This window comes from Bacillota bacterium (assembly GCA_013178305.1).
Classification (GTDB): Bacteria; Bacillota; Sulfobacillia; order JABLXB01; family JABLXB01; genus JABLXB01.
Genome location: JABLXB010000009.1, coordinates 1 through 105113 on the forward strand (window position 1 = coordinate 1; position 105113 = coordinate 105113).

93 protein-coding genes, 1 tRNA gene and 1 CRISPR repeat array are annotated in these 105113 nt (G+C 62.5%); of the genes, 73 read left to right on the top strand and 21 right to left on the bottom strand.

Annotated elements, in window-relative coordinates:
* Positions 1 to 193: 193 nt before the first annotated feature.
* The 10 genes from HPY55_15320 (at position 194) to HPY55_15365 (ending at position 9735) form a co-directional block, all read left to right on the top strand.
* Complete coding sequence (locus tag HPY55_15320) at positions 194 to 400, top strand: spore coat protein (GenBank protein ID NPV71975.1); 207 nt, start codon at positions 194 to 196, stop codon at positions 398 to 400.
* Between the two features lie 15 nt (positions 401 to 415).
* Positions 416 to 949, top strand: a complete 534-nt coding sequence (locus HPY55_15325; GenBank protein NPV71976.1) for a spore coat protein — start codon at positions 416 to 418, stop codon at positions 947 to 949.
* Between the two features lie 131 nt (positions 950 to 1080).
* On the top strand, positions 1081 to 3057 hold the full coding sequence (locus HPY55_15330; GenBank protein NPV71977.1) for a sigma 54-interacting transcriptional regulator: 1977 nt from the start codon (positions 1081 to 1083) through the stop codon (positions 3055 to 3057).
* A gap of 204 nt (positions 3058 to 3261) precedes the next feature.
* Positions 3262 to 4143: an oxaloacetate decarboxylase gene (locus HPY55_15335; protein NPV71978.1), complete on the top strand. Its 882-nt coding sequence runs from the start codon at positions 3262 to 3264 to the stop codon at positions 4141 to 4143.
* A 48-nt stretch (positions 4144 to 4191) separates the two neighbouring features.
* Positions 4192 to 5460: a 3-isopropylmalate dehydratase large subunit gene (locus HPY55_15340; GenBank protein ID NPV71979.1), complete on the top strand. Its 1269-nt coding sequence runs from the start codon at positions 4192 to 4194 to the stop codon at positions 5458 to 5460.
* 16 nt (positions 5461 to 5476) lie between these two features.
* Positions 5477 to 5983 carry a 3-isopropylmalate dehydratase small subunit gene (locus tag HPY55_15345; GenBank protein NPV71980.1) on the top strand — a complete coding sequence of 169 codons (507 nt, stop codon included), beginning with the start codon at positions 5477 to 5479 and terminating at the stop codon, positions 5981 to 5983.
* A complete protein-coding gene (locus HPY55_15350) occupies positions 5980 to 6855 on the top strand; it encodes an isocitrate lyase/PEP mutase family protein (protein ID NPV71981.1) in 876 nt (291 codons plus the stop codon). Before HPY55_15345 ends, HPY55_15350 begins: the two co-directional genes overlap by 4 nt.
* Positions 6852 to 7847: a hypothetical protein gene (locus HPY55_15355; GenBank protein NPV71982.1), complete on the top strand. Its 996-nt coding sequence runs from the start codon at positions 6852 to 6854 to the stop codon at positions 7845 to 7847. The genes HPY55_15350 and HPY55_15355 overlap by 4 nt, the downstream gene beginning before the upstream one ends.
* A 17-nt stretch (positions 7848 to 7864) precedes the next feature.
* Positions 7865 to 8848, top strand: a complete 984-nt coding sequence (locus HPY55_15360) for an ROK family protein (GenBank protein NPV71983.1) — start codon at positions 7865 to 7867, stop codon at positions 8846 to 8848.
* Positions 8849 to 8904: 56 nt separating this feature from the next.
* On the top strand, positions 8905 to 9735 hold the full coding sequence (locus HPY55_15365; GenBank protein NPV71984.1) for an HAD family hydrolase: 831 nt from the start codon (positions 8905 to 8907) through the stop codon (positions 9733 to 9735).
* Position 9736: 1 nt separating this feature from the next.
* Here the strand turns inward: HPY55_15365 and HPY55_15370 are convergent, their stop codons facing one another.
* Entirely contained in the window at positions 9737 to 10711 is a 975-nt protein-coding gene (locus HPY55_15370; protein ID NPV71985.1) for an EamA family transporter, read from the bottom strand.
* 71 nt (positions 10712 to 10782) lie between these two features.
* Here HPY55_15370 and HPY55_15375 point away from each other — a divergent pair, with 71 nt between their 5' ends.
* The 8 genes from HPY55_15375 (at position 10783) to HPY55_15410 (ending at position 20295) form a co-directional block, all read left to right on the top strand.
* Positions 10783 to 12954: an SAM-dependent DNA methyltransferase gene (locus HPY55_15375; GenBank protein ID NPV71986.1), complete on the top strand. Its 2172-nt coding sequence runs from the start codon at positions 10783 to 10785 to the stop codon at positions 12952 to 12954.
* Positions 12951 to 15293, top strand: coding sequence for an N-6 DNA methylase (locus HPY55_15380; GenBank protein ID NPV71987.1), 2343 nt, complete (start codon positions 12951 to 12953; stop codon positions 15291 to 15293). The genes HPY55_15375 and HPY55_15380 overlap by 4 nt, the downstream gene beginning before the upstream one ends.
* Positions 15294 to 15423: 130 nt before the next feature.
* Positions 15424 to 15960, top strand: coding sequence for a cupin domain-containing protein (locus HPY55_15385; GenBank protein NPV71988.1), 537 nt, complete (start codon positions 15424 to 15426; stop codon positions 15958 to 15960).
* Positions 15961 to 16043: 83 nt separating this feature from the next.
* Entirely contained in the window at positions 16044 to 16853 is an 810-nt protein-coding gene (locus HPY55_15390) for an energy-coupling factor transporter transmembrane protein EcfT (protein NPV71989.1), read from the top strand.
* Positions 16850 to 17698, top strand: a complete 849-nt coding sequence (locus tag HPY55_15395; protein NPV71990.1) for an ATP-binding cassette domain-containing protein — start codon at positions 16850 to 16852, stop codon at positions 17696 to 17698. Before HPY55_15390 ends, HPY55_15395 begins: the two co-directional genes overlap by 4 nt.
* 1 nt (position 17699) lies before the next feature.
* Positions 17700 to 18563 (top strand): ABC transporter ATP-binding protein, encoded by an 864-nt coding sequence (locus HPY55_15400; protein NPV71991.1) that lies wholly within the window; start codon positions 17700 to 17702, stop codon positions 18561 to 18563.
* 5 nt (positions 18564 to 18568) lie between these two features.
* On the top strand, positions 18569 to 19258 hold the full coding sequence (locus HPY55_15405) for a hypothetical protein (GenBank protein ID NPV71992.1): 690 nt from the start codon (positions 18569 to 18571) through the stop codon (positions 19256 to 19258).
* A gap of 23 nt (positions 19259 to 19281) precedes the next feature.
* A complete protein-coding gene (locus HPY55_15410) occupies positions 19282 to 20295 on the top strand; it encodes an NADH:flavin oxidoreductase (GenBank protein NPV71993.1) in 1014 nt (337 codons plus the stop codon).
* Between the two features lie 809 nt (positions 20296 to 21104).
* Here the strand turns inward: HPY55_15410 and HPY55_15415 are convergent.
* Positions 21105 to 22394, bottom strand: coding sequence for an alanyl-tRNA editing protein (locus HPY55_15415; GenBank protein NPV71994.1), 1290 nt, complete (start codon positions 22392 to 22394; stop codon positions 21105 to 21107).
* 144 nt (positions 22395 to 22538) lie between these two features.
* Between HPY55_15415 and HPY55_15420 the strand changes: the two genes are divergently transcribed.
* The 6 genes from HPY55_15420 to HPY55_15445 all read left to right on the top strand — a co-directional run bounded on the left by HPY55_15420 (position 22539) and on the right by HPY55_15445 (position 26940).
* Positions 22539 to 22961, top strand: coding sequence for a BlaI/MecI/CopY family transcriptional regulator (locus tag HPY55_15420; protein ID NPV71995.1), 423 nt, complete (start codon positions 22539 to 22541; stop codon positions 22959 to 22961).
* Entirely contained in the window at positions 22961 to 23965 is a 1005-nt protein-coding gene (locus HPY55_15425; GenBank protein NPV71996.1) for a M56 family metallopeptidase, read from the top strand. Before HPY55_15420 ends, HPY55_15425 begins: the two co-directional genes overlap by 1 nt.
* 70 nt (positions 23966 to 24035) lie before the next feature.
* Positions 24036 to 24617, top strand: a complete 582-nt coding sequence (locus HPY55_15430) for a DUF2318 domain-containing protein (protein ID NPV71997.1) — start codon at positions 24036 to 24038, stop codon at positions 24615 to 24617.
* 86 nt (positions 24618 to 24703) lie between these two features.
* Positions 24704 to 25861 (top strand): ABC transporter permease, encoded by a 1158-nt coding sequence (locus HPY55_15435; GenBank protein NPV71998.1) that lies wholly within the window; start codon positions 24704 to 24706, stop codon positions 25859 to 25861.
* A 62-nt stretch (positions 25862 to 25923) separates the two neighbouring features.
* Complete coding sequence (locus tag HPY55_15440) at positions 25924 to 26646, top strand: ABC transporter ATP-binding protein (GenBank protein NPV71999.1); 723 nt, start codon at positions 25924 to 25926, stop codon at positions 26644 to 26646.
* 45 nt (positions 26647 to 26691) lie between these two features.
* Positions 26692 to 26940, top strand: coding sequence for a DUF2933 domain-containing protein (locus HPY55_15445; GenBank protein NPV72000.1), 249 nt, complete (start codon positions 26692 to 26694; stop codon positions 26938 to 26940).
* Positions 26941 to 27176: 236 nt separating this feature from the next.
* Here HPY55_15445 and hydE read toward each other — a convergent pair whose 3' ends face one another.
* The 7 genes from hydE to HPY55_15480 form a co-directional block, all read right to left on the bottom strand.
* A complete protein-coding gene (hydE, locus tag HPY55_15450; protein ID NPV72001.1) occupies positions 27177 to 28289 on the bottom strand; it encodes a [FeFe] hydrogenase H-cluster radical SAM maturase HydE in 1113 nt (370 codons plus the stop codon).
* Between the two features lie 78 nt (positions 28290 to 28367).
* Complete coding sequence (gene cysK, locus HPY55_15455) at positions 28368 to 29318, bottom strand: cysteine synthase A (protein NPV72002.1); 951 nt, start codon at positions 29316 to 29318, stop codon at positions 28368 to 28370.
* Positions 29296 to 29964 carry a serine O-acetyltransferase gene (cysE, locus tag HPY55_15460; protein ID NPV72003.1) on the bottom strand — a complete coding sequence of 223 codons (669 nt, stop codon included), beginning with the start codon at positions 29962 to 29964 and terminating at the stop codon, positions 29296 to 29298. The genes cysK and cysE overlap by 23 nt, the downstream gene beginning before the upstream one ends.
* Positions 29965 to 30061: 97 nt before the next feature.
* Positions 30062 to 31375: an O-acetylhomoserine aminocarboxypropyltransferase/cysteine synthase gene (locus tag HPY55_15465; protein ID NPV72004.1), complete on the bottom strand. Its 1314-nt coding sequence runs from the start codon at positions 31373 to 31375 to the stop codon at positions 30062 to 30064.
* A 15-nt stretch (positions 31376 to 31390) separates the two neighbouring features.
* Positions 31391 to 32548 (bottom strand): aminotransferase class V-fold PLP-dependent enzyme, encoded by a 1158-nt coding sequence (locus tag HPY55_15470; protein NPV72005.1) that lies wholly within the window; start codon positions 32546 to 32548, stop codon positions 31391 to 31393.
* A gap of 4 nt (positions 32549 to 32552) precedes the next feature.
* Positions 32553 to 33578: a thiazole biosynthesis adenylyltransferase ThiF gene (locus tag HPY55_15475; GenBank protein ID NPV72006.1), complete on the bottom strand. Its 1026-nt coding sequence runs from the start codon at positions 33576 to 33578 to the stop codon at positions 32553 to 32555.
* A complete protein-coding gene (locus tag HPY55_15480; protein ID NPV72007.1) occupies positions 33568 to 34038 on the bottom strand; it encodes an Rrf2 family transcriptional regulator in 471 nt (156 codons plus the stop codon). Before HPY55_15480 ends, HPY55_15475 begins: the two co-directional genes overlap by 11 nt.
* 226 nt (positions 34039 to 34264) lie before the next feature.
* On the opposite strand from HPY55_15480, the gene HPY55_15485 reads away from it, so the two are divergent.
* From HPY55_15485 to HPY55_15575, 19 genes are all read left to right on the top strand, one after another.
* A complete protein-coding gene (locus tag HPY55_15485) occupies positions 34265 to 35284 on the top strand; it encodes an MBL fold metallo-hydrolase (protein ID NPV72008.1) in 1020 nt (339 codons plus the stop codon).
* A 163-nt stretch (positions 35285 to 35447) separates the two neighbouring features.
* The gene (locus HPY55_15490; GenBank protein NPV72009.1) at positions 35448 to 36146 is read left to right on the top strand and encodes a M23 family metallopeptidase; all 699 of its coding nucleotides are present in this window, start codon (positions 35448 to 35450) and stop codon (positions 36144 to 36146) included.
* A 32-nt stretch (positions 36147 to 36178) separates the two neighbouring features.
* Positions 36179 to 37063 carry a peptidase M50 gene (locus HPY55_15495; protein NPV72010.1) on the top strand — a complete coding sequence of 295 codons (885 nt, stop codon included), beginning with the start codon at positions 36179 to 36181 and terminating at the stop codon, positions 37061 to 37063.
* An 85-nt stretch (positions 37064 to 37148) separates the two neighbouring features.
* On the top strand, positions 37149 to 39080 hold the full coding sequence (locus HPY55_15500; protein NPV72011.1) for a TIGR03960 family B12-binding radical SAM protein: 1932 nt from the start codon (positions 37149 to 37151) through the stop codon (positions 39078 to 39080).
* The gene (locus HPY55_15505) at positions 39071 to 39760 is read left to right on the top strand and encodes a DUF2344 domain-containing protein (protein NPV72012.1); all 690 of its coding nucleotides are present in this window, start codon (positions 39071 to 39073) and stop codon (positions 39758 to 39760) included. Before HPY55_15500 ends, HPY55_15505 begins: the two co-directional genes overlap by 10 nt.
* A gap of 54 nt (positions 39761 to 39814) precedes the next feature.
* The gene (locus tag HPY55_15510; protein NPV72013.1) at positions 39815 to 41515 is read left to right on the top strand and encodes an Rne/Rng family ribonuclease; all 1701 of its coding nucleotides are present in this window, start codon (positions 39815 to 39817) and stop codon (positions 41513 to 41515) included.
* 155 nt (positions 41516 to 41670) lie between these two features.
* Positions 41671 to 41991 carry a 50S ribosomal protein L21 gene (gene rplU, locus HPY55_15515; protein NPV72014.1) on the top strand — a complete coding sequence of 107 codons (321 nt, stop codon included), beginning with the start codon at positions 41671 to 41673 and terminating at the stop codon, positions 41989 to 41991.
* Positions 41992 to 42003: 12 nt separating this feature from the next.
* On the top strand, positions 42004 to 42399 hold the full coding sequence (locus HPY55_15520) for a ribosomal-processing cysteine protease Prp (GenBank protein NPV72015.1): 396 nt from the start codon (positions 42004 to 42006) through the stop codon (positions 42397 to 42399).
* Positions 42399 to 42680 carry a 50S ribosomal protein L27 gene (rpmA, locus tag HPY55_15525; protein NPV72016.1) on the top strand — a complete coding sequence of 94 codons (282 nt, stop codon included), beginning with the start codon at positions 42399 to 42401 and terminating at the stop codon, positions 42678 to 42680. The genes HPY55_15520 and rpmA overlap by 1 nt, the downstream gene beginning before the upstream one ends.
* A gap of 181 nt (positions 42681 to 42861) precedes the next feature.
* Complete coding sequence (locus tag HPY55_15530) at positions 42862 to 43407, top strand: hypothetical protein (protein ID NPV72017.1); 546 nt, start codon at positions 42862 to 42864, stop codon at positions 43405 to 43407.
* A 100-nt stretch (positions 43408 to 43507) separates the two neighbouring features.
* Entirely contained in the window at positions 43508 to 44554 is a 1047-nt protein-coding gene (obgE, locus tag HPY55_15535; GenBank protein ID NPV72018.1) for a GTPase ObgE, read from the top strand.
* Positions 44555 to 44625: 71 nt separating this feature from the next.
* Positions 44626 to 45237 (top strand): nicotinate-nucleotide adenylyltransferase, encoded by a 612-nt coding sequence (locus tag HPY55_15540; protein ID NPV72019.1) that lies wholly within the window; start codon positions 44626 to 44628, stop codon positions 45235 to 45237.
* A 200-nt stretch (positions 45238 to 45437) separates the two neighbouring features.
* Positions 45438 to 45695, top strand: coding sequence for an RNA-binding protein (locus HPY55_15545; protein NPV72020.1), 258 nt, complete (start codon positions 45438 to 45440; stop codon positions 45693 to 45695).
* A gap of 158 nt (positions 45696 to 45853) precedes the next feature.
* Positions 45854 to 46489, top strand: a complete 636-nt coding sequence (locus tag HPY55_15550; GenBank protein ID NPV72021.1) for an HD domain-containing protein — start codon at positions 45854 to 45856, stop codon at positions 46487 to 46489.
* Positions 46486 to 47763: an LCP family protein gene (locus HPY55_15555; protein NPV72022.1), complete on the top strand. Its 1278-nt coding sequence runs from the start codon at positions 46486 to 46488 to the stop codon at positions 47761 to 47763. The genes HPY55_15550 and HPY55_15555 overlap by 4 nt, the downstream gene beginning before the upstream one ends.
* A 32-nt stretch (positions 47764 to 47795) precedes the next feature.
* The gene (gene rsfS, locus HPY55_15560) at positions 47796 to 48161 is read left to right on the top strand and encodes a ribosome silencing factor (protein ID NPV72023.1); all 366 of its coding nucleotides are present in this window, start codon (positions 47796 to 47798) and stop codon (positions 48159 to 48161) included.
* Positions 48162 to 48394: 233 nt separating this feature from the next.
* A tRNA-Ala gene (locus HPY55_15565) sits at positions 48395 to 48470 on the top strand.
* 106 nt (positions 48471 to 48576) lie between these two features.
* The gene (locus HPY55_15570) at positions 48577 to 51102 is read left to right on the top strand and encodes a leucine--tRNA ligase (protein ID NPV72024.1); all 2526 of its coding nucleotides are present in this window, start codon (positions 48577 to 48579) and stop codon (positions 51100 to 51102) included.
* A 316-nt stretch (positions 51103 to 51418) separates the two neighbouring features.
* On the top strand, positions 51419 to 52141 hold the full coding sequence (locus HPY55_15575; protein ID NPV72025.1) for a ComEA family DNA-binding protein: 723 nt from the start codon (positions 51419 to 51421) through the stop codon (positions 52139 to 52141).
* Positions 52142 to 52226: 85 nt separating this feature from the next.
* Here HPY55_15575 and HPY55_15580 read toward each other — a convergent pair whose 3' ends face one another.
* Positions 52227 to 52739, bottom strand: coding sequence for a hypothetical protein (locus tag HPY55_15580; GenBank protein NPV72026.1), 513 nt, complete (start codon positions 52737 to 52739; stop codon positions 52227 to 52229).
* Positions 52740 to 52969: 230 nt separating this feature from the next.
* On the opposite strand from HPY55_15580, the gene HPY55_15585 reads away from it, so the two are divergent.
* The 13 genes from HPY55_15585 (at position 52970) to HPY55_15645 (ending at position 69208) form a co-directional block, all read left to right on the top strand.
* Positions 52970 to 55171: a DUF1156 domain-containing protein gene (locus tag HPY55_15585; protein ID NPV72027.1), complete on the top strand. Its 2202-nt coding sequence runs from the start codon at positions 52970 to 52972 to the stop codon at positions 55169 to 55171.
* Positions 55155 to 56183, top strand: coding sequence for a hypothetical protein (locus HPY55_15590; GenBank protein NPV72028.1), 1029 nt, complete (start codon positions 55155 to 55157; stop codon positions 56181 to 56183). Before HPY55_15585 ends, HPY55_15590 begins: the two co-directional genes overlap by 17 nt.
* A 332-nt stretch (positions 56184 to 56515) precedes the next feature.
* On the top strand, positions 56516 to 56806 hold the full coding sequence (locus HPY55_15595) for a hypothetical protein (protein NPV72029.1): 291 nt from the start codon (positions 56516 to 56518) through the stop codon (positions 56804 to 56806).
* A 63-nt stretch (positions 56807 to 56869) separates the two neighbouring features.
* Positions 56870 to 58171, top strand: a complete 1302-nt coding sequence (locus HPY55_15600) for a DUF362 domain-containing protein (GenBank protein ID NPV72030.1) — start codon at positions 56870 to 56872, stop codon at positions 58169 to 58171.
* Positions 58172 to 58287: 116 nt separating this feature from the next.
* Complete coding sequence (locus HPY55_15605; protein NPV72031.1) at positions 58288 to 58518, top strand: biotin/lipoyl-binding protein; 231 nt, start codon at positions 58288 to 58290, stop codon at positions 58516 to 58518.
* A 33-nt stretch (positions 58519 to 58551) separates the two neighbouring features.
* Complete coding sequence (locus HPY55_15610; GenBank protein ID NPV72032.1) at positions 58552 to 59298, top strand: 3-oxoacyl-ACP reductase FabG; 747 nt, start codon at positions 58552 to 58554, stop codon at positions 59296 to 59298.
* 75 nt (positions 59299 to 59373) lie between these two features.
* A complete protein-coding gene (locus HPY55_15615; GenBank protein NPV72033.1) occupies positions 59374 to 61407 on the top strand; it encodes a sigma 54-interacting transcriptional regulator in 2034 nt (677 codons plus the stop codon).
* Positions 61388 to 62086, top strand: coding sequence for a lipoyl(octanoyl) transferase LipB (gene lipB / locus HPY55_15620; protein ID NPV72034.1), 699 nt, complete (start codon positions 61388 to 61390; stop codon positions 62084 to 62086). Before HPY55_15615 ends, lipB begins: the two co-directional genes overlap by 20 nt.
* Positions 62087 to 62091: 5 nt before the next feature.
* Complete coding sequence (gene fabF / locus HPY55_15625; GenBank protein NPV72035.1) at positions 62092 to 63300, top strand: beta-ketoacyl-ACP synthase II; 1209 nt, start codon at positions 62092 to 62094, stop codon at positions 63298 to 63300.
* Positions 63301 to 63364: 64 nt separating this feature from the next.
* The gene (locus tag HPY55_15630) at positions 63365 to 64372 is read left to right on the top strand and encodes a DUF1893 domain-containing protein (protein NPV72036.1); all 1008 of its coding nucleotides are present in this window, start codon (positions 63365 to 63367) and stop codon (positions 64370 to 64372) included.
* Between the two features lie 212 nt (positions 64373 to 64584).
* The gene (groES, locus tag HPY55_15635; GenBank protein NPV72037.1) at positions 64585 to 64866 is read left to right on the top strand and encodes a co-chaperone GroES; all 282 of its coding nucleotides are present in this window, start codon (positions 64585 to 64587) and stop codon (positions 64864 to 64866) included.
* 53 nt (positions 64867 to 64919) lie between these two features.
* The gene (groL, locus tag HPY55_15640) at positions 64920 to 66533 is read left to right on the top strand and encodes a chaperonin GroEL (protein NPV72038.1); all 1614 of its coding nucleotides are present in this window, start codon (positions 64920 to 64922) and stop codon (positions 66531 to 66533) included.
* A 164-nt stretch (positions 66534 to 66697) separates the two neighbouring features.
* Entirely contained in the window at positions 66698 to 69208 is a 2511-nt protein-coding gene (locus HPY55_15645) for a ComEC/Rec2 family competence protein (protein NPV72039.1), read from the top strand.
* Here HPY55_15645 and HPY55_15650 read toward each other — a convergent pair.
* Both HPY55_15650 and HPY55_15655 read right to left on the bottom strand, forming a co-directional pair.
* Positions 69185 to 69847: a LysE family transporter gene (locus tag HPY55_15650; GenBank protein NPV72040.1), complete on the bottom strand. Its 663-nt coding sequence runs from the start codon at positions 69845 to 69847 to the stop codon at positions 69185 to 69187. The genes HPY55_15645 and HPY55_15650 overlap by 24 nt on opposite strands.
* On the bottom strand, positions 69844 to 70353 hold the full coding sequence (locus HPY55_15655) for an Lrp/AsnC family transcriptional regulator (GenBank protein NPV72041.1): 510 nt from the start codon (positions 70351 to 70353) through the stop codon (positions 69844 to 69846). The genes HPY55_15650 and HPY55_15655 overlap by 4 nt, the downstream gene beginning before the upstream one ends.
* 226 nt (positions 70354 to 70579) lie before the next feature.
* Here HPY55_15655 and holA point away from each other — a divergent pair, with 226 nt between their 5' ends.
* On the top strand, positions 70580 to 71620 hold the full coding sequence (gene holA, locus HPY55_15660; protein NPV72042.1) for a DNA polymerase III subunit delta: 1041 nt from the start codon (positions 70580 to 70582) through the stop codon (positions 71618 to 71620).
* On the opposite strand, the gene HPY55_15665 is transcribed toward holA, so the two are convergent.
* The gene (locus HPY55_15665) at positions 71598 to 72677 is read right to left on the bottom strand and encodes a GerMN domain-containing protein (GenBank protein NPV72043.1); all 1080 of its coding nucleotides are present in this window, start codon (positions 72675 to 72677) and stop codon (positions 71598 to 71600) included. The two genes, holA and HPY55_15665, sit on opposite strands and share 23 nt — an antisense overlap.
* A gap of 191 nt (positions 72678 to 72868) precedes the next feature.
* Between HPY55_15665 and HPY55_15670 the strand changes: the two genes are divergently transcribed.
* On the top strand, positions 72869 to 73723 hold the full coding sequence (locus HPY55_15670) for a D-amino acid aminotransferase (protein ID NPV72044.1): 855 nt from the start codon (positions 72869 to 72871) through the stop codon (positions 73721 to 73723).
* Between the two features lie 180 nt (positions 73724 to 73903).
* On the opposite strand, the gene HPY55_15675 is transcribed toward HPY55_15670, so the two are convergent.
* From HPY55_15675 to HPY55_15700, 6 genes are all read right to left on the bottom strand, one after another.
* Positions 73904 to 75187, bottom strand: coding sequence for a B12-binding domain-containing radical SAM protein (locus HPY55_15675; protein NPV72045.1), 1284 nt, complete (start codon positions 75185 to 75187; stop codon positions 73904 to 73906).
* Positions 75188 to 75310: 123 nt separating this feature from the next.
* On the bottom strand, positions 75311 to 76915 hold the full coding sequence (locus HPY55_15680; protein NPV72046.1) for a hypothetical protein: 1605 nt from the start codon (positions 76913 to 76915) through the stop codon (positions 75311 to 75313).
* A gap of 68 nt (positions 76916 to 76983) precedes the next feature.
* The gene (gene rpsT / locus HPY55_15685; GenBank protein NPV72047.1) at positions 76984 to 77253 is read right to left on the bottom strand and encodes a 30S ribosomal protein S20; all 270 of its coding nucleotides are present in this window, start codon (positions 77251 to 77253) and stop codon (positions 76984 to 76986) included.
* A 94-nt stretch (positions 77254 to 77347) separates the two neighbouring features.
* A complete protein-coding gene (locus HPY55_15690) occupies positions 77348 to 78703 on the bottom strand; it encodes an amidohydrolase family protein (GenBank protein ID NPV72048.1) in 1356 nt (451 codons plus the stop codon).
* A 23-nt stretch (positions 78704 to 78726) separates the two neighbouring features.
* Positions 78727 to 80127, bottom strand: coding sequence for a YfcC family protein (locus tag HPY55_15695; GenBank protein ID NPV72049.1), 1401 nt, complete (start codon positions 80125 to 80127; stop codon positions 78727 to 78729).
* A 108-nt stretch (positions 80128 to 80235) separates the two neighbouring features.
* Positions 80236 to 81489 carry a M20 family metallopeptidase gene (locus tag HPY55_15700; protein NPV72050.1) on the bottom strand — a complete coding sequence of 418 codons (1254 nt, stop codon included), beginning with the start codon at positions 81487 to 81489 and terminating at the stop codon, positions 80236 to 80238.
* 175 nt (positions 81490 to 81664) lie between these two features.
* On the opposite strand from HPY55_15700, the gene HPY55_15705 reads away from it, so the two are divergent.
* The 15 genes from HPY55_15705 to cas2 all read left to right on the top strand — a co-directional run bounded on the left by HPY55_15705 (position 81665) and on the right by cas2 (position 98822).
* Positions 81665 to 81991: a phage holin family protein gene (locus HPY55_15705; protein NPV72051.1), complete on the top strand. Its 327-nt coding sequence runs from the start codon at positions 81665 to 81667 to the stop codon at positions 81989 to 81991.
* 125 nt (positions 81992 to 82116) lie between these two features.
* Positions 82117 to 83256 carry a stage II sporulation protein P gene (locus tag HPY55_15710; GenBank protein ID NPV72052.1) on the top strand — a complete coding sequence of 380 codons (1140 nt, stop codon included), beginning with the start codon at positions 82117 to 82119 and terminating at the stop codon, positions 83254 to 83256.
* A gap of 62 nt (positions 83257 to 83318) precedes the next feature.
* Positions 83319 to 83684, top strand: a complete 366-nt coding sequence (locus tag HPY55_15715) for a hypothetical protein (protein ID NPV72053.1) — start codon at positions 83319 to 83321, stop codon at positions 83682 to 83684.
* 32 nt (positions 83685 to 83716) lie between these two features.
* On the top strand, positions 83717 to 84118 hold the full coding sequence (locus HPY55_15720; GenBank protein NPV72054.1) for a hypothetical protein: 402 nt from the start codon (positions 83717 to 83719) through the stop codon (positions 84116 to 84118).
* A 119-nt stretch (positions 84119 to 84237) separates the two neighbouring features.
* Complete coding sequence (lepA, locus tag HPY55_15725; GenBank protein NPV72055.1) at positions 84238 to 86055, top strand: elongation factor 4; 1818 nt, start codon at positions 84238 to 84240, stop codon at positions 86053 to 86055.
* Positions 86056 to 86102: 47 nt separating this feature from the next.
* The gene (gene hemW, locus HPY55_15730) at positions 86103 to 87302 is read left to right on the top strand and encodes a radical SAM family heme chaperone HemW (protein NPV72056.1); all 1200 of its coding nucleotides are present in this window, start codon (positions 86103 to 86105) and stop codon (positions 87300 to 87302) included.
* Positions 87303 to 87647: 345 nt separating this feature from the next.
* A complete protein-coding gene (locus HPY55_15735) occupies positions 87648 to 87800 on the top strand; it encodes a hypothetical protein (GenBank protein ID NPV72057.1) in 153 nt (50 codons plus the stop codon).
* Between the two features lie 131 nt (positions 87801 to 87931).
* Positions 87932 to 88924 carry a WYL domain-containing transcriptional regulator gene (locus tag HPY55_15740; protein NPV72058.1) on the top strand — a complete coding sequence of 331 codons (993 nt, stop codon included), beginning with the start codon at positions 87932 to 87934 and terminating at the stop codon, positions 88922 to 88924.
* A 140-nt stretch (positions 88925 to 89064) separates the two neighbouring features.
* Positions 89065 to 89427 (top strand): hypothetical protein, encoded by a 363-nt coding sequence (locus tag HPY55_15745; GenBank protein ID NPV72059.1) that lies wholly within the window; start codon positions 89065 to 89067, stop codon positions 89425 to 89427.
* A gap of 307 nt (positions 89428 to 89734) precedes the next feature.
* A complete protein-coding gene (cas3, locus tag HPY55_15750; GenBank protein ID NPV72060.1) occupies positions 89735 to 92077 on the top strand; it encodes a CRISPR-associated helicase Cas3' in 2343 nt (780 codons plus the stop codon).
* A complete protein-coding gene (gene csx17 / locus HPY55_15755) occupies positions 92055 to 94313 on the top strand; it encodes a type I-U CRISPR-associated protein Csx17 (GenBank protein ID NPV72061.1) in 2259 nt (752 codons plus the stop codon). The genes cas3 and csx17 overlap by 23 nt, the downstream gene beginning before the upstream one ends.
* 6 nt (positions 94314 to 94319) lie before the next feature.
* Positions 94320 to 95348, top strand: a complete 1029-nt coding sequence (cas7u, locus tag HPY55_15760; GenBank protein ID NPV72062.1) for a type I-U CRISPR-associated protein Cas7 — start codon at positions 94320 to 94322, stop codon at positions 95346 to 95348.
* Positions 95345 to 96862 (top strand): type I-U CRISPR-associated protein Cas5/Cas6, encoded by a 1518-nt coding sequence (cas5u6u, locus tag HPY55_15765; GenBank protein ID NPV72063.1) that lies wholly within the window; start codon positions 95345 to 95347, stop codon positions 96860 to 96862. Before cas7u ends, cas5u6u begins: the two co-directional genes overlap by 4 nt.
* Positions 96828 to 98534 (top strand): CRISPR-associated endonuclease Cas1, encoded by a 1707-nt coding sequence (cas1, locus tag HPY55_15770; protein NPV72064.1) that lies wholly within the window; start codon positions 96828 to 96830, stop codon positions 98532 to 98534. The genes cas5u6u and cas1 overlap by 35 nt, the downstream gene beginning before the upstream one ends.
* Before the next feature lie 3 nt (positions 98535 to 98537).
* Positions 98538 to 98822 carry a CRISPR-associated endonuclease Cas2 gene (gene cas2 / locus HPY55_15775; GenBank protein ID NPV72065.1) on the top strand — a complete coding sequence of 95 codons (285 nt, stop codon included), beginning with the start codon at positions 98538 to 98540 and terminating at the stop codon, positions 98820 to 98822.
* Positions 98823 to 99028: 206 nt separating this feature from the next.
* A CRISPR array of direct repeats spans positions 99029 to 103865; the repeat unit is 36 nt; unit sequence GTATCCACGGCTGAAACGCCGTGGCTCAGTTGCAGG.
* A 167-nt stretch (positions 103866 to 104032) separates the two neighbouring features.
* Here the strand turns inward: cas2 and HPY55_15780 are convergent.
* Positions 104033 to 104389, bottom strand: a complete 357-nt coding sequence (locus HPY55_15780) for a hypothetical protein (GenBank protein ID NPV72066.1) — start codon at positions 104387 to 104389, stop codon at positions 104033 to 104035.
* A gap of 58 nt (positions 104390 to 104447) precedes the next feature.
* The coding region (locus HPY55_15785; protein ID NPV72067.1) for a hypothetical protein at positions 104448 to 105113 on the bottom strand (666 nt) is incomplete at its 5' end.

The following is a 105113-nucleotide window of genomic DNA, read 5'->3' on the forward strand; positions in this document are numbered from 1 at the left end:
AGATGGGACTCGTGTCACTGCTCGATCATCTACACTATATCCAATGTGTTTCATGAACCGCCGGATGCGGAACCGCATGTCCGGTGGTGTGGGAGGACGGCGGGGGCAACTCCGCCTCCTACCCGATTAGAAACGGCCGGTTTGCCCAATAATACCCGGAGAAACCATACCAGGATCTCCGGGAGGTGAGTCGATGAATACCCGCCTGACGCAGAGGGAGATGCTGAACTGCCAGGATACCGTGTCCAGCATCATTAGCGGTGTGCAGAAGTTCAATGCCGTGGCCCAGGAGTGCAACGACCCCGAACTCAAGAGGGTCTGCCAGGATCTCCAGGCTGCCCACCAGCGTCACTACCAGACCATAATCAAGCACCTGGGCGGAGGACCCCAGGTTTCCTAGAAAGGGGGCAAGATCGTGTCGAGGCAAATGCCGGCAGACGACAAATCACTGTCGTGGGATGCGCTGATTCACCTGAAGTACCTGAACTCGACCTATCACACCTTCATTACAGAGGCGGCGACCGAGAACCTCAAGAGGGACCTGCTCGACCTTTACAGGGACGAGCAGAACAACCTGAGCAAGTTGTTCAACGTGATGCAGGCCCGCGGCTGGTACGAGAGTCCACAGCCCGCTGACGCGAATCAGATCAACCAGGCCAGGAAGCAGCTTGAGTCCGACGCCCAGAGGGTGTTCTCGGGCATCGGGTTCCAGCCGGGAGTGATGGGCGCCCAGACGGGTATCGGGACCCAGCCCGGCCAGTTCGGCGGGGTCGGCGCTGCGGGAGCCACCGGCGGCGTGGGAGGCACAACCGGTGGATTCGGCGGCGCGACTACCGGCGGCGGAGCCGGCGGCACCATCGGCGGGGGCATGACGGGAGGCGCCGGCGGTGGAGCAGGTGGCGGGGTGACGGGCGGTGTTAAAGGACCCCAGCCCGGGGGCATGAGGTAGCGGGCGGCTGTCCAGCAAGTACCGGCAGGGGCGCGCAACCATGCGCGCCTTTGCTGTGTTTCAGGAAGGTTTCGGGTGTTTCATAGTTGAAAGATAGTCGCAGACCACACCGCTGGACGGGAGTGACGGCTTTGAGATCCAGGATTGCGGTAATGGGATACAGCAGGGTGTCTCAGTTGTTCAGGTCCATGGCCCTTCCCGAGGAGCTTCGCCCGCTGGTCGAAGTCGATGTTTACGACGCCCTCCTCGATGAGGCGGCTGCGCTTGCCAGGGGTCTCGAGGAGCAGGGAGCGGCCGACGTCTTCATAAGCGGTAGCGCCAACGCGCACGTCATCCGCAAGGTGGTCCAGTCGCCCGTGGTGACGATAACCATCAGCGGGCTCGACCTGCTGCAGGGGATCAGGGAAGGCTCAAGGCTTGGCGGACTCGTGGCGGTCGTCTCATACAAGGAACCTATTGCGGGCCTCGCGGGGGTGCTGGACCTGGTCAAGGCGGAAGTCGTCGAGGTCGTCTACTCCAGTGTCACCGATCTGGAGCGGAAAATCGGCGATCTCAAGTCACTGGGCTGTCGCTCCGTCGTCGGGGCAAGCCTGGCCTGCGAGATCGCGGAAAAGACGGGCCTCGCCCCTGTCCTCGTTTACTCGCGAGAGAGCCTGGTCGACTCGATCCGCACGGCTCACGAGATAGCCCTCACGCGCAAGAAGGAGATCGAGAAAGCCGAGCGACTCAGGGCGATCTTGAACTTCGCATACGGCGGGATTATGGCCACCGACAGGGACGGAAGAATAACCCTGTTCAACAGGTCTGCGGAGAAGATCCTGGGTATCCCCTCGGGGAAGGTTCTCGGGCGCGTCGCCAGCGAGGTCATCGAGAACACCCGCATCATGGACGTCCTGGTTTCCGGCCGCCCCGAACTTAACCGCCTGCAGCAGGTCGGGGACGTCAAGATCATCACCAACCGCGTGCCCATCGAGGCCCGTGGCGAGATCATGGGCGTGGTGGCCACGTTCCAGGACGTGGCCAGCATTCAACGGGCGACGGACGAGGCCAGGCGCTTCTCGCACAGGAAGGGGTTCGTTGCGAAAACGACCCTGGCCGACGTCGTGTGCGAGAGCGACGTCATGAAGCGGGTAGTAAGCCGCGCCGAGAGGTACGCCTGTTCGGATCTGACGGTGCTCATAACCGGCGAGAGCGGAGTGGGCAAGGAAATGTTTGCCCAGGGAATACACAACGCCAGCAGGCGTAACACGGGACCGTTCGTCGCCATCAACTGCGCGGCGCTCCCCGAATCGCTGCTCGAGAGCGAGCTTTTCGGATACGAGGAGGGATCTTTCACCGGGGCCAGGAAAGGCGGCAAGGAGGGGCTTTTCGAGATCGCTCACAGGGGCACGATCTTCCTCGATGAGATCGGAGAACTCTCGCCTTCCCTGCAGGCGCGGCTGCTCCGCGTCATCCAGGAAAGAGAGGTCATGAGAGTCGGAGGGACCTATGTAGTACCCGTTGACGTGAGGATCGTTGCCTCGACCAACAGAGACCTCGCCGTCGACGTCGCCCGCGGGCGCTTCCGCCAGGACCTCTATTACAGGCTGAACGTCCTGAGGCTGAACATTCCTCCGCTCAGGGACAGGATCCAGGACGTCCCGGCGCTTGTATCGAGGTTCATCGAGCGCAGGAGCGGCGCGAACATGGAACTCACCAGTGGCCCTCACTTGACGGCGATCTCTAAGGTGTTGATGCGCTACCCCTGGCCTGGCAACGTCAGGGAGCTCGAGAATTGCCTCGACAGCCTGCTGGTTGTACTGGAGGACAAGGCCCTCACACCCGCGGAGCTTGCCGCAGTCGCCGAGCATCTCATATCCGAGAACGCCACCGCGAGCCCGTTAAGCGTCGCGGTCGACCCGGTAACCGCCGGCAAAGCCGCCAGTGAGGCGTCGGCCGCCCCCGCCCTATGGGGTCGCCGCGCGAACGGCTTGGCCGAAGCGGAAAGGCGCCTTGTCGAGGAGGCGCTCGAGAAAGCGGGGGGCAGGGTGGGCAAGGCGGCCGACCTTCTCGGGGTCAGCAGGACCACTCTGTGGCGGAAGATCAAGAGGTTGGCCACCACCGCGTAACGCTGCTGAAACCGTGTGTAACAGTCCGTGAAACGCAGTGCAACAACGCCGCGCAGGACCTCATTCCTAAAATCTCCCGCCGCTGCCTGGACGCAGGGTGACCGGAAGCCGTACGGCACACCTCTTGCATGGGCCAGGGCCGGAGAGCGCGACAGCGCGTGCGTGCTTCACCTACCAGTAACCGTCTTCCAAGGAGGGTCTCAATTGACCAAAGGTGGTCTACGGCCGACCACGCAGCTCAAGAAGCTGCTGTCGGGGGACCGGATCGTGGTTGCCCCCGGGGCGTTCAACGCATTCTCGGCCAAGGTGATAGAGAAGGCTAGATTCCCTGCGGTGTACCTCACGGGTTACGGGGCGTCTGCCGACATCCTGGGAGCACCGGACTTCGGGCTCCTTACGCTCACGGAGATGGCCGACCACGCCACGCGGATGGCCCAGGCGGTGAGCGTTCCTGTTGTAGCGGACGGCGATACGGGATACGGAAATGCAATCAACGTGCGCAGGACCATCGTGGAATTCGAGCGCGCGGGCGTGGCGGCCATCCAGCTCGAGGACCAGGTCAACCCCAAGCGGTGCGGTCACATGGAAGGCAAAGAGGTTATAGACACGGCCGAGATGGTGCAGAAACTGCGCGCCGCCGTTGATGCCAGGAAGGATCCCGACTTCATCATCATCGCTCGTACTGATGCGCGCGCCGTAAACGGGCTCGACGATGCCATCCGCAGGGCGAAGGTGTACCTGGACGCGGGCGCGGACGTGATATTCGTCGAGGCGCCGCAAAGCCGCGATGAGCTTGCGAGGGTGGCGCGTGAAGTCAAGGCGCCGCTCATGGCGAACATGATCGAGCACGGCAAGACCCCTCTGCTCACCACCAGAGAGCTCGAGGACCTCGGGTACAAGATGGCGATCTTCCCGCTTGCAACGCTTTACGCGGCCGCGAAGGCCGTCCAGGACTGCGTCGGTGAACTGAAGCGTACGGGCACGACCGAGGGCGCGATCCCCAACATGCTGCCGTTCCCCGAGTTCAACAACCTGGTTGGGCTTCCCGAGTTCAGGGAACTGGAAAGCAGGTACAGGAAGGGCTGACTACTACTAACACCCTTTGATGCGGAGGTGAGAAGAATGAGCGAACCCATGACGATTTCCGAGAAGATCATCGCGATTCACGCCGGCAAGGACAGCGTAAAGCCGGGTGACATCGTCGAGGTCGCTCCCGACGTGCTGATGGCCAATGACGTGACGGCTCCGCCCGCCATCGAGGAGATGGCGAAGATGGGGGCTGACAAGGTGTTCGACCCCGACAGGGTCGTGTTCGTCATGGACCACTTCACTCCAAACAAGGACATCAGGTCCGCGACGATGTGCCAAAAGGCGCGGGAGTTCGCGAAGAAGCAGGGCATCAGGAGGTTCTTCGACGGCGGTTACGGGATCGAGCACGTCGTGTTGCCCGAGCTCGGCATCGTGAGGCCGGGTGACCTGATCGTCGGCGCCGACTCACATACCACGACGTACGGGGGGCTAGGGGCGTTCTCGACCGGCGTCGGGCAGACCGACCTGGCCGGAGCCATGGCCCTTGGGAAGATCTGGCTCAAGGTCCCCGAGACGATCAGGTGCGTATTTAACGGCAATCTCCCGAAGTGGGTTGGGGGCAAGGACCTGGTCCTGGCCGTAATTGGCAGAATCGGTGTGGACGGGGCCCTCTACTGTGCGCTGGAGTTCGCCGGGGAAGCCATGAGGCAACTCGACATGGACGGGCGCTTTACCATGTGCAATATGGCGATCGAGGCCGGCGGCAAGGCGGGGATCGTGGAACCCGACGAGTCCACCGAGGAGTACGTAAAAGAAGCGCAGAGCGAGTACGCACGTCCCATGAAGTGGGGACCGGTGCGTGGCGACCCCGGCGCGCCCGCCTTCAAGATACTCGAGTTCCAGGTCGGCGACATGGAGCCGCAGGTGGCGGCGCCCCACATCCCCTCCAACGTGGTACCCGTCAGCAGGCTCAAGGACGTCAAGATCGACCAGGTGGTTATCGGTTCGTGCACCAACGGGAGACTGAACGACCTCAGGGTAGCCGCTGAGGTGCTCAAGGGTAAGAAAGTCGACCGCTGGGTGCGCGCGCTCGCGGTGCCGGGGAGCCAGCGCGTGTTCCTCCAGGCACTGAAAGAGGGCATTATCCAGACGCTCGCGGAGGCGGGTGTGGCGATATCCGCGCCCACGTGCGGGCCGTGCTTTGGAGGCCACACCGGCGCGATTACCGCGGGCGAAAGATGCGTTTCCACCACTAACCGCAACTTCGTGGGGCGGATGGGGCACGAGAAGAGCGAGCTATACCTCGCCAATCCCGCGGTCGCTGCCGCGTCCGCAATCCTGGGCCGCATAGCCCATCCGGGGGAGGTGTCATAGCATGGTCCATGACAGCATCAAGATCCGCGGCAAGGCGTGGAAGTTCGGCGATAACGTCGACACCGACCAGATACTCCCCGGTATCTACCTCAACATCGTCGAGCCACAGGAACTCGCGAAGCACTGCATGGAGGGGATCGATAAGGAGTTCGTCCGGAAAATGGCAAAGGGTGACGTGGTGATCGGTGGCACAAACTTCGGTTGTGGCAGTTCAAGGGAGCACGCCCCCATATCCCTCAAAGCCGTGGGGGTCTCGGCTGTGATCGCCGCGTCGTTCGCCCGGATATTCTTCCGGAACTGCATAAACATCGGCCTCCCGGTATTCGAGAGCCCGGAAGCCGCAAAGGCAATCGAGCAGGGCCACGAGGTTGAGGCCGATATGGCGTCGGGCGAGGTCAAAGACCTGACGACAGGCAAGGCGTACAAGGCCGCGGGCTTCCCGCCACTGGTACAGGGCATCATCCGCGCAGGCGGGCTTGTGGAATACGCCAAGCAGCAGCTCAAGGCGCGGCAAGAGGGATGAAGGTGGAGAAGTCGACGGCGCGTTTAAGGAAGCTCCTCAAGAGGCCGGGGATCGTTGTAGCCCCCGGGGCGTACGATTCGCTGTCGGCGAAGCTCATCGAACAGGCGGGGTTCGAGGCCATCTACATGACCGGCTTCGGCGCCTCAGCCTCCGTGCTCGGGGCGCCCGACTTCGGCCTTCTGACGATGGAGGAAATGGTCAGGCACGCGTCGCGCATGGCGGCCGCGGTCGGAATACCCGTTATAGCCGACGCGGACAACGGCTACGGCAACCCCATCAACGTATACAGGACGATCAAAGAATACGAACGGGCGGGCGTGGCTGGATGCCACCTGGAGGACCAGTCGCTTCCCAAGCGATGCGGGCACATGGATGGCAAGCAGGTTATCCCCGCAGCTCAGTTCATCGACAAAATCAAGGCCGCTACGGATTCGCGGCAGGACCCGGACTTTGTGATCATAGCGAGGACGGATGCGAGGACCGTAATCGGTTTCGAGGAAGCGCTCGATCGCGCGTCGGCCTACGCCGAAGCCGGCGTAGACATGATATTCCTCGAGTCGCCGCTGAGTGTATACGAGCTCGAGACCGCCGCCAGGACCATAAAGGCCCCCCTGATAGCCAACATGGCCGAGGGCGGGAAGACCCCTATGCTGCCCGTCGCGGAACTCGAGCGCATGGGCTACAAGCTGGTTATATTCCCGATAGGGCTCCTGCTCACGGCTACAAAGGCCATGCAGAGGGCACTCGAGTTCCTCCGGGAGACGGGGACCTACGCCGGGGCCTTGGGTGACATGCTTGGATTCAAGGAGTTCACTAATCTGATGTCACGCCGTCCGACTGGTTCGACGCGAGGTTTCAGTGCCGCCCTGTGACGTTCGTGGCCACGTTGCTGATGGCCTATGGCTTGCTCAACTACCTCCTGGAACAACTGGTGGCTATGGGCCAAGCCATATCCGGCCTCACGGCGGGGGTCATCCCGTATACCTGGGGAGTTGTCTTCCTGGTGCTGGTTATGTTGGTGTATGAGTGGCTTGGCGGTATGAAGGCCGTGGCTCTGGCCGATGTCATCAACGGTTTCGTGCTACTGGGCGGCATATTCGGGTTCCTCATCCTGGCGTGGGTGAACTTCGGTTCCCTCCCTGCGGCTACTGCGGAACTCGCCGCCAAGGCACCGGCCAAGGTAGCGGTGCCGCCGGTGACCACGTCCATCAACTGGTTGAGCATGCTCATCCTGATCATGGTCGGCGCGGCGGTGTATCCGCATGCCATCCAGCGCATTTACGCCGCCGAGAGCGAGCGCACGCTCAAGAAGTCGCTCATGAGGATGGCCTGGATGCCGTTCGTGACCACCGGCGTCGTGTTCATAATAGGTATCATCGGGACTAAGGCGTTCCCGGGCCTCAACAAGATGCAGTCGGAGCAGCTCGTCGGCCTCATGGCCAACGCCATCGCTGCAAAATCCACGTTCAACTACTGGGCAATGATGGTCATGTTCTTCGGCATCGTGGCGGCGATCATGTCGACCACCGACTCGGTGATACTGTCGTTGTCGTCGCTGATATCCAACGACGTATACGGCAAGGCGATCAACCCGAAGGCGAGCGAGCAACAGAAGGTCGTCTGGGGGAAGATCGCGGGAATAGTGCTGGTGTGCGTCCTGATGTTCGTCGCCTGGAACCCGCGCTGGACACTGCTCGAGATCTTCACACTGAAGTTCGAAGTGCTGATACAGGTGGCGCCGGCGTTCCTGCTGGGCCTGTACTGGAAGGGCCTCACAAAGAACAGCGCGCTGACCGGCATGATCGTGTGGCCGCACGCCGGCCCGGGTTTTGGGGGGAAGATAGGGCCCGGGACTACTAATTGAGGATGGGGGTGTGCGCTGTGAGGGTACTGACCGCCGGCGTGGATATCGGCGGGTCGCATGTTTCGGCAGGCATTGTCGACCCCCGGGGGTGGAACATCGTTTCGCGCTGGTACGCCCCGCTCGGAGAGGCGCGCGGACCCGGAGACGTGGCCGCCGCCGTCGCGAAGGTCCTCAGCGGGTGTCTGGGCGATTTCCGTGATAGCGCAAGTGCGGTCGGAGCCTTTCAACTCTCGGGAGTAGGCATAGGCGTACCCGCACTCATCCGGTGGCCAGGGTGCAGGGTTACAGTGGCCCCGAACCTCGGCTGGCGGGACGTTGACATACAACCCATTCTGGTTTCCGCGATTACCGCTGCGCGACTTCCGGTGAGCGCGGAGCGGGTGCTCATCGAGAACGACGCCAACCTCGCGGCGCTCGGCGAATGGAGCGCGGGGGCCGCCCGCGGTGCGAAGGTGGCAGTGTGCATTACCCTCGGTACAGGTATTGGCGGTGGCATCGTCGTGGACGGGAAGGTATTCCGAGGCGCTTACGGCCTGGCGGGGGAGATAGGCCACCTCAAGGTGGCGCCCAGCGGCGGGTCTCGCGGTGAACCTTGCGGTTGTGGAGGGAAGGGCTGTCTCGAGGCCGTTTCGTCCGGCTCCGCGATAGTGAGACGGGCTATCGAGGCAGGTGTCCCGGGCATACAGCGGGAGGCGGGCGCGAAGCAGGTGTTCGATGCTGCCCGGAAGGGGAACGCGGAGGCGGCGAGAATCATCCGCGAAGCGGGCCAGTACCTCGGTATCGGGCTCGCCCATGTAGCGTGCGTCCTGGACCCGGATGTCATCGTGCTCGGTGGAGCGATGGCCGCCGCGTGGGATGCAATCGTCGAACCCGCGATACGGGAGATGAAGACTCTACTGCCTGTTGACGCGGGGGTCCGGGTGGAGAGTGCCGCCCTGGGACCCGACGCTGGTATAATCGGCGGGGCGGCGCTGTGTTTCGCCCCGGCGGATTTGTGCTAGCTCCAGGGACTGGACGACGCCGAACGATTTTGTGTTTGTGGAGGAGGGGGCCGTGAATGCCACTCGTGGTTTTCGGTGGGATTTCCACGGATGTCGACGCGGTGTTGTTCGACAAGGATGGGACGCTGTTCGATGCGGTCGCCCTGTGGAAGGAGCTCGGGCGTGAGCGGCTGCGGCTGATCGCCCTCTCGGGCGCCGCGCCCGGCGCCGTATCCTTGGCGGCTAAAGCGATGGGGTTTGAACCGGAAACAGGGGTTGCGGACAGGTCCGGGCCGCTCGCACTGGCGACCTGGCGCGACGAGGCCATCGCAGTCGCAACAGGCCTCTACCTGGCGGGATTCCCGTGGACAAGGGCGCGCCGCATCGCGGTCGAGGCCTACGAGCGGGCCGAGAGGGAGATAGACATCTCGCGCGTTACCGCTTTGCTCCCCGGGGTCGCCGGTTCCCTGCGCTCACTGGCGAATGCCGGGGTCGTCACCGCCGTGGTCACCACCGATAGCCGCGAGAGGTCACAGCGCATGCTGGAGTGCGCCGGCATACGGGATCTCGTGAAGGCGATAGTGGGTTCGGAAGACTTCTCGCGATCAAAACCCGATCCGGAACCCCTGCTCAAGGCGTGTACCATCCTCGGCGTTTCACCCGAGCGGTGCGCCTACGTGGGGGATTCACCCAGCGACATGATCGCGGCGGCGAATGCCGGCATGTGTGTGCGCGCGGCGGTCCTCACGGGGACTGGAGACGCGGGCTCGCTTGCCCCGCTTTCCAGCGTGGTACTTGAGTCGGTTGCCGGCATACGGCCGGCCACAGACACTCGGCCTGCGACAGGCACACGGAGGACCACCACCGCACGACCGGCTGCCACTACACGGCCGGCCGCCGGCGGGTGATCTATCGCGCGGGACTATCCAGCGCTGGCTCGGCGCGCTGCCTTTCGGTGGACACTAGGACTATGGCCACGAGTACGGCCGTCATCCCGGCCACCTGTGGGGGGGCGAGGGGCTCTCCAAGGAATACGAACCCGAGCAGGGCGGCGGAGACAGGCTCGATCATCGCCATTATCGAGGCATGGCTGGTGTGGATCGATCGGAGGCTCGAAAGGAAGAAGTAGAACGCCAGTGTCCCAGGACCCATGGCGAACAGCGCCATCGCCACCCGCGCCGGCGCGCTGGCCGGCACCGTCATCGGGGTCCCGCTAAGCCGGCCGACGGCGAATAGCGCCCAACCCCCCGCGCACATCGCCCACGCGTTGGCGGTGAGCGGGTGGTACTTCGATACGAGCTTCTTGGACATCAGGGACTGGACCGCGTAAAAAAATCCGGACGCCAGACCCACCACGAATGCGACCGTCGAACCGCTCCCGATGGCGGGTGGGTCATAGAGGCCGAGTATCAGCACCAGTCCTGCAGCCGAGATCGACAACGCCCCGGCCTTCCTCAGGGTGATAGGCTCACCGAACACCACGCGCGAGATCAGGGTGACGAAGAGCGGCGCGGTGTAGTTCAGTATCACCGCTATGGCCAGACTCGTGTGAGTCACTGCGTAGATGAACGTGTACTGAGTGAGCACCACGCTGAACACGCCCGTCATCACGACGAACGGGATGTCACGGCGCTCGACGCTCAGCATCCGGCGGTTGAATAGGAGGAAGAACAGGAGCAAGCCGTGTGAGGAGATCGCCGTACGCCAGAGGACGATGGACAGTGCGTCCATCCCGGAGCCCTGGAGGAAACGCACGAACAGCCCGGTAGTACCCCAGACCGAACCCGCCAGGAACGCTGATGCGTAACCGGTGAACCCACCGCCCTTGAGAAGCCCGGGCGCCCTCGATTCGACTGCTCTCTCAATATCCAAGGAATCGTCCAAGGAATCAACTCCCGCCGAGTGATCATTCTATACCTGGGGAACCAGTATTGTCCATGTAGGTAATTGCACCCATGCTGGCGAATCTGCACGAAAAACGACGGCGGCGATCCAATGAGCTGGAGGTCCTGGACCTGGAGGACGCGCGGAGGACAATCGAGACCCTCCTGAAGCAGGGCCTGGCGACGGCCACGGCGGAGGAATGGGCTTCGCTGATTTATGGCGTGTGCAGGCGGTTTGCCTGCGCATACGAGGTCCGGCCGCCGCGAATCCACAACGGCGTCCATACCGGCGGGCCGGTCACGCGAGCGGGCCACTGGGCATGGCTCGATGACCGCACGCTGTTCACCTGCCCCGAGTCGTGGGCATGGACGATCGCCTCGCTCACACCCGATTTCGGCCCCAGGGAGAAAGGCGCCGTAAGTACGGCGCCGGCTCTGGCGCGGTACATGTGCTCGCTAGCCCTCGATGCGTGGTGCGCGGGCGAGGACCGGGACCAGGCGCGATTCCGTGAAAGTGGTTCCCTTCCCACGATTGTCGACCCCGCCGTGGGCGGCGGGGCTTTCGTCCTGGCGATGGCTTCCGAGATGGCGAACAGGTCGGGGGACGACGGCAGGGCCTTCCGTCAGGCAGCCGTACGGCGAATGACGGGGGTAGATGTGGACCCCGTGTGCGTCACCTCCGCACGGGCGGCGTCCTGGTTATACAGCCTGGCAGGCGCGGGCGTGGGTGAGCCGGCGGTAGCCCCTGTCTACCATGGTGACAGCCTTCTGGAGCCACCCGGCTGGTGGTCGTCGGGGCCCGGCGAGCAGGGTTCATTCGACATACTCGTGGCCAACCCGCCGTACGTGAGGCAGGAGCTCATCGGGGACGAGCGCAAGGCCGCGCTCACCCGGGCCTACCCGGGGTTCAGCGGCCGCTGTGACATCTATGTCTACTTCTTCGCGCTAGCGGCCGCTCTCCTGAAGGAGGGCGGCGTGGCCGCGATTGTGTGCCCTGTGTCCTGGCTGGACGTTGCGTACGGGAAGTGCGTGAAGGAGTTCATGCTGGACCGGTTCGAAATCGAGGACATCATCGCTTCCGACGACGCACGGTGGTTCCACGGCGCGTCCGTCAATGCCCAGGTCGTGGTGTTGCGGAAGAACGCCGCGGGGGCTCGTCTCGGAGTGGCGCGGTTCGCGCGGGCCGGTGGCGGACTGGGGGGCGAACCGCTTTCGATCGTCTCGTCCCGCGCGGTGGCGCAACGACTCCTCGATCCGGCGGAGAAATGGGGGACCTATTTGAGGGCCCCCGAGCCGTACTTCGCGCTGATGGAGGCGACAGGCGGGCGCCTGTGCCGACTCGGCGACCTCGCTACCGTCTCGTTCGGGACCAAGACAGGGGCGAACGAGTTCTTCTACCTGAGGGACGTGAGCGAGACGGCCGCGGGAACGCGATTCATCGGCGAGCTCGACGGCCGGGCGTCGCGCTCCGGACTCCGCGCGGTACAGCCCGTCTCCGGCTTCGACCGCAACAGGGTTTTCGCCCTCGAATCCTCGTGTCTCACCCCGGCCGTGAAGTCCCTGCGCGAGGTGAAGGGATACCGCGTTCGCCCGGAGGGCCTCCGCATCAGAGCGTTCGCGACGCCTCCGGATGAGGCGGACCTTCCTCCCTTCGCGCGCGAGTACATAAGGCGCGGGGAGATGGCGGGATACTCCTCCAGGCCGACGTGCCGCTCGAGGAATCCGTGGTATCGCCTCAGCTCTCCCCCCGCCGGCATCCTGTACGCCATGTCGTGGGGGAGTCGCATGGGCGCCGTGCTGTGCCCGCGGGGGACGATATTCGACGCCCGCCTGTACGGGATCGAGGCGCGCGTGGGGGTGGACGTGCTCGCCCTGGCGGCCGCAGTCAATGCCACGCTCACGTGGCTGTTCACCGAGGTGTCGGGCCGCCCTATGACCGGAAGCCTCCCGCTACTCGATATCAAGATTTACGAGGTAGAGCAACTCCCCGTCCTTGACCTGAGGCGCCTGGACAGCGACGGACTGGACAGCCTCAGGGCCGCGATGAACAGGCTCCTCGGCCGCCCGCTCCTCGACATCCGCGAAGAGGTGCTGCAGCAGGACAGGCGCGAACTCGACGAGCTCGTCCTCACGCTCGCAGGGTATCCACCTGCGCGGGCGCAGGCGCTTGCCGCTGAGGTGGCGGACGCCGTCGCCACGATGGTGGCCATGAGGATATCCAAGTCGGAGCGGGTACTCGAATGAGCGGGGGGCTGCGGTTGACCACCCCCGAAGCGGAGGCATTGCTTGCCATCAGGGCGCGGTTCCTGCGGCTGATGTCTCGTGTCGCGGACTGCACGATCATCTGCGGGCGCGGCGCGGGTAGCGCTTCCACTTGCGCCGGCCCTGCTGGAGACATCTGCCGCCTCGCGCCGGGATTTCACCGGATGCCTCGCTTCGAAATCGCGAACTTGCTCCTATCGGGAAGGGGCCCGTCCACGACCCCGCTCGACGGCCCAGCGCTCGGCCTCCCGCCGGAGTCGGCCCTGAGTGTCTGGGATGGGGGTGACGGCGCCGCGGACCTGGCGATCCTCGCGGAGTCCTGCGGCGGCCGCCGGAGCAGGCGGCTCAAGGGCGCGTACTACACCGCCCCCGCGGCGGTGAGGCTGATGGCTCGGCTTGCGCTGTGGGCTCATTTGCACGACGGTGCCGGTAACGGCGCCCGCGACTACCTGGCGGAATGGGTTGGCGGCGGGACGCCCGATCCACTGCCGTCCGGCTTGCAGGCGCTGTTGAGCAGGATCCGGATTCTCGATCCCGCGTGCGGGTCGGGCGCGTTCCTCCTCGGAGCCCTTGACGAACTCCGCAGGCTCTCTCCCGCCGGGACGTCTTCCGGCAGAATAGTAGCGGAAAACCTGTTCGGGGTCGATTCGGATCCCGTGGCCGTCGCGGCGTGCCGGCACGCCCTCTGGCTCGTCGCGTCCGGGGATGGGAGTTGCCCGTTCGACATCTCCGTCAACGTCGAGTGCGGGGACAGCCTTCTGTGGGGAGGCTCCGGATCTGGTAACGCGGGCGGCCCGGCGCGGGCCGGTGGCTACGACATCGTTCTCGCCAATCCTCCCTACGTGAGGCACGAATTCATCCCCGGGGGCGTAAAATCCCGCCTGCAAAGCGAGTTCCCCGGGTTCTCCGCGCGGTCCGACCTCTATGTCTACTTCTTCGGCCTGCTCGAGCGGCTACTCCGTAAGGGCGGCGTTGCGGCCGTCATCTGTCCCACGGCATGGATGTACGTCGGGTACGGCGCGCAGTTTTCCTCGTTCCTGGTCGAGCGGTTCGAGGTGATAGCCGTGATCCGGTCCGAGGTGGAGCGGTGGTTCCCGCAAGCCAGCGTGGACGCAGGCATAGTGCTGCTCCGAAAACCCGCCGCGGCGTGCCCTCCCGCATCCCAGCCCACGGCGTTCGTCAGACTGATGCAACCGCTGGCGGACCAGGGGTGGGGCTCGTTGGCCGGGGCGCTTGACTCCGGCGCTCGAAGCGAACCCGGCGGCGCCCGAGGGCTCTTCGATCTCACGCTTGCCGACTGCCGCGGGCTCGGCGCGGGCAAGTGGGGGTGCGTCTTTCACCCCGCGCCGCTCCGGGAGCTCTACGATGACGGCCGGAATCTTTGCAGGCTCGGTGACGTCGCCACGGTCAAGAGGGGGTTTACTACGGGGGCGAACGATTTCTTCTATGTGATCGACCTGGGCGACGCCCGAGGCGGGCCGGAGAACGGCCCAGGTCGTTGCGGGGGCCGCCTCCGGATGGTGAAGCCTTCGGGCGTGCGCGGGGAGGGACCCGTTTTCCAGATCCCCGCGGCGATGCTGCGCCCCCTCATCAAGTCGCCGCGCGAGGTGTCGGGGTACATGGCCAGGCCCGACACCCTTCGGTACAGGGTTCTCGCGTTGAGTCCCGGGTCGCTGCGTGACTGCGGGGACGCGCAGAGTCGCGGGCACCCGGGGTGCGGGGGACCGGCAGCGCTCGTCATGTGGGGCGAAGAACGGGGTTTCAACAGGAGGCCGACCTGCGCGGCCAGGTCGCCGTGGTGGTCGTTGAGGATGCCCGCCTCGCCGCCGGTAGTCTGGGCGATGACTATCCGCGAGCGCTTCTTCGCGGCCGTCAACTGCGGTGCGCAGGTGGATGCCCGGCTCTACGGAGTCTACCCCGCGAAAGGGGTCGACCCCATGGTCCTCGCGGCGGTCCTCAACTCCAGCATTGTAGCCCTCCAGGCGGAGCAGTCGTGCAGGACGTACGGGGGTGGAGGTGGTCCCCTCGACACAAAGGTGTACGAGGTCTGCGAGTTCCTCATACCTCATCCTGGGGCGATCCCGTGGCTGGAGACGGACCGCATCGTGGAGGCTTTCCGGGAAATGCTGCGGAGGGACGTGCTGCCCGCCCGGGAAGAGGCTGCGATGCCCGACCGCGCCCGCCTCGACGAGGCGGTGCTGCGAGCGGCCGGTGTGGGTCGCGACAGGGTTCCGGACCTGGCGAAAGCGGTGCGGGACGCGCTTTGTGAGAGCGTGGCCTTCCGCACATCGCGTGCGAGGCGGGTCATCTCGACGATGTGAAACCGCACGGGGGCAGGGCATTCCCCCTAAACGCCCTTGGTGCAGGAGAAACAGGCGCAACATAGAAACCATAGCCAGAACCTGCTCGTCCGCGACGAGCACTCGCGACCGGTCTAATGGAGGGGGAAGAATGCTCGGCGGCAGCATCAGGGCCAAGAGGCTTGAGAAAGAATTGAGCCTGAGGGACGTGGCGCAGAAAACGGGGCTCACCGCGAGTTTCCTGAGCCAGGTGGAACGGGATCTCGCCGAGCCGTCGATCACGTCGCTCCGAAAAATAGCGGAGGCCCTCGAAGTCCCGATATTCTACTTCCTGATGGATGCCGACGATCAGAGTCCCGTGGTGCGCAGGAATTCGAGGAAGGTCCTGCGGTTGCCGGAATCCAGACTCACTTACGAGCTCCTGTCACCGGACCTCAACAGGAAGATAGAGATGGTCATGGGCAATCTGGCCGTAAGCGGCGCCACCTGCGACACTCCATTGACTCACCCGGGTGAGGAGTGTATCCTCGTTCTTGAAGGACAAGCCAGGATCGATGTGGGAGCCAGTGTCTTCCACCTTGAACCAGGCGACAGCATCTATTATTTCGGCTCGATTCCGCACAGAGTAACCAACGAGGGAACCGGAGAACTGGTTTTCGTAATGGCAATTACCCCACCGGTGTTTTGACCGGCTCAGTATAACATAATTACCGGCGACCGGTCCGCACGGCGGATCGGTTTTTGATGCCGGCTGGGCAGGAAGGTGCGTGGATGGTGATCGCCTCACGGGCGGGACGGCGCGGATTCCTGCAGCACCTCGACCCGAGGGTCAAGATAATCTCGGTAACGCTCATCAGTGTGGCCACGTTTGCGGTATCCCGCCTGGACGCGGCCGCGATGCTCCTCGCGTTCATCATCCTGTTATGGGTGGCCGGCAGGCTTCCCACCGGCCTTGCCAGGAGGTACGCTCGGCTGGCGGGGACGGTGGGCCTCCTCCTGTTCCTCATGCAATCGCTGTTCTATCCTGGCGTTACGCCCGTGGTTTCACCGTTGACCCCCTCGTGGGTCCCACTTGTCGGGGGGGCCGGCAGGATCACCGCCGAGGGCGTACGCTGGGGCCTCCTGTCGGTGTCCAGGCTGGCGATACTGGTACTGTCGCTGCCGTTGCTCACGGCCACTACCCAGGCGGGGGTTCTCGCCCTCGGACTCGTCAAGCTCGGCCTCCCGTACCAGACCGCGTTCCTCACTACAATGGCGCTCAACCAGGTGCCGTCGATCACCTGCGAGGCCGAATCGATAATCGAAGCGCACCTGCTGAGGGGCTCGACGAGGTTCCACGCGGGTGGCCTTGTGGGCCGGTTGAAAGGGTACGCCTCAATCGCGGTGCCCCTCGGCGTGAGCTGCATGCGAAAGGCGCATCTCATGGGCGTGGCCATGGACTCCAGAGCGTTCGGCGTGAACGAGCAGCGGACGTACGTAACCGACATATCCATGAAGCCTCTCGACTGGGTATTCGTCGCACTCGTGCTCGCTGTCTCACTCTCCGCGACCCTTTGGGGCAGGGTGGGGGTGTGGGCGTGAACGCGATCGAAGTAGAGAACGTCACGTACACCTACCCCGATGCCCCGAGACCCGCCCTGGAGGGGGTCTCGATAGGGATCGGGCGGGGCCGCCTCGTCGCCGTGATGGGTGAGGGTGGGTCGGGCAAGAGCACCCTCCTCAGGTTGCTCAACGGGATAATCCCCCACGCACTGGGCGGTCGGATGGAGGGACGTGTTCGCGTGCTCGGGCACGATACCCCGGAACGGTCCGTGGCCTGGCTTTCACAGAGGGTCGGGATGGTGCTCGAGAACCCCGACGTGCAGCTGTTCACCGACACGGTCCGTTCCGAGGTGGCCTTCGGTCCGGAGAACCTGGGCCGGCCGCGAGACGAGATATTGGCGTCGATCGACTGGGCGCTGGACCTGGTGGGCCTCAAGGGAGTGGAGGACAGACCCCCCGCGGAGCTATCGGGGGGACAGAAGCAGAGGCTTGCAATTGCGGCAGTACTCGCCACGAGGCCGGAAGTCCTCGTGCTTGACGAGCCGACTTCTCAGATAGACCAGCCGGGTGCGGTTTCGATATTCAAATCGATACTGAGACTGAAGGACGAACTGGGGTTGACCATCGTGGTCGCCACGAATGACGTTTCCAGCGTGGCCGAATTCGCGGACGAAGTAATAGTGCTGCGCGGTGGAAGGATTGCCGGGACGGGGACCCCCGCGAGGGTGTTTTCCGATGAAACGCTGGCCTCCACAACCGGGCGCCCCCAGACGATCAGAGTGGCGCTGTCTCTGTACGCGAGGGGCCTTCCGTGTACAGACCGGCCGGTCAGGTTCGCCGAATGCAGGGACACGCTCGCCGGTCTCTTTCAGAGGAGATGCTGACGTGGGTCCTGTGCTGAGGGTTAAAGGCCTCGGGTACTCCTACTCGCCGGGCGTGACTGCTCTCGCCGGGATAGACCTCGAGGCCTGGAGCGGTGAGATAGTAGCCATCGTCGGCGAGAACGGTTCCGGCAAGACGACGCTTTTCAAGGTCATCGCCGGCCTGCTCCACCCCTATCGTGGAACCGTCGAGATTTGCGGTCGCGATGCGGCCTCCATGTCCGTGCCGGAGATCGCGCGCCTGGCGGGACTCGTGCTGCAGAACCCCGACGTCCAGCTTTTTTCCGGAACGGTGCGCGACGAGGTCGCATTCGGGGTGAAGAACGCGGGGCTCGACGAGGAGCAAGTCGCACGCGCGACTCAGGAGGCGATCCGCGTCACTGGGCTGGAGGGGCTGGAGGAAGAGTTCCCGCTCGCGCTTTCGAGGGGAATGAGGGGGCGGGTGGCGCTGGCTTCCGCTCTGGCCATGAACCCGCCCGTCCTCATGCTGGACGAGCCCACGACGGGGCAGGACTTCAACTCGTTGAGGCGGATAGCGGACATCTTGAGGCAGTTCGCCACGATGGGTGGGGCCGCGCTCATCGCCACTCATAACCTCGAGTTCGTCGCGGAGAACGCGTCCAGGATCGTCGTCATGGAATCCGGCGCGATCAGGATGAACGGCCCAACGCGGTGGCTGATGTCGCTTCCGGACCTCCTTACCCAGGTCGATATAGTACTTCCACAGGTGGTTCGGCTGGACAGGGGCCTTTTCAGCGGAGGCCGGCCGGTTTCCCTGACGGTCAGCGAACTCGCCGACAAGGTAGAGGAAGAATACCGGCTCAATACGCAGCAGGACGATGCAGGAGAAGGAGATGACGCAACTTGAGTAACATGTCGCGGGTACATCCGGCCGTGATCGCAATATGGGCTGCGTTGATTGTCTCGGCAAGTTTTCTCCCGACCCTCCCGATCTGGTTTACGGGGAGCACGTTCAGCCTCGCGTCCGCCCTGATCCCGCTGGCGGGCATATTCTTCGGCCCCGAGAAGGGAGCTCTCTGCGCGGCAATCGCCCAGGTAGCGGGGACGTTCATCGCTCCGCACACAGCCTGGCTGGGCATATGGACCCCCCTCGTGGGGACCGCAAACGCGTACGTCTCAGGGTGCGTCTCGCGGAAGCGGTGGGCGCCGGCGCTCGGGGTCATCGTCGCCGGCTGGGCGCTATGGTACACGTCTCCGGTGGGTCGCGAGGCCGCGATTTTCCCCGCGGTGTTCTACAGCCTCGGTATCGCCGCCGCCGTCACGGGTTCGACGTGGGGCAGCAAGTTCATATCCTCCCCGGGGGCGATCACGGCGGGAGCCGGCATCTGGCTCGCGTCGTTCGCGGGGTTTGTGGGGGCCGCTGCGGTCGGCAACGTGTTCGGACTCCTCCTCCTGAGGATCCCCGCGAAAGTGTGGAAGGCGCTCGTCTTCGTGTCACCGTGGGAGCGATCACTGTTCTCCCTGATGGCGGCGGTTGTGGGCGTCCCCTTGATGCAGGGCCTCCGTAAGGTCGGTATAGGGGTCGGCCCTCGCGATAGATAGGACTCCCACCGGAGGTGGTGAGGGTGGTTTCACTCCTTTCGGAATTCCCCTTCAAGGGTCTCACGCTACGCAACCGGATCGCCATGCCTCCGATGGCTACCGGTCTCGCCACGGAGTCGGGAGAAGTAACGCCGGCACTGATCGAGCATTACTGCAGGCGCGCGGCGTCCGGGACCGGACTTGTCATCGTGGAAAACGCTTACCTCGATCCCGCGGGCCGTCTCGGGCCGAACCAGATCGGCGTACACCACGACGGCCTCGTAGAGGGCCTGTCATCTTTGGCTTCGGCAGTGAAGGCTGAAGGCGCCGCGGTTGCCCTCCAGATCAACCATGCGGGCGGCTCGGCCAATCCGCCCGGCGACCTGAAGTACCGCCCGGCCGGGCCGTCCGCGGTTCCGAACCCGAGGGACGGAACCGTTCCGGCCGAGATGTCCGCAGGGGAAATCGAGGCAGTGGTCGAGGGGTTTGCGCTGGCCGCGTGGCGGGCGGTTGCCGCCGGCTTCGATTCCGTGGAAATCCACGGGGCGCACGGGTACCTTCTCAGCCAGTTTCTTTCGCCGCTGACCAACCACCGGAGCGACGAATACGGCGGGAGTCTCGAGAACCGAGCGCTGCTCCTCATGGAGGTTGTCCGCGCGGTCAGGGCGGCGGTGGGTGAGGCATACCCGCTCATATTCAGGCTGGGCGCCTGGGACGGGGTCAAGGGAGGTCTCATGCTGGAACACAGCGTGGCCGTGGCGCGTGACCTCGCGCGGGCAGGCGTCGACCTCCTCGACGTCTCGGGCGGGTTCTGCGGGTCCAGGCCGGACTTCCTGCAGGGCGTGGACGGTTACTTCATTCCCCTGGCGGCCGCGATCCGTAAGGAGGCAGGGGCCCCCGTACTGTGCGCGGGCGGGATCACCGAGCCCGACTATGCCAACAGGCTCGTCAGGTACGATAGGGTAGACCTTGTCGGCATCGGCCGCGCCATGCTCGAAGACCCCGACTGGGCGCGGCGCGCGATAGAACTCGCCGGTTCGCGGGACGGGGGGTCGTAAACTCGACTACCGGATGAGCATGTAGGAGATGCCCCGATGCGGACTTGGGCAGGAACTCCCCTCTTTGACCCCCAACAGTCTCCTGGGCCTGGCTGACACACTATGTAGAATAGCGAAGGCCCCCGAACGGGGGCTTTTCCGCATGTTCGGGTTACTGGGCCGTAGCTTGGAGTTGTTGCAGTGAGTATTGGCACTCAACAATACAGAGGTCGAGGTGATGCGCTCCCTCTACCAGATTAGTCTTGACCGGTGCATTGGTGTCGGAATTAGCCATAGTTCGGAGTTGGCTGGCAGTCTGTTGGCACTGTTGTATGCATTGCTGGATCACTTGAGTGGAGGACACCATTCTTCACTCTCCTTTGGCCCGTTTGTCACCGCTCTATCTCATCTGGGTCGCGCTTTGGCACTGTCGAATGCAGAGCTCGACATGGTGAGCGCCCTGGGTAAGCATGTCTCTGACGCCCGGATCACTGACGCCATTAGCCGCGCCCCGCAGTGAGTTCGCCGCCTGAGTACACGTTTGGATACACTGGTTTATCTGTTGAGTATCCGGCATTTCGATTTCACCCCTTCTTGTACCTCTAAGAAGGTAGTATTGGGCGCTCTACGCCAGTCTATCCCACCCCGAGACGCCTTGGATCTGGATTCCCGCTCATTTACGTGTTGACTGTACGCTCCCAGGGAGTCCACTGAAGATGAACGCTTTTCGCTTGGCCCTGGCAAAGCGTCTGGTAGACCACGAGGCGGCCATAAATGATTTCAATCGGAAGCCTGGGGACACCCCCTCTATCCCTACGGTCGCGACTTCCTCACTGTGCGCGTCTCACTGCGTCGAGGGCCATGGCTATGAGGCGCAGGGCGATCTCCTCAGGCTGGGCCGGCCCTGCCTGCGGCTTGACGCCGCCCTGAGCCGTCTTCGGCGTTCCGCCCCCCTTTCCCCCAAGCGCTGCCATGACCTCCTTCATTACGGCGCCCATGTCAGTGTCGACGTCGTCAGAGCGGGAGAACACCGCCCTCACGCCCTCGGGCCCGGGGGTCGCGAGCAGCGCAATCGCGTTTCCGGCTGCCGCTACCTTCGCCGCAAGTACCCTCGCCTCTTCGAACGTCCTTCCAGATAGGGATCTGGCTACCACGAGAGGGATGCCCGGCTGCCCCAGGATGTCAGGCTTCGCAAGCATGGCCTCGGCCTCGTACGACATGGTTGACGCCGAGAGCCGCTCCACTTCTTTTGACAGTGCCTGTACCTGCTGGACCTGCCGTGAAACCGCCGCGTCCAGCTCGTTTGGCGCCACGGACAGTGACCTCGAGATGGCGTTGACCAGCGCGTTCTTCCACCTGAACTCCTGCAGTGCGCGGTTTCCGCACACGAACGAAAGGCGAACGCCGGACCGCACCCGCTCCCATTTGATGACGTTGATCAAACCGACCTCTCCCGTGCACCGCGGGTGCGTACCCCCACAGGGCGAGTAGTCGAAGCCGTCCACCTCGATTATGCGAATTGGCCCCTCGCGCTCGGGGCGCTTCCTGAGCGGGAGCCGCAATGCCTCGTCCAGCGAATACCACGTTGCCGCCACCCGACGGTTCTCAAACACGATCCGGTTCGCCAGGTCCTCAGCGCGTGCGGCATCACGTTCATCGAGCGAATGCGCGTTCAGGTCTATCGCCACGTACTCATGTCCCAGGTGAAACCCGACCGTATCGGCATCGAGCGTCTTCTCGAACGCCGATGACAGGATGTGCTGCCCGAGGTGCTGCTGCATGTGGTCGAACCTGCGCTCGAAGTCGACCCGGCACGTGACGGCGTCTCCGGGCCGGAATGGGACCGGGGCCTCCGCGTCGCCCGCGCCTGCGACTTCACCCCCGGCTGCCCTGACGAGGTGCAGCACCTCGCCATCTTCCTCGATCACCGCGGCCACAGACAGGCCGCCGATGTCGCCGAGATCCCACGGTTGCCCCCCGGATTCCGGGTAGAACGCGGTGCGGTCGAGGGTCACGGCCAGGACCGCTACGCCCTCGGGGCCGGGGGCGGGCACGACTGAGCGGACGGTGGCCTCGAACTCCGTCAGGTATGGGTCCTCGTAGTACAGTCTCTCCGCCAAAGCACATCCCTCCGGGAGAGCAGGGTTCGGGACTCGCAAGGATTATCCTGCCCAACCGGACTGCGACCCTTCACGGACAATGCTCGCGCTACTATTGACCGTAGTAGACGCTTGGGGTAGAATACCGGCAGGAGGTGGCCCGTCTTGACCCGCTTCTTCGAGTTCAAGCCGCACGAACGCGGCCTGGAGAAGGTACTCGGAGGCCTCGAGGCCGAGATCATGACCGAGGTCTGGTCCTGTGGGCGGTGCACCGTAAGAGATATTCACGATCGCCTGAGGTCCCGGAAGGACCTCGCCTACACGACGGTCATGACCGTGATGGGCCGCCTGGCGCAGAAGGGCCTCCTCAACCGCGAAATGGTTGAGGGCGTTTACTACTACGAGCCAGCCATGAGCCGCGACGAATTCGAGGGGAGTGTTGCTGCCGAGGTCCTCGACGGGCTGCTGGAGGCCTTTTCGGAGAAAGCCATTGCGCACCTCCTGGGCGGCACCGGCAAAGCTAACCGTGAAGAGGTAGAAAGACTGGCCAGGATCATCGAAGAGCGCAGAAAGGAGAAGCGGGGCTGATGTCGTTCACGCCGGGCTCACTGATGGTGCACCTGAGCGTCGCCTCATTCCTCGGGCTGGCTGTCGTGAGCGGCCTTGTCGGGCTACTCGCGATCAGGAATCCCGCCTGCAGGGCGCTCCTGTTCGCCTGGGTGCTGATTGCCCCCGTGCTCGCGTTCTCGGTGCACAGCGTGGCGCCCCGCGAATGCTCCGTGCTGCCGGGGATCTCCTATTGGGCGCACCTCGCCTGCGTTGCGGGCAGATGGCTCGGCCTTGCGGGACTCGCCATCATGGGTGCCGGCCTGCTGGTCGTCCTGGCCCAGACCGGGGCCACCCTCATCATGTGTCACAGGCTCGTATCCACATCCACGCCTGCCGGGAAGGTGCCTGGCGGCGGCGACGCCGGCGGCGTGGCTTCCGGCGGCTCCGGCAGCGTTTCCAGCAGCGCAGCGCAACCAGCAGTCGCAGCCCTGGCGGAGATCTGCGCCGGAGCCGGTGTCGAACGTCCCAGGCTGCTGCTCACCAGGTTGAACGGAGTGTGCTGCACTATAGGGGTCTTCCGCCCATCCGTGGTCCTCTCGCGGGACCTGTGCGGGGCGCTTGAGCCCGACGAACTCAGGGCTGTGCTGGCCCACGAGGTAGCCCATATTACCAGACATGACAACGCCCTGGGCCTCGTCGCCGGCGTGCTTCGCGCGTTGACCTTCTTTTCGCCGGCGGCTCACTACGCGCTTTCCAGGTACCTTGTCGAACGGGAGAAAGCGGCGGACGACCTGGCCGTGGCCTTGAGCGGCGACGCGGTCGCCCTGGCCTCCGGGTTGCTGAAGGTCTACAGGGCGCGTGAGACTCGCCTCCAGCCGAAGGTATTGGTAGAGGTCGCGGCTACCGGCGAGGGTCTAAAAGGCCGTATCCGGCGCCTCCTTGCGCCGGATGAGAACGCGGCGCGCGGACCGGTGCGTTTGCAGACCTGGCGGGCTTCGGCGGTGGCTGTACTGGTGCTCGTGCTGACACTCTATCTCTGTTGACACACCCTTGCGGTGTAGTATATGTTTGCGCTGTAATACTACGCAGCGTAGTACGACGGGAGGGAGTAGGATGACTCAGTTCTCCGGCAAGCGAGCGAGGGTAGAACGCGCCGGGTCCAACTGGGGCGCCGGGCTGCTAATCGTGGTGCTGATGGTAAGCGCCTCCGCGGTGGGGACGTGGTACTTCCTTAACCGCGGTGACCGCCCCTCGTCCCGGATTCAGGCCGGTCCGCTGCAGGCGGGCAATTCGCGGCAGGGCGCCTCCGCTCAGGCCGTGACCAGAATGGCGGACGTGGAAGCGCGGGTCGAAAAGGGCAAGGTGTCGGTCTCGCTGGAGACTGTCCGGGACAAAGGGCTGATCAGGTTCGTGTACGAGGGCAAGCAGGAGCTCCCGCTGCTCGCATACGTTGCGCCGTCCGGCAAGGTCGTCACGGCGGTGAGCATGTGCGAGCCGTGCCAGTCGACGCGGTTCTTCATCCAGGGGAAGAACATCGTGTGTTCGACGTGCTACTCCCAGTGGGACCTCGAGACCCTGAAAGGCGTGACAGGCGGTTGCCTCGAGTACCCGCCTGATGTCCTGCCCAATTCAATTGAGGGCGACAGGGTGCTCATTGACGAGACGGCGGTCACCGGGTGGAAGCCCCGGGTCTAGAATGCTTCAGTCACGGACGGTGGTCCTAATGAGGAGAGACGTAATCCGCGTATTCCCCCGTGAATTGCGCTGAGGAGGGTCAACCGTTGAGGCTCATCGGGATTGCGTACGGAAACGTAAGACGGCGCAAGGGTAAGGCTGCCCTGGTCATGATCGGCCTGGCGCTGGGGGTTGCGACGGCAGTGGCGCTGATGTCCGCGAACCAGGCGATGCAGTACGAGATCGGCGCCAAGCTCGACGAATACGGCGCCAACATAGTCGTGGTACCGAGGACCCAGCAGCTGGCCCTCTCGTACGGAGGCATTACGGTTCCAGGCGTGACCGTGGGGACTCCGGAGTTCAGCCAGGAAATCGTGAAGAAAATAGCCGCCATCGAGCAGAAGGACAGCATCAACATCATAGCTCCCAAGCTCGTGGGGGCTGAGAAGATCGAGGGGCAGCCCGGACTGGTCGTCGGCGTCGATTTCGAGGCCGAGTTGAAGATGAAGAAATGGTGGCACCTGGAGGGCAAGCGCCCCTCAGAAGCCGGTGACGTGGTCCTCGGCAGCGAGGCCGCGTCACGCCTGGGGAAGTCCGCCGGAGACCCCATCAACATCGGCGACAGGGTGATGACCGTGGCATCGATCCTCGCTCCCACAGGGGGCCAGGAGGACGACCTGGTGTTCGCCGGCCTGGGGGCCTTACAGCAGATGCTCGGGAAGAGCGAGAGGCTGACATTTGTGGAGGTCAGCGCCTACTGCAACACATGTCCAATTGAGGAAATCGTGTCGCAGATCACGATAGCGGCGCCCGAGGCCAAGGTCACAGCCCTCAAGCAGAGCGTGCAGGCGCGGGCGGACATGGTGAAGCGCTTCGGCTCATTCGCACTGGCCGTTTCAACCGTGGTGTTACTGGCCGGGGGTCTCGCCGTCTCGACCACGATGCTCTCCTCGGTGAATGAGCGGACGAGGGAGATAGGCATATTCAGGGCGATAGGCTACCGCAAGTCACACATCTTCTACGTCATGCTGAGCGAGGCGGCCTTCCTCAGCTTTGCGGGCGGAATACTCGGGTACGGCTCGGGGCTTGCTCTGGCCCGGGCGGCAACATCGAGGGTGGTGGAATCGTCCGTGCAGGTGCCGTGGAACCCCGTCCTGCTGCTGGTGGCGCTGTCCGTCGCCGCCGCCGTCGGGATGCTCGCGGGGGCGTATCCCGCGTGGCGCGCGTCGCGGATCGACCCCGCCGAGGCTTTGAGGTTTATCTGATTGACGGCCCGGCCCACGGGCGAGCCGGAGGCCCTGAGCCGGGTGTGATGGAGGGATGCCTGTTGAGCTTGATAGTGCTGGAAGGCGTTACGAAGCGATACCGCGCCGCCGGCGAAGAGGTCGTTGCGCTGCACCCGGTCAACCTCAGCATAGGGCAGGGGGAGTTCGCGGCGGTCGTCGGGCCGTCCGGTTCGGGGAAAAGCACCCTGCTGTCGATCCTGGGGGCAATGAATACCCCAACCGCGGGCAGGCTGGTGGTCGACGGCATAGACGTCTACGCCCTGGACGAAGAGAGGAGGGCGGACTTCAGGAGGGAGTACGTGGGGTTCGTGTTCCAGCAGCTCCAGCTGATACCGTACCTGTCGGCGCTCGAGAACGTCATGCTCCCGCTGGTGGTGACCGGCCTGGGAAAGAAGGTGCAAGGCGAAATGGCGGGTCAGGCGCTCGAGTCTGTCGGGCTGGGCGGGAAAGCGCTGCGTCTCCCCAACGAGCTGTCGGGGGGTGAGCAACAACGCGTGGCGATCGCACGGGCGATCGTGAATGAGCCCCCGGTCCTTCTGGCTGACGAGGCGACCGGAAACCTCGACTCGCGCACAGGGGAGAACGTGATGTCGGTATTCGAGGACCTGAACAGCAAGGGGCTTACGATCGTCATCGTCACGCATAACCAGGACAACTGCCGCTACGCCGGCCGCATTCTCGACATGGCCGACGGACGGCTGTGGGAGCGGGCGGCCGCCGGGACCACCGCGAGAGTGGCCCACGAGCCGAGGATGGCCTGCTGAGGCCGGTTGGACTGGAATCAGACTGGTAGATGGAGGCGGAAGGGTATGAAGACACTATCGAAGGCGGCGCTGGTACTTGCGGGGATCGCAGCGGTGGTCTGGCTCGCGAGGGCGGGCTCCCTGAGGGCGGTGGCACCCTGGGCGGTATTCCTGGCATGCCCGCTAATGCATCTCGGGATGATGGCGTTCATGGGGCGCGGGTGCCATCACGACCGCGAGGGACACGAACACGCGCGCGGACAGGAGCCACGTCCCGGTAATGAGCCGGAACGCGCCCGTGCCGGGGAGGTGTGAGCACATGGCGGAACCTTCACCGAGGCCGTGCTGGCTGACCGCGTGGCTGAGGAGGCTAGCCGAAGCGAGCGACAGGCAGTTTGGTGGTAAACCCCCGTCGTGTTGTGGGGGTGGAGGGAGCCGCAGCCCGGGACTCACGCGGTCTGGAAAATCAGAGAACAGCACCGGTACTTGATATCCACCGAGTACCCCCTCTCGCGCGCGTAGGAGACAATGCCGTCCGGAAGGCGATGCGGTCAAATCCCAGTTCCACGGCCATTGTCTCCACCGCTTTTCCGTAGGGGCTGCAGGAACCGCGGCTTGGGTGAGTGACCCGGCCCTTGCCCGGTGGCTCGCCCCAGCCCCCCAATCATGCGGCCCAAACAGATGAGGCACTTTTCCGCCATCTCGTCCAGGCAGATCTTCCCCGGGTAGATCTGGTACAGGGGCCGGTAGCCCGTGGGGCCCACGTTGGGCATGACCACGTTGGCCCCACAGCGTAACGCTTTCTGCCTCCCCTGCGGATCGGCGGTCCCGAGCGCGGTGGTCGCAGGAATGTGCGCCCAGGGAACAGCCAGCCTGGCCACCGCCAGTACCCGCAGGCTCAGATCAACCTCACCTGGGCTGGACGCCGCCAGCGGTGTCTGGGGGTGAGGGATAAAGGGTCCGATCCCCGCCATTTCCACATCGAGTTCCTGCAGTAGAACGATGTCGTCCGCCAGGCTGGCAAGGGTCTGCCCGGGCAGGCCCACCATGTTCCCCGATCCGACCTGGTACCCCAATTCCCGCAGGTGGCGAATACAGGTCAACCGGTCCGCCAGGGTGGTTCCGGGACGCAGCCCTCGGAACAACTCGGGATCGGCAGTCTCGTGCTTCAGGAGGTAGCGGTCGGCCCCCGCCTCTCTCCAGAGGGCGTAGTCCTCCCGGGGACGATCCCCGACCGAGAGTGTGACTGCCAGCCCGGTCCGGCGCTTGATCTCGCGGACTACCTCCGCAAGGGCCGGAGCGTCCCAGAAGGGGTCCTCTCCGGACTGGAGCACGACCGTGCCCACGCCCAGGCGGGCTGCCTTCTCGGCTGCGCCCACGGTTTCGGCGAGTGACATGCGGTAGCGCTGCAAACCCGCGTTGGCCGCCCTTAACCCGCAGTAGTGACAGTTGCGCACGCAGTAGTTCGAAAACTCGATTATGCCGCGCAGGTATACCTCGTCACCTACATAGCGGTGCCGGACTTCATCTGCAGTGTGAAACAAGGTATCTTTGGCCCTCGTGTCGGCGGAGCCTTCCAAGAGGGCCAGGATAGCCTTGCGATCGATCTCTCCGGGCCTTCGTTTGGCCTGTTCCAGGGCCGTCCAGAATGCCTTGCTCTGCACGTTTGCCCACCTTCCACCTGAAGTCTCACGCCGCAAACAGGCCACCGGCGCACCTGCCGTGCAGGTACGGACGGCGAGTCACGTAGTTGTGCCGGGACTCTCGTCGAACAGTCCAGTGGACAGGTACCTCTCGCCGGTGTCCGGAAGTATGGCCACGATGAGTTTGCCGCGGCTTGTGTCCCTGAAGGCTACCTCCACGGCAGCCCAGACGGCCGCGCCAGAAGATATCCCCGCCAGTATCCCCTCTTCCCTCGCCAGGCGCCTGGCCATTTCCATGGCCCTTTCCTGCGGGACGCGGATCACCTCGTCGATCAGGTCGCGCCTGAGCACGTTGGGCACAAAGCCGGCCCCGATGCCCTGGATCTTGTGCGGCCCGGGCGAGCCCCCCGACAACACCGGCGACTCGTCGGGTTCCACCGCAATGGCCCTGAACGAGGGCTTGAGATGCTTTATCACGGTGGCGATTCCGGTGATGGTGCCGCCGGTGCCCACACCGGACACCAGTATGTCTACCTTGCCATCCGTATCCCGCCATATCTCCTGGGCGGTGGTTCTTACGTGGATCTGCGGGTTGGCGGGGTTGCTGAACTGCTGCGGCATGAACGAATTGGGCGTCGCTACCGCCAGCTCCTCGGCCCTGCGGATGGCCCCGCGCATACCCTCGGGCCCCGGGGTCAGCACGATCTCCGCGCCGAACGCTGCAAGTAGCCTGCGGCGCTCGAGGGACATGGTCTCCGGCATCGTGAGGATGAGCCGGTAGCCACGCGCAGCTGCCACAGATGCCAGCGCTATCCCCGTGTTGCCGCTTGTCGGCTCGATTATCACTGTCCCCGGCTTCAGGAGGCCGGCCTCCTCCGCCGAGTCTATCATTGCCACCCCGATGCGGTCCTTGACGCTGCCGCACGGGTTGAACGACTCCATCTTGCCGAGCACCGTCGCAACGGCGCTCCGCGTAACCCTGTTCAACCTGACCAGCGGCGTGTTGCCGATGGCCTTCGTAACATCATCAGCTATCGGTCTCGGTCCCATGTTGTTCCCTCCCGGCTGGTTGACCGGAGTTTACCCGGTTCTCCAGCGCCTCAATCCTCTGTGTGATTCCAGACAGCATCTCGACCACGGGGTCCGGCAGGTCGCCGTGGTTCAGGGGGTCTACCTTGACTCCCTCCTTCACCACGATGCGCCCGGGAACCCCCACGACGGTGCAGTTGGGGGGCACCGGTTTGATCACGACTGCTCCCGCTCCGATGCGAGAGTTGTCGCCGATCTCGATTGCCCCCAGCACCTTTGCCCCCGCCGCTATCACGACGTTCTTGCCGATAGTCGGGTGCCTTTTCCCCTTGTCCTTGCCCGTCCCGCCGAGCGTGACCTGCTGGTAGATGGTCACGTCATCCCCGACTTCCGCGGTCTCCCCGATTACCGTGCCTATGCCGTGGTCTATGAACACGCGGCGTCCGATCACGGCCCCGGGGTGTATCTCGATCAGGGTCAGGAACCGGCCCACGTGGGATACCAGCCTGGCCAGGAAGAACAGCCTCTTCTGGTAGAGCCAGTGCGCCAGGCGTTGAATCCATACGGCGTGGAGGCCGGGGTAGCAGCACAGCACTTCGACGACGCTCTTCGCAGCGGGGTCCCGCTCGAATATGGTAGCGATGTCCTCCCTGATCCTGCGAAACATCTCTCATACCCCCGATGGATTTGATTCGTGCCGACGCATGCCGTCGTACAGTCCGGCACCGCCACATCACCCCCGTCCCCCACGCGATACTCCGCCCTCAGGCTCTCGCGGCCGCCAGCGCCTGGTCCAGGTCTGCGATGATATCGTCCACGTTCTCCAGGCCTATCGAAAGCCGCACGAAGTCGTCAGTCACGCCGGTGGAGAGCTGCTCTCCCGGAGTGAGCTGCTGGTGCGTGGTCGAAGCCGGATGGATGATCAGGCTCTTCGCATCGCCAATGTTGGCGAGGTGGGACAGGAGCTTCACCGAATTGATGAGCCTGATCCCGGCCTCGCGGCCACCCTTGATGCCAAAGCCGATGATCGCGCCCTGGCCGGCGGGAAGGTACTTCCTCGCCCTCTCGTAATCGCGGTGGCTGGGCAGCCCGGGGTAGTTTACCCAGGACACGCCTGGATGGGTGTCGAGCCACTTCGCGACCTCAAGCGCGTTCTCGCAGTGCTGCTTCATCCTGACGGGGAGCGTCTCGAGCCCCTGGATGAAGAGGAACGCGTTGAACGGCGAGATGGCGGGGCCGATGTCCCTCAGAAGCTGTACCCTCGCCTTCGTGATGTACGCGATGCCGGGCACGACGGCCTTGTCGTGGTTACCGAATGCTTCCCAGTAGTTTACACCATGATATGACGGGTCGGGTTCTGTAAGCTCAGGGAACTTGCCGTTGTTCCAGTCGAACTTGCCGGAGTCCACTATCGCGCCGCCTATGGACGTCCCGTGGCCACCGATGAACTTCGTCAGCGAGTGCACCACGATGTCCACCCCGTGCTCGAAAGGCTTGAGGAGGTAGGGTGTCGTCACGGTATTGTCCACTACGAACGGTATCCCGTGAGCGTGAGCGATACGCGCAATGCCCTCGAAGTCGTCGACGTTGTTCTTGGGGTTGCCGACGGACTCCGTGTACAGGAGGCGCGTGTTCTCGTCGATCGCCTTCTCAAAGTTCGCCGGGTCAGACGAGTCGACGAACCTCGCTTCGATCCCGAGCTTGGGCAGCGTGTAGTGGAACAGGTTGTATGTACCTCCGTAAAGGTAGCTCGTGGAGACGATGTTCTGGCCGGCGCGCGCTATATTCAGGATCGCCAGGGTGATGGCCGCCTGTCCGGACGCCACCGCAAGCGCCCCGGAACCGCCCTCGAGTTCGGAGAGCCGTTTCTCCAGGACGTCCTGGGTCGGGTTCATCATCCTCGTGTAGATGTTCCCGAACTGCTTCAGGCCGAACAGGCTGGCCGCGTGATCCACCGAGTTGAACACGTACGATGTGGTCTGGTATATGGGCACCGCTCTCGCGTTTGTGCTGGGGTCAGGGACCTGGCCTCCGTGAACCGCTACTGTCTCGAATCCCGGCTTTCTGGTGTTGCCCATCGTTTTCTCCTCCCGTTATCTGATCTCATGTACGGCGAGCTGTCGCACTGCGGCGAGCAGCCGTTCAACGTGGTCGTTGTTGTTGAAGTAGCCGAAACTGGCGCGCAGCGTCCCGCCGGGGAACGTTCCAAGGGACCTGTGGGCGGCGGGGGCGCAGTGCAGCCCCGCCCTTACGCCGATTCCGGAAGCCTCGTCGAGCATGACCCCGGCCATCGAAACGTCGAGCGAATCGATCGTGAATGAGACGATCCCGCTTTGCGTAAATTCCGGGTCAGAGTAGAGCCTGACTCCCGGGATTTCCGCGAGACCCCGCGTGAGTTCCCGGGCGAGGGACGACTCCTTCTCCGCTATCGAGCGGATGCCCTCCGACTCGACGAAGCGGATACCCGCTCCCAGTCCCGCTATCCCCGGCAGGTTCGGGGTGCCCGCCTCGAGCCTCCACGGGAGGCTCCCCGGCTGTTCCTCGTCCTCCGACCTGAATCCGGTCCCGCCTTCCCGCCACGGCCTCAGGTCGAGATCCCTGCCGAAAACCAGCAGCCCGACCCCCATGGGGCCCATCAGGCCTTTGTGCCCAGGCGCCGCGAGCACGTCTATTCCCGAGCTGACCAGGTCGATCTCCAGTGTGCCGGCGGTTTGCGCCGCGTCGACAACCAGCAGGCCGCCGTTCCGGTGGACTATTCCTGCCAGCTCCGCTACGGGCTCCACTCGTCCGGTCACGTTGGACGCGTGCGAAATGACTGCCACGTCGACCCCCTCGCGACAGAGGTCCTCGAAGTCGTCCATGTCCACGCCGGAACCGGGCGCCGCGCGGGCCACTCTCACGACCGCGCCTTCCCTTTCCAGGCTCCGGAGGGGACGCACGACCGAGTTGTGCTCGTACGGCCCTGTGACCACCCTCGATCCCTCGCGCACCAGCCCCTTGAGGGCGATGTTCAGCGAGTCCGTACAGTTCAGCGTGAACACCACGTGCGAGGGGCCTGGGGCGTTAAAGAGGCGCGCCGCGAGTAGCCTCGTCTCATCCATCACCCGTTCGGCGCGGACCGACATACGGTGTGAGGATCTTCCCGGATTGGCCCCCGCATGCTGCATACATGCGTTGATAGCCGCGTACACGGCGCCCGGCTTGGGCCACGAAGTGGCGGCATTGTCCAGGTACACGAACTCCTCACGCACGGCCTCACCCCCCTATGTATCGCGTGTAGAGGCTCTTGGCGGCGACGGGATCGGTCGTCCCGAAGACGATGGCCCTTCCGTCCCGGAACAGCGCGACCTCGTACTCACCTACTCTGAACCTCAAGAGATAATCATTTGACTCGACCCTGAACGCGCGGCTCAAGGTTCGAGCTGTAGACTCGTAGTCAAACCTGCGCGTCTCACGGGGGACCACCTGCACGGCGTTGCGCCCGCAGAGGGAGGCCGTCGCCATGTGATCGGCCTGCCGCAGGAGGGTGAACTCCCTCCCTGCGCACACCGTGCAGCCGGTGTTCCTCGATGTTGCGACGTGCGTCACCCTGTTGTCCCACAGGTCGAACAGCATCAAGCCGTTCAACGCGCGGTCCTTGCGCCCCGCCGCTATCTTCAGCGCCTCGGACGCTTCCCACGAGGCGATCGTGAATGTCACCGGCCCCAGCACGCCGGCCGTGTCGCACGTGAAAGGCGACGACAACCCGGCCGCATTAGGGTAGAGGCAGTTGTAGCACGCGGTTTCCCCGGGGAGGCACGTGGACACGGTACCGTACGTGGAGACACACGCGCCGTGCACCCACGGAATCCCCGCCTTGACGCACGCCTCGTTGATCAAGGCCCTGGTGTAGAAGTTGTCGAGGCCGTCGACGACCACGGTTGCGCCCGCGACGATCCTCTCCACGTTCCCGGGGTTGACGTCGTCCACGACCACTTCGTACGAAATCTCCGAGTTGAACCGCACGAGGTGTTCGCGAGCAGCGACCGCCTTCGGGATGCTATTCCGCGCGTCATCCTCGTCGTACAGCCCCTGCCGCTGGAGGTTGGTCCAGTCCACGAAGTCGCGATCCACGAGCCTGATGGTTCCCACCCCCGCTCTCGCGAGGACGTTCGCAGACGTGCTGCCCAGCGCGCCGAGGCCGATGACCACCGCGGTTGCGCGGGACATAAATTCCTGCCCCTCCTCGCCTATGCCGGAGACCAGTACCTGACGCGAGTAACGCGAGTTCTCATATCCCATATCCGTCGCACCCCGGCGGTGCCGGGTCCTCCCCCTCAACGAGCGATTGAATCGTGATCGAATCGAGTGCGAGTTCGATGTGATGCTGAAGCCTGTCCCACGCCTTCCGGCTCGCGCACGTTGCCTTGCGTTCGCACCTGCTCGCGGGGTTCTTCCCGGGGGGAAGGAGGCACCCTACCGGTGCGAGCGGGCCGTCGAGGGCGCGAACCACCGAACCCACGGTTATCTCGTTGGCGCTCTTCGCGAGCCTGTATCCGCCGTTAAGCCCTCGTACCGCGTCGACAAACCCGTGCTTCCTCAGCCCGTGGAATATGAGCCCGAGGTATTTCTTCGAGATGTTCTCCTTCTCCGCGATTTGCGCCAGCGAGACGGGGCTTCCGCCCTGGTTCTCCTCGCCCGAGAGGAGCTCCAGCGCGCACAGTGCCCGGACTCCGTACCGCGCCTTCGCCGAAATCTTCATGTTATCCACCACCTGCTTACCCACCACTTGCGGCGGATCGGTGCAAAATCATTAGTAATTCGGTAGTATTTCTGCTATACTACCATACGCCGCGCGCGAGATCCAGTACTGTTTTCCAGGCGCGACTGCCGCCGTGGAGGTCTTGTCCGGCGTGCCGTCGAAAGATAGTTCCCTCGCCAGACGGCCACCGCGGTCTCCTGGGGAGTATCGAAATGGAGTGAGGGTATTGTCGAACTGTCAGGATACGCCCGCGCCGGGCATTACCTGGCTCGAGCCGGGCATAGGTGTCATCAAGATCCCCGTCCCGCTGCCGGTGAAAGTCACCAACTCATACGTCCTGGGCGACCCGCCGGAGGCCGTAGTGGACTGCGGTCCGTGTTACCCCTCGTCCCTGTCCGTGCTGAGGGATTCCATTCAGGGCACGGCGCCCCGCGTTTGTGTGGCGACACACCTGCACGTGGACCATTATGGCGCCTCGGGGACGGTGCAGCGCGAATGGGGCTGCGAGGTCTGGATGGGTGACGTCGACGCGGAAGAGGGGTGGAGGTTCTACGCGGGCCCGCGAGATGACGACCACCTGTACTGGGAGGCGTTCATGCGCCACGGGGTGCCGCACGACGGCGCCGAGGCGACTTATGGCGTGGTGCAGCGGATCAGGGGATTGATCGACTATCCCACGATAAACCGGAGGTTGGCGGACGGGGAGGAGATCGACCTCGGTGGAAGGCGCTGGCGCGTTGCGGTCACGCCCGGCCACACCACCGGCCACGTGTGCCTGTATAGCGAGCGAGAGGGCATACTGCTGTCCGGCGATCACGTTCTCCCAAGGATAACGCCCAACATCGGCCTTTCGATCAAGGAAGGGTTCAATCCGATACAGGAATACCTCAAATCACTCGAAAGGACGGCGGGCCTCAACGCGCGGGTGGCATACCCCGGGCACGGGGCGGTGATCGACAACCCTACCTCCAGGGTTCGTGAGATAATCGACCATCACGTACTCAGGGCGCGGCGCGTGCTCGAGATCATGGGGCCCAGTCCCCTCAACGGATACGAGGTTGCGCTGGGGATGTGGGGCAACACGCTCGATGCGTTCCAGATGAGGTTCGCGGTGGCGGAGGCGGTTGCCCACCTCGACTGGCTTGCGGCCGAGGGCTGGGTTGTGAAGACAGCCGTTGACGGGGTCACTGTGTACGCCGCCGTGCGGCCGGGGGAGGCCTTTGAGAGGGGGGGCTTGGACGGTTGAATCTCACCGTTGTCGGGAGGTACGCCGCCGCCGCCGGTCTCCGGCACGGCTACAGGCCGTCCGGTATAAGGGTGTAACTCGAATACTGCCCCCGTCGCCCAAATATAATCCATAGTGGCCGAGCATTCGAGTGCAACCTGCCGGCAGCCGCGGGGTGAGGGGTATGAGTTACGGTACTTTCCGCGTCAGGAGGACCTTCCCCCGACGCTACTACAACCGCGTAGCGGCATCCGTTTCGCGTTCCGTCGCTACTCCCGTCGTCCGGAAGGTGGCGATATGCCTCCTGGTGTTCCTGTTCGTGTGGATGGTCGCCCGCATCCCGGTAACGCCCGCCCGAAGGCTCACGTCGGTCCTGCGTTGGGCGTTCACCTCCGATTCCGACTTCACCGCCGTGTTTTCGTTCATCAGGCGCCTTGCCGAGGGGCTCCCCGAGACGGGTTTCTGGGCGTTTCCCGTCACAGGCTCCGCCGGGGCGAAGATGGCGTGGCCGGTCGACGGCAGGCTGACGGCGCTGTACGGATGGAAGACCGACCCGAACACCAAGCAAGAGAAGCTCTACGAGGGGATCGACATAAGCGCGCCCGCGGGTACCCCGGTAAAGGCAGCGCTCGCGGGGGTCGTGGTGAGCGTGCGCGACAGCGCGACATATGGTAAAGTGATAGAGGTCGAGCACGGCCGGGGGCTCAAGACGGTCTACTACCGGTGCGCCGAGGTCGCCGTGATCCCGCATACACGGGTGGAGCGCGGGGATGTCATCGCCAGGGTCGGGGCGCTCCCCGGCGCCGGCAGCCCGTACATCCACTTCCAGGTAGTCGTGGAGGGTAACAGGGTAGACCCCCTCAAGCACCTCCCTGCGCTGTGACTGGCCGGCTCACGCCCGGCGGGTAACGTCCGGTGAGGATATTCTCGTTCGCGGGGATACCAGTATCCCTCAACGTGTACTTCATAGGCATGATCGTGGTCTACGCTGCCGCGGGCCTCGGCCCCCAGGTGACCCTCCTGTTCATGATCGTCATCACCCACGAACTCGCCCACCTCCTGGCAGCGCGGTTGTGCGGCGTCGAAGTCCTGGGTATCGAGGTATTCCCGTTCGGCGGGATGGCGAGGACCGTGGGGCTGCCGGCGGGGGAACCGCTGGTGGAGGCCGCCATAGCCGTGGCCGGCCCTCTTCACAACTTCCTGCTGTATGGCCTCGGCCTCATGCTGCGCCAGTGTGAGATCGTGAACCCCGACTTGATCTCCTTCTACCTCGACGCCAACCTGTCGCTCGCGTTCATCAACATGCTTCCGGCCCTTCCCCTGGACGGCGGCAGGGCGCTTCGAGGCTACATCGCGCAGGCCGCGGGGTACCGCAGGGCCACCGCGCTCCTGTCGCGGGTGGGCGTGGTCGCCTCGTTAAGCATGGCGGGCTGGGGAATCGTCATGTTGCGGCGGGGGCAGCTCGTCCCAAACGCCTTTGCATTCGCTATTTTTCTCCTCATCGCGGGCCGGCGCGAGGAAGGGTCGTCGGGTTACCTCCCTGTGAGAGCTCTCCTGGCCAAGAGGGATTTGCTCAGGAAACGCGGGATGATGCCTGTCGAGCGGATGATCGCGCTGCACACGACCACGGTCCTGGACGTAGCGGTGAGGCTCTCGCCGTCGAAGCAGTACCTCATCAGCGTCACCGACTCCTCGGGGAACGTGATGGGCGAGGTATGGGAGAACAGGCTGCTCGACTACATTTTCTCCGGCCGCGGCAATGACACCCTCGGGGTTCTACTGCGCAACGGCGCGGGTTAGGCCGCACGACGGGTCGCCGTCGGCGTGCCGCCCCAGTAAGGCCGCGAACCCACGGCGGGGGGGCCGATGGTAAATCCACCTGATTATGGGTATAATTGAGCCGGTGAAAAATAACGTGGGGATCCCCCTGGATCAAATCCTGCCCCGGGTTTCCCGGCCCGCCAGGTATACGGGCGGCGAGTGGAACCAGATAGTCAAGGACCACCGCGACGTCGCCGTGACGTTCGCATTCGCTTTTCCCGACGTCTACGAAGTAGGCATGTCCCACCTGGGCCTCAAGATCGTCTATCACTTGCTCAACCGGCGGGACGACGTCGCGTGCGAGCGGGTCTTCGCACCCTGGGTCGACATGGAGACCCTGATGCGCGAGCGCGGGGTGCCGCTGTTCAGCCTCGAGACGCGGACACCGGTTTCCACGTTCGACATCGTGGGCTTCACCCTCCAGTACGAGATGACGTACACTAATATAGTTAACATGCTGGACCTCGCCGGCATCCCACCCGTGGCGGCCGCGCGGGGACCGGAGTGGCCGCTCGTGATAGCCGGCGGGCCTTGCGCCTTGAATCCCGAACCCGTGGCGGAGATGTTCGACTGCATCCTCATCGGGGACGCCGAGGGCGCGCTCGACGAGATCATTGCGGTGTACAAGGATTGGAAGCAGGTGGGTCGTCGGCCGGGGGACCGTGCGCTCGCCGGTGCGAGCGCCGCAGGCGACCGCGCCGGTCCCGGCGCACCCGGCGTCACGCGCGACAAGCCGGACCTCCTGCGCCGGCTCGCGGGAATCGAGGGTTGCTACGTTCCCTCGCTGTACAGGCCGGAGTATAACGACGACGGCACGGTGCACCGCGTGGCGCCGGCCGCGGGGGCCCCGGAGCGGGTGCGCAGGAGGATCGCGGAATCGCTCGACCTCACCGACTACCCGCTGATGCCGCCCGTCCCCTACCTCGACGCGGTACACGACAGGGCCGTCGTCGAGGTCATGCGCGGGTGTACGCGTGGTTGCAGGTTCTGCCAGGCTGGGATGATATACCGGCCGGTGCGCGAGCGGTCCCCCGCGGACGTCGGAAAAGCGGCAGCCGAGACAATCAGGAACACCGGGTACGACGAGCTCTCGCTGATGTCGCTGTCGAGCACCGACTACAGCCACATCAGGCACGTGGTGGACGAGCTCGGGCGTGACCTGGCTCCACTCGGGGTCGGGCTGTCGCTACCCTCGCTTCGCGTCGACGCGTTCTCGGTGGACATAGCCAACAAGGTCCAGGCGGTCCGGAAGTCGGGACTCACCTTCGCTCCGGAGGCGGGGACCCAGCGCCTGAGGGACGTCATCAACAAGCGCGTGACCGTGGACGACCTGGTGGAGGCGGCATCCGCCGCCTTCGAGTCCGGCTGGGACGGGCTGAAACTGTACTTCATGATCGGGCTTCCGACCGAGACCGACGCCGATCTCGAAGGAATCGTGGATATGACGCGGTCGGTCGCCGCGCTGTACGAGCGCGTTGCATCAAGACGCTCCTCGGGATCGCACAGGCGACTGACGTTGACGGTCAGCGCATCGTCGTTTGTTCCCAAGGCGCACACGCCGTTCCAGTGGGAGCCCCAGGTCGATAGGGAGGAGCTCGAGCGCAGGCAGCGTTTTCTGAAGGACAGGCTTCGGAAGACCAGGGCCAGGTTCGACTGGCACGACGCAGGTATGAGCGTCATGGAGGCAGTGCTGGCCAGGGGCGACCGGAGGCTCGCGCGGGTGATCATCGAGGCGTGGCGGCGGGGAGCCAGGTTCGACTCATGGACCGACAGGTTCCGCGAGGACCTCTGGCTGGATGCGTTGAGCCATTGCGGGTTGAATCCGCGGTTCTACGCAAACAGGCAGCGAGACCCGGATGAACTGTTCCCGTGGGATCACGTGGATTCGCGCATCGCTAAGGGGTTCCTGCTGAGGGAGCGTGCGAGGGCGTTTAAGGCGATGACCACGCCGGACTGCAGGCGTGACGGGTGCGAGGCGTGCGGTGTATGCGTATAAGACTCCTGTTCAAGAAGGGCGAACCGGTGAGGTTCATATCGCACCTCGATACAATGAGGGCGTTCGCCAGGGCAATGCGCAGGGCGGGCCTGCCGGTGGCGTTCTCGCGGGGGTTCAACCCGCACCCGCGCATGGTGTTCGCGCTGCCGCTCGCCGTGGGCGCCACCAGTGAGATGGACGTGCTGGACGTGGATTTCAGCGAGAGGGTGGGCCTGCTGCAGGCAGTGCAGGCGCTGAACGCGGCCCTGCCGCCGGGGTTGTGCACCTGCGTGGCGCGGGAGATACCTGTGGACTCGCCGCCCGCGATGTCGGTCGTGGATGCCTCCGAATACTCGGTGAAGGTGCCTATTAAGAATCGATCGGTGGACCCCGCCGGACCGCTCAGGTCGTTCATGGAGTCCGGTTCGATCTGTGTGGAGAGGAAGCGCGAGGGCCAGCCGGCGCGCACCATCGATGTCCGGCCGCTCGTGCTGATCGCGGCGGAGGGCGGCGACGGCGGTGGGGGAATGGCCCATTACGAGTTCACCATCCGTTCCGGCAGCCGCCAAAACCTGCGTCCGGATGAATTGTTGCAGGCGTTGGATTCTATAGGTGAAGGGTGGCTCGAACTGGCGGAAGCAAGGTATCACAGGAGGGGATTGTACACGTTGAGGGACGGCCGGCTCGTCCCGCTGGTCTAGGATTCAACCACAGCCGTCGTGGGCACTGCCCACTTATCAAGGAGTGAACTCTTTTTGGAAAAGGAAATACTCATCACCGTCGACTACGACGAGACTCGCGTCGCGGTGCTGGAGGACGGGGTGTTGTCCGAGGTCTACATCGAGAGGCCCGTCCTGCAGAAGAGCGCTGGGAACATCTACAAAGGCCGCGTCGAGAACGTCCTCCCGGGGATGCAGGCCGCGTTCGTCGATATCGGCCTGGAACGGAACGCGTTTCTGTACGTCGATGACGCCACGCCCCCGAGGAACGGGGACGACGACGATGACCCGGGGGACGAAATCAGGAAGAAGACGATCAAGGACATCCTGAAGGTAAACCAGGAGATACTGGTCCAGGTAGTCAAGGAACCGATGGGCACGAAGGGCGCGAGGGTAACGAGGTACTTCACCTTGCCCGGTCGCTACCTCGTACTTATGCCTGCGGTCGACTACGTGGGCGTATCGCGGAGGATCGAGGGGGAACACGAGAGGGACCGGCTCCGGAAGATGGCGGAGCGCCTGAAGCCGCAGGGGACCGGACTCATAGTGCGCACGGTCGCGGAGGGGAAAAGTGAGCACGAGATCAAGCAGGACCTCGAATTCCTTCACCGCCTGTGGTCGCGGATCCAGGCCAGGGCCAAGAACGCGCAGGCACCCAGCCTCATCCACAAGGACCTGGGCCTCGTCTACAGGATAGTGCGCGACCTTTTCTCGGAGGACGTGGCACGACTCACCGTAGACTCGCGCCACGAGTACGAGCGAATTCTCGAGCTTCTCGACGTCATGTCCCCCGAACTCAAAGGCCGCGTGCACATGTTCACGGCGCGCGACAGGTCGCTGTTCGACCTGCATGGCGTTGACACCGAGATAGAGGACTTGCTGAAGAAGAAGGTGTGGCTCAAATCCGGGGGCTACCTCGTAATTGACCAGACTGAGGCGCTGACCGCCATCGACGTGAACACCGGTAAGTACGTTGGGACGACGAACCTGGCGGACACGGTGTTCAAGACGAACATGGAGGCCGCCAGGGAGATCGCCAGGCAACTCAGGCTGCGCGACATAGGCGGTATCATCATCATCGACTTCATTGACATGCAGAGCCACGACCACCGCCAGAAGGTGATGGCGGCGCTCGAGAACGAGCTCAAGAAGGACAGGACCAGGAACACGGTGCTTGGTCTCACGCAGCTCGGACTCGTCGAGATGACCCGAAAGAAAGTCCGGCAAGGATTGTCCGCCGTGCTGGAGCAGCCGTGCTCGTACTGCGGTGGAAAGGGCCGAATACTCAATGAAGCCACAATGGCGGCGAAGGTCCGCAAGGAGGTGCGGCGGATACTGAAGCATTCCGCCAGCGAGGCGGCGCTGCTCGAGGTACACCCGACCGTCGCGTCGCTCCTGATAGGTTCCGGCGGCGTCAACCTCCGGGAGATGGAGAAGGAGACGGGGAAAATCGTTTACATCCGCGGCAATGCGGGCCTTCACGTGGAGAACATCAACCTTCGCGCTCTCGGCACGCGCGAGGAAGTCGAGTCGAAGGCGCTGCCGGTGAAGATCGGTGACACGTTGGAGATCAAGATCGAGGAGCCCCACGCGTCCAACCCGTGGGACGGGATCGGCCGCCTGGAGGGCTACGTCATCGACATCGAAGGCGCCGGCAAACTTGTCGGCGAGAAGGTCAACGTTGAGATAACCAAGGCGTTCCGGACCTACGCGAGGGCGAAGATGCTCGACGCGTGAAAACTCCCTTTCCTTGACACCCATTGGGGCGCGTGCTACAATCATTTGGCGGCGTTTTTGCTGCAGGACGCTGCGCTACCGCTCGGAGGAGGCCCAAAGCTGGCGCGCTCGCGCCGCGCCTCGTTCCGGCGAGTCTGGGCAGGGAGGATGATGGCATGTACGCCATTGTTGAGACCGGAGGCAAGCAGTACAGGGTCTCCGAGGGAGACCGGATCACCGTCGAGAAGATCAAGGCCGGGCCGGGTCAGCCGGTCGAATTCGATAAGGTGCTTTACGTTCAGAAGGACGACGGCGAGTCGATAGTCGGCAAGCCGCTCGTTGAAGGCGCGAAGGTCGTCGCCAAAGTAGAAGAGCAGGGTAAGCACAAGAAGATCCTCATCTTCCACTACAGGCACAAAGTTAACTACCGCAAGCGCTACGGCCACAGGCAGCCATTCACCAGACTGGTGGTTGAAAAGGTGGTCCTGCCCAGATAGGGCGAGGCGATGGTGCGGATCACGGTCGGGCGCGATGAGCGCAGCGACATAGTGACGGTCAGGGCGGAGGGCCATTCGGGGTACGCGCCGTCGGGCAGCGACATAGTGTGCGCCGCCGTATCGGCGGTGGTGCAGACGGCGGTCCTGGGAGTGCGACAGGCTGCGGGTTGCGAGGCGGTCGTCAAGACCGGCGATGCCTTGATAGAGGCGAAATTCGCGCGGCGTGGCGCGAAGCCGGCGGGGCCGGCGGACGCTGGCCAAGACGCTGAGGGCGGCGGCAGTCAGGGATGGCCGGAGGCCCAGGCAATTCTCGAGGCCATGCTACTCGGGCTGCGCGAGATAGAAGACGGAAGAAGACGATACGTGCGAGTTACGGAAACGCGAGTCGAGGGAGGTGCGACGACATGATGAACATCCAGGTATTCGCACACAAGAAGGGTGTAGGGAGCTCCAGGAACGGCCGCGACTCCGCTTCCAAGCGACTTGGAGTTAAGAGCCACGACGGGCAGTTCGTGTCCGCCGGTAGCATAATCGTAAGGCAGAGGGGTACGAAGGTCCATCCCGGTCTTAACGTGGGGATCGGTGGCGACGACACCCTGTTCTCGAAGGTCGACGGATACGTCGGGTTCGGCAGCAGGGGAAACAGGAAGGTCGTCAACGTCTACTCCGAGCCGCAGGCGATTGTGTAAAGGGTCAGGGAAGCGGTTCGTTCCGGAACGGAGCGCACCGAACTCCGGAGGTCTCCCTCCGGAGTTCGCTCGTGTCAGGGCCCGGTCCGGGGCGCGTCCGCGAGGCGCGGCAGGATTTGGCAGGGGCGCCGCGAAAGGGTGTGAAGGCTGCGGTCAGGTCGGAGGGAGCGGATGCGTTTCGATGGCTGGGGACATCGACAGGGAGTCCCTGTCTTTCGCACTTCGGCGGCAGAGCCATGAGTTCATGAACGACCTGCAGGTTATATCCGGGTGGCTCCAGATGGGAAACGTTCAAAAGGCGCTGGAGCATATTGAGTCCACGAAAGAGCGCGTCAAGAGGGAATCCCTCCTCATGAACTCGCTGGGCCCCGATCTATACGGCTGGCTGCGGTATCTCGATCTCAAGATCCAGGCTGCCGGTGGGGACGCGGATGTTGAAGCACCCCGGGGACTCGACTACAGGGACTGGCGACCGTGCAGTCACCTCGAGAAGGCCGTTGAGGACGTTTCCTGCTGGATGATCAAGCGCGGCTGCGCGAGGCTACGCTTGAGACCGTCCCTCGATAACGGCCGGCAGATCGTGGCGATCGAGTCGCTCGAACGATGTCCCTGTGTCGAAGACCTCGAGGCTGATGCGGCCGGCTACCCGCGGCAGGATGTGCTGGTCCGCGTGGGCGAATCCTGCGGGTGCCCGTGCGTTTTCGTTGAAAGCCCGATCCGTCGCTAGACGGTTCACACCTCACATCAGAGCCCCCCGATTTCATGGAATACTAGTATCATCGACGTGGGCGCGCATGTAGCGGGCGCCAGCCTCAAGGAGACCTCGAATGTTTGTAGACAAGGCTAAGATAAACGTAAAGAGCGGCGACGGCGGGAACGGCTGCGTTGCCTTCCGCCGCGAGAAGTTCATCCCGCGAGGAGGCCCGAGTGGGGGGGATGGTGGCCGCGGGGGCGACGTCACCTTCGTCGTCGACCCCGGCATGAGGACCCTGATGGATTTCAAACACAAGGTCCACTTCAAGGCGGGCCGCGGGGAACACGGCCAGGGGTCGAACATGGCCGGCCGGGACGCGGAGGACCTCTACATAAGGGTTCCGCCGGGGACCATCGTCAAGGACGAGACCGGCGCCAGCGTACTTGCGGACCTCACTTCCGGGGGCCAAACCTTCGTGATCGCGCGCGGTGGCCGTGGGGGCCGCGGGAACGCGCGGTTCGCCACGTCGGTCAGGCAGGCGCCGAGGTTCGCGGAACCGGGGAAGCCCGGTGAGGAGCGCTGGGTCGTGCTGGAGTTGAAACTCCTGGCCGACGTGGGTATCATCGGGTTCCCGAACGCCGGCAAGTCCACCCTCCTGTCGCGTGTAACCAATGCGCGCCCGAAGATCGCGGACTACGAGTTCACCACAATCAGCCCCAACCTGGGCGTGGTCGAGCTCGAAAACGGCCAGAGCTTCGTGCTCGCCGACATTCCAGGCCTTATCGAGGGAGCGCACGAGGGGAAGGGTCTCGGGCACGAGTTTCTGAGACACGTCGAGCGCACAAGGGTGCTCCTCCACATGGTCGACGCCGCGGGGACGGCGGGGCGAGACCCCGTCTCGGACTTCCACGTGATAAACCGCGAGATCGCGCTGTACACCCCCCGGCTTGCGGCGCTACCCCAGGTTGTGGCACTTAACAAGATGGACCTACCGGCGGCGGGCGAGAACGCTTCGCGACTCCGGTCGGAAATAGCACGGAGCGGGTTTCACGTATTCGAAGTGTCGGCGGTTACCGGCCAGGGGATACGCGACCTCATGTTTAAGGTGGTTGAGCTCTTGCGTGAGGCCGAGCAGGTCAGTACAAGTCAACCGGAAACTAATGGAATTTCTGGCGCCTGAAAGCAGGAATTTGGGCGTTTTCGTAGAATTTCGCCAACACATGATTCTGGGGGGTACGCGCCAGCAAACGCATGAGCCGTCTTGGAGTAATGGGAGGGACTTTCGACCCGATTCATTTTGGGCACTTGCTGGCTGCGGAGGAAGTTCGCGCAGGGTTCAACCTCGAAAAGGTCCTGTTCGTTCCGTCCGGTACACCCCCACACAAGAACGGCAAGCACGTGACCGGTGCGATCCACCGGTATACGATGACTGCGCTGGCGATCTCGGGGAACCCTCACTTCCATGTGTCCACCATCGAAGTAGACAGGCCGGGACCCAGCTACACTGTGGACACCATCACAACGCTAAAGTCGCAGCTCCCCGTTGACGCCGAAATCCTGTTTATCACAGGGGCCGATGTCATAGTAGACATACTCTCGTGGAAGGACACTCAACGCCTCCTGACCCTGTGTGAGTTCGTCGCGGTAATGCGTCCCGGCTATTCCATATCGGGCATTGACCGCGTCAAGGAACAGCTGGGTTCACTGGCCTCTCGGGTTCACATCTTTCCCGCCACCGGGCTCGACATATCGTCGAGCGACATAAGGGAGCGGGTGAAGACGGGTAGACCCATAAAATACCTCGTACCTGAGCCGGTCGAGGAGTATATCCACAAAATGGGTTTCTACACACATCCCGGGTAGGCGACCAATATAATGGGGTGGAGGCTGCCTCTGTCCGTGTTCCATGTTATCTCGATCCGCGTGTCGCATTTACCGTACTCTTACGGTCCTTAGGCGCCGAGTTCGAGACGGAGCTCGGGCGCCTGTTGTTTTGGACAGCGCGGTGAGGCTCCGCCCGCCAGAATGCCGGTTGGTCCGGTGGTGAAAGGAGGTGAACGTGGTTGGCCAAGACCCTTTACGTAGGCAACCTGCCCTGGGCAACGACCGAGGACGAGCTGTCGAGGGCGTTCCAGCCCTACGCAGACGTCAAGAGTTGCAGGATTATCATGGATCGCGAGACAGGCAGGTCGCGCGGGTTCGGGTTCGTCGAAGTCGCCGACGAGGATGCCCAGAAGGCCATCGATGCCATGAACGGCACGCAGTTCGGTGGCAGAGAGATAATCGTCAACGAAGCCCGGCCGCGGCAGAGTAAGTTCTAACCGGTTTACGGGTTGAGCCTTCGTGGCCACCGCCTCCTGAGCTTCTTGGTTCAAAGAGTCTGAGGAGGCCTTATTGTTTCCGTGCTCGGGAACTATGTTAACGCATGGGCGTCCTATGTGTAAGATCTGTGAGAGCGTTTCCCACAGGAGAGCGGGCGTTGGATGTTGAAAGGTGTCGCTGGGGCGATGCTTGTATGGAGTATGTCTCGCTGATCCAGAGCATGATGCCGGACCTGCGCCGGGCGCTGCCTTTAGACCTGTACGACCACTGTGTCAGGACCATGGAGACAGCAGTCGACATCGCGAGGAGCGCGGGGGCCGACGAGTCCGCCTGCGCGGTTGCTGGGTTGCTGCACGACTACTGCAGGCATTTCCCGGGAACGCGGTTGTTGAAACTGGCGGCGGAACTTGGAATAGTCTTCGGGGACGTCGAACGGCACAGGCCCCTCTTGCTGCACGGCCCTGTAGCTTCGGAGCTTGTGAGCAGGGATCTGGGAGTAACTGACCACAGGATTCTCGACGCGATCAGGTACCATACGACGGGGCGCGCCGGGATGTGTGCGGTAGAGCAGGTGGTCTACGTCGCCGACAAGGTTGAACCGGGGAAATTCCCCACCTTAAGACTGAGCCTCGAGGGGCCCGGGCGGGGTGCGGACGGCGAGGAGCCGCTCAAGCGTTTCCTGGTGGAACACGCGAACGACACCATATTGAGGCTCGTGAAGGCCGGAGCGGCGATACACCCGCTCGTTGTCGAGATGCGCAATTGGATAATTCAGGCGAGGGTTGAGATTTGAGAACAGAAGGGGTACTGCAACCGGCAACAACCAGGCAGAAGAAGAAGAAACTGAACGTGAAGCGGACGGCCGCGGTGGCCGCGCTCCTCCTCGTGTTCTTTGTGGGAGGGGTCCTCGCCGGGGCGTGGTACTTCCTGTCCAGAGTGTACAATCCCGTTGCGAGGCCCGAGGCGCACAACGGGCAGGCGGTGGCACCAAGGATCAACGTGCTCGTGATGGGGCTCGACGGCGGTGTCAACGGACCCACCAGAAGCGGCACTCCTGTGCACACCTCAAGGACCGACACCATGATGGTGCTGAGCTTGGACCCCGAGCTCAGATCGGCAGGCATCCTGTCCATCCCCAGGGACACCAGGGTAAAGATGTCCGGCAAGAGCGGGTACGACAAGATCACCCATGCCCACGTTTACGGTGGCCCCAAGCTGGCACTGGAAACGGTGCAGGGGCTTATCGGCGAGCCCATCCCGTATTACGTGCGAATCAACTTCGCCGGTTTCGTCAAGCTCATCGACATGATCGGCGGGGTCGAAATGACCATAGACCACAACATGGACTACGACGACCCGTATCAAAACCTGCACATCCACCTGAAAGCCGGCAAGCAGGTGCTCGACGGTGAGAAGTCCCTGCAATTCGTCAGGTACAGGCAGTACCCGCAGGGTGACATAGACAGGGTAAAGGCCCAGCAGAAGTTCCTCAGCGCACTCATGAAATCGTTTTTCGATATGAATACCCTGTGGAAGCTGCCCAGCATTGCGCGCGAGGCCGCCAACCACGTCGACACGAACATCGAGCCTGCCCTGGTGCTCACCCTGGCGAACGCCGCGCGGCAACTCGGCCGCGAGGACGTCAAAATGGATGTAATACCGGGTCAACCAGCCGACATCTCCGACGCGACCGGCGTCGCGATAAGCTACTGGGTGGCCGACCAGCATGCCCTCAAGAAGATGGTCGACCTCCTCATCAGGGGTATCGATCGCGACGCCAACTCGAAGGTCAGGGTCGAGGTCGTGAATGGCACGGGAACGGCCGGCATGGGCGAAAAGGCGGCCAAGAACCTGCGAGACCTCGGCTACCTGGTCACGGTGACTAACGCCGAAAAGCCGAACAAGGGGCCGACGCGCGTGATTGGCGCGGCCGCCAACAGCAACGCGGTGAAAGGGATATGCCGGGAGGTAGCCAAGTTTGCCCCACAGGCCACCATATACAATCGCGCGCCCGGAGAGAACGTGGATGTATCTATCCTGCTTGGAGTAGACTGCAACTTGAAATAGGTTTCGAATAGCATGCGGGGAGGTGCGACCGGTTGGAGCCAGTGGCCTTGGCCAGGCTCGCGTACGAGGCGGCGGTTGAGAGAAAGGCCCACGACGTTCAGGTCCTCGATGTCAGCAACATGACCACGGTTGCGGATTACTTCGTCATTGCAAGCGCCCCCAACAAGCCCCATGTGGAAGCGATCGCCGGCAACGTCATGGAAAAGCTCGAGAAAGCGGGTGTGAGAGCCCACCACGTTGAGGGCAGGGGACCTGCCGCCTGGTTGCTGCTCGATTACGGCTCAGTCATCGTCCACGTGTTCCACGAAGACATGAGGGCATTCTACAACCTCGAGCGTCTGTGGGGTGACGCTAAATCACCGGACCTTGACTTGGCGTCACCCGTTTCATATAATTGATTATGCCTTCGCGCTGCTCGACTGCGGCAAGACGACGGGGCCGCGCGCGGCGCATCGAATACCGGATAGTCGATGAAGGGGAGCAGTAGGCCGGAGGCAACGACAAGAGAGCCCGCGGGTGGTGAGAGCGGGACGTTGAGCCGCCGAACTCGCCCCGGAGCAGCGAGGCGAAAGTATGAACGAGTAGCCGAGCCGTGGCGCGCGTTAAGCGAACGACAAGGGTAAGTTTGAGTGGGGCTGTAGCTCAGCTGGGAGAGCGCTTGAATGGCATTCAAGAGGTCGTGGGTTCGATCCCCATCAGCTCCACCACTTTATGAACGGCTTACCGAATGAGGGTGGTACCGCGAGAGAAGCCTCTCGCCCCTTGGGGCGGGGGGCTTTTGCGCAGCTTCAGGGACTGTAAGGGGGGTCCGCATTGGACAGGTACGATCCGGCGGCAATCGAGAAGCACTGGCAGGGAGAGTGGGCAAAGCGGGAGCTCTATAAGGTCACCGAGGATGCCGCCAGGCCCAAGTACTACTGCCTCGAGATGTTCCCATATCCTTCGGGGAACCTCCACATGGGCCACGTCCGGAACTACGCGATCGGGGACGTGGTCGCGCGGTTCCACAGGATGAACGGGTATAACGTCATCCATCCGATGGGTTTCGACGCGTTCGGCTTGCCGGCGGAGAACGCCGCCATCAAGCGCGGCATTCACCCCGCGACCTGGACCCTGAACAACATCGCCCTCATGAAGAGCGACCTGGCCATGCTCGGCACCAGTTACGACTGGGACAGGGAGGTCATCACGTGCCTGCCGGACTACTACAGATGGACGCAGTGGCTGTTCCTCCTGATGTACAAGCGCGGGCTGGCATACAGGAAGATGGCCGCCGTGAACTGGTGCCCTGACTGCAAGACCGTGCTCGCGAACGAGCAGGCGGAGACCGGCAAGTGCTGGCGCTGCGGAACACCCGTCACGAAGAAAGAACTCGAGCAGTGGTTTTTCAGGATAACCGATTACGCGGACCGGCTGATCGACGACCTCAAACTCCTCGACGGGTGGCCCGAGAGGGTCAGGACAATGCAGGAGAACTGGATAGGAAGGAGCGAGGGCGTCCGCGTGGACTTCCGGATCGAGGGTTCCGGCGACGCCCTCCCCGTGTTCACCACGCGGCACGACACGATCTACGGCGTTACCTACATGGTGCTGGCGCCCGAGCACCCGCTCGTGGCGAAGCTCGCGGCAGGCACCGTGTACGAGGAGCCGGTCAAGCGTTTCGTGGAGAGCCTGCTCACGGTGTCGGAGATCGAGCGCACGTCAACCGAGACAGAGAAGATAGGCCTTTTCACCGGGGCCTACGCCATAAACCCGCTGAACGGCGAGAAGCTCCCGATATGGATAGCCAACTACGTCCTGATGGAATACGGCACCGGCGCGGTGATGGGCGTGCCCGCGCACGACCAAAGGGACCTCGAGTTCGCGCGCAAGTACTCGTTGCCGGTCAGGATCGTGATCCAGAACGAAGCCGGCACGCTTACGGAGGACCGCCTGGCGGAGGCTTATGTAGGTTCGGGGCCGATGGTCAACTCCGGGCCGTTCAACGGGCTGCCGAACGAAGACGGCAAGAAGCGCATCGCCGATTTCGTCGAGCAGAACGGCCTCGGCAAGAGGCAGGTCAACTATCGCCTCAGGGACTGGTTGATCTCGCGCCAGAGGTACTGGGGCGCCCCGATCCCGATGATCTACTGTGACAAGTGCGGGGTCGTCCCGGTCCCCGAGGACCAGTTGCCGGTGATGCTGCCCGAGAACGTGGAGTTCGCTGCGGGCCGCCTGTCCCCGCTGTCGTCATCGGAGGAGTTCATCAGCACCACCTGCCCGTCGTGCAGGGGAAAGGCGCGCCGCGAGACGGACACCATGGACACGTTCATGTGCAGCTCGTGGTATTACTTCAGGTACACTTCCGCGAAGGAAACGAAGCTGCCGTTCGACCCCGCCGCGGTGCGGTACTGGCTGCCCGTCGACCAGTACATCGGCGGTATCGAGCACGCCGTCATGCACCTCCTTTACTCGAGGTTCTTCACGAAGGTGCTGTACGACGCGGGCCTCGTGCACGTGGTGGAGCCGTTCACGAACCTCCTGACCCAGGGCATGGTGCTGAAGGACGGAGCGGTGATGTCGAAATCGAAGGGGAACGTAGTCGACCCGGGGGAGCTTGTAAGTAAGTACGGCGCCGATACCGCGAGGGTGTTCATCCTGTTCGCGGCCCCGCCCGAGAAAGAGCTCGAGTGGAGCGACAGGGGTGTCGAGGGGTCGTACCGGTTCCTCAACAGGGTATGGAGGCTGGTGCTGGGCATCGCTGGCGGGACCGGCGAGGACGGGTGTGACGCGGACGCAGCGGCTGACGAGGTCGCGACTGGGGCGACCGTTACGCCGGCAGCGGGCGAGCAGGTCCACCGCAACCTCCGGCGGCTCACCCACACGACTATCAAGAGGGTGACCAACGATATCCGTGGGCGGTTCAGCTTTAACACCGCCATCAGCGCTCTGATGGAGATGGTCAACGGACTGTACCGCTACCGCGACGAGGTGCCGGAGGATTCGCAGGACGCCGAGGCGTTGCGAGAGGCCGTCGACAGCCTGGTGCTCATGATGGCCCCGTTCACCCCGCACCTTGCGGAAGAGATGTGGCGGCGGCTCGGGCATCCAGGCAGCGTCCACCTGCAAGGGTGGCCACGGTACGACGAGGCCGCAATCAAGGCCGAGCAGGTCACGGTGGTCGTGCAGGTCAACGGAAAGGTGCGCGACCGGATCCAGGTGTACGCCGGCGCCGCTCCGGCGGAGGTGGAAGCGGTTGCCCTGGACAGCGAGAGGGTGAGGCGGTTCATCGAGGGTAAGCGGGTGGACCGCGTCGTCACCGTACCGGGGAAGCTTGTCAGCATCGTGACCAGGGATTAGCGGAATGGGGGAGTTCGAGGGGGCCGTAATCCCCCATACACGGACTCCCTCGAACATTTCTCGTGGAACCCACTTTCCCGAACACACGTTCTCTGATAAAATGGTGGTAGGAAGTGGGAGACGCGGAAGGCAGGTCGGACGCAGCACCAGATGCCAGGGTTCCGCCGCAAGACGGACTACTCGCCGCTCCGGTACTATGAGGAGGCGGTCGCATACGTACACGCAGCTACGCCGCCTCACCCTTGTCGAACGAAAACACCCCTTCTGCCGCCCCGCCTGGAAGGGCAACCGGTTGCTGGAATAGAATGGAAACAACATGTTCATGTCGAAAGAAGAGGCCCTGTGCGTTTACGTCCTTACGGGGCTTCTCATTGCCGGTAGCATCGCCCTTCTGTGGGTCAACAGACCCGCGCGCCCGCCCGAGGGCGCAAGCGCCGCAGCCCCAACCGGCCCCGTATCCTCGACTTCCCGGAACGCTTCGCCGGCTACCGGGGCTCGAGTACCGCCAGTCGACGCGGGCGACTCGGCGCCCGGCGCGCAATCCGATCCCGGTCATCCGGCCGGCGGCACCCCCGGCGCCGCCTCGCAGGTCGTCGTTCACGTGTCGGGCGCCGTAAAGCGACCCGGGGTCTACCAGCTCAAGAGGGGTGATAGGGTGGTCGACGCGCTGCAGGCTGCCGGCGGGCCCAGCGCGGATGCCGCTGCCGACGCGGTTAACCTGGCCCTGAAGGTCGAGGACGGCCAGAGGGTCTACATCCCGTCAAAGAAAGACATCCAGGCCGGCCTCACCTCCCCGCAACCGTGGTTGCCCGGCGGGGCCGGCGGTGGGCAATACGGGCAGCCAGCGACGGTGAACATCAACATTGCCGGCAAGGAACAGCTGGAGGCTCTGCCCGGAATAGGCCCCGGGCTGGCAGCGGCCATCATCGACTACAGGCAGCGCAGCGGGGGGTTTCGGAAGATCGAGGACTTGATGAAAGTGGGCGGGATCGGGCCGAAGACATTCGCCCGCCTGAAACCCCTCGTCACGGTGAACTGACCCGCTGGAAGGCGAGACGCCCGACCCGGGGGCGCCTCGCCGGTCGTGGTATGTCCGGTCCAGGCGTGGAGTGCAGCCTGTCAAATCACTTTACCGCCGCCTGGGCCTGCTCGACGTAGGAGATTGCCGCCTCGAGGTACTCGCTCTTGTCCTCCAGGTTGGCTTTGACCTCGGCGAGTATGGACTCGGCCTTTTCGAAGTCCTTATCCATCCTGGCCTCGACCAGGTCGATCCGCAGCAGATGATTGGCGTCACCCTCGTCCTTCACCTTCGCGATGCTCTGTACGGCCTGCCTCAGGTAATCGAGCGCCACGCGCACCTTCTCCGGGTCGAGATCCTTGTTCTTGCGGGCTTCCTCGATGGTCTCCCGGAACTCCTTCCGCTCTCTGCGGTAGGTTTCCCAGAGGCCGTGGACCTTTTCGCGGAGCGCCTTGATTTCCTCCAGGTCCCCCTTGATCTCCTCGCGCATCGCCTTGATCTCGGCCCGCGCCTCGTTCTTGGAGTCGGTGCCCTGCTGGGGCTCGGCCAGGGCTGTCGATGCCAGGGTTACCAGCAGCGCCACTGCCACGACCAGACTGATGACCCTCTTCGTGTTCATCCTTTAACCCTCCTCGTATTCCGGCCGGTTCAGCCCGGCCTGTCGTCTTTCGATTGTCATTATGGGATAGGGGCTTTATGGATCCTTTTCACATTCTTTAACAAAAAGCTAAATCAAAAAACAGCATATTTGATCCGCGACCTTGTTTTCGAAGGATTGCCGGCGCAGTGATAGAAATGGATAGCCAGGGCAAATGTCGAGACCGGTGAGACTGGGCTGGGGGATCGTGTATGATTGAGAAGGATTTTGACGTTTCATTTGTCGCCGACATGGCCCTACGCGAGAAGCAGATCCAGCAAAACTACCGCCCTATCATTGCCGTCCACAAGTGGTTTGCCAGACGCCCGGGCACGTTGTTCAGGAGCCTCATTCTGTCAGAATTCGTTGGGGGAGACCTGCAAACCGAGTTCTTCAGATCGCACCAGTTAAGCGGACTGAGAATTGCAGACCCGTTTATGGGCGGCGGAACCCCCTTAATTGAGGCCAACCGCCTGGGGTGTGACGTGACTGGTTACGATATCAACCCCATGGCCTATTGGGTCGTCCAGCAGGAACTGGGAGGCATCGATCTTGATGCCTATCGTACGGCGTCGGTTGGCCTCCAAGAGCAGTTAGAAAAGGTGATGGGAACCTATTACAGAACGAAGTGCCTTCGCTGCGGGTCGGAGGAAGCCACTGCTAAGTACTTCATCTGGGTTAAGACGGCGACGTGCAGGATTTGCGGCAAGCCTTTTGACCTTTTTCCTGGTTACTTGCTGGCTGAGGACCGGAGGCACCCGAGAAATGTACTGATATGCTGGTCTTGCGGTGAGTTGAACGAGGTTGCTGATCGGGCTCATCCCGGGGTGTGTAGCGCCTGTGGAAGCCTGCTGCAGATGAGAGGCCCGGCAACCCGAAGTCGATGCGCTTGCCCGCACTGCAATCGGGAGAATTCTTACCCGAGCCCAGACCAAGGTGCGCCAAGACATAGACTCGTGGCAATCGAGTATTACTGCCCCCAGTGCAAGCCTAGTCACAGCGGTAGGTTCTTTAAGAAGCCGGACGAAGATGACCTTCGAAGATACGACGAATGCTCGCGACACTTCAGTGAACTTGGCGCTAAGTATGTGCCGGACGATGAAATCCCACCCGGCGATGAAACTGGTCGACTGCACAAATGGGGGTACAAGCTGTACCGCGAAATGTTTAACGACAGGCAGCTCCTCGGACTCGAGCTCAGTTGCCGCCTGATTGCGGCCGTAGGCGACCGGTCCATCAGGAACGCACTCGCCACCAACCTATCGGACCTCCTGAGGTATCAGAACATGCTGTGCCGATATGATACGATGGCCCTCAAGTCGCTGGACGTTTTCTCTGTTCATGGTTTTCCTGTTGGGCTAATTCAGTGCGAATCGAACTTACTCGGAGTTCAATACAAGACGTCGAACGTGGGTAGTGGTGGCTGGTCCAATATCGTCGACAAGTACACCAGGGCAAAGCGGTATTGCGGGGAACCCTTCGAGACAGCTCATCGGTACGGCCGCAAAGTTCAGATCCCTGTCCCCGGAGAATGGATCGGCGAAACTCGTACCGGTATGATTTCGCACCATAGAGATGTATCACTGCACTGCTCCAGCTCAACGATGAGTGACTTGCCTTCTGAATCTATAGATGCTGTGTTAACCGATCCTCCGTATTTTGGTAATGTTCAATATGCCGAGCTTATGGATTTCTGCTATATCTGGCTTCGCCGGCTGGTTGGCGACAGCGATCAGGTGTTTGCAGGGCGGTCAACGAGAAGCGAGCATGAACTTACGGGCAATGCCACTATGGAAAGGGGCCTGACTCACTTCACCGAGGGGCTATCGGCAGTGTTCGGTAGAATGGCGCGGGCCCTGAAGGCCGGCTCACCGCTGGCGTTCACCTATCATCACAATGCGCTTGAAGCCTACTTTCCTGTAGCCGTGGCCATTCTCGACTCAGGACTAGCATGTACTGCGTGTATCCCCTGTCCTGCTGAAATGGGTGCCTCTATTCACATCAATGGAACGGGGTCGTCAATCATCGACACGGTCTTTGTGTGCCGGTCTAAGGGTTCTGTCAGCAGGTCGTCACTTGCGATCGTGCCTGAGGACTTCGCGCGTCTAGTGCGCTATGATCTCCGTCAGTTGAATTCCGACTCGTATCGGCCAGCACACGGTGACATTCGTTGTATTGCCTACGGACACCTTATCAGGATGGCAATATGGAACTTGAGATCTGATTGGTCAAATAATCGCGCGACATCCGAGAAGCTGAAACTGGTGGAGAGGACGATCATAGATTTGGGAGGGTGGCATGAGGTGGAAAAGGCATTGTCTCAGGAGTTATCGTGCAGCCCGTGTCGCCAGCAGTGGGTCGCCTTAGACGCCCAAACAGAGTACGGAGGATGGTCCGATGAGATATCCTTTTGAGGTGCCTTTCTCCGAGTTGGAAACCAACGTTCAGGACTTCGTTTCGGTAGTCTTCTCTTCCCTTGAGTCCGAGTTCTTGGTCATGCCAAAGGGGGAAGGCTTCATCAACTACCCATCTTTTGAGAAGGCTTACGAAGTGCTCAAGCGAGCTACCCGTGGGTTTGAAAGTGTCGAGACCGAGTCCATAATGCTCGTTGCGGTAGAAGAACCGTTGACCCTAATAGTGCTTCGGACTATCCTAGGGCTTACCTCCTCGGAGTGGGCTTACGTTGCGAGCCAGCGCTCGGACCACCATATTACTCAGGGCTGGGCCCGGTCCTTCGATCGCAACGTTCGAATGGCTCCCTTCTCGCCTTTGCCTGGTGGTGAGAAGACGCTGAAGCGCGTGAGGACTCTGGTCGATACAGCTTGCCAGATGCTCCAAGAGCCCGTTGAAGACGTTGGTCCAAACAAGATCCACAGATTCGACAAGGCTGACACCCGAGAGGGCTCAACCGGCCTCAGGAACCTCTCTAGTCTGGGCGTTCCATACTCGATGCTCCTCTACGAGCGTCTCTTGGGGCGGCCGTTTGCCGGCCACAGGGATTCGGTCTCTGAGCTAGTGGGCGACAATCTGGAGGTCGCAATTGAAGACGAACTTGCCAAGGCCGGCATAACTTACAGGAAGACCAAGCGGGTAGAGCGCATACCAGGGTTTGATCAATCTCCCGACTTCATTATTCCTACCGAGTTCAACCCCCAGGTGGTCATTGAAGCGAAGGTGACGGAAGATGACGGAACGGCTCGGGACAAGGTGACTCGCATCCAGCACTTGGCGTCCCTGCGGAGACTGCCAGGAAACGAAGGCTCTCCCACATTTGAGGTAGTTGCGTGCATAGCCGGTCGGGGATTTGGTGAGCGGCGTGAGGACATGAAGAAGCTTCTCTTGGCGACACACGGTAAGGTCTTTACACCCAGGACATTGCATCGGCTCGTGGAGTGTACTCGGCTTCGCGAATTCAAGACGAAATAATGTCGCAGGAGCATCGATGACCTCAACGGATAATTAACGCAAGATGCATAAATGGGCTGGGTGAGCCTTCTGGACCCAGCCCACTATGTCTCTTGCCTCGCGTAGAACCGGTGTGCCGGGCGGTGGGTTGTATCAATGGGACATGTATCAGTTGCGGTACATGTCCCACCTGTTTTGGTAAGCCGGGTCTGGATTAGCCTGGAACATGTCCCTTTATTGCTGGGGTTCAGAGAGTGTTCTTGCAGGCAACGACTGGTCACGACATCGGCACGTTACTTGCTGATATACACATTGGCCCCCGCTGGAAGGGGGAATGCGCTTGGGGGCGCGGGATGGCGGCATTGCTGCCGGATGAGTCCTCGCAGTATAGAGACAAGCCCGTGTGCCTGTTGAAAGGAGTGTGCGCGCGCGACCTCGGCCCAAGGATCCTGGCCTACCTTCTGGGCTGGGGAAAGATGGCCTTCCCCGGACCCAGGGGCGAATGGTGGCTGTTCAGCCTGGTGCCGGTTCTTGGAGGTATCTCCGGTGGTCTTGTGTTCCACAGAGTCATCCTTCCGTGCTATCCGCTGGACGAGGCGAGTAAAATCAGCAAGACGGCTTCGGCCAGCGCATCGGGCGACTGATTGACCTGGTCGCCGCTGGATTCCTGTTAACGGGACCCCCAAAAAAAACAGGAGGGATGGGTAATGTCAGACAGGCCAAAAGTGGCAGTGGTAAAGACCCCCAAGCTCGAGGGCACCGATGGTTTTCTGGGCGGCAAGTTCGTCCGGTACGATGAAGACGTGGCCGCCATCAGGGCTGCCGTGGACAGCGCCGTCAGGCTCGCCATCGGCTCTCTTGATGCCATCATCAAGCCGGGCGACAAGGTGCTCATCAAGCCCAACCTTGCCTTTCAGGCGCCTCCGGAAAGCTTCGCGGTGGTCGATCCGCGCGCAATCGAGGCGGTGACCGCCTATGTGAAGGAGTACTCCAGGGCGGGCGAGGTCTGGGTCGGGGATAATCCCTCGCTTGGGATGCATGTAGGCCGCGCCAAACCTGCCTTTGAGGTCTCCGGCATGGAGGCTGCCGCCAGGAGGGGTGGGGCGGATCGCGTTATCTACTTCGACGAGACCGAAGTAGTCGAGGTAGACATCCCCCAGGCCAAGGTGTTCAAGAAGGCCACGGTTTTCAAGCCCTTCCTGGACGCCGACGTGGTCATCAACCTTCCCAAGATGAAGGTGCACCTGGCCGGTACCGTGACGCTCGGGCTGAAGAACTGGAACGGGATCATCCCCAACGTCCACCCGCACGGCCAGCAGCAGGGCGCCCACCGCGCCGATCTGGGCCAGAAGTTTGCGGACCTCTACAGGGTACGCAAGCCCGACTTGACCATCATTGATGCCATCATCGGGATGGAAGGCCAGGGGCCTCACGCCGGGACGCCGGTTGAGATGAATCTGGTCATCGCCGGAACCGATACCGTTGCGGTCGACGCCGTCACGTCCAGCATCATGGGATTCGAGCCTATCGAGATCCCCGCTGTGCGCTGCGCGGCCACCGAGGGCCTCGGGGTCATGGATCTGGAGCAAATCGAGATCCTGGGCGAGCCCCTGGAGAAGGTGCGCCGGTTCTTCAAGCGCCCGAACGGCGATCCCGTTGGAATGTATCCGGGTTTCACCGTGTACTCGCAGCAGACCTGCCCGGGCTGCTATGTGAACGTCAGGGGCGCTCTTGACTCATTCAAGAACAGCGGTTTCAAGATGCCGGATTTCATTAAGGAACGCGGTGAGGTTGTGGTAGTGGCCGGCGGGGTCCCCGATTTGGATCCAGAGTTCACACGAGGCAAGCACCTCTTCGTGGTTGGCGACTGCTGGGAGTACTTCCCCTCGGCTCCGAAGGTCCGGGAGGCGGCGACGCTGGCCAAGACGGTCACCAAGTACCCTGGCTGCGCTCCCGTGTACATCTTTGCTCAGATGAACGCTGATTTGCAGAATCTGGCCAGAGGTTGATGCCTGGCCGCGGCGCGGCAATGTAGACTGAACCTGCGTCAGGCTCCCGCCTTTGCCCCCCTGTTCGGCGGTGCGACCGGAACAGGGGGGCAAGGGGCGGAAGGAGGCGATTCCCAGTGACGGAAGTCGTTGTGCCGCGGTTCGCCGAGGGAGGCACCAAGATCAGGCTGGTGTCCTGGTTCAAAAAAGAGGGCGACACCGTGACAGCCGGTGAAAGCATGGCCGAGGCCAGCACCAGTAAGGTCTCGGTCTTCATCGAGGCCCCCGTTGGTGGAAGAGTGGCTCGGATACTGTGCCACCAGGGCAGCGAGGTGTCCGTCGGCCAGGCGCTCGCGCTGATCGAGTAGGCCAGACTTTCTCCGGCAGGGAGGAGCAGGACCATGATTCTTGGTGATAAGGTGGCCATCGTGACCGGGGGTGGCGGGGGTATAGGCCGCGAGATCGCACTGAGACTATCCGCCGAGGGCGCCGCCATCGCCGTGGCGGACATCGACGGAGTGGCGGCAGCGGAGGTTGCGGAACTCGCCGCGTCGAGGGGCGGTCGCGCGGTAGCCGTGCCCTGCGATGTACGGCGGGTCGAGGACGTCGACGAACTCGTCGCCCGCACGCTCGACGCCTTTGGCGCCATCAACGTCCTGGTTAACAACGCGGGCATATTCCCGGTCCGGCTTTTCAGCGAGATGACCGAAGAGGACTGGGACCAGGTCATGGCCGTCAATCTCAAGGGCGTATTCCTGGTCACGAGAGCCGTCTATGGGCATATGAGGCGGCGAAAGCACGGGAAGATCATCAACATTGCTTCCGTGGCCGGCCGGTCGGGTGTGGTGGGCTTTGTCCATTACTCGACGTCAAAAGCGGGGTTGATCGGCTTCACCAGGAGTCTGGCATGTGAGGCCGCACAATACGGTATTCAGGTTAATGCCGTTGCCCCCGGCATCATCGAAACGGATACCGCCCGGGACACCTTTCCGGCGTCCGCCCTCAGGGACTACGTCGCGAGGGTACCGGCCGCGAGATTGGGCCGGCCGGATGATGTATCGGGCATGGTCGTTTTCCTGGCTTCGCCTGCCGCGGATTACATTACGGGCCAGGCTCTCGCCGTCGACGGCGGCTATACGATGGTATAGGGGTGCTTCTCACTGCTCATGGCTTATGCCGGTGGCGCTCGATGCGGTGGTACAATTGACGTGGAGGTGTTGTCCATGGGGCGCCAGAGCGAGGTCTCGACTCTTCAGCGGGCAACGGCGGCCTGGGAGGAGTTTACCTCCACGGGTTGCGTCGGCCCCGGTGCGATCGTGCCGGAAGTGCTTGAGTCCTGGAAACGATGCAGATCCATGGGTATGGACCCCTACCAGGTAAACCATGGAGTAGCCCTAACTCCCGAGGAACTCCTGGATCGCGCCGGCAGGAAAAAAGAGCTCCTGGAGCTCTCGCTACCGGTGATGCGCGAGGTTTACGCAGTTGTGAAGGGATCCGGCTTCGTCGCTATCCTCACCGACGAGGATGGGGTCATCCTGGAGGCCTTCGGTGACGCGGAGATGACCGAGTCGGGTAAGAAGGCCAACCTGTTTCGCGGGGCAGTCTGGAGGGAAGAAGTCGCTGGAACCAGCGCCATCGCGCTTACCCTCAACACGCGGCGTCCGATACAGATAGCCGGCGCGGAGCACTACTTCGCCCATGAGCATACGCTCACGTGTTCCGCCGCCCCCATTTTCGATCCCGAGGGGAATCTGACCGGAGTCTTCAACATGACCGCCCACAGCGAGCAGGTCCATCCCCACACCCTGGGCATGGTCGTGGCGGCTGCCCGGGCGATTCAATACGGGCTCCGGGTCTGGAAGGACACTCAGAGAGTCAGACTGGCAAACCACTTCATGAAAGCCACGCAGGAATCCATCTCGGATGGGCTGCTGGTTCTGGATGCCAAGGGTAATATCGCTGATCTCAACCGCCAGGCGGCCAGAATCCTCGGTCTAAGCCCGGAACTGGCTCGTGGGAAGCCCGTTGCGACAGTCCTTAGAGGCCAGACGTCGCTTCTGAAGGTGCTGGAAAAGGGTCAGCCTCTCGCGGATTCCGAGTTGATTCTGGAAACGACGAAGCGTCGTGTGTCTGTTCACGTCGACGCTCAGCCCATACGAGACGATGAAGCGATCCTGGGCGTGGTCGCAGTGGTCAGTGAAAGCAAGAAGCTACACCGCCTGGTTAACCAGATTTCCGGCGCCCAGGCCCGGTTTCACTTCGAGGACATTGTCGGCGAGAGTGACGCCATTCGCCGCGCATTGAAAATGGCCCAGATTGCTGCCAGGAGCAGGTCAACGGTACTTATCGAGGGAGAGAGCGGCACCGGGAAGGAACTGTTCGCCCAGGCAATTCACAACGACTGCGACGCCAGGGCGCCGTTTGTCGCCGTCAACTGCGCCGCGATACCGGCCACCCTGATCGAGAGCGAGCTTTTCGGGTACGAGGGAGGGGCGTTCACCGGGGCCAGTCCGGGTGGCCGCCCGGGCAAGTTCGAGCTGGCCAACGGAGGAACCCTCTTTCTGGACGAGATCTCGTCATTGCCGCTGACGCTTCAAGCCGTTCTGCTCCGGGCCCTTCAGGAGCGAGCAGTCGTCCGGGTGGGCGGACACCGGGTCATTCCGGTGAGTGTCAGGATCATCGCCGCGAGCAACCGTGACCTGACCAGGGAGGTCAAGCAGGGCAATTTCAGGGAAGACCTGTACTACCGCCTCAACGTCCTGAGAATCAGTGTGCCACCCTTGAGGGACAGGCCGTCCGACATTCCGTTGCTGGTCGACCTGTTCGTACGACAGGTAGGGGAACAATGCGGGAAAACGATAAAGGGGACCGATCCTGCGGTTATGGAGGCCCTTCAGCGCTACCAGTGGCCGGGGAACATCCGTCAGCTTCAGAATGTGGTTGAGCGGGCGGTCAATTTCGCACAGGGCGAGCACCTGACAGTGGAGACCCTGCCTGATTATGTCCTCGATAGATCGGACGCACACGGAACCGAAGCGCCGGAGTGCCGGGTCACTACGGAGGATTTCCCGGACCTCAAACCTGAGGAGCTAGCCGAGCAGAGCAGGCTCCAGGCGGTTATCACGCAGTTCGATGGGAACCTGGTGAAAGCGGCCAAGGCCCTGGGGATTGGCCGGAGCACTCTCTACAGGAGGCTGAGACGATTCGGTTTGACTCCTCAACTGGCGAGGGATTTCCGTGACCTTCGATTGGGTTGACCTTGGCCTGGTCGAATACGACCAGGCATTTCGCTTCCAGGAATTGGTTCACCAGGAGAGATGCAGCGGCACGATACCGGACACCGTCATTATCCAGGTTAACCCGCCGGTGATAACCATAGGCCGGTCCGGCTCGCGGGGCAATCTGAAGGTCTCGGAAGAAGCCCTGGTTCGTGCGGGCGTCCGGGTGCTTCACGTCTCACGGGGAGGAGACGTCACCTACCACGGGCCCGGACAACTGGTGATCTCCCCTGTCCTGGGTTTGAAAGATCTCGGGGTAAACCTTCGCCGCTATGTTTATGGGCTCGAGCAGGTGGTGATCAGCCTCCTGAGTCTGTACGGAATAGACGCAGGCAGGATCGACGGGCTTCCCGGCGTCTGGGTAGGGAACCGCAAGATCGCTGCTCTGGGTATCGCCGTCCGGCGAGGGGTGACCCTTCACGGAGTGTCCCTGAATGTCCAGCCTGACCTGAGGCATTTCGATTGGATTACCCCCTGTGGTCTTGAGGGTTACGGCGTCACTTCGATGGCTGCTTGTCTTGGAAGGCCTCTGGATGAGCAGCAGCTGAAATCCGAATTTCTTCGGGAGTTCGGCGTGGAATTCGGGGCGGACACCTCCTATGGCTCCAGCCCTGGCGCGTGGTGGTCATCTTGGACGTCGAACGGAAAGTCGTCATAACTGGCATGGGGGTGGTCACCCCCATAGGGACCGGAAAGGATTCGTTTTGCAGGTCGTTGCAGGAAGGTCGATCCGGCACTGCGCGCATCGCTTCCTTCGATCCCTCTCTACTTTCGTCGCAAGTGGCGGGCGAAGTTCGCGACTTTGATCCGGACGCCTTCTTCGGTCCCCGGGAAAGAAGGCGGATGGAGAGGTTCGTCCAGTTTGCCGTCGTTGCTGCGAGGATGGCCGTGAGTGATGCAGGGCTGGAGCTCCAGCGCCTGGACGCCGAACGAGTGGGCGTCCACCTCGGAACGGGTCTAGGAAGCTTCGCCCTGACGGAGAGGGAGATGCGCACATTCTTTGAGAAGGGACCCGGCAGGGTGAGCCCCACGTATTTTGCCACCGTATTGCCTAACATGGCCTCGGCTCAGATAGCTACATGTCTCGGAGCGAAGGGTTACCTGGGTACCACCTTGACTACCTGTGCGGCTGGGACGCAGGCGGTGGGTGAGGCCGCCATGGTACTGAGGCTGGGGAAAGCCGACGTCATGCTGGCCGGTGGGAGCGAGGCTAATGTGACACCATTCAGCGTGGCTGCCTTTGCGGCCATGAAGGCTCTGTCTACGGCCAACGATCAACCAGCAAGAGCCTGCCGGCCCTTCGATCGTGGCCGGGACGGGTTCGTCATCGCGGAGGGAGCGGCGGTCTTCATCCTTGAGACGCTCGCCGGCGCCAGGAGGCGCGGGGCCAGGGTTTACGCCGAACTGGCAGGCTTTGGGTCAAAAGCGGACGCCTACCACGCCACTTCGCCCGCTCCGGACGCTCGCGGAATGCGAGCGGCCATGGAGGAGGCCATGCGGGAAGCAGGTGTTTCCCCGGAACAGATCGATTACATCAATGCTCACGGGACCGGGACTGTACTGAACGATCACCTGGAGACCCTGGCCATCAAGAAGGCATTGGGTGTGAGCGCGTACCGGGTTCCGGTCAGTTCCACCAAGTCAATGACCGGTCATACCCTGGCAGCCGCCGGGGCGGTGGAACTGGCTGCCACGCTGGTCGCCATGGAGCGGGACTTCATTCCGCCGACCATTAACTACGTTAATCCCGACCCGGAATGCGACCTGGATTATGTTCCCAACGAAGCAAGGCGGGCTCGGATAGACGTCGCCCTCAGCAATTCGTTCGGATTCGGCGGACAGAACGCCTGCGTTGTGCTGCGGAGGGTCTAGAGGCTCGCCCGAACTCCAGGCCGGTTGTCCGTCAGGCCATTACGGAAATGGAGGAGGAGCATCTATGGGCAATTGCGGTGTCCGAAATGAGTACGCAGGCAGGCGACAGACCCCCTGGGGGGGTACGAGGACTCTGGTGGCAACGGGCCTGATGATCGGCCTGGGGGTGTTGCTGCCGATGGTTTTTCACGCGGTCAACCTGGGCAAGGTATTCCTTCCCATGCACATCCCCGTCTATCTGGCGGGTCTCTATCTCGGGCCTGTCTCCGGCCTGCTGGTCGGGCTAATCACACCCTCCCTCAGCGGGGTACTCACAGGCATGCCGGCGTTTATGCCCCCTGTAGCGCAGGCCATGACGGTAGAGCTGTCGACCTACGGCGTCGTCAGCGGGTTGTTCAGGAGATACACGAGGACTCGCGCCACCACGGCCCTGGTAATATCGATGATCTCAGGCAGGCTGGTGTATGCGCTGGTATGGCACCTCGCAATGCCCTTGTTCGGAGTGAAGCAGGTCCCTGTGGCAACCCTGCTTGGGACAAGCGTCATCACGGGGCTCCCAGGGATCATCCTCCAGATAATAATCGTGCCGTTGATGGAAGGGCTGTTCAGGCGGGCGGGATACGGATATGAATCCGGGCCGGCGTCGGGTGACCTCGGGCTGGCAGCCGCCGTCCTCAACAGGGGGCATTCAGTCGTGGTGGTCAAGGGCGGACGTGTGCTCACTACGAAGGATGGTAGCGGTGTGACACCGTTCCTCGAGGCGGCATGCAGCCTGGGCCGGGACATGGAAGGCGCCGCACTCGCGGACCGCGTGGTCGGCGTAGCGGTCGCGAAACTCGCCGTGTACTTCGGCGTGCGCGAGGTGTACTGCAGGGTAGCGAGTGAGCCCGCGGGGGACGAACTGTCGAGGGCAGGCATACCGCTGACATATGACCGGCTTGTGCCCCACATCATGAACAGGGAGGGGACGGACCTGTGCCCAATCGAACGCCTGGCATCCGGCGCCATTTCACCTGCTGAAGTGTACGCGCGGTTGTCTGGAATCCCGGCCTCCAAACCTGCCGGGGCCTGAAGGCCTGCGGGGCCAGAGCGGTGGATGGCGTGGCTAGGGGACTCGCACGGGACAGAATTCTGCGGGCCCGCCTGAGGTCGTGCACCCCCGCACAGGCCCGAGACCAGTTGTTGACACGGGTTGCCCCGCTGGATATAATGTGAAACTGGTAGCACTCAGCATGGGTGAGTGCTAACAGAACAGCGTATATAGGCGAAAGGAGGACCGACTGAATGATTAAGCCTCTTGCCGACAGGGTGGTTGTGAAGGCGATCACTCAGGAGGAGAAGACCAAGGGTGGCATCGTGCTCCCCGACACTGCGAAGGAGAAGCCCATCGAGGGTGAGGTCGTAGCGGTGGGGCCAGGCCGCATACTGGACAACGGGACGAAGCTGGCGCCCGAGGTCAAGGTTGGTGACCGCGTGATTTTCTCCAAGTACAGCGGGACCGAGGTCAAGATCGACGGGACGGAATACCTCATCCTGCGTGAGAGCGATATCCTCGCTGTCAAGTGAGCCGTCCATCCGCGAACAATTTCTGAGGAGGTAGATCACCTGTGCCCGCAAAGATGCTGGCATTCGACATTGAAGCCAGGAAGGCGCTGGAGCGGGGCGTCAACGCGGTCGCTTCGGCGGTGAAAGTGACTCTCGGCCCCAGGGGCCGCAACGTGGTTCTCGACAGGAAGTTCGGGTCGCCCGTCATTACCAAGGACGGCGTAACCGTCGCGAAGGAAATCGAGCTCAAGGACCCCTACGAGAACATGGGCGCGCAGCTCTGCCGCGAGGTCGCTTCGAAGACAAACGATGTCGCCGGTGATGGAACCACCACGGCTACGGTGCTCGCCCAGGCGATCGTCGCGGAAGGCCTGAAGAACGTCGCCGCTGGCGCGAACCCCGTATTCATCAAGAGGGGCATCGACAAGGCGGTCGCGTCCGTCGTCGAGGAGATCAAGAAGATCTCGACTCCAGTTGAGGGCAAGGACGACATATCGCACGTCGCCGCAATTGCCGCGAACGACCCCGAGATCGGAAAGCTCATCGCCGAGGCAATGGACAAGGTCGGCAAGGACGGTGTCATCACGGTCGAGGAGTCCAAGGGCACCGCGACCACCGTCGAGGTAGTCGAGGGCATGGAGTTCGACAGGGGCTACATCTCGCCTTACTTCGTGACGAACCCCGAGGCCATGGAGGCCGTCCTGGAGAACCCGTACGTCCTGCTGTTTGAGAAGAAGGTCTCCGCCGTAACTGACCTCCTGCCGGTCCTGGAGAAAGTCGCCCGCTCGGGCAAGCCGCTCCTGGTTATCGCCGAGGACGTCGAGGGCGAGGCGCTTGCGACGCTCGTCGTCAACAAGCTGCGCGGCACGCTGCAGTGCGCGGCCGTGAAGGCCCCCGGGTTCGGTGACAGGCGGAAGGCCATGATGGAGGACATAGCCATCCTGACCGCCGGCCAGTTCATCTCCGAGGACATCGGCATCAAGCTCGAGAACGTCGACCTGAACATGCTCGGCGAGGCCAACAAGGTCCGCATCAACAAGGAAAAGACTACCATAGTCGAGGGTAAGGGCTCCAAGAAGGCGATCGAGGCGCGCATCGGCCAGATCAGGAAGCAGATCGAGGATACCGATTCCGAGTACGACAGGGAGAAGCTCCAGGAGCGGCTCGCCAAGCTCGCCGGCGGCGTCGCCTTGATAAAGGTCGGCGCGGCCACCGAGACCGAACTCAAGGAGAAGAAGCACCGCGTCGAAGACGCTCTGTCCGCGACCAGGGCGGCCGTTGAGGAGGGCATTGTCCCGGGCGGCGGGGTTACTTACATCGCCGCCATGGCCGGCATGGACAAGGTGCAGGCTGACGGCGATGAGAAGGTGGGCGTGAACATCATCCGCAGGGCGCTCGAAGAGCCGCTGCGGCAGATCGCGTCGAACGCCGGGCTCGAGGGTTCCGTCGTCGTGGAGAGGGTCAAGTCCGAGAACAAGAAGGGCTTCGGCCTGAACGCCATGACTATGGAGTACACGGACCTGCCCAAGGCCGGCGTCGTCGACCCCGCCAAGGTCGCGCGCTCTGCACTCGAGAACGCGGCCAGCGTCGCGGCGATGGTGCTGACGACCGAGGCTCTCGTTGCCGAGATACCCGAGAAGGAGAAGAAGCCGCCGTATCCGCCGGGTGGCCCGGACATGGACTACTAAGCGGAAGACGGTCAGCCCAAATTGAACCGCATGCTTACCAGGGCCGCCTGAGGGCGGCCCTGGTTCCTGGTGGATGGCGTACGGGAGTGGCGCCAGGTGAACCCGCTGGCGCCGCACGCCATCACATGGTATTATCTGGATAGGGCGCCGGGAAAGAGGGACACGTGCGAAGGGTCCTCTGCATCCTGGCGTTCTCTTTTGTTGCCGGAGCCTGGGGCGCAGCGGCCTTGCCGGCCGCAACCGCCGCGCGCGGCGGGCCGGTCGCCGCCGCGGCCGCACAGGTAGCTATGTGCGCTGCAGTGTTGCTGGCGGGTGCGGGTGGCGGAACGAGATTCGCCGCGGGGAGATGGGTATCAGCCCACTCGCGCACGTCACGCGCGCCACAGGTGGCCCTGGTTGCGGCTGCCGCCGCATGTATCGCCGCGGGCTTTCTCAGGTACGCGGCGTGGGAGCGTGCGTGTTCGGGCAACACCGCAGGCCTGTTCGACCGCGACTACTCGGTCGTCGAGGGCGTGGTAATTGAAGAACCCACGGTGTCGAGCGGTGGCTTGAGGTTCAAAATGGCCATCGAGCGGGCGGGCGCGTCCGCAGCCCGCGCCGTCGCTGCTCGCGGGCTCTTGCTGGTCCGGTTGGCGCCCGGTGACTGGGAGGGGCTGCCTCCGCCGGTATACGGGGACGCGGTCAGCGTCTGCGGCACGGCGCGGCGCCCGCGTGGAAGGTCGAACCCGGGCGGCTTCGATTATGCGCCGTACCTCCGGTCGCAGGGCGTCCACGTCGAACTCCTGGCCGGGCCGGGTGGTGTGGACGTGATCGACAGTGGCCGCGGGAGCCCGCTGATGAGGGTGGCGTCGCGGCTCAGGGCCAGGATGGAGGCCGCCGCCGATGCCGGCCTACCCCCGGTGCAAGCGTCGCTTCTCAAAGGCATTGTGCTGGGCTCGCGGTCCTCCATGCCTGACGAGGTTGAGGAGGACTTCAGGCACGCGGGAGTCTACCACATACTGTCCGTCTCCGGGCTTCACGTGCAGTTCGTGCTGCGCTCGCTCACGACCCTGCTGGGCCGGCTGCGCGTCCCGAAGCGTGCCTCAACAGCCTTCGCGCTCCTGGCCCTTCCATTCTACGGCCTGCTCACGGGGATGCGTCCCCCGGTGCTGCGCGCAGTGATCATGGCCGTCCCTCCCAATGTGGCGCCCTACCTGCAACGAAGACCAGACCCGCCGACGTCGCTGGCACTGGCGGCCATCGCGGTTGTGGGGTGGTGGCCGGGGTCCGTGCTCGACCCGGGGTTCCATTTGAGTTTCGGGGCCACCGTCGGGCTGATGGTCTTCTCAACACGCGTGCAGGCCGCCCTTGGGTTCCTCCCGACAGGTCTTGCCTCGGCGCTCTCCGTGACCGTGGCGGCGCAACTCACCGTGTTCCCGGTCGTGGCGCGGGAGTTCCAGGAGATCTCCCTGGTGTCGCTGGCGGTCAACCCGCTCGTCGTCCCGTTGACCGGGTACGCGACAGGGCTGGGGTTGGCGGGCATGATTGCGGGGTGCCTGGTTACTCCCTTCGGGACCCTGGTCAACCTGCCCAACAGGCTCATCCTCTATCTCGCGATGACCATCACTTCGCTTGCGGCGGGAATGCCCGGCGCATTCTGGTACGTGTGCCCGCCGCGCGCCGCCACATCACTCACGTACTACGCCGTCCTGTTCCTCCTGTGGAGGGCATTCCCACCTGAGACAATCGCCTGCCGCTGCGGCCGCACGCGTCTCGCCGCCGCCGTAATCGCCTCTGCGCTCGCGCTCAGCCTGGTCCACGCCGCAGAGACCGCGCCCCCGCGCGGCCTGGAGCTGGTGTTTCTCGACGTGGGTCAGGGCGACGCCATCGTGATCAGGTGCCCCGGGGGAGGGGTTACGCTCGTGGACGCCGGAGGCCCCGCCCGGGCCGGCCGGCCGTCGGCGGGCGAGAAGGTGGTGTTGCCCGCGCTCAGGTGGCTGGGCGTTCGCAGGCTCAATGCCGCCATGATCACCCACCTCCACGACGACCATTACGGCGGAATGCCCGCGGTACTCGAGCGGCTCGAGTGCCCCAGGGTGATCGTTCCCCCCCACCGCGCCGAGCAGGCCGTGCGAGCCGGGATTCCTCAGCGCCTTATCGCCGAGGCCGCGGCCGGGTACTCGTGGGTGGACGGCGGTGTGCTTTTCGAGGTTCTACATCCTCCTGCCGCCAGTTCCGACCCCGGGGGGTCCGGCACAACGGGGGCGGACGCGGCGGGACAGGACGCCGGAGGAGAGGCGGAGGAGGATGTCCCCGAGAACGACCGGTCCATCGTGCTCAGGATGACTTACGGGGCTACACGGGTGCTTCTCACGGGCGACGTGGGGGCAGGCGTCGAGCGCTCACTGATTGACGGAGGCGATAACCTCGGGGCCGGCGTGTTGAAGGTGGGCCACCACGGGAGCAACGGCTCGTCCTCCGCGGAGTTCCTCGCCGCGGTCGGTCCCAGGTATGCGGTAGTGCAGGTGGGCCCGAACAATCACGGCCTCCCGGGGACCCGGGCTATCTCCAGGCTGCGGGCAACCGGGGCCGCCGTGCTGCGCACGGACCACCGGGGAGCCGTTACCGTTTTTACCAACGGGCGGGACGTGTCGGTGAGTTGTTTTCTGAACTCATGCGCGGCCAGTTGCGATTGACAGGCCGCCGAGCAGCATTCTGACGCAGTAGAAAAGAAGTACCGCGGCGCACACGAGGTTCACGGCGCGCAGCGCGCGGGGCGACACCTTTCCTCTCACGAACGCCCAGAAGTTCGCGGCGAAAGTGGCCCAGGACCAAACGCCCGCCAGGACTCCGGCGTACGTCACGGTGAGGTCCGGGACGGATGCATGAGTACTTGCGAGGGCCGTGCCTATCGAGGCCCAGAGCATAACTGGGACCGGGTTAGTCGACGTGACCAGTAGCCCGGTTCCGTAGCTCTCGAGGAGTGGATGGAGCCGCCGCGGCATTGCCGTCGACGCGCCGGAGGAATCCACGGCGGAGCGAAGTTCCCCGGCATTCGAGGACGCGCGGTACGTGTTCAGGGCGGTGCGGAACAGCACCGCGGAACCTACCAGGCTTACCACCACCCTGACCATCGGCGGGAGGCCGAAGGTGGAAGCACCCCATATCGCGAGGCCGAGGTATACGGCGTCGACGGTGACGGCGCCCGTGGCTACCGCCATCGCGCACAGGTTCCCCTGCGCGAGGGCCGTTCGCAATATTACGATGGTCACGGGGCCCACCGGCGCGGCGACAGACACCCCGAGGCCGAATCCGTTGATGAAGTTCGCTATCATGACCGCACCCCTGCCACGTTTTCCGCCGCCTTGCGCTGGGCCGGCTGAGCGCAGTCGTCGGGGGGGTCGACGCCGAACGTGTCCTTCACGGTCGAAAGCACGACCATAGTCCGGGTGGTGCGGACCCCTTCGATATCCTTCAGGAGCTCCGACAGGAACCTCTCGAGGGCGGCCACATCCGCCACCGCCACCTTCAGCATGTAATCGCTATCCCCCGTGGTGTGATGGCATTCCAGCACCTCGGGGGCGGACATGACGGTGGAAGTGAACTGGGGGATGAACCTCGGGCTCTCGAGCGTGACGAGGGTAATGGCGAGAAGACCCATTGAGGCCTTGCCGGGGTCGATATTGACGGTGTAACCCCGGATTAATCCGCGCTCCTCCATTTTCCGCACTCGCGCGGCCACAGACGGGATTGTGAGGTTGATCCTCCGGCCGATCTCCGAATAAGACATCCTCGCGTTTTCCCTGAGCAACTTCAAGATCCTCGAGTCCAGCGCGTCCAAATGGGTTCACCCCGTCGTAGTGTGGTCTAATGTGAGTATAGCACCAGCCGTTATGAATGCAAGCAGCGTCTAATGAGTGCCACATTAGATAAGGCAATGAGCACCTGATGCTTTACTGGTTATCTATCGCCGCGGTAATACCGGACTGGCGCCGCCGGAGGGGAACCGGCGCGCGCGAAGAATCCTAGGAGTACGGGGCTCGCGAACCATGTAGGGGAGGGATGCAATGGACGCGGTGCGCGCGATTAAGAGCATTGAAATGGGCGACGTGGCGCCCGCGTACCTCCTGTGGGGAAGCAGGGCATTCCATGCGAGGGTCGTGGAAGTGCTGCGCAGGTGCGTTGTGGACCGCGACTGGGAGGACCTGAACTACAGCAACATGGACGGGAAGACGTCCGCGGCGGAAGTCGTGGGGTTGGCGAGGTCGGCGCCGTTCGGCTCCGGCAAGAAGCTCATCGTCGTTTCGGACCCACCGTACCTGCGAAAGGGCGCCGACGACGGGGTGCTCCAGGCGTACCTGAAAGACCCCGCGGACTGGACGATCCTGGTTTTCCTCCTCGACGAGAAGCCTCCGCAGTCCGCCGCGGTGAGGTCCATCGACGAGGCTGGGGGCCTTGTCGACTGCTCCGGCCGTGGCAGCGCGGTGGTCGAATGGGTGCGGTCCCGGGTGAAGGATGGCGGGAAGGCCATCACGCCCGAGGCTCTCTGGGCGATCTGCGAGATGTCGTCGGGAGACGCCGACTTCCTCGACACCGAGGTGGATAAGATAATCACCTACGCACACGATGAGCCCACCATAACCATCGCACACGTCAACGAGGTGGGCTTCGGCCATTCCGACGCGCGGGTATTCGACCTGCTCGACTCGATCATGGACGGTGACACTTCGACATCCGTGTCCCTTGCCGCCTCGCTCGAACTGGCCGGCGAGGACCTGCAACGGATCATGCAGACACTCGCGTGGCACTTCCGGACGCTCTACCGGTTCAAGCACCTGACTCGTCGCGGCATGGGCGCGCGAGAGGCCGCCAGGGAGGCCGGTATAAGGGAATTCCTGATCGGGAAGTTCAGCAAACAGGCGGGGAGGCTCACAAACGAGAGGATCGCCTCCTGCCTGGAAGCGATCCTCGATACCGATGTCGCCGTCAAGTCCGGGCTGCTCCACGAGTCGGGAGCCCTCGACACACTCATCGTCCGCCTGTGCAAGACCCTCGGCAGGAGCGCCGCCGGCCGGGACAGGGAGCCTACTTCGGAAAGACGTCGATAACGACCCTCAACGGATTCGTGAGCGAATACAGCCTGTACGTATACGTCTTCTTCACGTCCAGCGCAAGTGCCAGCGTGACCATCTGGTCATCGCCGCGCGCCTCGTCGACTACGCGCGTGAGACTGACGGCCGGCGCCGCCCCGAGCATCAAGGGTGCCCCCGCCTTGAGCCTCGAGTCGTTCACCGCGCGTGTCCCGTTGACGTCGATCGTGATCACCCTCGAACTCGCGCTGAGCGAGGTCTTCACGACGGGGCACTGGGTGGCTGCCGTGCCGTCGGTGTTCTCGAGGTCGAGAACGAGCCTGAAGCGGGTGGGGTTTGTAGACCAGCGGACGGACTTGACCGCCATCCCGTCGGCCGGTTTCCCGATCGTCTGGACCGCGGCGCCGCCGGTTGTGCCGGATCCTGGCGCGAGCGGTGTACCGTCGGACTTGTCGCGCTCGATGAGCTTCGGCAGGCCCACGTGCCCCCAGAAATCCTCAATCGGGCGGCCGTCGACCTGGCCGCTCGACTTCCCCTCGATTAGCGGCTTGATGGTCGTCAGCTGGGTACACCCGAACACAGTCCTCTTTACTGAGTCCAGCGCCAGCGCCTCACCGGTCGAGCTCACGCCCACCTCGGCCGACGCCTTCGTTATGATCTCTTTACTGAAGTTCACGGTTGCCATGGATTTCTCGACATTCACTGAGAGAACCCGCGTGCTTTTCGGCAGCGAAGGGTTCAATCCGCGGGACTTCTCATCGGCGGTTGGGCCCGCGATGAGTGCCTCCAGTGCCGCCTTGACGATTGACTCCGTGCGCCCGTCGCCTTTCGGGACAGACCTCTTGACCTGCTCCAGCGCAAATGGATTCCCGCTCTTGATGAAGTAGATCCCGACTTCAGTGGTGTCAGCCGAGGGTTGCGGTATCTTCGCCGGAGGCGTGGTGGGATCCGGCGCGGTTTGGGGCGGCCCCTGAGGGGTCTTCTGCTCCTGCTTCCTCCCGATGCAGCCGCCGGCCACGACTGCCAGGGATACTGCTACGAGCACGACGGCCGCCATAATGATGCGGTTTCTCATTTCTATCATCACTCCTCGGCGATTTTCATTCTGATAGACGCCGGGTGTCGCACGCTTGTTCCTGGAGATTGGCTGTTGGTCCAAGACGACTGAGGAGGTAATATATATGATGACGGCTGGGTTGAAACCATTTGGGCCGCGACGGCGTCTGGAGTGCAAAAGCGGGTGTCCGCACATCTGGGGGTGTCTTGTTGGATGACATGGTCGTTTACCTGAATGGGGAGTTCATCCCTTATAGTGAAGCGAAAATAGGTATCGAGGACCGCGGCTACCAGTTTGGCGACGGGATTTACGAGGTAATAAGGGTGTACGATGGCAAACCGTTCGCGTTGAGGGAACACTTCGAGAGGCTTACGGTCAGCGCGAGGGAGATCGAGCTCACCCTTCCGGACGTCTCCGCGCTGGAACGGGATGCCCTCGAGTTGCTCCGCCGGAATGACGCGAAGGATTGCGCAATATACATCCAGATCTCAAGGGGTGTCACCCCGAGGAAGCACGTCATACCGTTCGGTCTTGCTCCCACCGTGATCATGACCGCTCGCGAGGCGGCGCGCTACGCGCCCGAGGTCAGGTTCAAGGGCGTTAAAGCCATCACGCTCCCCGACGACAGGTGGGCTCGCTGCTACATCAAGTCCACAAACCTTCTGCCGAACATCACGGCCAAGCTGAGGGCCGAACGGGCCGGAGCGTACGAGGCCGTGTACCTGAGGGACGGGTTCGTCACCGAAGGGACTCACAGCAACGTGTTCATCGCCGAATCCGGAGTCCTCATCACCCCGCCGCTCACCAACTACATCCTGGCGGGAGTTACCCGCACTTACGTGCTGGATGTCGCGCGGGCCCTCGGGGTCCCCACGAGAGAGGAGTCGATCTCGGCGGAGCGCCTTGCGGCTGCGGGCGAGATCATGTTCACCGGGACACTCACCGAGATCATGCCGGCAGTCGTGCTGAATGGCGCGCCTGTGGGGCAGGGGCAGCCGGGGCCGGTGTTTCACCGGCTGTACCCGAAATATCTCGCGGTGGCCACAGGGCAGGAGAGTTTCTGAACGGAGGGCGAAGCCTGCGCTGCGCGGCCGCTCGCCGTGCCCGTTTGTCAGGTTGTGGGTACGTTCACTGGGGCACCGCTTGATCGCGGAGTCCATTGCCATGGCGAGGGAGCGCGGCGCCTCCAGGGCCGTACTGAGTACGGCAACGCCCGCTGAGGCCCGCGCTGAAGCCCGTTCGCTTCAGATCGGGTGCCCCAGGTTAGCTGCTATTCGCGCGAAGTGCAGATTTAGCGTGAGGAACAGTACCGGTTTCCGCCCCCAGGCCGGCAGGAGCCTCCTGGCTATCGACGCGGGGGAGTAGAACCGCCGGTACGCCTCGAAAAACCCCTTCTGCAGCACACCGGGGGACAGGTTGAGCGGTGTATAGACCACATTCGATATAGTGTAGCGCCCCCAGTCGCGGTCGATTATGCGTCCGCTGCGCTCGAGGTCCTCGAACAACGGTGTTCCGGGAAACGGCGTGAGTATCCCGAATTGCGCCAGGGCCAGGCGGGCGCGGGTGGCGAACTCCACGGTCCGCTGGAAGACTGAGTCGTCGTCGCCGTCCAGCCCGAATATGAAGGCCCCTTCGATGGATATCCCGCGGGAATGTATCTTTTTCACTGCCTCGAGGAATCGTTCCGCCTTGTTTATCATCGACTTGCCGATCCTCTCGAGGTTGCCGGATACCAGCGACTCGAATCCTATGAACAGGCCGCTGCACCCGCTGTCCTGCGCCATATCGAGGAGTTCGGGGTCGTCCGCTATGTTGAGGGAGCTTTGGCCGAGCCACCTGATGCGCAGGGGTCTGAGCGCACGGAAAAGCTCGCTGGCGTGCGAGCGTTTCCCCGCGATGTTGTCGTCGACGAATAGCACCAGGCGCCGCCCGAAGCGTGCCACCTCCTCGACAACCTCCGCCACCGGCCTCGTGCGGTAAGTCCGGCCGAAGAACCGCGTGACGGAGCAGAACGAGCAGTTGTAGGGGCACCCCCGGGATGTCTGGACGAGGCTCGTGGTGAGGTAACGCCGGCGGTCGAACACGTCCCACCTCGGGGCGGGGAGACCTTTCAGGGAAGGAAGCCCTCCGTTGCGGTAGACCTGCTTCAAGCGGCCGGATTCGGCGTCCTCCAGGACCTGTTCCCACAACCCCTCCGCTTCCCCTACGACCACGGCGTCCGCGTGCTGGACCGCCTCATCCGGAAGCGCTGTAGCGTGCATGCCTCCAATGACCACCTTGACGCCCATGCGCCTGTACTGGTCTGCGAGGTCATACGCCCGGGGCGCCACCGAGGTTATCGCGGTTATGCCGGCGATGTCGGGGAGCGGCTCAAACGAATGCGCCTGCACGCTCTCGTCGACGGCTTCGACCTCGTGCCGGTCGGGCGTCAAGGCAGCCAGCACCGCCAGGCTCATGGGCGGAAACAGGCCCACCTTCGACGGCGCCCCGCCTCTCAGGTTGGCGGGCGCTATCAGCCGTATCCTCATGTGGATTCACCTCTCGCTGTAGTATGAGTGGGATGGGTACATGCCAGGTACCTGCATGCGATCTCACATTTGAGTCTCTCCGCTGAATGAAATCCAATTCGGACTGGCAACCGATTGCCGCCGCTACTTCGCGAGGCCGGCGGAGATGGAGCGGATCTTGGCCATCAAGGCTGCGGCCTCGCCGCCGGATAGCGGGCGCGGCCTGCCTTCGTCGATCATTGCGGGGATCACGTCGATGAATTTGACGCCATCTCTTGCCAAGTTGAGCGTGATTATCATGCTTTCCCGGGTTATAGGGCGCTTCTGGTCCATCACGAAGTTGCCGAGGCTGTATGCGATCGGCCTGCCCCTGTATATCTCGATCCCCTGGATAGCGTGCGGGTGAAATCCGAAGACCATGTCGGCCCCGAGGTCAACCGTCTGGCGCGCGATCTTCTTCAGGTCCGGGCCGAAGTACGGGATCGGGTAGTTTGTATACTCCTGTCCCCAGTGGATGGCCACGGCCACCAGGTCCGCCGATTTCCTCGCGGCGGCGATGTCTTCCTCGATCATGGCCAGGTCGAGCGGGGTTGTGCCGGCGAGGGTGGCTGTGGCCATGAGCGTCCGCGGGTACTTCGTGCTCCAGTACAGCGATGGGTGTGCGAATTCGCTGTACCCGAGGAACGCCACTTTGACGCCGTGTCTCTCGACGACCGCCGGCTTTCGCGCCTCGATTATGCTGGCTCCGGCCCCGGTGTGCGCTATGCCGTTCTCACGAAGGAGCCGGATGGTCTCGAGCAGGTTCTCGGAGTCGTAATCCAGAGTGTGGTTGTTCGCGAGCGTCACGGCGTCTATCCCGGCGTCGAGCAGGGATTGGATTGCCTGCGGCTCGGCCCTGAACCATATCATCTTCCCGGGAATCGGCTGCCCGGTAACCCCGATCGGGGATTCAAGGTTCGCGAACGTGATGTCCGAGGCTGAAATCAGCGGCCCAACCAGCGACATGGGATAACCGGCGCCGTGCTTGCGGATGAGGCTCGCCACGCCGCGGGCCAGCATGATATCCCCCACGACTGTGAGGGAGACCGTCTTCTCCGTGGGACTCAACCTCGAAATGATCTCCTTGTCGCGCACTGCTGCCGCGGCCTCGACGCCCCTGCCGGGGCGTCGCAAGACCCGGTTCAACAGCGCGGAGACTATTGACTGGCTTCTCGTCAGTATATACACGCGGTCCTGGAACGGGTATCTTCCGCCGGCGATTTCGTCCGCTCCGGGTTTGACCCCGCCTACGGCGAGACAACGCATACCGGCGACCCTGTCGTTGGGGCCGAGGACGACCACGCCGTCCTGGCGCGGCGTCCCGCGATGAAGTCCACGCGCCTCGTCGAGGCTGATCTCGTGGACGTCGCTGAGGAACGGCGCAGCCGCGACCCACGTCACCGTGGCAACCGGCTCATGCAGTATCCCGGGTGAGGACCCCGGACGCAGCGTGAGCGCGGCATCGGCAAGACCATCGATGAGCAGCTGCTCGGCCTGCTCCTGCCCCGCGGGTGTGAAGTTGAAGGCCAGGCCGGCTACCGGTTCGAGCAGCGACAGGAGGCTGGGTTCCACGGCGACCTTCCACGGAGTGGAAGCGGCCGGCCTGCTCATTTCGCCGGCGACCGTAGTACCTGCCAGCGCAGCCCCGGCTGCGAGCACAGTTGCGATTGTGATGACGAAACGCCTCGACGTCCACCCTGACCAGTTCAACGGACTTCCCCTCTAACGCAAAAAGACTGCTTGTATAAGCAGTCTTTACGCTATCCCTTACGGTTTTCCTACTGGGAGGTCCTGACGTTAAGCTTCTTGGCGAGCCGCGACTTCTTGCGGGAGGCGGCGTTCTTGTGGATTACTCCCCTGGTGACCGCCCTGTCGAGCATGCTCGTAGCCTCAGCGAGCACGTCCTTGGACTGTCCGCCGTCCTTGCCGGAGACGGCCGCTTCGAACTTCTTTACGGCGGTCTTCACCGACTGCTTTATGGACCGGTTCCTCGCCGTCTTCTCGGCCGCGATCTTCGCCCGCTTGATCGCTGACTTGATGTTTGCCACTCTTCCGTTCACCTCCCACGCCAAACCATTTTACCACGCGCTTCTGAGGAGGCGCAAGGACAAACCGGCTCTACGACGCCTGAGGACGGGCAGGTCATGCCGGCGTGACCGCCCGACCGGGCGTCTTGCCCGTGAACCGGCCGTCGAGGCACACGACCTCGCCACGAACCATCACCATCTGGATTCCGGCCGGCGGTAACCCCGGGTTCTCGTACGTAGCCATGTCGGTCACTGTCCCGGGGTCGAACAGCACCAGGTCAGCGTCCGCCCCTTCGGCCACCCGACCCTTGTTCTCCAGGCCGAGACGCCGGGCGGGGATGATGGTCATCTTCCTGAGCGCGTCCAGGAAATCCAGTGACCCATCCCTGACGAATCTCCCTAGTACCCTGGGAAACGTGCCCGATGTCCTGGGGTGTCCCATGCCGTCCCGCATCAGGCCGTCGCTGCCGACCATGACGAGCGGGTGGCGCAGGGCCTTGATGACTTCATCCTGGCGCATGACGAACGCTACCACCAGGGAGTCCGGATAGGCGCAGCGCGTATGCTCGAACGTTTCGGGAGTGCATCTGGTTCCCGCGTAGGGCCCGCCCGCCAGGAGAAGCGAGTCATATCCGACCCCCCACCTTTCGAGGCACCCCGGGTCGAGGGCCGCCGAGCCGATGAAGGTGCAGAACGCATCATAAGGATAACAATCGGCCATGACGTCGACCCCGGCTTCGCGCGCCGCCTCGAGCGCGGAGAGCGCTCCCGCCATGTTGCCGAACGCCGCGCAGCTGTTTATGTGAGAGACCTGGAAAGGCAGCCCCGTCTCGCGCCCGACGTCGACGAGTTCGACTATCGCCTCGATCGCTTTCTCGCAGTCGTACCGGTAATGGGCCGCCAGCAGGGACCCGCCGTAATCGGATGCGACCCGAGCCACGTCTGTTATCTCCCGCGTCGTTGCTCCCGGGGTATACTCGAGGCCGAACGACACGCCAAACGCCCCGGCTTCCATGGCCCGGGCGACCATCCGCCGGATTTCCTCGACCTGAGCCGCGCCGGCGGGACCGTAGCGGTCACCCGCTCCCGCCAACTCGCGCAGGGTGCCGTGCGGGGCGAGCATCCCGTAGTTACACGGGGCGCCGTGCTCCCGCACCCATGCCAGGAAAGAGGGCACATCGTTGCCGATCCCGCAGTTACCGCCGACCGCCGTCGTCGTACCCATGAGCGCGTAGTGACGCGAGGAGTCCCAGAGGACTCCTCGCGCGTGGTCAAACGGGTCTTCGTGAGCGTGAATGTCCACGAATCCGGGGACAAGGGTAAGCCCCCCGGCGTTCACCTGGTTCTTGCTGGTGGGCTCCCCCTCGCCCACATAGGCGATGGCTCCCCCCTCGATGCCGACGTTTCTGACACCCAGCGCCCCGGCTACGGGGTCGACGACTTGCGCCCCGGCAATCAGTGTGTCGAGCAAGGGATTCTCCTCCTGAATGCCGGTCAGGAGTAGCCAATCGCCACAGCGACGATCGTGGCGACGACCGCGATCGCCACCCAGATGAGCAGGAGTTTATAGAAGAACTTGACCCATTTGGGCCATGGGACTCCCGCGAGGGCCAGGCCGGCCATGAAATACCCCGAAGTGGGCTCGAATATGTTGGTGAACCCGTCCCCGAACTGGTACGCCAGCACCGCCGTCTGGCGGCTGATGCCCGTGACATCGGCGAGCGGCGCCATGATGGGAATCGTCGCCGCAGCCTGGCCGCTGCCGGACGGGATGAAGAATTCGATCACGGCCTGCGCGATGTACTGTGCGGTTCCTCTGAGAATCGTTGGGAAGTAGTAGGCTATGGACGCCATTCCGAAGACTACCGTGTCAATGACCTTTCCCTGGGTGAGCGTCACAGCGACCGCTCGCCCGACCCCGACGAGGAGCGCACCCCCGAGGAGCTCTTTGCAACCGAAAATGAACTCGTCGCAGATCTGGTCGGTGGTGAGGCCGCCTATGTAACCACCCACGATCGCGAGCGCGGTGAATATCGCCGACATCTCGGTGAAGTACCAATCGAGCTTGAGGATGCCGTAGACGAACGTGGCCATCGTCGCCGCGAAGCACAACAATACCAGGACGTGTCTCGAATTCATACCGGGGATCGACTCGACGTCGAATCCTTTCCCCGTGCGCTGTTTGTCCAGTTCGTACATCGGGCTGATCTCCGGGTTCTTCTCAACCTTCCTCGCCCAGCCATAGACCCACCACGCGGAGACGGCGGTCAGCACTACCCAGACCACCAGCCTGAACTGCATTCCCGAGAAAAGGGGCAGGCCGGCAATACCATGAGCGACTCCGATCGTGAACGGGTTGGTGAAGGCCCCCGAGAACCCTGCGTTCATGCCAGCCATGACTACCGCAAGCCCTGTCAGCGAATCCCATCCGAGCGACAGGGCCAGGGGAACGAAAACGGGGATGAAGATGAGTCCTTCCTCGGCCCAGCCAAGCGTCGCGCCACCCAGGGAGAAAATGACCATGAACAGCGGTATTATCAGTTTCTCCCTGCCCTTCATCACTCTCAGCAAGGCTAGAATTCCGACGTTTATGGCCTGAGTGGCCTTGAGCACCTGGAACACACCGCCAATAATGAACACGAAGAATATGATCTCTGCGGCGTCCATCATTCCTTTGAATGTGTTGACGAACAACCCCCAGATCGATACAGGGTTGCGCTCGACAAGGTGATAGGTGCCGGCCACAGCCAGCATCCTGCCGCTCTTGGGGTCCTTTTGCCTGTCGAACTGTCCGGCCGGCAAAACCCAGGTCATGACGACTGCAACGCAAACCACCAGGAATAGAATAGCCAGAGCATTCGGCAGCTTCAGCGACCATTTCTTGCCAGTGGACACAGCGATAACCCCCTTTCTTACTCCATGACACCTGCGATGGGTCCCAGGAGCAATGCCGTACGAGTAACCATGTGTCCCGTGTCACCACCTCCTCGTTATTCCGCCGTCTCAGGGCGCCTCTGCCGGGCTGCAGAATCGGCACGCCGTGACGGCGTATATCCTGGCTGCCGCCACCAGCTGGTCCACCTCGACCCACTCCACCCTGGAATGAGCGCACCCGAGTGACCCGGGTCCAAATACGACCGTTGGGATCCCCGCGTGAACCGCCAGTAACCCCCCGTCTGACCAGGCGGGAAATGCGACAACGGGAGGCTCGTGTCCGAGGACGGTCATGGCCGCATCCGAGAGCGATTTCACGATGGGGTCTTCGAGGGGCGTGGCGAAAGCCAGGTGATCCATCGTCGCCTGGCTGGAGGGTAGCCTGGAGATCTCGGCCCTGAAATCCGGATCGTCGGCCGACAGGCGACTGAACACCTCGAGGAAGTCCTCGAATATGGTTTTGCTGGTCTCGATGGGGGTAGATCTGCGGTCTATCTGGATCCGGCAAACGTCCGCAACCGTGCTGGGCTGCGTTCCTCCCTGGATTACACCGAAATTCAGACGCGGGAGACCCAGCAGGCTGTGTCCCCTCGTCTTGAAACGCGGGAGGATCTCCTCCTCGATGGCGCGGATGAGTTTTGCCGCTTTCGATATGGCGTTTATGCCTTTCTCCATTTCCCCGCTGTGGGTCGCCCTGCCGTGGACGGTGATCTCCAGCCAGTCGAGGCCGCGGTGACCGGCGGCGAGATTGAGCTCCGTAGGTTCGCCTACTATCGCTCCATCGGCCCGCGTGCCGCGCTTGATAACGTCTTCAGTGCCCTCGCCGCGCAGCTCTTCGTCGACGACCGCCGTAAACACGATGTCCCCGCCAAGGGGGACTCCCGAGCGCTTGATCGAGGCAAGGGCCACCATCATCGCAGCAAGTGCGCCCTTCATATCCACAGAACCCCTGCCGTAGAGCCGGCCGTCGCGCACATCACCGCCGAACGGGTCGATATCCATCGAGTAGGGAGGCACCGTGTCCATGTGGCCATTGAGCATCAGCGTACGGCCGGCGGGCGCTGAGCTCCGGCCGCCTTCCTGCCCTTTCAGCCACGCGACTACGTTGGGCCGTGTGCCGCCCGATGCCGGCTGGAGTTCCGCTCTAAGCCCTTCGCGCTTCAACCAATCGCAAATGAATTGCGCGACCTCGATCTCTTTCCCTGGGTAATCCGGGTGGCTGGGGATCCGTACCATGTCTCTCGTCAACCGGATGAGTTCGACGGGGTCTATCATCTCGAGTACCCGGAACTGGTTCCAGGCGGGGGCGTTTTCCTGCGCCATGCGATCAGTCTCCCTCGACATCTACCTCTCTCGGCTCGTTATGCAAGAGTCGTGCGATAACCGGGCGTCCGCGGCTGCCGGCTATGCGTGCACCCGTACGTGCATATTGCACTCTCGTCACGGTTATTCTACCATCCGTAATGCTCCGGTTCCAGTCTGGAGGTGATAATCGAGGATGGTCCGGTTCCTTATCAGGTTGGTGGTATCCGCGATCGTGCTGCTAGTCGTGCAGTGGCTCATCCCGGGTTTCAGGTTGTTTGGTCTCCTGAACGCGCTGCTGGCTGCGGTCGTGATCGCCGTGCTCGGCTATATCGCCGAGACGCTCCTGGGGAAGAGGATATCCCCACAGAGCCGTGGGGTTGTCGGGTTTGTCACGGCTGCCGTGGTGATATATCTCGCACAGTATTTCGTGCCCACGATGAGGGTGTCCGTATTCGGAGCCCTGCTTGCATCGTTGATAATTGGTGTGATCGACTCCATAGTGCCGACTGAGATACGCTGACGGGCTCCACGACGGCCTGTACGCCCGGCTCAGATGAATGCAGCCCCTGAGATAGTCAGGGGCTCTTGCATTTCACCCGCCATATTGCGCATAGGATTGATCCCTGAGGCAAAGGGGCGGTGCGAATGCGTTTGAAATGGCGCAGGAGGCTTATCCGAAGCGGAAAGGTGATAGTCCTGTACGTAGGGGGCATAATGCTGACCCTGGTTATGGTGGCCGGTCCGTGGAGGTATACCCGCCCTGCGGGAGTGATGGTCTCCACCAGGCCACGCCCCGCGGCCCAGCCCGCCGCGCCGGTGGTGGGACCGTCTCCGGCCGGCACGTGGATCGACGCGTTGACGCGGGGACTATGCCGGCTGTCGCTGCGAATCTGCCTTCCCTGGCCCGCCCTCCTGGAGGAAACCGGGGAGGAACTGCCGTTCGGTGGGGGTATCCAGGAAATGCTGTTCAGGCTTCTCGGCATCGGCGGGAGCACACCGGGCAACCTGCTGGCAACGGGCATACCCGTCATTCGCCACCTCAATGTGGACGTGTACGCATCCAGGGCACAGGCTCGCGCAAGACCACCTGGCCGCGACCTCCCTTACACTGCCGTCATAACCCACATGCCGGCCGCCGGTGCCGCTCCCTGGCTGCCGGAATCCCCGCTCGTCGCCGTATATCATACGCACGCGCGCGAATCGTACCTTCCGGAACTCCCTGAGGCCAACGTGATGAGGCCCGACGACGCCCACTCCGACGACCTGTCGCTGACCGTCGTGCGCGTGGGGAAGGAAATAGCGGTCGCGCTGGACTCCGTATACGGCATTGGCTCGGTTCACTCGCTCGAGATGCACGACAACGAGGGGAAGCTCGGCGCCTACGTCAAATCGGAGGCAACCGTGGGGGGCATCCTCAATGAATACCCAACGATCAGGCTGGTGCTCGACGTGCACCGCGATTCGCAGCCCAGGGAGCGGACGACCGTCGAGGTGAAGGGCGAACGGCTGGCGAAGGTGATGGTGGTGATCGGCACCGACAACCCTGGCTGGAAGTCAAACCATGCGGTCGCCACGGAACTCCTCAAGACCCTCGAGACGCGGTATCCGGGGATCTCCGCGGGGATCTACCCGAAACCCGGGCGGTTCAACCAGCAGTACTCACCGGGCGGGCTGGTACTCGAGGTCGGCGGGGTGGAGAACACCCTCGACGAGTGCCTGAGGACCGGCCGCGCGGTGGCCTGGGCGATATACGAGATGGTCCGCATAGGGAAGGTGCAGGTCTGAACCCCTCCGATTATGCCTGGCCCCCGCCGGGGACAATATGTCGTGTCCCCGGGGGTGAGCGCATGATACGGCGTACGCGGGCAGGCATGAGGCGGACGCTCCGCCGCCGCACTCCACCACGGCACCTTGCGAGGCCGGGCCCCGGCCGGGTAGATCTCCGGCGGGCGCTCGGGGTGGCGCTGCCGGCCATCGTAATGGTCGTTCTGCTGATAAACGTAGCCGAGATTGGTATCCAGGAACTCGTATACCCGCACCCTGTTCCCGGTTTCATTCGACTCACACCGGCCGGGGTTGCCCGGTACAGGTTCGTACTCGCCGGTCACGAGCACTACATAGGCGTTTCCCGCCTTCTCGAAGCCGCTGGGCGGTTGAAGCTCAAGCTGGGGGTCACCCGCGCGGGATACCCCATTTCGCCGGGGATGGAATAAAATCTATATACAGGAAACTCGCGGGTGATGACATGTACTGGGTGACGCACGCCGCGGTGGGGGCGGTCGCGGGGTCGTACATCACCGCCCCGCTGGCCGGTCTGGCTGCGGGGGGCGCGAGTCACGCGGTCCTCGACATGATCCCCCACCACGATTACAAGTCCAGCGCCGCAGGGATAGTCGACTTCCTCCTGGGGGCGGTCGTTCTCGCCGCGACGGCAGGTGACGGTCCCGCCTGGGGTAGGACATGGGCGGTGCTCGGCGCCATCGTGCCCGATTTCGAGGTGGCGCTCTCTCACTTTGGGGTAATTGACAGCGAAGGCCTCGTTTTCCCTACCCACAGCGGATTGCTGCCCCACGCGAACGCCCCGTTGCCGTGGGGAGGGCTCACGCAGCTCGGCGTGCTCGCGCTGGCGTACCTTTTGCTCCGGTAGGCGACTTCCGCGGACGCCACACTGCGGACGCCACACCGCGAACGTCGTTTCACACGCGGACGCCCCTTCCTTGAAGCCCACCATACCCGGTGCTATAATTGCTCAGAACGGCGAGGGTGGTGGGCTTCACGGAGCAGGACCTCATCCGCAACTTCTGCATAATAGCGCACATAGACCACGGCAAGTCCACGCTGGCCGACCGGATCCTCGAGCTCACCGGGGCCATCCCCGAAAGGGAGATGGAGGACCAGGTGCTCGACCAGATGGACCTCGAGCGCGAGCGGGGCATCACCATAAAGGCGCAGGCCGTGAGGCTTTCGTATGCCGCCTCTGACGGCAGGGTCTACGAGCTCAACCTCATTGACACACCCGGCCACGTCGACTTCAGCTACGAGGTATCGCGCAGCCTGGCCGCGTGCGAGGGCGCGCTCCTGGTGATCGACGCCACCCAGGGAATAGAGGCGCAGACCCTGGCGAATCTCTACCTCGCCCTCGAGCACAACCTCGCCATCGTGCCGGTCATCAACAAGATCGACCTTCCCAGCGCCGAGCCCGAGAGGATCAAGCGCGAGATACGTGACGTGCTCGGCTTTGACCCGGCCAACGCGGTGCTGATATCGGCCAAGGACGGCACGGGTGTGCCTGAGGTACTGGAATCCATCGTGAAGCACATCCCGCCGCCCGGCGGCGACGTGGGCGGGCCGCTCCGCGCATTGATATTCGATTCACACTTCGACACTTACAAGGGCGTCATCGCATACGTGAGGGTGGTCGACGGGATGCTCCGCCCGCGGATGAAGATAAGCATGATGTCATCAGGGAAAATATTCGAGGTCCAGGAGATCGGTGTCTTCTTCCCCAAGATGCAGCCGGTGAGAGGACTCTCCGCCGGAGAGGTCGGGTTCGTGGCGGCGAGCGTCCGTAACGTCAAAGACAGCCGCGTGGGGGATACCATCACCGAGGCGGACAGGCCTGCCAGACAGGCGCTGCCCGGCTACAAGAAGATGAAGCCGATGGTATTCTGCGGGATGTATCCGGTGGAGAGCGGCGATTACCAGAAGCTCCGCGAAGCGCTGGAAAAACTGCAGCTCAACGACGCGGCGCTTTCGTTCGAGCCCGAGACATCGGTCGCGCTGGGCTTCGGGTTCCGGTGCGGGTTCCTCGGACTCCTGCACATGGAGATAATCCAGGAGAGACTCGAGCGCGAATATGACATGACGATGGTGACTACCGCTCCGAGCGTGGTCTACAGGGTGCTGAAGACGAACTCCGGCGTGCTCGAGGTGGACAATCCCGCAAAACTCCCTCCGGCGGGCGAGATCGCGGCTATCGAGGAGCCCTTCGTGCGCGCAACGATCGTCAGTCCGGCGGGGCACATCGGCGCCATCATGGACCTGGCGGTCGAACGCCGCGGCGCATTCGTCAACATGGAGTACGTCGCCGAGAACCGCGTCATTCTCACGTACGAACTCCCACTGGCGGAGATAATGTACGACTTTTTCGACCAGCTCAAGTCCAGGACCAGGGGTTACGCCTCGCTGGACTACGAACTCTCCGGTTACCGCGAGGGCGACCTGATGAAGCTCGACATCCTCGTGAACGGCGAACCGGTTGACGCACTGTCCTCGATCGTGCACAGCAGCCAGGCGTACCACAGGGGCCGGGCGCTGGTCGAAAAGCTCAGGCGGCTGATCCCCCGTCACCTGTTCGAGGTGCCACTCCAGGCGGCCATAGGCTCCAAGATCATCGCGCGGGAAACCGTGAAGGCCGTTCGGAAGGACGTCCTGGCCAAGTGCTATGGCGGGGACGTCACGCGCAAGCGCAAACTCCTCGAGAAGCAGAAGGAAGGCAAGAAGCGGATGAAGCAGGTGGGGAGCGTCGAGATACCGCAGGAGGCCTTCATGGCGGTGCTCGACGTGGGCCGGGACGAGGAGTGAGGGAGAGGCCTCCAGTGGCCGGGGCCTGCGCCGGGGTCGCCGCCGCGGTGAACGCCGCGACCGCCGGTGGAGATGGGCGGGCCGCTGCTGCCCCGCTCGGCGTGTACGTACACATCCCCTTCTGCGTCCGCAAGTGCCAGTACTGCGCGTTCAACTCCTACCCCGTCGCCGAACCCGCCGTTGACCCACTCGTCGACCGCTACACGCGCGCCCTGCTTCTCGAGGTCGAAAGCGTTGCGGCGCTGGTCGAGGGCGACGCGGGTCCGCGGCCTGCCACCCTGTACTTCGGCGGCGGCACACCCACCTGCATCGGCGCGAGCCGCCTGGCGCGGGTCGTGTCTGCCTGCACGGAGGCGTTCAACCTGCCAGACGGCTCGGAGGTCACCGTGGAGTGCAACCCCGCGACGGTGGATCTGCCTGGTTTGCGCACGCTGCGCGACGCGGGCGTCAACAGGTTGAGCGTGGGGGCCCAGGCGTTCCAGGATAACCTGTTGGGCAGGCTGGGCCGCGTCCACACCGCGGCGGACGTGGACGCCGTCGTCCAGGCTGCCCGCTCGGCAGGTTTTGCTAACTTGAACCTGGACCTCATGTTTGGGATCCCCGGGCAATGGATCCGCGAGTGGGAAGAGAGCCTTCGGCGGGCCGTGGACTTGGGGCCTGAGCACGTATCCATTTACCCGCTGGAGGTCGAGGAGGGCACACCTCTCTACGGGATGGTTTCGGAGGGCTCCGAAGTGCTGCCGGCCGAGGACGAGGTCGTGGAGATGTGGGAGGCGGCCCTGGACAGACTGGCCAGGGCGGGCTACGCGCGCTATGAGATATCGAATTACTCCAAGCCTGGTTTCGAGTCACGCCACAACCTGATCTACTGGCTGAACGGCGACTATGTCGGGCTGGGAGCCGGCGCTTGCTCACACCTGTCCGGGGTCCGGAGGCAGAACCTCGCCGGGCCGGAGGAGTACTGCGATGCCGTTGAATCCGGTCTCCCGCCTGTGGTCTCGGTTGAGCGCCTGTCATCCCGGACGCAAATGGTCGAGACCGTCATCATGGGCCTGAGACTCACCGCCGGTCTGTCGCTCGAGGGGTTTCGCAGCCGGTTCAGATGCGACCTCGACGACGTGTTTCCCGGGGTCATAGGGAAGCTCGAAGCGCTGGGCCTCCTTTGCCGGGACGGCGGAGCGGTCAGGCTGACCCGTCGTGGCCTTTTCCTTGCCAACGTGGTGTTCAGGGAGTTCGCCTCCGAATAATCACGGCGAACAGGCTGAAGTCAGTAGCCCAGCAGCTCCGCAGGAGGGGACTTTGCCTCCACAGAGGAGGCGAGCCGGTGGGAGAATAGCCTATTGGCGAGTCTGAATCTGCGGAGACGTGCGCAATGTATGATTCAGCACCTGCGTGCAACCAAATACCGTTTCTTGAGCACCGTGCTTGATGACATGGTGCTTCCCGAATACAAGGGTTCGACGTTTCGGGGGGCGCGTTTAGACTAGAATCCCACCACGCGTTGTGTGTCGTTTCCGGCATGATTCGTCTCCGGCGATGGCCTGTCCTGCAGTATGCTGCTGGGCGTCTGCACGTTATAAGAGAAACCAGGCGTGAAGAAGGTGTCGACGTTCGGTTGGCAGTGCATCAAGCTGACACAGGCTTTCCGTGGTCATCACGATGTGGCGGTTCTGGTGTGCGGGGACAACGATTTCGTTGCAGTAGTCGAAGCCGTTAACCTGGCAATTGTAGGAGGAACTGGATGAAGTTTGTCGAAAGCCTAACCCGATAGCCGGCCGGTGTAGAGCAAGAGGCGGTTGCGTAAGCCGAAAAAGACATGGGTGTTTTGCTGTGAGGTGCTGCTCCAGTCTTACACAGTGGGGGGGACCATGCCGGAGTGCGTTCATCTGGTGTCGGCGTGAACATCGTCGGATTCTGGCGGCTGTGCGAAATCCACCGGCTGATCTCTCAGGGTGCCTACCCCAACTGCTCCTCGCTGTCCGAGCGGTTAGAAGTGCACCGCCGGACCATGGAGCGGGACATCGAGCGTCTGAGGGACCTCTTCTCCGCTCCCATCGAATATGACCCCAAGCGTCGCGGCTACTATTACACCGAACCGTTTTCCCTCCCTGTGATGCGTCTGAAGGAAGGCGAGGCCATCGCGCTATTCCTCGGCCAGAAGATACTGATGCAGTGTAGGGGCACCCCGTTTGAGGAGTTCGTGCGCCAGGCGATGGCGAAGGTCAGGATGCTGCTCCCCCACGAAGTAGAGATCAACCTGGAACGCATGGTGGACGCCGTATCCTTTCACGTCGAGCCGCTGCGTGGGGAGGAGGTCGAAGTAGCGGAACGCTACCAGACCCTGGTTTCGGCGGTGGAGCAGCGTCGCACGGTGGAGATGGATTACTTCACGGCCAGCCGAGGAGTCGCCACATGGCGAAGGGTGGACCCATACCACCTGCGTTTTGCTGACGGCGCATGGTACTGTATAGGTTACTGCCACGAACGTGAGACTGTTCGTACCTTCGCCCTGGACAGGATGCTTCACCTTTCGTTGACCGCAGACACGTTCGAATTCCCGTCGGATTTCTCGATGGATGAGTACCTCGCCAACAGCTGGGTGATAGAGCGAGGGGAGCCCAGGAAAGTAGTGATCGAATTCGACCCCGAGCAAGCGAGGTACATCCGGGGTAGGCGGTGGCATCGGAGCCAGCAGATGGTAGACCTTCCGGACGGCTCACTGAGGATGACCCTGACGATCGGTGGGTTGGGGGAGCTCAAGCGGTGGGTCACGAGCTTCGGCAGCCACTCAAGGGTGGTGGAGCCGCAAGAGCTGCGGGAGTGGGTCATCAGCGAATTCGCCGGAGGGCTGGCACGTTATCAGGGATGAGACTCGGGTGAACACGCCCACGAAGAGTTGTGTGAGTATGGAGCTCCGAACGCCTGTTTCCCACATCCTGTGACGGAGTGACTGAGGTAGGATGATGCTGAGTCACTCGACAGGATACGAGCGGAACGGGGGAGGGCTCCGTGAAGGACTTGCTAAAGGAGATTCTGGGTGGCGTCTATCTCCTGCGGAAGGGGGCGCTTTCTGCCGCCGTGCGGGTGCTGGGAACGGTTGCCCGCTGGGGAGTAGACGAAGTCGGACTGATGCATGCAGTCGTTCCCTCCGAGAGACTCCTGAACGCGGCCGCCGAGGAGCAGCACGGATCGTTCGGAGAGCCTTTTGGCGGGAACACCGGCTTTTTCTGGGGCGGCGTTCTCGGCGATGCTGCGGGCAAGGTCCAAGACTTCTACGGGAGCGCAAACGATTGCCCATCAGATGGTGCAGCGTCTCAAGAAGGGAGCCTCTCATTCGGCTCACGTCGCTGTACTGCTGGGAGACCAGTATGAGCCGAATGAGAGGCTGTATATTGGGGTGAAGGTCTTTCAAACGGGTTAGTGAAGATCGTGCAGACTGCTTCGAAGGACGCGAATGAGGCGCTGGGCGGTGGGGATTTCGGGAAGCCATACCACGATTTCGGAGCACGTGTTGCCCCACTTCCACCAAATCCTCCTACGGCTGGAGACCAACCCATAGCGAAGGGAGATGAATCACATCGTTGACAGCTATGATCATGTCTTCCTGAGGGCAACCGGGCACGAGCCGTATCCATACCAGCGCAGACTTGCCCTGGATCCGGTGTTACCGGAGGTGTTGTTGGTTCCAACTGGGGCAGGGAAAACCGGAGCGGTGATCTTGGCTTGGCTCTGGCGAAGGCGCTGGGATCCGGATCTGGAACGCAGACGCCAGACTCCAAGGCGGCTCGTGTACTGCCTACCGGCGCGGGTCCTGGTAACGCAGACGGCCGATGCAGCCCGCGAGTACCTGGCCAATCTTGAGGTTCTGGCGGACGGCAAGAATGAGGACGGGGTCGCGCTACATGTGGTCATGGGCGGTGACGCGGATGACAGCTGGATGCGCTATCCGGAGCGCGAAGCGATCTTGATTGGCACCCAGGACATGCTGCTGTCCCGTGCCTTGAACCGCGGTTACGGGGCGAGAAGGTTCCGGTGGCCTGCCCTATTTGGGCTTCTGAACAACGACTGCCTTTGGGTCCTTGACGAAGTCCAGCTAATGGGTTCTGGACTCTACACCTCGGCCCAAATGGACGCTTTCCGGCGCGAATTCGGTACATTCGGCGGGGTACGGAGTCTGTGGATGTCGGCCACGGCAGAGCCCGGGTGGCTCGGCACGCTCAACCGGGAAGCACCGTCCACGCAAGCCGTTCTTCGGTTGGGAGAAGAAGACAAGACGGGATCTCTAGCCGAAAGGCTGAATGCACACAAGATTATCGAGAAAGCACCCGTCCAAGCCGTTCCACGGAGCAAGGCGGAATCTTCGCGTTGTGCTGCTGAGATGGCTGCGGCCATTCTGAAGCACCATGTGGAAGGAAGCCTCACTCTGGTTGTGGTGAACACCGTGGACCGGGCTACGGCAGTATTCAGGCAGTTGGTTTCGTCAAAGGCGAAGCCGGAGATCCTCCTGATTCACTCCAAATTCCGACCTGCGGACAGGGGACCGCTGGAGGCCAGGATGAAAGAGCCGGTCGATCCAAAAGGGCCGGGGCGCGTGGTCGTGTCGACCCAGGTAATTGAGGCTGGCATGGATCTGTCCGCAAGAACCCTTGTGACCGAACTCGCTCCCTGGAGCTCTCTGGTGCAACGCTGGGGGCGCGCGAACCGCAAAGGCGAGTATTCCTCCTCGACCATCCTGTGGGTCGATCTCCCCGATGACGCATCCGCACCGTATTCACCCGAGGAGCTGAGCCAATCACGAAAGATACTCGACGGACTGGAGGGAAAATCTGTAGGTCCATCCGTGCTCCCCACAGTCCGGATACCGTATGAGCCGCGCTACGCCTTCAGGCACCGCGACTTCACTGAGCTTTTCGACACTACCCCCGATATTTCAGGCAGTGACATAGACATATCCCGGTTTGTGAGAGGACAAGACGATCCGGACGTGAGGGTGTTCTGGAGGGATTGGGAAGGCATCAAACCACCTGACGACCAGCCCGTGGCTCATAGGAGCGAACTCTGTCCGGTCCGAGTCGCCGACCTCAAGAAATACCGGGCCAAGCATCCTGTCTGGCGTTGGGACCATGTCGACGGCCGCTGGGTGGATGCCGGGCCCCGGGACATCTACCCAGGGCAGGAGTATCTTGTGAACGCAGAGGAAGGTGGTTACGAGAAGACCACTGGCTGGAGTCCCGACTCACGGCAGAAGGTAGACGATGTGCGGCCGGAGGGATGGCGTGCGAGCCCTGAGAAGAATGACGATCGGAGGCGCGACTACGCTGGTAGATGGGTCCTACTCCGCGAGCACAGCGATGATGTAGTCGACGCTACACTTAGGATCACTAGTGGTCTTGAGGGGATCTTGCCGCCGGAAGCGATCAAGTCTCTGGAGACTGCCGCGAGGTGGCACGACCGCGGCAAAGCCCACTGCGTTTTCCAGGAGGCATTGCTGAGGTCGTTGCCTGAGCCTGACAAGTCAGAGAAATCGGCCAGCGCATGGGCAAAACGGCCAAAGGACGGGGGTCCGGGGGTGAGCAGGCCTACTCGATACTCCCGTCCGCACTTCCGGCATGAACTTGCCAGCGCTCTCGCGGTTTTGGCCAACCTCAAGAACCCGCTTGTGGCGTATCTGGTAGCTTCGCACCACGGCAGGGTCAGAACGACTATCCGCTCTTTGCCCGGGGAAGCGCTGCCTCCAAGCGGAAGGCGGTACGCGCTGGGAGTATGGGACGGTGACCCTCTGCCGGCGACCGACTTGGGCGGCGTGTTGTCTCCTGCGACCACCCTGGACCTGGAGTGCATGGATCTTGGGATCGGCGCCTCAGGGCGCCCGTCATGGGTGGATGAGATAGCGGGCTTGCTTGCCAGGCCAGACCTGGGGCCTTTCCGGCTTGCCTACCTGGAGAGCCTGCTTGTCGCGGCTGACTGGGCTGCCAGCTCTAAGGAAGGGGGTGATGACGATGACAGAGCCGATGCTACGTGAAATCGGTCTTGCGTTGAGAGGATGCACTCCCGTCCCGATCGCCGCCTATCTCAAGGCGCTGGGCATCCAGCGTTTGGTGTCGGAACAGGCAGATCCATCAGTGCGAGCGATGTGGAAGGACGAAGTGTTCTATCTATCGAGTTCTCTCGGCGAAGCAGACCTGGTGTCATTCTTCATGGATACCTACAGGCCGACTCCCATCATTGCGCCATGGAACGGCGGATCGGGGTTCCTGCAGAAAAAATCGTCGACGGCCATTCTCCAGGCGGTGAGTGACAGCACGAATCCACGGCTAGCGGACTATCGTGCAACGATATCTGCTGCCCGGAACGTGATCTCGGAGATGGGCCTGTCCGGGAGACTCGACAGGCAACAGAAGCAAGATCTCATGCGTCGGTGCCGTTCATCTCTACCAGATGCGGCGGTTCAATGGATAGATGCAGCTTTCCTATTGAGCGACGACGGGTCTCGGTATCCGGCCCTACTGGGAACCGGAGCGAATGATGGGAACATGGAATTCGCCGCCAACTTCATGCAGAACCTGGTGCAGGTACTGCCTGTGGACCCGCCAGTTCACGACCCCGAACGCGCGGGCAAGAGAGTAAAGAAGCGACCTGCGTTCGACAGGGATCGTTCACTGAGACTTCTTGAGGCGGCACTCTTCGGCCGTACGGATGTCCCTCTCATGAATACGGCGGTCGGTCAGTTCAACCCCGGGGCAATCGGTGGGCCGAACAGCATCCGCGGCTTCGAGGGCGGCTCCCTGATCAACCCATGGGACTTCGTGCTGACATTGGAAGGCAGCCTGGTGTTTGCGGGTTCCATAGTCTGGAGGCTAAACACCTCTTCCCGCGGTATGGCCGCTTTTCCGTTCACGGTTGACCCGTCGGCCGCCGGTTGGGGCTCCATGGCGCAGTCGCCCTCCGAAGCCAGAGCGGAGACATGGGTGCCGCTATGGGACAGGCCGGCCTCCTACAGGGAAGTAAGCCGCCTGTTCGCCGAGGGCAGAGCGCAGGTGGGGAGGCGGCGGGCGCACAACGGTACCGATTTCGCGAGAGCAGTGGCAGGTCTTGGCGTGGATCGGGGTATTCGTGACTTCGTCAGGTACGGCTTCTTGCGGCGTAGCGGCAAAGCTTTTCTCAGCGTCCCGCTGGGCAGGATGCGCGTGTCCGAGTTTCCGGCGGTGCACTTGCTTGGAGACCTCGACTCCTGGCTTGATTCCCTTCGGAGGGTCTCGTCAGATGCCAGGGCCCCCGCAGTCTACGGACGGGCAGTCCGGCAGATTGAGGATGCCATGTTTGCCTACTGTGCTTCGGGCAGGGGCCGGGACCTCCTCGGGGTTCTGGTGGCGGTAGGGTGCGCGGAAAGAGTTCTTGCCATGGGCGGAAAGGTCCACGACAACGCACGCCCGCTAGACGGCCTTCGGCCTGAGTGGGCTCTTGAGTGCGGTGATTCGATTGAGTTCAGGCTGGCCTTGAGCCTGGCTTGCATTGCCGACGACAAGATTGGCCGCCTGCGCTCAAACCTTGAACCCGTGGAGTTGGACAAAGGCCACTGGAAGTGGGCCCCCGACAGCGGCACTGTTGTCCCGGCATGCGGGGACCTTGTTCGCTGGCTGTCCGGCATTCTGCATCGCAGGCTGATGGATTCCTCGCGTGCCGGCATAGGTTACCTGGCGATCGACGGGACCTTCAGAGTCTCGCCCTTGGAGGTCGCCCTCTTCCTATCTGGGCAGGTAGATGATGATAAGATCAGGGACCTCTTGTGGGCGCTGACCGCCATCAAGATGGACACGCCTACGTTGGACAGTCTCTCTAGAAAGACACGTCTGGGTGAAGCCGGGCTGCATACCGTTCCGAGAGTATATGCGCTGCTGAAGTTGGTGATGCTGCCGCCCAGTGCCATAAAGGAGATGGCCGGGATTGCCGCACCGCCGGAGGAGGGTCGGAACACCAGGATTCCTCCGGAACCCGCGATAGTCTCCAGGCTTGAGGCGGGTGACCCAAGATCTCTGGATGCTGCGGTGGAGATCGCGGTTCGGCGTCTGAGGGCATCCGGCTTCATGCCTCTGGCCTCCGGCAGACCCGGGCACATGCAGGCGCCCAAGTTCATGTTGCCCACAGACGAGAAGAAGCGCCTTCTCGCCGCGCTTCTATTCCCGGTGACTGATATCCGCGGGCTTGCTAGACTCGCAATCTGTCCCTCGAGGGACCAAAACCAAACGAAAGGTGAGTGAAAACCCATGTTCGATCTGCGGGCCATTGAGAACCAGCCGCGGCTGCTTGTAGACGTGAATCTTCGTCCGATCCAGGGTCAGAGGTTTCAGCCGACCGGGTTCCCCGACCTGGGTGCGGCGACCTACACGCTACCTGACGGCACAGAGATGCTTCTGGTCGAATCCGCGCAGTCAATGGCGAATCGCCTTGAGGCCACGACATGGGACCAGGTAACCAACGATTTGGTTACGCCGTTGAAGGGATTGCCTTACATAGCGGCGATTTCTCCTGCAGGCGGGTTCATTACCAGTTCTATCCTGGAGGCCCACCGTGTGAACTCCCCGTACTTTCTGGACAGTGAGGGAGGGAAGTTTCTCACCCTACTTAAGACCGAATTGGAGGGAAAGAAGGGGGAAGACCCCGAGGCTGTGGACCTGAAGCATGCGGCCAAGGTTATGTTCAAGTACGACCCCAACTGCATACTCCACGGGGTCTTTCTTGCCAACAAGAAGCTGGCGGGAGGCAGATACCGGCTGACGCGCCTCCTTTCGGCGTTCATAGAGGCCGAGGACGTCCGGCCCGTGGAGAGCGGCGGCGTGAAGAATGATAGGGTGAACCCCTCTGGCGACACCAGGACGGGGTACGGCAACGTGCCTTTCCACCGCACGGAGTTCGTGGCGAAGTCCATCTGCGCTCACTTCAGTCTTGACCTGGCCACATTGCGTGGCTATGGTCTTGGGGAAGCCGTCGAGAGACTGATCGTAGCTCTGGCTCTCTGGAAGATCCGCTCTCTCCTGGCGAGTAACCTGAGGCTCAGGACGGCCTGCGACCTGGTGAGTGAGAGCACGAAAGGACTTACTGCGACTATGCCCGCTGGTTTCGTCCTGCCAGAGGTGGCGGAACTGTCTGCTGCAATGCCTGGCTTGATTGCAGCATGCCAGCCGGACTTTGTCAGCCCTCCGGTGACCAAGGTGACCTGGTCCGCCCAGGAGGCGAAGAAGCTTGCGGCCGACCGCATGAAGAGTGAAACGGATGACGAGGTGCAGGAGAAATGACCGTCATCTCCATCCGCTTTACCGCCGGCGGGTATCACGCAACCCCATGGGGGCATCACGTGAACGAAGGTGCCGCTGAATGGCCGCCTTCACCGTGGCGCCTGATGAGGGCACTCATCGCGTCGTGGAAGATGACTATGCCCGAGATCAGCGAAGACCGGATGCAGCGGCTGATATCGGCCCTGTCTTCCCCGCCGGACTTCAGACTGCCTCCCGCCACGCTGGCCCATACAAGGCACTACATGCCTTTGTACGGGGCGACCCGCAGTAGCAAGACCATGGTGCTCGACGCTTACGTGGCGCTGTCGCGGCAAGAGCCTGTCCTGGTCATATGGAAAGGAGACCTTCCGGTGGAAGACCGGGACCTTCTCGGGAGACTCCTCGCGAACTTGCCATACTTCGGCCGAAGAGAGTCGTGGTGCCAGGCCGGGCTGGTTGATGAGGGAGAACCGGACTGCTTGTGGATGAGCCATGGCAGAACGAACCCTGAGCAGTGCGAACCGGTAAGGGTGCTGGTGCCTGCTCCCGGGGTTACCCTGGCGGAATTGATGGTGGACACCGGCGACCTGCGTGGAGAGCGGCTTAAGATCGACCCACCTGGAAGCGAGTGGGCACTGTACGCTGTAAGGCGCGGCGCATTGTCGCTGGCCCCAACACCAGTCAGGAGGCCGGAAGTGCGAGGGAGTCCGCTGTTGGCGAGGTACGCGCTCGATTCGGTCCCTCTTCCGCCCGTGACAGCGACTGTGAGAATCGCTGAACTGGCCCGCAAGGCTGCCATGGCCCAGTATGGCCGCATCAATGAGGGCCAGGTCTCCCCGGTGCTCACCGGTAGAGATGAGGAGAAGGCTCCTCTCAAGGGTAACAAGCATGCGTATTACCTTCCTACTGACGACGACTCGGACGGGCGCTTGGACCACCTTACGGTGTATGCTCCCGGAGGGTTGGGGGAAAGAGAGTGTGAGGCGCTGGCCAGGATCAACGCCCTCGTCGCCAGGGAGTCTGGCACAGAAATACGGGTACTCCTGCTCGGATTCAGCCGCAGCGTCGAGGATTCGTCACTGGGTGACTTCTTCCGCCCGTCAGAGACTTGGCGGTCCGCCACGCCTTTTGTCTTGTCCAGACATCCGAAGCGATACAGGTCCGGCGCAGTGAAGCGGGATCAAGCCGGTTACCAGGCCGACGGTCCAGAAGCCCAGATCCTGAGAGAGTGGGGGATCAGGCGTGGCACGGAACCCGGCCTGCCGGAGATCACCGGCATAGAGCGAGTCCCAGATCTAAGAGTGAGAGGACGCCGCCTGTCATGGCTGGATTTTCGGTGCGCCCGGTCGAGCTCAAGCGCGCCGCCCCCGGTCGCCACCGCAGGCGGGTTTCGCATTCGGTTCGCTCGTCCCACGCGTGGACCAATCGCTCTTGGTTACGCGGCACACTATGGGCTGGGCCTTTTCAGGCCAGAAGCGGGGAGGGAGACGGAGCCGCACGATGGGACACGACTTGTTGCGGGAGACCTCGATTGAGGATGCCCCACTGGTTCCGGCCCGCATCCTGAATGAATATACATATTGTCCAAGGCTGGCATACATCGAGTGGGTTCAGGGAGAGTTCGAGGAGAGTGCCGACACTCTTTCTGGTAGCCTTCGCCACAGGAGAGTGGACCAGGAGGTTGGCGGCTTTCCAGGCGAGGGAGATGCGGTGTCGAGCGAGGACGGCAGCTCGATTCATGCCCGGTCAGTCATGCTTTCCTCAGCACGACTGGGGCTCATTGCTCGCATGGACCTGGTGGAGTCGTCTGGTAGTGAGGTCATTCCGGTAGACTATAAGCGGGGGCGTGTACCGGATGTCCCCGGCAACGCGTGGGAACCCGATCGGGTCCAGTTGTGCGCCCAGGCCTTGATACTCCGTGACAATGGCTACCAGTGCACCCAAGGAATTGTGTACTACAGCAGTAGCAAGACACGTGTGACGGTTAATTTCGATGAGTCACTTGTTAACACGACGCTGAATCTTCTGGATGGCCTGAAGGCCACGGCGTCTAGTGGGAAGATTCCTCCACCTCTCAATCATAGCTCGAAGTGTGAAAGGTGTTCTCTGGCCGGGATCTGCCTTCCTGATGAGATCAATCTGATGATAGCGGCGAACGAAGGCCGCAGTATCCCCCAGGAACCCCGCCGGCTCGTGCCTGCCCTCAAGGACTCCCAGCCCGTCTACGTTCAGGAGCAAGGAGCAATGGTCTCCAAGAACGGCGACGTTTTACAGGTCAAGAAAGACGGTTCAGTGGTTCAAGAGGCACGGCTTCTCAGCCTGTCCCATGTGAGCGTTTTTGGGAATGTACAGATATCGACCCAGCTCTTGAGGGAGCTTGGAGATCGCGGCATTCCTGTCTGCTACTTCACCTATGGCGGCTGGTTTGCGGGGCTCTTCTCGGGAATGAGCCATAAGAACGTGGAGTTGCGCAGAGAGCAGTTCGGGCTTGCCGCAGATGAGGCCCGAAGCCTGCGGCAATCCGCGGAGTTCGTGTATGGGAAGATCAAGAATGCACGGACTATGCTGCGCCGGAACTCACCTGACACGGGCAAAGGAGCGCTGGCCGAGCTGAGCCGGCTGGCGTTACAGACGCGCAGGGCAGGCAATCTCGAGTCGCTGCTTGGCATCGAAGGAGCAGCGGCCAGGACCTACTTCTCGCGGTTTGGCACAATGCTCAAGCCCAAGTTCCAGCCAGGTTTCGACTTCAAGAACCGCAACAGGAGGCCTTCGACAGACCCGGTAAACGCCCTGCTATCTTTCACGTATGGGCTCCTCGTCAAAGACCTATACCTGACACTGCTATCTGTCGGATTTGATCCGATGATGGGTTTTCTGCATCGACCCAGATACGGCAAGCCTGCCTTGGCCCTAGACCTGGCCGAGGAGTTTCGGCCACTGGTGGGTGACTCCGTGGTGCTGACGATGGTTAACGGAGGCGAGGTGGGGCCGCACGATTTTGTCCAGCGGGGAGGCGCGTCCGCTCTCACGGCAATAGGGAGAAGAAAAGTCATATCAGCCTACGAGAGACGGCTCAATACCGAAGTCAGGCATCCCGTGTTTGGCTATTCCGTAAGCTATCGGAGAGTAATGGAAGTTCAGGCCAGATTGCTGAGCCGGCGTGTAGTCGGTGAGATTCAAGACTACGTGCCATTCGTCACGAGGTAAGACATGCGCCACTCGTACATCGTTAGCTACGACATATGCGACCCCAAGAGGCTGCGCAGGATGCACAAGAAAATGCTCGGGTTTGGCGACAGACTCCAGCTGTCAGTGTTCAAGTGCGACCTTAACGATCGGGAAAGGGTCCTTCTCGAGGGAGCTGTGCTTGAGATAATGAACCAGAAGGAGGATCTCTTGATGATTGTGGATCTTGGGCCATCAGACTCCAACACACGCCTTAACTTCTTCGGGAAGCGGCTTCCCAGTTCGGACAGGTCAGCCGTCATTGTCTAGTGCTGGTGGAGTACAGTGGGTGCGGAGCATGTTCGAACGGCTACATGGTGAGACAATCTCAGGACCCGCTCGCACCAAGAACCGGCTGGTAGCACGGCCTGATGCATCGTTCGCTCTGGCAGGGCCTTGGCGATTCATTCGAGTAACACCGACCGCTCGCACCCGTCTTACAAAGGTGCAGGCTGCGCTAGTTTCTGAGGCGAGCGGTATCCACGGCTGAAACGCCGTGGCTCAGTTGCAGGGCACGGCGAATCTTATTCTGCATCAGTTGGGAATAACGTATCCACGGCTGAAACGCCGTGGCTCAGTTGCAGGAGCGCCATCAAACACGCAATACGAGTGTTCTCCTCCGTATCCACGGCTGAAACGCCGTGGCTCAGTTGCAGGTCATAGTCGGCTCGCCGGGCTCCCGAGGCTCGGGAACGGTATCCACGGCTGAAACGCCGTGGCTCAGTTGCAGGTGAGATAGGCTTCCAGGGCCTCGACAACGGCCTGGATCGTATCCACGGCTGAAACGCCGTGGCTCAGTTGCAGGTGAGACGGCGGGCAGCGATGAGCAGCGCGCCGCCGAGTATCCACGGCTGAAACGCCGTGGCTCAGTTGCAGGGCGCAGCCCCAAATGAAGAAGGCGCTTTGTCAGCGCCCGTATCCACGGCTGAAACGCCGTGGCTCAGTTGCAGGTTACTCGCCGTCGCCACCCAAAAATGACCCCTCCCAAGTATCCACGGCTGAAACGCCGTGGCTCAGTTGCAGGGGTGTTGCCGCAGAAACCAACTTATCCCTGCGTGGCGTATCCACGGCTGAAACGCCGTGGCTCAGTTGCAGGTTCACCACGCAATTCCCTTACAACCGTAAGCAAGTTGTATCCACGGCTGAAACGCCGTGGCTCAGTTGCAGGGTACGTCGGTATCGCAAGCGTGGAAAAGAGTATCAGTGTATCCACGGCTGAAACGCCGTGGCTCAGTTGCAGGGGGAGTCAGCGTGTCGTCGAAGTTTGCAAGGAAGATGGGTATCCACGGCTGAAACGCCGTGGCTCAGTTGCAGGGCCTATCGTCAGGTCCGGGTAGGCATCTGTCGCGGCCGTATCCACGGCTGAAACGCCGTGGCTCAGTTGCAGGTTTCTATGACGCGCTTGCACTTCGCCCAGGAGTCCGTATCCACGGCTGAAACGCCGTGGCTCAGTTGCAGGTGCTCCCGCTGCACCTTCCGCTATTTCAGCGTTCAACGGTATCCACGGCTGAAACGCCGTGGCTCAGTTGCAGGGGAGCAGCAGCGACCTTGCTCTGTGTCCTAACCATACGTATCCACGGCTGAAACGCCGTGGCTCAGTTGCAGGTGTGCGAGACGCCGGTTCTAAGGGTTTTGGGCGGCATGGTATCCACGGCTGAAACGCCGTGGCTCAGTTGCAGGAGCGTACTGGTGAGCTGCTTTTCGCGTTCGCCGCTCGGTATCCACGGCTGAAACGCCGTGGCTCAGTTGCAGGTTGCCGATGCTGACTCTGACCGCCCGATATCCATCGGGTATCCACGGCTGAAACGCCGTGGCTCAGTTGCAGGGGTCCCTCCTTCGCTCCCGCTGGCGATGGCCCGCCGGTATCCACGGCTGAAACGCCGTGGCTCAGTTGCAGGGTGATACCCTGCTGCTCCCTGCCCCATGCGGTCTCCAGTATCCACGGCTGAAACGCCGTGGCTCAGTTGCAGGGACCGAGACCCCGAGCATGACGTTGGGGAGGGGCCACGTATCCACGGCTGAAACGCCGTGGCTCAGTTGCAGGTCCGAAGCCTCGACGGTCGCGTTCCCCCAAGCCGCGGTATCCACGGCTGAAACGCCGTGGCTCAGTTGCAGGTCCGAAGCCTCGACGGTCGCGTTCCCCCAAGCCGCGGTATCCACGGCTGAAACGCCGTGGCTCAGTTGCAGGGCAAACAGGAGCGACGCTCCGCCGCCGAAGACCTCGGTATCCACGGCTGAAACGCCGTGGCTCAGTTGCAGGCGCGTTCGCCGCTCGTCTTGAGCACGTAAACCAGCATGTATCCACGGCTGAAACGCCGTGGCTCAGTTGCAGGTAGACCGTCGCCATGTGCTCCATGAGGCTGATGAAATGTATCCACGGCTGAAACGCCGTGGCTCAGTTGCAGGTCGTTTGGCAGATTACTGGGTGGCCCCGGTAGAGGAGTATCCACGGCTGAAACGCCGTGGCTCAGTTGCAGGTGCTCAAGGCGCTGGGCCTTGCGCATGTTGAAGTCGGGTATCCACGGCTGAAACGCCGTGGCTCAGTTGCAGGACTTCACCGCCCTTCAGTCTCTGGCCGACCTCGGCCTGTATCCACGGCTGAAACGCCGTGGCTCAGTTGCAGGTAGTACTCGCTCATCACTTATTCTCCTTTCGCGGCTTGTATCCACGGCTGAAACGCCGTGGCTCAGTTGCAGGGATGTAGCCGCGCATCTCCCGGCTTTGGACGAACAGGGTATCCACGGCTGAAACGCCGTGGCTCAGTTGCAGGGTGTGCTTGCGGAGGACGGCGGACGGCGTCTCGCAGTGTATCCACGGCTGAAACGCCGTGGCTCAGTTGCAGGCGCAACCAGTGAGGAAGACAAGGCGGCTATCATCGAGTATCCACGGCTGAAACGCCGTGGCTCAGTTGCAGGTAATCTCATACAGACGGGATTCGTCGACTGTATTGTTGTATCCACGGCTGAAACGCCGTGGCTCAGTTGCAGGCAGAGCACGACTGACCCATACATTTTCACTTATCGAGGTATCCACGGCTGAAACGCCGTGGCTCAGTTGCAGGGTGATCTGCGGAATTCTGAATGTCACCCGATTGCGAAGTATCCACGGCTGAAACGCCGTGGCTCAGTTGCAGGCAGCCTAGTGGGATATTTATTTGGAGGAGGGAGAATTAGTATCCACGGCTGAAACGCCGTGGCTCAGTTGCAGGGTAGATACTGAGACAAGAAGTATTCCAATTGATGAAGTATCCACGGCTGAAACGCCGTGGCTCAGTTGCAGGGTATTAGTTTTTAGTCTAACCCACCTTTCAGTCTCATGTATCCACGGCTGAAACGCCGTGGCTCAGTTGCAGGATGAAGGAGAAGGGATATTTGCCGTTTGTTGCGAATGGTATCCACGGCTGAAACGCCGTGGCTCAGTTGCAGGAAGCATATATTTACGAGTAGCTAATACTTGGAAGTCAGTATCCACGGCTGAAACGCCGTGGCTCAGTTGCAGGGCAGCCGATCCGCGCCGCCGCGAGAGCCGCCTCGCAGGTATCCACGGCTGAAACGCCGTGGCTCAGTTGCAGGTCATAGGTGTTGATGGTCGTTCCGGTGATCGCCTGCGTATCCACGGCTGAAACGCCGTGGCTCAGTTGCAGGCATTACATCAATATTATGATTAACACTATTTTGAACGTATCCACGGCTGAAACGCCGTGGCTCAGTTGCAGGCGGCTCCTGACCGACCCCATGGCGTTCAACGCCCTGGTATCCACGGCTGAAACGCCGTGGCTCAGTTGCAGGCAGAACGCCTATTGACAAGGGGACAGTCTGTCACTTGTATCCACGGCTGAAACGCCGTGGCTCAGTTGCAGGGACAACTGGCGGTTTCCGCACTTATTCAGGGAATGTGAGTATCCACGGCTGAAACGCCGTGGCTCAGTTGCAGGCTTTGCCGCATGTCCCGCACTGGTACCGCATCAAGAGTATCCACGGCTGAAACGCCGTGGCTCAGTTGCAGGCTGCGGCATTGCCGCTTTATTTTGCAACTGTGCCCCGCCCGTATCCACGGCTGAAACGCCGTGGCTCAGTTGCAGGCCCAGTATCCGGAGGATCGATATTAGCCACCTGAACGGTATCCACGGCTGAAACGCCGTGGCTCAGTTGCAGGGAGGAGATGGCCGGGTTGGCAAAAGCGAAGAGAGCTCGTATCCACGGCTGAAACGCCGTGGCTCAGTTGCAGGCGCACAAAGCACTAAATCAAACTGTCGCGAACCAAAGTATCCACGGCTGAAACGCCGTGGCTCAGTTGCAGGGTGAATATCCTCTTCCCTTTCCCCAGGTGCCTCACCGGTATCCACGGCTGAAACGCCGTGGCTCAGTTGCAGGATGGAGTCTGTGCCGCAGGCCCTTGCGTGGGGCAGGGTATCCACGGCTGAAACGCCGTGGCTCAGTTGCAGGTGCAAGTTTAGCGAACCGATTTATATCGGTTTGAATCGTATCCACGGCTGAAACGCCGTGGCTCAGTTGCAGGAAACTCAACCGAGGAGAAGGTGAGGCCGTTCTCTTCGGGTATCCACGGCTGAAACGCCGTGGCTCAGTTGCAGGTGGTGTACCTCGTCGTGGCGTACACTAAGGCATACGGTATCCACGGCTGAAACGCCGTGGCTCAGTTGCAGGTTCAAGAAGGGCCAGAAGCGCGGCGGCAAGGTGGATGGTATCCACGGCTGAAACGCCGTGGCTCAGTTGCAGGTCGTGTCAGTCGCTCCGCTGACGGCGGCTATTGTGGGGTATCCACGGCTGAAACGCCGTGGCTCAGTTGCAGGTCCGGCTACCCATACCTACTAGGCTTACGGAGAACTGTATCCACGGCTGAAACGCCGTGGCTCAGTTGCAGGACTCGCTTCGCCGCCAGGAATGTTGACCTTAATCAGTATCCACGGCTGAAACGCCGTGGCTCAGTTGCAGGAGTTTCCTGAGCAGGTATTCCTGGTGGATCTCGTGGGTATCCACGGCTGAAACGCCGTGGCTCAGTTGCAGGAGTTTCCTGAGCAGGTATTCCTGGTGGATCTCGTGGGTATCCACGGCTGAAACGCCGTGGCTCAGTTGCAGGTTGTTGGTGCTGCGGACCTCGATTTCCAGAGCGTCCGTATCCACGGCTGAAACGCCGTGGCTCAGTTGCAGGACCCAAGCATGCCCGATGCCACCAGGGTTAGCGGAGGTATCCACGGCTGAAACGCCGTGGCTCAGTTGCAGGCCCTGGAACTCGCCGTAACCGATGCAGATTCGCTGTGTATCCACGGCTGAAACGCCGTGGCCCAATTGCCAGGTCAGGAGGCCCTTGCCGCGGTCATGGCCCTCACCGGGTCAGGATTGCGGGAGCAGCCCAAGATGAGTACCTCGTAAGGCTAGCGTATAGGGCCCGGCTGATGTTACTGGTACCCTCAGGTATCTGGGCATTCCTACTTCATACCAACGCCCGCTCTCCCCGCAGCATTAGCAAGCTTCTGGGCTGCGATGCCCTGACCGAGTCGCGGGGCTTTCTGAAGAGTAGGCAAGACGGCGACACTGCCATCTGGATCTGTCGCCGGCACTCTGCCGCTCGGCTTCGTCGACGAACAGTAGCTCCCACAGCCTGCGCGTAGACTCGGGCAAGGTCCTGGGACCGTGGTAGTCTTCGAGGAAGACCTCGCCGACTTTTTCTCTTCCATACCGTCTGAACAGCCACATGATTTGCTCCCAGCTGCCGCGAGAGAGGACGGTCTTGACGACGAGGGCGGCATGCTTGTCATCATCTATGGTCTCGAAGATGTAGTTCTTGAACACACGGGAAAACGAATCGGGCAGCTTCATGATCAGGGCTCCCCTCAAGGTACTCAAGCGCAAGTTGGGTTCACTGGCGCGGCGTCGCTCATCGAGCTGTCGCGCCCGTCTGCTGTTCAAGAAAACCCTTCACTTGCTGGCGGAGAAACGCTTCGATGGTGTCAAGCGTGACGCCTGGCTGACTAACCAGGCGCAGCTCCGCGTAGACATCCTCAAGGTCCTTGGTGTAACACAGTTGTTCCAGGAACAGCTTGGTAGAAAACACGCGCTCTCCTTCAATAATGAACTTCATTGTGGCGTCATCGATAATGCTGTCCAGCGTTGCCATCCCGGACTGGAGCAGGAAATACAGGTCCACATAGTCGCGGGCCGTAGCGCGCCGGCCCAGTGCATAGGCTTTCATTGCGGCTATCTCTCGAGGGTCAGCGAGGCTTATGCCCCGCAACTCCGGCAAAATGGTTCCCGCGTCTTTGAGTGGGTGCAGCAGAGGAAATGGATAGCCGATGAAAGACGTCTTTATTCCCATGATGGTCCACGTAACCTGCGTGGCTTCTCTCAGATCCGGGCTGGCATCGGCTTTGCCGAACAGCCGCTCTATTTCGCGTGCGATGTCAACGCCGGTCCAGAGGGACTGTTGAAAAAGTCGGCTGGACACAGGAAGGACAAGGAAGGTGGCGAAATGGGGGTTGTAAGAGAGACACCGGGGGTGCGGTAATGCTCGTTGGGCCGGATGAGACGAAGCGGCATCGTCTTT

Bases quoted from the DNA above. Each gene is read 5' to 3' on its own strand.
- HPY55_15490 (NPV72009.1), top strand. From the start codon at position 35,448: ATGAGTTACGGTACTTTCCGCGTCAGGAGGACCTTCCCCCGACGCTAC.
- HPY55_15650 (NPV72040.1), bottom strand. From the start codon at position 69,847: ATGATAGCGAACTTCATCAACGGATTCGGCCTCGGGGTGTCTGTCGCC.
- HPY55_15505 (NPV72012.1), top strand. From the start codon at position 39,071: ATGCGTATAAGACTCCTGTTCAAGAAGGGCGAACCGGTGAGGTTCATA.
- cas2 (NPV72065.1), top strand. From the start codon at position 98,538: ATGCGCCACTCGTACATCGTTAGCTACGACATATGCGACCCCAAGAGG.
- cysE (NPV72003.1), bottom strand. From the start codon at position 29,964: ATGTTTCGCAGGATCAGGGAGGACATCGCTACCATATTCGAGCGGGAC.
- rpmA (NPV72016.1), top strand. From the start codon at position 42,399: ATGAACATCCAGGTATTCGCACACAAGAAGGGTGTAGGGAGCTCCAGG.
- HPY55_15595 (NPV72029.1), top strand. From the start codon at position 56,516: ATGGCGGCATTGCTGCCGGATGAGTCCTCGCAGTATAGAGACAAGCCC.
- obgE (NPV72018.1), top strand. From the start codon at position 43,508: ATGTTTGTAGACAAGGCTAAGATAAACGTAAAGAGCGGCGACGGCGGG.
- HPY55_15665 (NPV72043.1), bottom strand. From the start codon at position 72,677: ATGAGAAACCGCATCATTATGGCGGCCGTCGTGCTCGTAGCAGTATCC.
- HPY55_15710 (NPV72052.1), top strand. From the start codon at position 82,117: ATGCGTTTGAAATGGCGCAGGAGGCTTATCCGAAGCGGAAAGGTGATA.
- HPY55_15630 (NPV72036.1), top strand. From the start codon at position 63,365: ATGGGCAATTGCGGTGTCCGAAATGAGTACGCAGGCAGGCGACAGACC.
- HPY55_15375 (NPV71986.1), top strand. From the start codon at position 10,783: ATGCTGGCGAATCTGCACGAAAAACGACGGCGGCGATCCAATGAGCTG.
- HPY55_15780 (NPV72066.1), bottom strand. From the start codon at position 104,389: ATGAAGCTGCCCGATTCGTTTTCCCGTGTGTTCAAGAACTACATCTTC.
- HPY55_15425 (NPV71996.1), top strand. From the start codon at position 22,961: ATGTCGTTCACGCCGGGCTCACTGATGGTGCACCTGAGCGTCGCCTCA.
- HPY55_15610 (NPV72032.1), top strand. From the start codon at position 58,552: ATGATTCTTGGTGATAAGGTGGCCATCGTGACCGGGGGTGGCGGGGGT.
- HPY55_15405 (NPV71992.1), top strand. From the start codon at position 18,569: ATGTCGCGGGTACATCCGGCCGTGATCGCAATATGGGCTGCGTTGATT.
- HPY55_15590 (NPV72028.1), top strand. From the start codon at position 55,155: ATGAGATATCCTTTTGAGGTGCCTTTCTCCGAGTTGGAAACCAACGTT.
- groES (NPV72037.1), top strand. From the start codon at position 64,585: ATGATTAAGCCTCTTGCCGACAGGGTGGTTGTGAAGGCGATCACTCAG.
- HPY55_15530 (NPV72017.1), top strand. From the start codon at position 42,862: ATGGCTGGGGACATCGACAGGGAGTCCCTGTCTTTCGCACTTCGGCGG.
- HPY55_15385 (NPV71988.1), top strand. From the start codon at position 15,424: ATGCTCGGCGGCAGCATCAGGGCCAAGAGGCTTGAGAAAGAATTGAGC.
- HPY55_15350 (NPV71981.1), top strand. From the start codon at position 5,980: ATGAAGGTGGAGAAGTCGACGGCGCGTTTAAGGAAGCTCCTCAAGAGG.
- holA (NPV72042.1), top strand. From the start codon at position 70,580: ATGGACGCGGTGCGCGCGATTAAGAGCATTGAAATGGGCGACGTGGCG.
- cysK (NPV72002.1), bottom strand. From the start codon at position 29,318: ATGGGACCGAGACCGATAGCTGATGATGTTACGAAGGCCATCGGCAAC.
- cas5u6u (NPV72063.1), top strand. From the start codon at position 95,345: ATGACCGTCATCTCCATCCGCTTTACCGCCGGCGGGTATCACGCAACC.
- groL (NPV72038.1), top strand. From the start codon at position 64,920: ATGCTGGCATTCGACATTGAAGCCAGGAAGGCGCTGGAGCGGGGCGTC.
- HPY55_15365 (NPV71984.1), top strand. From the start codon at position 8,905: ATGCCACTCGTGGTTTTCGGTGGGATTTCCACGGATGTCGACGCGGTG.
- HPY55_15475 (NPV72006.1), bottom strand. From the start codon at position 33,578: ATGGGATATGAGAACTCGCGTTACTCGCGTCAGGTACTGGTCTCCGGC.
- rplU (NPV72014.1), top strand. From the start codon at position 41,671: ATGTACGCCATTGTTGAGACCGGAGGCAAGCAGTACAGGGTCTCCGAG.
- HPY55_15585 (NPV72027.1), top strand. From the start codon at position 52,970: ATGATTGAGAAGGATTTTGACGTTTCATTTGTCGCCGACATGGCCCTA.
- HPY55_15675 (NPV72045.1), bottom strand. From the start codon at position 75,187: ATGAGGATACGGCTGATAGCGCCCGCCAACCTGAGAGGCGGGGCGCCG.
- HPY55_15480 (NPV72007.1), bottom strand. From the start codon at position 34,038: ATGAAGATTTCGGCGAAGGCGCGGTACGGAGTCCGGGCACTGTGCGCG.
- HPY55_15320 (NPV71975.1), top strand. From the start codon at position 194: ATGAATACCCGCCTGACGCAGAGGGAGATGCTGAACTGCCAGGATACC.
- cas7u (NPV72062.1), top strand. From the start codon at position 94,320: ATGTTCGATCTGCGGGCCATTGAGAACCAGCCGCGGCTGCTTGTAGAC.
- HPY55_15380 (NPV71987.1), top strand. From the start codon at position 12,951: ATGAGCGGGGGGCTGCGGTTGACCACCCCCGAAGCGGAGGCATTGCTT.
- HPY55_15445 (NPV72000.1), top strand. From the start codon at position 26,692: ATGAAGACACTATCGAAGGCGGCGCTGGTACTTGCGGGGATCGCAGCG.
- HPY55_15615 (NPV72033.1), top strand. From the start codon at position 59,374: ATGGGGCGCCAGAGCGAGGTCTCGACTCTTCAGCGGGCAACGGCGGCC.
- HPY55_15500 (NPV72011.1), top strand. From the start codon at position 37,149: ATGGGTATAATTGAGCCGGTGAAAAATAACGTGGGGATCCCCCTGGAT.
- HPY55_15340 (NPV71979.1), top strand. From the start codon at position 4,192: ATGACGATTTCCGAGAAGATCATCGCGATTCACGCCGGCAAGGACAGC.
- HPY55_15600 (NPV72030.1), top strand. From the start codon at position 56,870: ATGTCAGACAGGCCAAAAGTGGCAGTGGTAAAGACCCCCAAGCTCGAG.
- HPY55_15575 (NPV72025.1), top strand. From the start codon at position 51,419: ATGTTCATGTCGAAAGAAGAGGCCCTGTGCGTTTACGTCCTTACGGGG.
- HPY55_15430 (NPV71997.1), top strand. From the start codon at position 24,036: ATGACTCAGTTCTCCGGCAAGCGAGCGAGGGTAGAACGCGCCGGGTCC.
- fabF (NPV72035.1), top strand. From the start codon at position 62,092: ATGGGGGTGGTCACCCCCATAGGGACCGGAAAGGATTCGTTTTGCAGG.
- HPY55_15705 (NPV72051.1), top strand. From the start codon at position 81,665: ATGGTCCGGTTCCTTATCAGGTTGGTGGTATCCGCGATCGTGCTGCTA.
- HPY55_15715 (NPV72053.1), top strand. From the start codon at position 83,319: ATGATACGGCGTACGCGGGCAGGCATGAGGCGGACGCTCCGCCGCCGC.
- csx17 (NPV72061.1), top strand. From the start codon at position 92,055: ATGACAGAGCCGATGCTACGTGAAATCGGTCTTGCGTTGAGAGGATGC.
- HPY55_15540 (NPV72019.1), top strand. From the start codon at position 44,626: ATGAGCCGTCTTGGAGTAATGGGAGGGACTTTCGACCCGATTCATTTT.
- HPY55_15465 (NPV72004.1), bottom strand. From the start codon at position 31,375: ATGGGCAACACCAGAAAGCCGGGATTCGAGACAGTAGCGGTTCACGGA.
- cas1 (NPV72064.1), top strand. From the start codon at position 96,828: ATGGGACACGACTTGTTGCGGGAGACCTCGATTGAGGATGCCCCACTG.
- HPY55_15390 (NPV71989.1), top strand. From the start codon at position 16,044: ATGGTGATCGCCTCACGGGCGGGACGGCGCGGATTCCTGCAGCACCTC.
- HPY55_15700 (NPV72050.1), bottom strand. From the start codon at position 81,489: ATGGCGCAGGAAAACGCCCCCGCCTGGAACCAGTTCCGGGTACTCGAG.
- HPY55_15580 (NPV72026.1), bottom strand. From the start codon at position 52,739: ATGAACACGAAGAGGGTCATCAGTCTGGTCGTGGCAGTGGCGCTGCTG.
- HPY55_15720 (NPV72054.1), top strand. From the start codon at position 83,717: ATGTACTGGGTGACGCACGCCGCGGTGGGGGCGGTCGCGGGGTCGTAC.